Source organism: Lysinibacillus sp. S1 (genome assembly GCF_044986265.1).
GTDB classification, from domain to species: Bacteria; Bacillota; Bacilli; order Bacillales_A; family Planococcaceae; genus Lysinibacillus; species Lysinibacillus capsici.
In genome coordinates this window covers 2644375-2759717 of sequence record NZ_CP173154.1, presented here as the reverse complement: position 1 = coordinate 2759717, position 115343 = coordinate 2644375, and the positions used below count along the sequence as shown (strand labels likewise).

The following is a 115343-nucleotide window of genomic DNA, read 5'->3' as shown; positions in this document are numbered from 1 at the left end:
TTTCTACATCATGTGGATTTACTGAGCAGCTAATAATTTTTTCGGTTTTGATACCATCTTCTTCAATTAAACAATTCATCGTAAATGTTGATGCATAATTAGAACCACTACAATACTTCCATTGCCCTGTTACATAATAGCCTCCAATTGTTTTTACAGCTATCCCTGTTGGATATCCACTACCTGCTATAACTGCTTCTTTAGGAGAATAGATTTTTTCACAAATTTCCTTACTGAATGTTGGAATAAATGCGTTTCCACCTGTACCAATAGTAATGAGCCATCCAAAATTGCCATCAAGTGCAGACATCTGTTGAAATATCTTTACACCTTCTATTAAATTTAAATCCATACCACCTAATTCTCTTGGAGTGAACAATTTGAATAATCGTTGTTCATAAATATAATCTAAGACATCTTGTGGTAGCATCCCCAGTTGCTCAAACTCTAAACCACGTTCCTTAATTTGCACAGGATTCATTCATAAGTCGCCTCCATACATTAAAAATTCTGATAACTAAGCAATCGAAAAAGGGCAACCATTTTAGATTGCCCTTGTAAGTTTTTTATACATTAAAGCGGAATAACATAATATCGCCATCTTGTACTTCATATTCTTTACCTTCAAGACGTACTTTACCAGCTTCCTTAGCCGCTGCTTGCGAACCTGCCTCAAGAAGATCATCATATGCCACTGTTTCTGCACGAATAAAGCCGCGCTCAAAGTCAGTATGAATAATACCTGCACATTGAGGTGCCTTCATTCCTTTACGGAACGTCCAGGCACGTACCTCTTGTACACCTGCAGTGAAGTAAGTAGCTAGTCCTAATAAGTCATAAGAAGTACGAATTAGTTGATCTAAACCAGATTCTTTAATTCCTAATTCTTCTAAGAACATAGCTTTTTCTTCATCATCTAACTCAGAAATTTCTTCTTCGATTTTTGCACAAATAGTAATGACCTGTGCACCTTCAGCGGATGCATATTCACGTACTTTTTTCACATACTCGTTGTTGTCTGCATCTGCTACTTCATCTTCTGAAACGTTTGCTACATAAAGCATTGGTTTTATTGTTAGCAGATGAAGACCTTTAATTACCTTCAATTCATCATCTGATAGCTCAGCTGCTCTAGCTGGTTTACCGTTTTCTAGTTGCTCTTTAATTTTTAGAAGCACTGGCTCTTCTATCATAGCCTCTTTATCTTTTTGTTTCGCCATTTTGCTAACTCGTTGTAAACGTTTATCCACAGATTCTAAGTCAGCTAGTGCAAGCTCTAGATTAATAACTTCAATATCGTCAATTGGATCTACTGCGCCAGAAACGTGAGTAATGTTTTCGTCTACAAAACAACGTACTACCTGACAAATTGCGTCTACTTCACGAATATGAGCTAGGAACTTATTTCCTAATCCTTCACCCTTGGAAGCACCTTTAACAATTCCAGCGATATCTGTAAATTCAAATGCAGTTGGCACAGTTTTTTTCGGTACCACTAATTCTGTTAATTTATCTAAACGTGCATCAGGTACTTCAACTATACCAACGTTTGGATCGATCGTTGCGAATGGATAGTTTGCAGCCAATGCGCCCGCTTTTGTTATTGCGTTAAATAATGTTGATTTTCCAACGTTAGGTAAACCAACGATTCCAGCTGTTAATGCCATGGATGGACACAACCTTTCTATACTCAGTTCAAATTTTCTCTCATATAACCTTATCTATTATATTGATTCACTTAGAAAAAGTCTAATATGCCTGATGTTACAACTCTTCCGCAGAAAACAAAACCTTTTTCATTTTTTTCTCAAATTCACGACGTGGAATCATGACACTATGCTGACATCCTTCGCATTTGATACGTACATCCGCCCCCATACGAATAATTTTCCATTTATTAGTACCGCATGGATGTTGTTTTTTCATTTCAACAATATCGTTTAAACCAAATTTTTTTGCCTCCATCTTACACACTTCTCCCCTCATCTTTGCCATAGAACATCATTTTTGGATAGACCATTGGTATATTATTTTCTTCAAAGAGTTTCGTAATATCGCGGCGTATGGTACGTGCTACTCCATATTGTTGCTGCGGTAATGTTTCAGCAGCTATACGAATGGTTACTTCTGTCCCTTTCACATTTTGCACACCTAGAAATACCGGAGCTGCAATTAATTCTTTATGCATCTTAGGCAATGTCTCTAAATACTTATTAATAACCCCTTCTGCTTTCTCAAAATCAGCATCCGTGGCCATTTGTAAATCTATAAAAATTTTGGAGTTGTTAACAGAATAATTGACGACTTCGCCTATGGCACCATTGGGAATGATGAACTGTTCACCAGTAGCACCATTAATTTTTGTTGTACGTAAGCCAATTTCTACAACTGTACCTTCTGCAGCATTTATTTTTATATAATCGCCTACACCAAACTGGTCTTCAAAAATAATAAAGAATCCAGTAATAACATCCTTTACTAAGCTTTGAGCACCAAAACCTATTGCTAAACCAACAATTCCTGCACCCGCTAATAAACCTGCTACCTTTATATTTAAGGAAGAAAGTATACCAATGATTGCAGAGAAATAAACGACATAGGAAATCACGCTTTGTAATAATCTTGAAATTGTTCGTTGGCGTCGCTCTGAGTGGCTCAATGGTGAACGCATACGGATTAAAAACACCTTTTTAATAAATTTTTTACCTAATCTTACAGCGATCCACGATACTAATAGAATGAGCAAAATTTCTATAGATGCATCAATAACCTTTTCCCAAAGATCCTCAGATGTGAGCTTGTCCCAGTATTTTTCCATTAACTTTTTATTCTTTTCCATCATTACCACCTCTTGAATAACTTGCTAAAAATTTGCGTATACTGCATAAAAATTGAGCACTTCTAAAAATAAAAAGAAAGTGAGTTTTTTTATGAATACTATACCAAATTTGTTACTACCTTATTCCCTTCATCATGAGAGTAAAAATGCTGTTTGGCAATTAAGTACATTATTTTTAGAACATATACCGTTTCATCATGAAAGACTAATTTTTTGTTGTATTGGCAGTGACCGATGTACGGGTGATACACTTGGTCCATTAACTGGTAGCTTTTTAAAAAAATCTGTTAGCTTTCCTTATGAAATTGTCGGTTCCTTAGAAGACCCTTTACATGCTCTAAACCTAGATTCTACAATGCAACAGCTACACAATCATACTACAAAACCATTCATTATTGCGATTGATGCCTGTCTCGGCAGTGAGCAAAATGTTGGTCATATTTCAGTTCAAAGTGGACCCATTTTCCCTGGAAAAGCTGTAAAAAAAGAATTACCCCCAATTGGAGACATTTCCGTGAAAGGAATCGTCAATATTGGAGGCTTTATGGAAATGCTTGTTTTACAAAATACCAGACTTCATATTTCTTATGCAATGGCTGAAAAGCTATCAAGAGCATTATTACTGGCTGCTCATCGTTATTCACTAAAAAATGTAGAAGATAGCCACCATAATACCAACAATGACGATACCTGGAAGCAAGTTAGCAGCTTTGATCTTAGCTAAGCCTGCAATGTTTAACCCTATTGCCATAATCATAACCCCGCCAACAGCTGTCATTTCTGTAATGAACATTTGTAGTGCGGCATCAGGGATAAAGGAACTTATAACACCTGCAAAAAGAGCTATTAATCCTTGATAAACAAAGACAGGTACAGCGGATAGCATTACACCTATACCTAATGTCGAGGCTAGAATAATGGATGTAAATCCATCTATTAATCCTTTAGTAATGAGTACATTATGATCATTACGAAGACCACTATCAAGAGCACCTATAACAGCCATTGATCCTACAACAAAAATTAGTGAGGCAGTTACAAAGCCCTCTGCTATGCTAATTTGATTTTGGTCATCCCGTTTTGTACGAAATAAACTCTCTACCCATTTACCTAGACGATTCATTTGTTTATCTAAATCTAACCACTCACCTATTACTGTACCTACCACTAAACTTACTACCAATATAATAAAATTATCACTTTCAAAGCCCATTTTTATCCCTAATAATGTGACGGCTAAACCAATAATAGAAAGAACCGTAGATTTCATAGATTCAGGGAGATTTTTAAAAATGCGCCCTACTAATGCTCCTACTATAATTAACACAGCATTTATTAATGCCCCTAGTAATACCACACTTAAGCCTTCTTTCTCTCTAAAAAATAGAGAGCGCCTATTTGCTTGGCGCTCTGATTAAGTTATAGAAATATTATTTTATTCTTCCTGTATGTTTAATATTTCCAATATTCGTTCTAAATCATCTTCAGAATAAAATTCAATTTCTATTTTCCCTTTATTGCTTGTTTTCTTTATTTGAACATTTGTTCCAAAGTAGTCTCGTAATTGTGACTCCTTTGCAGTTACAAAGATATCTTTTTTCTTAGGAGGGATTGTTTCACGTGAAACTTCTTCATTTAAGTTTTGCACTAATAATTCAACTTGACGTACGTTCAATCCTAGATTTATTACCTTATTAGCCACTTCTGATATTCTTCTTTTATTTTTTAAGCCGAGTAATGCCCGTCCCTGCCCCATCGATAGAGTTCCATCATTCATCAATTTACGTACATCTTCTGGTAATGCCAGTAGTCGAACGTGATTGGCAATATGTGGTCTACTTTTTCCTAATCGCTTCGATAACTCTTCCTGAGTTAAATGTAAGTTTTCCATTAAACTCTGATAGGCTTCTGCTTCTTCAATAACAGTTAAATCCTCACGTTGGAGGTTTTCTAAAATAGCAAGCTCCATCATTTGTGCATCTGATAGCTCTTTTATAATGACAGGAATAACCTCGAGGCCAGCTAATAGACAAGCTCTGTAACGACGCTCTCCCGCAACAATTTCAAACTTGCGTGCTTTTTTACGCACAGCAATTGGCTGTAAAATTCCATGTTCTTTAATAGAATCAGCTAATTCTTGTAAACTTTCTTCATCGAAAATTTTACGTGGCTGAAATGGGTTCGCAACAATTAAATCTAATTGGATTTCTTCCACTTGACCACTGTGTTCTAAAGACTCTCCTGGAAATAATGCCCCAATACCCTTTCCTAAACCTTTAGCCATTTTTAATCACTTCCCTCGCCATCTCTAAATAAACTTCTGCACCTCTAGATTTTGCATCATAAGTGATGATTGGTTGACCATGACTTGGTGCCTCACTTAATCGCACATTACGGGGGATTATTGTTTTATATACTTTATCTTGGAAATATTTTTTCACTTCCTCAATAACTTGTAAGCCTAAGTTTGTGCGTGCATCTAGCATTGTTAATAAAACGCCATCGATGTAAAGTTGTTGATTCAAATGCTTTTGAACGAGGCGAACTGTTGATAGTAATTGACTTAACCCTTCCAATGCATAATATTCACATTGTACAGGAATAATAAGCGCATCTGAAGCTGTTAACGCATTGATTGTTAAAAGCCCTAAAGATGGTGGACAGTCAATAATTATATAATCGAAATCCTCTTTCACATTTTGTAAAGCATGTTTTAAACGTACTTCTCTGGAAATAGTCGAAACCAATTCAATTTCTGCACCTGCAAGTGAGATTGTTGCTGGCACGATAGATAAATTTTCAACATTTGTTTTTTGAATGACATTTTGAACATCTTCATCATCAATGAGCACATCATAAATACAACCCTGTATTTCTCCTTTATTAATACCAAGTCCACTTGTTGTATTCCCCTGCGGATCAGTATCAATTAAAAGCACTTTCTTACCTAAGTATGCTAGGCAAGCGCTCAAATTGACCGAAGTTGTTGTTTTACCTACGCCACCCTTTTGATTGGCGATTGCTATAATTCTACCCATTTAAAAGCACCTGCTTTCATCTATCAAAGTTTACTTTGACAAATCATTTGTAAAATCACTATTTAATCCGCTATCTAACTTTCATTCTATCAAAAAATTTGAAGAGAGTTGTATAAAATATTAAGAATAAATACAAAAAAGGAGATATCTCTATTAATCTTCTGAGATATCTCCCCTGTACAGTGATAAATTTGATCATAAATGATTTTTCTAAAATAATTTATTACACTTTTTAAGAGATAGGAATCTTCACTGTAATTTGATAGTATTCTTCTGTATCTTCTTCTTCAGTTTTCACCGTAATCCCACTTTTCGTTACCATCGTTAAAGACTGTTTGATGGTATTCAAAGCAATACGTACATCTTTACTTATAGCTTTACGTTTCGGTTTAGCTTTCTTTGGAATTGATTCTTCCTGCTCATCAGCTACAGGATGTAATATAGCCTGGATTTGCTCCTCTAACTGTCGCACATTCCAATCATTTTCAATTGCTAGCTGCAAAATTTCTAGTTGCAATGGTTGATCTTTAATAGCAATTAAAGCACGTGCATGTCGTTCAGATATTTTTCGCTTCAAAATAGCTTGCTGTACTTCATCTGGCAGCCTTAATAAACGTAATTTGTTGGCTACAGTGGATTGTCCTTTTCCAAGTCTTTGGGCAAGAGCTTCCTGTGTTAGCTCATGAAGCTCTAATAATTTTTGATAGGCTACCGCTTCTTCAATAGCAGTTAACTCCTCACGCTGCAAGTTCTCTATTAACGCAATAGATGCTGTTTCCTTATCAGTTAAATTACGTACAATAGCAGGGACTTCTGTCCATTGTAGCTTTTTCATCGCTCGATAACGACGCTCACCAGCGATAATTTCATATTGATTGTCTGATGTTTTACGTACAACAATTGGCTGAATCACACCATGTGTATGAATGGTTCTTGATAATTCTTCAATTTTTTCATCATCAAAAATAGTACGTGGCTGAAAACGGTTAGGTACAATTTGATCAATAGGCAACTTTATGACTTCTTCCGCTGCATGAACCGCCTCTGCTTGTTCTACTTCATTTTTCACAATAGGCTCTGTTTTACTTCCGCCTCCAAAAAAACGTGAAAAAGGACTTTTCATCCAAGTGGCACCACCTTTAAGTAACTATCTTGCTCTGTGTCATTCTATTATTATTTATTATATTTCTTTAAATGTATATAGTTCATAGATGTCTTTTGCGTGAACCATCCATAACTAGTATGTATGCTCAAAATAGAAAAAATATTTTCCACTTTGAGAAGTTTCACATGAAACACTAATTATTGAATCGGTGTTTTATTTGGTACACCTGGCTTACGCGGATATTTTTTCGGTGTTCCTTTTATTTTATCAAATATATATAAAATGCGTTCACTTTCTTCAACAGGTAGCTTGAAAGAAAATTCCTCTCTCAGTTTAACACCCAATGTTGTTAAAGCTTTTTTAGCATCCTTTAGTTCTTCTGCCCCAGCTGCGGCTTTTAAAGCAACAAAATATCCATCTTGTTTCGCTAAAGGTACACATAACTCTGCTAGAACGGATAAACGAGCTACAGCTCGTGCTGTTACCACATCAAATTGTTCGCGGTATTTTAAATTTTGGCCAAACTCTTCCGCTCGAGCATGTACAAAATGCATATTCTCTAATTGTAACTCATCACTTAAATGATTTAAAAAGGTAATTCTTTTATTTAAGGAGTCGACAATTGTAACTTGTAAATGCGGGAAACAGATTTTAATTGGGATACTTGGGAAACCAGCTCCTGCCCCAACATCACAAACAGTTATGACTTTTGAAAAATCAAAGTAAAATGAAGGACTAATCGAATCGAAGAAATGCTTTAAATACACGCCTTCTAAATCTGTAATGGCAGTTAAATTCATCTTTTCATTCCACTCAACAAGTAATTCAAAATACTTTTTAAATTGAGCAATCTGTATATCAGAAAGTTCGATACCTTTCTCTTTCAGAGCCTCAATAAATTGTTGTTCGTTCATGTAAAGTCTCCTTTGTTGATCTAGCTATACAACTCCAACTAATAGTATAGCTTTAAAAATAGGAAGCGGGCACAATGGTATGCCCGCCTCTTATTCACTTTACTGTTGTTGATGATCAGCTGCTTACTTTCGCAATTTTACCTTGTTCAATATAAACAAGCAGAATTGAAATATCAGCTGGATTAACACCAGAAATACGAGAGGCTTGCGCAATAGATAGAGGTGTAACTTGTTTTAATTTTTGACGCGCTTCTGTTGCTAAACCTGAAATAGCATCGTAATCAATATTCTCAGGAATTTTTTTGTTTTCCATTTTGTGTAGTTTCTCTACCTGTTGCAATGCTTTTTCGATATAGCCTTCATATTTAAGCTGGATTTCAATTTGTTCTTTCACTTCATCCGCCAATTCGATTTCTGCCGGAATTAAAGAAGAAATTAACTCATAATGCATTTCAGGGCGTTTTAATAAATCTGCACCACGTATACCGTCTTTTAATTCACTACCACCAACAGAACGAATAACAGATTGTGTCGCTTCATTTGGCTTAATAATGACTTCACGAAGACGTGCAATTTCATTTTCAATCAGCTCTTTTTTCTCATTGAAACTAGCATATCTTTCTTGTGGAATCATCCCCATATTGTAAGCTAACTCTATTAATCGTAGATCTGCATTATCATGACGTAATAGTAAACGATATTCTGCACGAGATGTTAATAAACGATATGGCTCATTTGTTCCTTTTGTCACTAGGTCATCGATCAAAACGCCAATATAAGCATCCGAACGGCTCAAAATTAATTCGTCTTTACCTAGTACATTAGCAGCAGCATTCATGCCCGCCATTAAGCCTTGCGCGGCAGCTTCTTCATAGCCAGATGTACCGTTGATTTGGCCCGCTGTATATAAGCCTTTAATACGTTTTGTTTCTAAAGTTGGCCATAGTTGTGTTGGCACAATTGAATCGTATTCAATAGCATAACCAGCGCGCATCATTTCCGCATTCTCTAAGCCAGGTATAGATTTTAGTAAACGTGTTTGAACATGCTCTGGTAGGCTTGTTGACAAACCTTGAACATAAACCTCACGTGTATTGCGGCCTTCTGGCTCTAAGAAGATTTGGTGTCTTGGCTTATCATTAAAACGTACAACTTTATCTTCAATAGATGGGCAATAACGTGGACCTGTCCCTTTAATCATCCCTGAATACATCGGTGAAAGATGTAAATTTGCTTCAATAATTTCATGAGTTTCAGGGCTTGTATATGTTAACCAGCAAGGTAGCTGATCCATGATGAATTCAGTCGTTTCAAAACTAAATGCACGTGGAACATCATCACCTGGTTGAATCTCTGTTTTGTCATAATCTATTGTTCGATTATTCACACGTGGTGGTGTACCTGTTTTAAATCGAACTAGATCAAAACCTAGCTCTTTTAAATTATCAGCTAAGCGAATTGACGGTTGTTGGTTATTAGGACCACTTGAATATTTAATATCACCAATAATGATTTCACCACGTAGGAAAGTACCTGTTGTCACGACAACTGTTTTAGCACGATAAACGGCACCAATTTGTGTAATGACCCCTTTTACTTCCCCATCCTCAATAATTAACTCTTCAACCATCCCTTGATGGATTGTTAAGTTTGGTGTTTCTTCTAATACTCGTTTCATTTCTTGCTGATACAAAACTTTGTCCGCTTGTGCGCGCAATGCACGTACAGCAGGGCCTTTCCCTGTATTCAACATTCGCATTTGAATATGCGTTTTATCTATCACTTTCCCCATGACGCCTCCTAAAGCGTCAATCTCACGTACGACAATTCCTTTGGCAGGACCACCAATAGATGGATTACATGGCATAAATGCAATCATATCTAAATTGATTGTTAGCATTAATGTGTTAGCACCCATTTTAGCCGCGGCATGTGCAGCTTCTGAACCTGCATGACCAGCACCAATCACAATCACATCAAACGTGCCTGCCTCGTATTTTGTTGGCATGCTCGTACCTTCCTTTCTTTCTGAAAATTATTTTCCTAAACAGAACTGAGAAAATAGTTGATTGATGAGGCTTTCTTGAACAGTATCACCAATGATTTCGCCAAGTATTTCCCATGTTCTTGTTACATCAATTTGTACCATATCAACTGGTACACCATCCTGTGCAGCTGCTATTGCATCTTCTACCGTTGCTTGCGCTTGGTGTAGAAGGGCAATATGTCTTGCGTTTGAAACATATGTTAAATCGCCCGCTTCGATTTGTCCCTCAAAGAACAATGCAGCAATGGCTTCTTCTAGCTCTGTAATACCCTCCTCTTGTAGCAGAGAAGTTGTTACAATGCGATGGTCACCAGCTAATTCCTTGACACGAGCCAAATCAATTTTTTGCGGTAAATCTGTTTTATTGACAATAACGATGTAATCCATCGCTTCAATTGTTTCGAATAGACGCTCATCCTCAGCAGTTAATTCATCTGCATAGTTTAATACAAACAGAATTAAATCAGCTCCACGAAGAGCTTCCCGTGAGCGTTCTACTCCAATTCGTTCAACAATATCTTCTGTTTCCCGAATACCCGCTGTATCCACTAAACGAAGTGGAACACCTCGGACATTGACGTACTCCTCTATAATATCACGAGTAGTCCCTGCAATATCTGTCACTATGGCCTTATTTTCTTGTACTAAGCTATTTAAAAGTGAAGATTTCCCTACATTCGGACGACCTAAAATAACTGTTGATAATCCCTCACGTAAAATTTTTCCTTGAGAAGATGTTTGCAAAAGTTTTATAATTTCATTTTTTACCCATGTACATTTCTCTACTAATACAGGTACAGTCATTTCTTCTACATCATCATACTCTGGATAATCTATATTAACCTCTACTTGGGCTAATGTCTCTAGTAAAGCTTGGCGCAAATCACCAATAAGTCTCGATAATTTTCCATCCATTTGACCCAGAGCCACATTCATCGCACGATCTGTTTTAGCTCTTATCAAATCCATTACTGCTTCAGCCTGTGATAAATCAATACGTCCGTTTAAAAAGGCACGTTTTGTGAATTCACCTGGCTCAGCTAACCTTGCTCCATTTGTTAAAGCAAGTTGCAACACGCGTTTGACTGAAACTAATCCACCATGACAGTTTATTTCAACTACATCCTCACGTGTGAATGTTTTTGGCCCACGCATCAGCGATAGCATTACTTCCTCTACTACCTCATTAGTTTTAGGATCGACTAAATGTCCATAATGAATAGTGTGCGAATCTTTGGTTGTTAAACTTTTTCCCCCGGGTGATTTGAATATTTTGTCTGCAATCGTCACAGCCTCGTCTCCACTTAAACGAACGATGGCTATGGCACCTTCACCCATCGGTGTGGATATCGCAGCAATTGTATCGAACTCCATTTAATGACCTCCTCAACGTTATCCACATGTGGATAATCAAAACCGACCAATACTTACTAACACCTTAGACTAACATATTTTCAGCAAAATCTAAAGTAAGGATCATTTCCAAATGTGGATAAAATCAATTTTTCGCTAATCATATTTTCGACAAAATTTGCTACGTTTCATTAAAAAAGGTCATTTTATCTAAAAGATAAAATGACCTTTCAAAATATATTGTCTGTATGATTATGTGAAACAGTCTAATTATTTTTTTACGGGTTCTATTACTAAATAACGATTAGGCTCCGTACCTTCTGAATACGTTTCAAGATCTAGACGGTTTGCTAATTGATTATGAATTATCTTTCGTTCGTAAGACGGCATTGGTTCAAATGCCACACGTTGATTTAAGCGTAATGCCTTATCCGCCATTCGATCCGCAAGTAATTCTAAAGCTACTTGTCGACGCTCGCGATAGTTTTCTACATCTAGTTTCACCATTAAGAACTGCTTTGCGCTTTTATTTAATACGAGTTGTGTTAATTGCTGTAAGGAATTTAATGTTTGACCTCGTTTCCCTATAAGCAGGGCAGCTTTCTCACTTTTTAGTTGAAATAATACATATTTCCCTTCGCGTGTCGTAGCAATCTCAAGATCATGAATAGCCAATTGTTCAGCGATACTACTTAAATAAGCCTTTGCCTCTTCAATTGGATTTGCTGAGTCTCCATCCTCATCTTGTTCTTTAACGACTTGTTGAACTTCTTCCATTTCACTTGGTTGTTCAGAAACTTGTGAACTTAGTGTTTCAACATCATCTACTTCTATTGGTTCATATAATTGAGTTACTACCTGCAATTGCGCATTGTCGCTTTCAATTGTCGGAACCTGAACTTCTTTTACTGTTACACGTATCTCTGCAGAACGTGCACCAAAACCTAAAAATCCTTTTTTACCTTCTTGTAAAACTTCAACATCTACTTGTTCACGGGTTTTGCCAAGTTTCTGTAACGCCAATGAGATCGCTTCTTGTGTTGTTGCGCCTATTTGCGTAAGTTGTTTCACTTTTTAGCCCCTCCATTTTGAGCAGGTTGTGTTTTATCTTTATTCCAAGGTTTATAAATGTACAAGTTTTGGAAAATCGAAATAATGTTTCCGATTACCCAGTATAATGATAATGCAGCTGGTAAGGCCATACCAAAACCAATAATCATGAATGGCATAATATACATCATAATTTTCATTTGAGGATTATCCATTGCTGGTCCTGTACGTAACACGATAAATTGCATTAAGCCAGCTGTAATAGCTAATGCAGGTGCAGGATCTGCTAGCGGGAAGATAAAGAAATTCCCTAAATCAAATGTTGATGTTGCATTCATACGGCTAATTGCATGATAGAAACCAATTAAGATTGGCATTTGAATGATTACTGGTAAGCATCCTGCAAGTGGATTTACTCCAGATTCACTCATTAACTTCATCATTTCTTGCTGATATTGTTGTTGTGTCTGAGCATCCTTAGAAGCATACTTCTTTTGCAGTTCCTTCAATTTTGGTTGAATTTCTTGCATCTTTTTAGAACTCTTTGTTTGTTTGATCATCAATGGCAAAATTGCTAAACGAATAATAATCGTTACGGCAATGATCCCCCATGCATACGTACCTAGCAGATCAGCAAAGTATTTTATTGCTGATACCAACGGCCAAACAATGAATTCATTCCAGAAGCCTGTGCTATCTTTGGAAATTGGTTCATTGAATTCTGTACAACCAGAAAGTAGTAAGGCTACCGATACTAGTGACAAAATTACCCAATGTTGTTTTTTCAACCTTCTTCCCCCTACAATTACTATTCACTTTTTCTTATTCTTATGGTTCTTTTTGTACCGACAGTTTCCTATCACATAATCGGTTTAACGTCAGTAGCCTTATCTTTATTTCAGTCCACTTTTGAGAGTCCTCGATGAAGATAAAGTTATCAGTTATTTTATCATGCCTATAACATTCACTCTACTAAATATTCTAACTACACACACTTATTCCTAAGATAAGTTGTGAATTTTACATATTTTTAAGCGAAAACTCTCGCCACAAATACCCCCGTGTGTATAATTCTCTTACATATAATTTTATGCAAAATCACATATTATTTATTCTATTGCTAACAGTACAGGCGTAATTTCACCACTTGGTTGCATACATTACACTTTTTTCATTACCTTTGCGATTCGTAGTACATGCTGCAAACTTTGTTTCACTTCATGAAAATCCATAGTGGCCGCCGGATGTCTGGCGATAATAACATAATCCATATTCGGCTTTAGCTCATCTTTTAATTCATGAATACTTTGTCGAATATAGCGTTTTACTTGGTTGCGTGTTACCGCATTCCCAAGCTTCTTACTAACTGATAAACCAACACGAAATTCCGTTTGTCCCTCTTTTACTAAAAAATAAACAACAAACTGACGATTAGCGAAAGATTTACCTTTTTTAAACACCTTTTGAAAATCATCATTCTTCTTCACTCGTTGGCGTTTTTTCATTTCTTTCACCTGCTATTAGATAATATCTTTTGATCCTCATTTCTAGGTTTACCAAAAATAAAGAAAAAAAAGACCACTGATGTGGCTCAGTGGACTTATTTTATGCTGATAAAACTTTTCTTCCTTTACGACGACGAGCAGCAAGAACTTTGCGACCGTTTTTCGTGCTCATACGTGCGCGGAAACCGTGTACTTTGCTGTGCTTACGTTTTTTTGGTTGGTAAGTACGTTTCATTTATATAGACACCTCCTGATATGAGTTGAATTTTTCAACATACAGACTCGAATATTATATAAAGTATCTAGTTATTTTGTCAATGAATTTCACAAATTTCTTTTAATCCGTCGAACTATCTATTTATTCTATTCTCAACTTTCTAGTGTTTGGAACTCTACTAGAAATAATTTTTCTACATAAACATAAAAATATTTATCCACAGAGTACTTGTTTTTTTTACACAGAGTTGTGTATAGTATTTTTTGCATTATTTTTTATCCACAACAATTATCTACAGGTTTCTCACATAAGCAGTGCTTGTGGACAACTATAAAGTGCATAACTGTAAGCTATGTGGATAAGTTTCACAAACTATTGAAATAGCTTTGTTTTTTTGATACGATTACTGTGCTTCACTTTGTTGAAAACTAAAACGAACATTTTAATTATCCACAACTGTTAATATGCTGTGGATAATTTTCATCACAGCCTTTGGTTAACTTTTATCCACAACTTGTGATTATGTGGACGAGTTATAAAATGAACGTATTTACAATTCTATAAATGCGATTTTTTTTGTATTGAACACTGTAAAGGAGATTAGCAGCTTGGAACATTTAGAAGAACTATGGAACAATGTCCTGGCTCAAGTTGAACAAAAAATTTCTAAACCAAGCTTCGAAACGTGGCTAAAGTCTACGAAGTTACTATCTTACAATGGTAGTGGGTCCACTGTGACAATCGCTGCGCCAAATTCGTTTGCTCGAGACTGGCTTGAAAATCATTATATTCATTTGATTACAGGTATATTAACGGAGCTAACAGGCGAAGACTTGCTTATTAAATTTGTTGTTCAAAAAAACCAGGATTCGGACGATTTTGATTTGCCAGCGCCGATTATCCAAGCAAAAAATAATGAACATCATGATATTTCACCAGGTATGTTAAACCCGAAATATACTTTTGACACGTTTGTTATTGGCTCTGGTAACCGCTTTGCACATGCAGCTTCGCTAGCTGTAGCTGAAGCACCTGCTAAGGCATACAATCCATTCTTTATTTATGGGGGAGTAGGGCTAGGTAAAACGCACTTAATGCACGCTATTGGTCATTATGTATTAGAGCATAATCCAAATGCTAAAGTAGTGTACTTATCATCCGAGAAATTTACAAATGAATTTATTAACTCAATTCGTGATAACAAAGCACTTGATTTTCGCAATAAGTACCGCAACGTGGATGTACTGCTAATTGATGATATTCAATTCCTTGCTGGAAAAGAATCAACTCAAGAAGAATTTTTCCACACTTTTAATACTTTACATGAAGAATCCAAACAAATTGTTATATCAAGTGACCGACCTCCTAAGGAGATCCCAACTTTAGAAGATCGGCTCCGTTCACGTTTCGAGTGGGGGTTAATAACTGATATTGCGCCACCCGATTTGGAAACTCGTATCGCTATTTTGCGTAAAAAAGCAAAAGCAGACGGTCTAGAGGTACCAAATGAAGTAATGCTTTATATTGCGAACCAGATTGACTCCAATATTAGGGAGCTTGAAGGTGCGCTTATTCGCGTCGTTGCCTACTCATCTCTTGTAAACAAAGATATTACAGCGACATTAGCTGCCGAGGCATTGAAGGATATCATTCCAAATTCAAAACCGCGAACAGTGACAATATTAGACATTCAAAATGCAGTAGGGGAACATTTTAGTATACGTTTGGAAGATTTCGCTGCTAAAAAACGTACTAAATTAATTGCTTTTCCACGTCAAATCGCTATGTACTTATCGCGCGAGTTGACAGATTTTTCGCTGCCCAAAATTGGCGAAGAATTTGGTGGCCGCGATCATACGACTGTCATCCATGCGCACGAAAAAATATCTTCTATGTTGAAAAATGACGTTCAACTTCAACAAGATGTTAAACAAATTCGTAGTATGCTAGGCAAGTAATTGCTGTGGACAAACTAACTATTTAAACACAAACTTATACACAGTCTATCTACATGTGGATAGACTGATTTTATTCATAAAAATATACTTATCCACAAATCCACAGGGCCTATTACTATATCTTTTTATTTTATATAAATAAATAATATAAATATGTGAGGGAAAACGAATGAAATTTGATATTTTACGTGACCGTTTATTAGAAGGTTTAAATGATGTCATGAAAGCAGTAAGTTCAAAAACAACTATTCCGATTTTAACTGGTATTAAAATTGACGTAACAGAGGAAGGGATCCGCTTAACTGGTAGTGATGCTGATATAACTATTCAAACATTTATTCCAGTAGAAGAAGATGGACAACAAATTATTCACATTACAGAAACAGGTTCAATTGTTGTACAAGCACGTATGTTTAATGAAATCGTACGTAAATTACCAACAAACGATGTTGAAATTCAAGTAACACCAGGTTTCCAAACGCATATTCGTTCAGGGAAATCGGAATTCCATTTAATTGGCTCAGATGCAGCAGAGTATCCTTTATTACCAGAGCTTACAGAAGATCAAAAATTTACTATTCCTGCTGATCTCTTAAAAACAATTATCCGTGAAACAGTATTCGCTGTTGCCACTTCAGAAAGTAGACCCGTGTTGACAGGTGTAAACTGGCAGATCAAAAATGAAACATTAATCTGTGTTGCAACAGATAGTCATCGTTTGGCAAGACGTAAAGTGCAACTCGAAAATTTACCAGAAGTTGAACATAGTGTAGTAATTCCAGGGAAAAGTTTGAATGAATTAAATAAAGTACTTGAAGATTCTACAAATCTTGTCCAAATCGTTATTACAAGTCAGCAAGTATTATTTAAAACTGGTGATGTATTATTCTTCTCTCGCTTACTGGAAGGAAATTATCCTGACACAACTCGTTTAATTCCTGAAGAGTATCAAACAAATATAACAATTAATGGTAAATCTTTATTACAAGCTATTGACCGTGCATCACTTGTTGCACGAGGAGATCGTAATAATGTTGTCCGTTTTGAAATTTTAGATAACCAAGCAGTTGAGGTTTCTTCTAATTCTCCTGAAATCGGTAAAGTACAAGAAGAAATTCCTGTGGAAGCATTAGAAGGGGAAGGTTTGAAAATCTCATTCAGTGCAAAATATATGATGGAAGCATTAAAAGCAATAGATGGACAAGACGTAGTTATTCAATTTACTGGGGCAATGAGACCGTTTATTTTACGTTCCGTTCATGATGATGCTATTTTACAATTAATTTTACCTGTACGAACTTACTAAAGAATATAAGATCTGTTAAGATAGTCGCTCATTGTGACTATCTTTTTTTACTTATGGCGTAATTTTAGGTATGATAGAGAGATAGACAGTCTGTATTCGGAGGGGAACACACTATGCAGGACATTAAAATTGATGAGGAGTTCATCACGTTAGGGCAACTTTTAAAAATTACTGATGCCATTAGTTCAGGTGGTATGGCCAAGTGGTTTTTACAAGAACATGCTGTATATGTAAACGGAGAAGTAGACGATCGTCGAGGTCGTAAATTACGTAACGGAGATATTGTAAATATTCCTGGATGTGGTCGTTTTCAAATTATAGGACCAACTGGACAATAAATTATGTATATTGAGCAAATAAAACTTACAAATTACCGTAACTATGATGCCTTAGCTTTAAACTTCTCTCCAAAAATTAATGTTTTCATTGGTGAAAATGCACAAGGAAAAACAAATGTTATGGAGTCCATCTATGTTTTAGCAATGGCTAAGTCCCATCGAACAACGAACGATAAAGAATTGATACGTTGGGATTCAGACTATGGTAAAATAGAAGGGGCCGTTAAAAAAAGGCATGGTATTTTACCGATCGAACTTACGATTACAAAGAAAGGTAAAAAGGGCAAGATAAATCATATAGAGCAAAGTCGCCTTAGTCATTATATTGGTCAAATGAATGTCGTTATGTTTGCGCCAGAGGATTTGAACGTTGTTAAGGGAAGTCCGCAAATACGTCGGCGTTTTATTGATATGGAGATTGGGCAAATTTCGCCTGTCTATTTACATGATTTATTAACCTTTCAAAAAGTTTTAAAACAACGTAACCATTTTTTAAAAATGAACCAAGGCAAGTCCATGCCAAATGATGTGATGTATGAGGTCTACAATGAACAATATATTCACGCTGCTACCCAAATTATTCGTAAAAGATTTCAATTTATGGATTTATTGCAAGAGTGGGCGGAACCCATACACGCAGGTATATCGCAAGGTAAGGAAACACTGGTTATAAAATATCGTACGGTAGCTGGTATTGAAAAAGAACACTCTACTAGTGAAATTGAAAATACTTTACATCAAAAATTAATTGAAGCGAGAGAACGTGAATTTGATAGAGGCGTGACATTAGTTGGTCCACACCGAGATGATTTACAATTTTTAGTGAATGGCTATGATGTTCAAACTTATGGTTCACAAGGACAGCAGCGTACTACTGCATTGTCTTTAAAGCTTGCTGAAATTGAATTAATTAAACAAGAAACAAATGAAACACCCATACTACTTTTAGATGATGTTTTATCGGAACTCGATGATTATCGCCAATCGCATTTATTAAATACCATTCAGGGTGAAGTCCAAACCTTTGTTACAACCACAAGTGTGGAAGGAATTCATCATGAAACGATGGAACAGGCTCAACTGTTCCACGTGAAACAAGGTGCGATTGAAAGAAGTTAGCCAGGGTAGTTTTTTAGATTACAAAAAGAATGGTAATAGTCAGCTCGGTTGACTGTTCATTCATTTACACACAATGATGTTATGAAGGAGTAGATGAAAGCCGTGGCTATAGAGAACGAAGGTTTACAAAACCAAGCTTATGAGGCCGATCAGATACAGGTATTAGAAGGTTTAGAAGCAGTACGTAAAAGACCAGGGATGTATATCGGTTCAACTAGCTCTAAAGGGCTTCACCATTTAGTATGGGAAATTGTTGATAATAGTATCGATGAAGCACTTGCAGGATTTTGTACAGATATCAAAGTAACAATTGAAAAAGAAAACTGGATTCGTGTAGAAGATAACGGTCGTGGTATTCCAGTTAGTATTCAAGAAAAAATGGGTAAGCCTGCTGTTGAAGTTATTATGACTGTTTTACATGCTGGTGGTAAATTTGGCGGTGGAGGCTATAAAGTTTCTGGTGGTCTTCATGGAGTTGGAGCATCAGTAGTAAATGCACTTTCTGTGGAAACAATTGTTCAAGTACATCGTGAAGGTCATATCCATGAAATAAAATTTGAACGTGGAAAAACAGTTCAAGAGTTAATGGTTATCGGTGACACAGATCATAATGGTACAACAACGCGTTTTAAAGCTGACCCAGAAATATTTAAAGAAACTACTGTTTATGAATATGATATTTTAGCTCATCGTATTAGAGAATTGGCTTATTTAAATCGTGGTATTAAGATTACGATTGCTGATGAACGAGAAGAAGAGATTCGCTCAACAACATACCACTATGAAGGTGGTATTCGCTCTTATGTTGAGCATTTAAATCAATCCAAAGAGCCAATCCATGATCCAATTGATGTTCTTGGGGAGAAGGATGGCATCACAGTAGAAATTGCTATGCAATATAATGCTGGATTCTCTTCTAATATTTTTTCATTTGCTAATAACATTAATACGTATGAGGGCGGTACACATGAGTCAGGGTTTAAAACAGCCCTTACACGCGTTATTAATGACTATGCACGAAAAAGTGGATTACTAAAAGAATCTGACGCTAATCTTACAGGTGAGGATGTACGAGAAGGGTTAACAGCTATAGTTTCTGTGAAACACCCAGATCCGCAATTTGAAGGACAAACAAAAACAAAGTTAGGGAATTCAGAAGTAAGTCAAATTACCAATTCTTTGTTCTCAGATGGCTTTGAGCGTTTTATGTTAGAAAATCCAACGGTTGCACGAAAGATTGTGGAAAAAGGATTAATGGCAGCCCGTGCTCGTGTAGCTGCGAAAAAAGCACGTGAGTTTACTCGTCGTAAAAATGCCCTCGAAGTATCTAGCTTACCGGGTAAATTAGCTGACTGTTCTTCTACTAACCCAGCTGATTGTGAAATTTATATTGTTGAGGGTGATTCTGCCGGCGGTTCGGCTAAATCTGGACGTGATCGACACTTCCAAGCAATTTTACCTTTACGTGGTAAAATCCTTAACGTTGAGAAAGCTCGTTTAGATAAAATCTTATCTAATGCGGAAATCCGTGCGATGATAACAGCATTCGGCACAGGTATTGGTGAGGAGTTTAATTTAGAGAAAGCTCGTTATCATAAAATCATTATCATGACAGATGCCGATGTCGATGGGGCACATATTCGTACATTACTTTTAACATTCTTCTTCCGTTTCCTTCGACCACTTATAGAAGCAGGCTATATTTATATTGCACAGCCACCACTTTATCAAGTGAAACAAGGTAAACATATTGAGTATTGCTATGATGAAGAGACATTAAAAGAAATTTTAGAACGGCTACCAAAAATGCCAAAGCCAAATGTGCAGCGTTATAAAGGTCTTGGAGAAATGAACGCTGAGCAGCTTTGGGAAACAACAATGGATCCTGAGTACCGCACATTATTACAAGTAGAATTAGATGATGCAATTAAAGCAAACCAAGCATTTGAACGTTTAATGGGCGATGAAGTTGAACCTCGTCGTCAATTTATCGAGGAAAATGCCGTATACGCTAATTTAGATATCTAATTTTTCTTGAGAGGAGGTCTACACTTTGTCAGAACAAGAACGCTCCGGTGTTAAAGGAGTTAATATAACAGAAGAAATTGAAACATCCTTTCTTGATTATGCAATGAGTGTAATTGTATCACGTGCATTACCTGATGTACGTGATGGATTAAAACCAGTTCATCGTCGTATTTTATATGGGATGCAGGAATTAGGTAATACAGCAGATAAAGCCTACAAAAAGTCAGCACGTATCGTTGGGGATGTAATGGGTAAGTACCATCCACATGGTGACTCTTCCATCTATGATGCAATGGTACGTATGGCACAAGATTTTAGCTATCGCTACATGCTTGTTGATGGTCACGGAAACTTCGGTTCTGTTGATGGTGATGGCGCAGCAGCCATGCGTTATACAGAATCACGTATGTCTAAAATAGCAATGGAAATGCTCCGTGATATTAATAAAGATACAATTGACTATACAGATAACTATGATGGATCAGAAAAAGAACCAATAGTTTTACCAAGTCGCTATCCAAATCTTTTAGTAAACGGTGCTGCAGGGATTGCTGTAGGTATGGCAACAAATATTCCACCACATCAATTGGGCGAAACAATTGATGCTGTTATAGCACTTTCTGAAAATCCAGCCATTACGACTGAAGAGCTGATGGAAATCATTCCTGGCCCTGATTTTCCTACTGGTGGATTAATTTTAGGACGTAGTGGTATTCGTAGAGCCTATGAAACTGGTCGAGGTTCCATTATCATCCGTGCGAAAGTGGAAATTGAGCAAAAGGCAAATGGTAAGGAAACTATTCTTATTCATGAATTGCCTTACCAAGTGAATAAGGCTAAGCTTATTGAAAAAATTGCAGAGCTTGTACGTGATAAAAAAATAGATGGAATCACAAATTTACGTGATGAATCAGACCGTCGTGGTATGCGTGTAGTGATTGAAGTTCGTAAAGATGCAAATGCTAATGTTGTACTAAATAATTTATATAAACAAACAGCTATGCAATCTAGCTTCGGTATCAATATGCTATCTTTAGTAAACGGTCAGCCTAAAGTATTAGGCTTAAAAGAAATGCTATACCATTATTTAGAACACCAAAAAGTAATTATTCGTCGTCGTACAGAGTTTGATCTTCGAAAAGCTGAAGACCGCGCTCACATTTTAGAGGGCTTACGAATCGCACTCGATCATATTGATGAAATAATCGCTATTATACGTGGTTCACGTAGTGGTGAAGAAGCAAAACCTCAATTAATGGAACGCTTTAACTTATCGGAGCGTCAGGCTCAAGCTATTTTAGATATGCGCCTCGTTCGATTAAGTGGCTTAGAACGTGAAAAAATTGAAGCAGAATATCAAGAGCTTCAAGTTCTTATAGCTGAATTAAAGGCAATCTTAGCAGATGAAGAGAAAATTGTAGATATTATTCGTACTGAAATCTTAGAGTTGAAAGAACGTTTTAATGATACACGCCGTACTGAGATTACATCAGGTGGAATTGAAATGATTGAGGATGAGGATTTAATTCCTGTTGAAAACTCAGTTGTTACTTTAACACATAATGGCTATATCAAGCGTTTAGCTGCGAATACATATCGTAGTCAAAAGCGTGGTGGTCGTGGTGTACAAGGAATGGGTACAAATGAAGACGACTTTGTAGAGCATCTAATGAATACTTCTACCCACGATACAATTTTATTCTTCACGTCTAAAGGTAAAGTATTTAGAGCAAAAGGATATGAAATTCCTGAGTTCGGTCGTACTGCTAAAGGGTTACCAATCGTAAACTTGCTTAATATAGAAAAAGGCGAAAAAGTAACAGCTATGATTCGTGTTGCGTCGTTTGATGAAGATGCTTACTTTATCTTTACCACAAAAACAGGTATTACAAAACGTACCCCTGTATCACAATTTGCTAACATCCGAACAAATGGTTTAATCGCAATCAGCTTGAGAGAAGACGACGATCTTATTTCGGTACGTCTTACAGATGGAGAGAAACAAGTGATTATTGGTACTCGCGATGGTATGCTCGTTCGTTTCCAAGAAGACGACATTCGATCTATGGGCCGTACAGCTGGTGGTGTTCGAGGCATTAAGCTACGTGATGGTGATGAAGTAGTTGGCATGGAGATTGTTGAACCAGGGCAAGAAATATTAGTAGTAACTGAAAAAGGTTACGGTAAACGTACTTCTGAAGAGGACTATCGTTTACAAAGTCGTGGTGGAGTAGGACTGAAAACTATTCAGATTACAGATAAGAATGGTCCAATGGTGGCTGTAAAAACCGTCGATGGTTCTGAGGATTTAATGCTTATAACTATTAATGGTATGCTTATCCGTATGGATGTAAATGATATTTCATTAATTGGGCGCAGTACGCAAGGTGTACGTTTAATTCGACTAGGAGATGACGAATTGGTTGCAACTGTCGCTAAAGTGGAAAAAGCAGAAGAGTCTTTTGAAGACGAAGAGGAAGTCGAAGAATAATATAATCCGATGACGACATTATTGAATGTCGTCATCGGTTTTTTTACGTAAATAATGAAAAATAAGTAATTATTTTGAATTCCATGATAAAATGATAATACCTTATTTTGAAGCAAGAAATAGTGGAGAGGTGTTCATTCTGTGGAAACTATACATGTTCCAATTTCAGAGCTAGGTGTTGGCAAGGTAATTTCTGAAGATATATTTGCTAATACACAGTATCCGATTATTTTCAAAGATACAATGATTTCTTATGTACACTTGCAAGTTTTTCATGCATTTAATATTTTCACCGTCCCCGTTTATAAAAGTGAAAATGATATGCGTGTAGAAAAGAATGAAAGTGATGTCGAAGTTATAATAGAAGAACTTCCGACTTTTAGGAAAATCTATAATCATTCTGTTGAACAGTTTAAAAAAGAATTTAAAAACTGGGAAGCGGGCGCCAAGGTAGATATTGCAAAGGCCAGAACAATTATTTTACCTTTAGTAGAGATGGTACTAGAAGATCGTACTATTATTTTTGATTTAAATGAGTATTCAAATCCAAAAGACTACCTGTATCATCATTGTGTAGCAACTGGTCTGATTGCCTCAGTTATTGCTCAAAAACTTGGTTATGATAGAGGAACCACTATTCAAGTAGCCATCGGTGGTTTATTGGCTGATTGTGGTATGGCTAAAGTACATCCTCGTATCAGGGATAAGAAGACACCATTAACAGAGCAAGAATATGATGAGATATATAAACACCCGATTTATAGCCATAATATGGTGAAAGATTTGACCATTTTAAAAGAAACGATGAAAGAAGCGATCTTCCAACATCATGAACGTTTAAATGGTAGTGGATATCCGAGGAACGAAAAGATCGCCAATATTTCTATATTTGCACAAATCATTGCTGTTGCAGATGTTTTTCATGCTATGACATGTGAACGAGTATATAGAACGAAACAATCTTCATTTAAAGTAATTGAAATGATTAATGAATCTGAGTTTGGTAAATTTGATATTAAAGTAGTACGTGCATTAATTGATATTGTTGCAGATCTTCCGATAGGTACAATTGTAGAGCTTTCTAATTTAGAACGTGGGGAAGTAATGTTTGTAAATAAATTTGCCCCAACACGACCACTTATTAAATTAATTCATTCAGGGGAAATTTTTGATTTAGGGAAAAATCGCAGTTTTTATATTTCACGTATCATAACTAATTTATAGATAGACGGGCAAACTATATTATGTGGTTTGCCTTTTTTATTAGGTAAGAGATGTACTCTACGCAAGTGCTAATATAATTTTTTCTTAACAAACACTTCGCAATAATAGTAATCAATTAAATAGTGAGCATTTTAACCATAATTGTTTTTTGAAACATTTATATATTGTATTAAAATATTTTTGGAGAAACTGTTGACTTTGTTTTGGAATCTTGATATTATAAATGAGTCGCCAAGAGGTGACAACGAAATAAACAAAATGAACCTTGAAAACTGAACAAGCAAAACGTAATCAATAAAGTTTTAAGTAGCTAGCTTTTGCTAGTGAACGAAACAATAATTTTGGACATCAAACATGATGCCAGCAAAACAATTTGAGCTAATCAAATTTCTTTTATGGAGAGTTTGATCCTGGCTCAGGACGAACGCTGGCGGCGTGCCTAATACATGCAAGTCGAGCGAACAGAAAAGGAGCTTGCTCCTTTGACGTTAGCGGCGGACGGGTGAGTAACACGTGGGCAACCTACCYTATAGTTTGGGATAACTCCGGGAAACCGGGGCTAATACCGAATAATCTCTTTTACTGAATAGTGAGAGRCTGAGAGAGGGTGKCGGCTGTGGCTATAGGATGGGCCCGCGGCGCATTAGCTAGTTGGTGAGGTAACGGCTCACCAAGGCGACGATGCGTAGCCGACCTGAGAGGGTGATCGGCCACACTGGGACTGAGACACGGCCCAGACTCCTACGGGAGGCAGCAGTAGGGAATCTTCCACAATGGGCGAAAGCCTGATGGAGCAACGCCGCGTGAGTGAAGAAGGTTTTCGGATCGTAAAACTCTGTTGTAAGGGAAGAACAAGTACAGTAGTAACTGGCTGTACCTTGACGGTACCTTATTAGAAAGCCACGGCTAACTACGTGCCAGCAGCCGCGGTAATACGTAGGTGGCAAGCGTTGTCCGGAATTATTGGGCGTAAAGCGCGCGCAGGCGGTCCTTTAAGTCTGATGTGAAAGCCCACGGCTCAACCGTGGAGGGTCATTGGAAACTGGGGGACTTGAGTGCAGAAGAGGAAAGTGGAATTCCAAGTGTAGCGGTGAAATGCGTAGAGATTTGGAGGAACACCAGTGGCGAAGGCGACTTTCTGGTCTGTAACTGACGCTGAGGCGCGAAAGCGTGGGGAGCAAACAGGATTAGATACCCTGGTAGTCCACGCCGTAAACGATGAGTGCTAAGTGTTAGGGGGTTTCCGCCCCTTAGTGCTGCAGCTAACGCATTAAGCACTCCGCCTGGGGAGTACGGTCGCAAGACTGAAACTCAAAGGAATTGACGGGGGCCCGCACAAGCGGTGGAGCATGTGGTTTAATTCGAAGCAACGCGAAGAACCTTACCAGGTCTTGACATCCCGTTGACCACTGTAGAGATATAGTTTCCCCTTCGGGGGCAACGGTGACAGGTGGTGCATGGTTGTCGTCAGCTCGTGTCGTGAGATGTTGGGTTAAGTCCCGCAACGAGCGCAACCCTTGATCTTAGTTGCCATCATTTAGTTGGGCACTCTAAGGTGACTGCCGGTGACAAACCGGAGGAAGGTGGGGATGACGTCAAATCATCATGCCCCTTATGACCTGGGCTACACACGTGCTACAATGGACGATACAAACGGTTGCCAACTCGCGAGAGGGAGCTAATCCGATAAAGTCGTTCTCAGTTCGGATTGTAGGCTGCAACTCGCCTACATGAAGCCGGAATCGCTAGTAATCGCGGATCAGCATGCCGCGGTGAATACGTTCCCGGGCCTTGTACACACCGCCCGTCACACCACGAGAGTTTGTAACACCCGAAGTCGGTGAGGTAACCTTTTGGAGCCAGCCGCCGAAGGTGGGATAGATGATTGGGGTGAAGTCGTAACAAGGTAGCCGTATCGGAAGGTGCGGCTGGATCACCTCCTTTCTAAGGATTATTTCGGAATACAAACCTTAGGATTGTAAGATTACGTTTTGCGTTCAGTTTTGAAGGTTTATGAAATTTAATAAAACTTCCAAGAGGGCCTATAGCTCAGCTGGTTAGAGCGCACGCCTGATAAGCGTGAGGTCGATGGTTCGAGTCCATTTAGGCCCACCATATATACCTCTTGGGGCCTTAGCTCAGCTGGGAGAGCGCCTGCCTTGCACGCAGGAGGTCAGCGGTTCGATCCCGCTAGGCTCCACCATTTTTTTGTTCTTTGAAAACTGGATAAAACGACATTGAAATTGTAACAAACACATTTATTTTTTAAGTTTTTTATAGGCTTAATAACTTGGTTAAGTTATTAAGGGCGCACGGCGAATGCCTTGGCACTAGGAGCCGAAGAAGGACGGCACTAACACCGATATGCTTCGGGGAGCTGTAAGTGAGCTTTGATCCGGAGATTTCCGAATGGGGGAACCCACTACGTTTAATCGCGTAGTATCTTGACGTGAATACATAGCGTCTTGAAGGCAGACCCAGGGAACTGAAACATCTAAGTACCTGGAGGAAGAGAAAGAAAAATCGATTCCCTGAGTAGCGGCGAGCGAAACGGGAAGAGCCCAAACCAAGAGGCTTGCCTCTTGGGGTTGTAGGACACKCAMTACGCATTTACAAAAGAGCGASTTAGATGAAGCGACGTGGAAMGGTCCKGCAGAGAAGATAAAAGCCCAGTAATCGAAAATTCATGMCCTACTGAGTGGAWCCTGAGTACGGCGGAACACGTGAAATTCCGTCGGAATCCGGGAGGACCATCTCCCAAGGCTAAATACTACCTAGTGACCGATAGTGAACCAGTACCGTGAGGGAAAGGTGAAAAGCACCCCGGAAGGGGAGTGAAAGAGATCCTGAAACCGTGTGCCTACAAGTAGTTAGAGCCCGTTAATGGGTGATAGCGTGCCTTTTGTAGAATGAACCGGCGAGTTACGATTACGTGCAAGGTTAAGCTTTAGAAGGCGGAGCCGCAGCGAAAGCGAGTCTGAATAGGGCGAATTAGTACGTGGTCGTAGACCCGAAACCAGGTGATCTACCCATGTCCAGGGTGAAGGTGAGGTAACACTTACTGGAGGCCCGAACCCACGCACGTTGAAAAGTGCGGGGATGAGGTGTGGGTAGCGGAGAAATTCCAATCGAACTTGGAGATAGCTGGTTCTCTCCGAAATAGCTTTAGGGCTAGCCTCGTGATGAGAATACTGGAGGTAGAGCACTGTTTGGACTAGGGGGCCATCCCGGTTTACCGAATTCAGACAAACTCCGAATGCCAGATATTTATACACGGGAGTCAGACTGCGAGTGATAAGATCCGTAGTCAAAAGGGAAACAGCCCAGACCACCAGCTAAGGTCCCAAAGTAATCGTTAAGTGGAAAAGGATGTGGCGTTGCACAGACAACCAGGATGTTGGCTTAGAAGCAGCCATCATTTAAAGAGTGCGTAATAGCTCACTGGTCGAGTGACGCTGCGCCGAAAATGTATCGGGGCTAAACGATTCACCGAAGCTGTGGATTGACATCTACGATGTCAGTGGTAGGAGAGCGTTCTAAGTGCGTTGAAATCAGATCGGAAGGACTGGTGGAGCGCTTAGAAGTGAGAATGCCGGTATGAGTAGCGAAAGACGGGTGAGAATCCCGTCCACCGTATGACTAAGGTTTCCTGAGGAAGGCTCGTCCGCTCAGGGTTAGTCGGGACCTAAGCCGAGGCCGATAGGCGTAGGCGATGGACAACAGGTTGATATTCCTGTACCACCTCCTCACCGTTTGAGAAATGGGGGGACSCAGTAGGATAGGGTAACTNCYGAKTCGAAAGACKGAAAACGAGTAGTAAGGCGTGTGTGTAGGCAAATCCGCACACTGTAACGTTGAGCTGTGATGGCGAGTCCGTATGGACGAAGTTCCTGATTTCACACTGCCAAGAAAAGCCTCTATCGAGGTGAGAGGTGCCCGTACCGCAAACCGACACAGGTAGTCGAGGAGAGAATCCTAAGGTGTGCGAGAGAACTCTCGTTAAGGAACTCGGCAAAATGACCCCGTAACTTCGGGAGAAGGGGTGCTCTTGAGCGTGCAAGCGCATGAGAGCCGCAGTGAATAGGCCCAGGCGACTGTTTAGCAAAAACACAGGTCTCTGCAAAACCGTAAGGTGACGTATAGGGGCTGACGCCTGCCCGGTGCTGGAAGGTTAAGAGGAGTGGTTAGCGCAAGCGAAGCTGCGAATTGAAGCCCCAGTAAACGGCGGCCGTAACTATAACGGTCCTAAGGTAGCGAAATTCCTTGTCGGGTAAGTTCCGACCCGCACGAAAGGCGTAACGATCTGGGCACTGTCTCAACGAGAGACTCGGTGAAATTATAGTACCTGTGAAGATGCAGGTTACCCGCGACAGGACGGAAAGACCCCGTGGAGCTTTACTGTAGCCTGATATTGAATTTTGGTACAACTTGTACAGGATAGGTAGGAGCCAGAGATCTCGGAGCGCCAGCTTCGAAGGAGGCGTCGGTGGGATACTACCCTGGTTGTATTGAAATTCTAACCCATGCCCCTTAGCGGGGCAGGAGACAGTGTCAGGCGGACAGTTTGACTGGGGCGGTCGCCTCCTAAAAGGTAACGGAGGCGCCCAAAGGTTCCCTCAGAATGGTTGGAAATCATTCGTAGAGTGTAAAGGCACAAGGGAGCTTGACTGCGAGACCTACAAGTCGAGCAGGGTCGAAAGACGGGCTTAGTGATCCGGTGGTTCCGCATGGAAGGGCCATCGCTCAACGGATAAAAGCTACCCCGGGGATAACAGGCTTATCTCCCCCAAGAGTCCACATCGACGGGGAGGTTTGGCACCTCGATGTCGGCTCATCGCATCCTGGGGCTGTAGTCGGTCCCAAGGGTTGGGCTGTTCGCCCATTAAAGCGGTACGCGAGCTGGGTTCAGAACGTCGTGAGACAGTTCGGTCCCTATCCGTCGTGGGCGTAGGAAATTTGAGAGGAGCTGTCCTTAGTACGAGAGGACCGGGATGGACACACCGCTGGTGTACCAGTTGTCTTGCCAAAGGCATCGCTGGGTAGCTATGTGTGGACGGGATAAGTGCTGAAAGCATCTAAGCATGAAGCCCCCCTCAAGATGAGATTTCCCATTACGCAAGTAAGTAAGATCCCTCAAAGACGATGAGGTAGATAGGTTCGAGGTGGAAGTGTGGTGACACATGGAGCTGACGAATACTAATCGATCGAGGACTTAACCAAAAACGTTTGAAACATTCAATGCACCGTTTATCCAGTTTTGAAAGAATAAATCTTTCAATTAAATAAAAAGTCTAGTGATGATGGCAAAGAGGTCACACCCGTTCCCATACCGAACACGGAAGTTAAGCTCTTTAGCGCCGATGGTAGTTGGGGGCTTCCCCCTGTGAGAGTAGGACGTCGCTAGGCAAATAAAACAGTCAGCTGTGCGCTGACTGTTTTTTTATTGTATATTTTAAAAAAACCTTGCTATGCGAGGGGTTCCAAAGAGCTTCTAGCTATGGACAAGAAAAAAACAGCCGAGCAATCAGGTATGTTGGTGAGTATTCGAGCAAAAATAATTGTTTCATCTTTTGTGGTTTATTTGAAAGGGAAGAGTAGCTTAATATTCGATCGGCATGCCAACCTGAATACAAATATGGAAACAGGAAGTTTTGAGTGTGTCTTTTGACACGGACCAGTACTCCAGCGTTTCACGCGAGAGCAAACCACCAGTCTAACTTGGTTCTGATTCATTGTAATCTTAGCAAGATATAGAAGGGGTTAGTAAGCTATTAACTAAGTCGGCTAAAATTTTCAAGCCTTCAGTGAAAGAATAAAATTAGAAGTTATGAAAACCCCAGCATTTGTGGATAGCTAAACATTCTGTAACTTTTTTTAAAATTAAATAATATCAATCACCATCAGTACGTTCTTATAAGACATAGTTAATATAGATAAGGGCTGTGATTTAAATTAAATATTGTTGGGGGCTTAGGCCCTTTATTTTTGTTGTTAAAAATATGTTCTACACTAAAAATTTCCGGAACTAAAATTATTGTTGAAACTACATTAGCATTTAAGTAGCTTTTTACATTTCTTAGAATAACGATGTTTCGCCGCATATTCTTATATGATACTGTAATCGAATTTTAGCTAGACACTTGGTTAAAGTTTGCTGCTATGTACATAAGTATCGTCAATAAAGTAGAAAATTTAGTTCTATTCGTCATTCTTCATCCTTATACTATAAAGATTACATCAAAAAGGAGAGGAAATTTTGTGGATTGATGGCGTGTTTTCTGGTGGCGGTTTGAAGGGCTTTGCCTTAGTAGGGGCATATCAAGTATTAGAAGCTGAACATTTTCGATTTAAACGTGTAGCTGGTACAAGTGCAGGTGCCATTTTAGCTGCCTTTATTGCTGCGGGTTATAGTGGAAAAGAGATAGAGATGATGCTAGAAGAGTTAGATGTTCCTTCATTACTTGATCCAAGAAGAACAATTTTCCCTTTTCCTTTTATGAAATGGGTAAATGTTTATAATCATTTAGGTCTCTATAAAGGAAAGGCGTTAGAAAAATGGTTTTTCCAAAAGCTAGCTGCAAAAGGAGTATATACTTTTGGTGATCTGCCTAAAGATTCTCTTAAATTAGTAGCTTCAGATTTAACGAATGGTAGAATGATTGTTTTACCAGATGATTTGCATAAATATCAAATTGAAGCAAAGAATTTTTCAGTAGCTTGTGCGTTACGCATGAGTTGCGGTATACCTTTTTTCTTTGAACCAGTTACATTAAAGACTGGGAAGGGTGAATCGGTTATAGTGGATGGTGGTGTTTTAAGTAATTTTCCACTATGGATATTCGATGATAAAGAAGGTCGGAAAGTACGTCCGATTTTAGGTCTGAAACTGAGTAGAAGAAGAGAAGAACAATGTCCTCAAGAAATTAAGAATGGTCTAAATTTATTTGAGGCACTATTTTCAACTATGAAAGATGCACATGATGAAAGGTATATATCAAGACGACACGAAAGAGACATTATTTTTATTCCTGTAGAAGATTATAGTGCAACCCAATTTGATTTAAATGAAGAAACAAAAGAAACTCTATTAGAAATAGGAAGAAACCGTACAATTCAATTTTTACGAAATTGGCCAAGATTGAGGTTATAATTTTTAAAAAAAATAATTATAAAACTATTGACCAATGACAAATAGGGTGTTATTATATAAAAGTTGCTGTTGAGATATGCAGCTACTAAAATATAAAATAAAATAACTGTTTGACATTAAATATAAAACATGTTATTATATAAAAGTTAACTCTTTCAGAAGAGTAAACGAAATGAACCTTGAAAACTGAACAAGCAAAACGTAATCAATAAAGTTTTAAGTAGCTAGTTTTGCTAGTGAACGAAACACAATTTTGGACATCAAACATGATGCCAGCAAAACAATTTGAGCTAATCAAATTTCTTTTATGGAGAGTTTGATCCTGGCTCAGGACGAACGCTGGCGGCGTGCCTAATACATGCAAGTCGAGCGAACAGAAAAGGAGCTTGCTCCTTTGACGTTAGCGGCGGACGGGTGAGTAACACGTGGGCAACCTACCCTATAGTTTGGGATAACTCCGGGAAACCGGGGCTAATACCGAATAATCTCTTTTGCTTCATGGTGAAAGACGGAAAGACGGTTTCGGCTGTCGCTATAGGATGGGCCCGCGGCGCATTAGCTAGTTGGTGAGGTAACGGCTCACCAAGGCGACGATGCGTAGCCGACCTGAGAGGGTGATCGGCCACACTGGGACTGAGACACGGCCCAGACTCCTACGGGAGGCAGCAGTAGGGAATCTTCCACAATGGGCGAAAGCCTGATGGAGCAACGCCGCGTGAGTGAAGAAGGTTTTCGGATCGTAAAACTCTGTTGTAAGGGAAGAACAAGTACAGTAGTAACTGGCTGTACCTTGACGGTACCTTATTAGAAAGCCACGGCTAACTACGTGCCAGCAGCCGCGGTAATACGTAGGTGGCAAGCGTTGTCCGGAATTATTGGGCGTAAAGCGCGCGCAGGCGGTCCTTTAAGTCTGATGTGAAAGCCCACGGCTCAACCGTGGAGGGTCATTGGAAACTGGGGGACTTGAGTGCAGAAGAGGAAAGTGGAATTCCAAGTGTAGCGGTGAAATGCGTAGAGATTTGGAGGAACACCAGTGGCGAAGGCGACTTTCTGGTCTGTAACTGACGCTGAGGCGCGAAAGCGTGGGGAGCAAACAGGATTAGATACCCTGGTAGTCCACGCCGTAAACGATGAGTGCTAAGTGTTAGGGGGTTTCCGCCCCTTAGTGCTGCAGCTAACGCATTAAGCACTCCGCCTGGGGAGTACGGTCGCAAGACTGAAACTCAAAGGAATTGACGGGGGCCCGCACAAGCGGTGGAGCATGTGGTTTAATTCGAAGCAACGCGAAGAACCTTACCAGGTCTTGACATCCCGTTGACCACTGTAGAGATATAGTTTCCCCTTCGGGGGCAACGGTGACAGGTGGTGCATGGTTGTCGTCAGCTCGTGTCGTGAGATGTTGGGTTAAGTCCCGCAACGAGCGCAACCCTTGATCTTAGTTGCCATCATTTAGTTGGGCACTCTAAGGTGACTGCCGGTGACAAACCGGAGGAAGGTGGGGATGACGTCAAATCATCATGCCCCTTATGACCTGGGCTACACACGTGCTACAATGGACGATACAAACGGTTGCCAACTCGCGAGAGGGAGCTAATCCGATAAAGTCGTTCTCAGTTCGGATTGTAGGCTGCAACTCGCCTACATGAAGCCGGAATCGCTAGTAATCGCGGATCAGCATGCCGCGGTGAATACGTTCCCGGGCCTTGTACACACCGCCCGTCACACCACGAGAGTTTGTAACACCCGAAGTCGGTGAGGTAACCTTTTGGAGCCAGCCGCCGAAGGTGGGATAGATGATTGGGGTGAAGTCGTAACAAGGTAGCCGTATCGGAAGGTGCGGCTGGATCACCTCCTTTCTAAGGATTATTTCGGAATACAAACCTTGGGTTTGTAAGATTACGTTTTGCGTTCAGTTTTGAAGGTTCATTCTATCTGAATGAAACACTTCAAAACTTGTTCTTTGAAAACTGGATAAAACGACATTGAAATTGTAACAAACACATTTATTTTTTAAGTTTTTTATAGGCTTAATAACTTGGTTAAGTTATTAAGGGCGCACGGCGAATGCCTTGGCACTAGGAGCCGAAGAAGGACGGCACTAACACCGATATGCTTCGGGGAGCTGTAAGTGAGCTTTGATCCGGAGATTTCCGAATGGGGGAACCCACTACGTTTAATCGCGTAGTATCTTGACGTGAATACATAGCGTCTTGAAGGCAGACCCAGGGAACTGAAACATCTAAGTACCTGGAGGAAGAGAAAGAAAAATCGATTCCCTGAGTAGCGGCGAGCGAAACGGGAAGAGCCCAAACCAAGAGGCTTGCCTCTTGGGGTTGTAGGACACTCTATACGGAGTTACAAAAGAGCGAGTTAGATGAAGCGACTTGGAAAGGTCCGCCAGAGCAGGTAAAAGCCCTGTAGTCGAAAGTTCGTTCTCTCCTGAGTGGATCCTGAGTACGGCGGAACACGTGAAATTCCGTCGGAATCCGGGAGGACCATCTCCCAAGGCTAAATACTACCTAGTGACCGATAGTGAACCAGTACCGTGAGGGAAAGGTGAAAAGCACCCCGGAAGGGGAGTGAAAGAGATCCTGAAACCGTGTGCCTACAAGTAGTTAGAGCCCGTTAATGGGTGATAGCGTGCCTTTTGTAGAATGAACCGGCGAGTTACGATTACGTGCGAGGTTAAGCTTTAGAAGGCGGAGCCGCAGCGAAAGCGAGTCTGAATAGGGCGAAATAGTACGTGGTCGTAGACCCGAAACCAGGTGATCTACCCATGTCCAGGGTGAAGGTGAGGTAACACTTACTGGAGGCCCGAACCCACGCACGTTGAAAAGTGCGGGGATGAGGTGTGGGTAGCGGAGAAATTCCAATCGAACTTGGAGATAGCTGGTTCTCTCCGAAATAGCTTTAGGGCTAGCCTCGTGATGAGAATACTGGAGGTAGAGCACTGTTTGGACTAGGGGGCCATCCCGGTTTACCGAATTCAGACAAACTCCGAATGCCAGATATTTATACACGGGAGTCAGACTGCGAGTGATAAGATCCGTAGTCAAAAGGGAAACAGCCCAGACCACCAGCTAAGGTCCCAAAGTAATCGTTAAGTGGAAAAGGATGTGGCGTTGCACAGACAACCAGGATGTTGGCTTAGAAGCAGCCATCATTTAAAGAGTGCGTAATAGCTCACTGGTCGAGTGACGCTGCGCCGAAAATGTATCGGGGCTAAACGATTCACCGAAGCTGTGGATTGACATCTACGATGTCAGTGGTAGGAGAGCGTTCTAAGTGCGTTGAAGTCAGATCGGAAGGACTGGTGGAGCGCTTAGAAGTGAGAATGCCGGTATGAGTAGCGAAAGACGGGTGAGAATCCCGTCCACCGTATGACTAAGGTTTCCTGAGGAAGGCTCGTCCGCTCAGGGTTAGTCGGGACCTAAGCCGAGGCCGATAGGCGTAGGCGATGGACAACAGGTTGATATTCCTGTACCACCTCCTCACCGTTTGAGAAATGGGGGGACGCAGTAGGATAGCGTAAGCGCACCWTWAGTAGTACTCGTCCAAGYAGTAAGGCGTGTGTGTAGGCAAATCCGCACACTGTAACGTTGAGCTGTGATGGCGAGTCCGTATGGACGAAGTTCCTGATTTCACACTGCCAAGAAAAGCCTCTATCGAGGTGAGAGGTGCCCGTACCGCAAACCGACACAGGTAGTCGAGGAGAGAATCCTAAGGTGTGCGAGAGAACTCTCGTTAAGGAACTCGGCAAAATGACCCCGTAACTTCGGGAGAAGGGGTGCTCTTGAGCGTGCAAGCGCATGAGAGCCGCAGTGAATAGGCCCAGGCGACTGTTTAGCAAAAACACAGGTCTCTGCAAAACCGTAAGGTGACGTATAGGGGCTGACGCCTGCCCGGTGCTGGAAGGTTAAGAGGAGTGGTTAGCGCAAGCGAAGCTGCGAATTGAAGCCCCAGTAAACGGCGGCCGTAACTATAACGGTCCTAAGGTAGCGAAATTCCTTGTCGGGTAAGTTCCGACCCGCACGAAAGGCGTAACGATCTGGGCACTGTCTCAACGAGAGACTCGGTGAAATTATAGTACCTGTGAAGATGCAGGTTACCCGCGACAGGACGGAAAGACCCCGTGGAGCTTTACTGTAGCCTGATATTGAATTTTGGTACAACTTGTACAGGATAGGTAGGAGCCAGAGATCTCGGAGCGCCAGCTTCGAAGGAGGCGTCGGTGGGATACTACCCTGGTTGTATTGAAATTCTAACCCATGCCCCTTAGCGGGGCAGGAGACAGTGTCAGGCGGACAGTTTGACTGGGGCGGTCGCCTCCTAAAAGGTAACGGAGGCGCCCAAAGGTTCCCTCAGAATGGTTGGAAATCATTCGTAGAGTGTAAAGGCACAAGGGAGCTTGACTGCGAGACCTACAAGTCGAGCAGGGTCGAAAGACGGGCTTAGTGATCCGGTGGTTCCGCATGGAAGGGCCATCGCTCAACGGATAAAAGCTACCCCGGGGATAACAGGCTTATCTCCCCCAAGAGTCCACATCGACGGGGAGGTTTGGCACCTCGATGTCGGCTCATCGCATCCTGGGGCTGTAGTCGGTCCCAAGGGTTGGGCTGTTCGCCCATTAAAGCGGTACGCGAGCTGGGTTCAGAACGTCGTGAGACAGTTCGGTCCCTATCCGTCGTGGGCGTAGGAAATTTGAGAGGAGCTGTCCTTAGTACGAGAGGACCGGGATGGACACACCGCTGGTGTACCAGTTGTCTTGCCAAAGGCATCGCTGGGTAGCTATGTGTGGACGGGATAAGTGCTGAAAGCATCTAAGCATGAAGCCCCCCTCAAGATGAGATTTCCCATTACGCAAGTAAGTAAGATCCCTCAAAGACGATGAGGTAGATAGGTTCGAGGTGGAAGTGTGGTGACACATGGAGCTGACGAATACTAATCGATCGAGGACTTAACCAAAAACGTTTGAAACATTCAATGCACCGTTTATCCAGTTTTGAAAGAATAAATCTTTCAATTAAATAAAAAGTCTAGTGATGATGGCAAAGAGGTCACACCCGTTCCCATACCGAACACGGAAGTTAAGCTCTTTAGCGCCGATGGTAGTTGGGGGCTTCCCCCTGTGAGAGTAGGACGTCGCTAGGCAATAAAACAGTCAGCTGTATGCTGGCTGTTTTTTTACTTTCTCTTTTGATAACTTTTAACTCTACTAAAGAGATTGTTCAAAAGTGTTTTCTGAATTTAAAAAATGCAAATAAATGCCTCGAAAATGTAGTTAATTATTTGTATTGTTTATCTTAATTTTTATTTGTTAAAAATCTGAATTGTCTTTCTTTTATAAGTTCCTTGACAGTAGCAGTCCACGTTGTTAATCTTACAATTAATATTCTTTTAACTATAGGAGGAAGTTACGAAAATGTGGGAGACTAAATTTGCCAAAGAAGGTTTAACTTTTGATGATGTATTATTAGTACCAGCTCATTCCGAAGTACTACCGAAAGATGTTGATTTATCTGTTCAATTAACACCAAAGATTAAATTAAACATCCCAATGGTCAGCGCAGGTATGGATACAGTTACAGAGTCTAAAATGGCGATTGCTATGGCACGTCAAGGCGGTATCGGTATTATCCATAAAAACATGGGGATTGATGAGCAAGCTGAACAAGTAGAAAAAGTAAAACGTTCTGAAAATGGTGTTATTACAAACCCATTCTTCTTAACTCCGACACATCAAGTTTTCGATGCTGAGCATCTAATGGGTAAATACCGAATCTCTGGTGTTCCTATTGTTGATAGTATGGAAAATCAAAAGCTAGTAGGGATTATTACAAACCGTGATTTACGTTTTATCTCTGACTACTCTTTAAAAATTGAAGATGTAATGACGAAAGAAGACTTGATTACAGCACCAGTGGGAACGACTTTAGAGGATGCTGAAAAAATTCTTCAACAATATAAAATCGAAAAGCTTCCAATTGTAGATGAAGAAGGTAGATTAACTGGACTTATTACAATTAAGGATATCGAGAAAGTGATTGAATTCCCGAATGCTGCGAAAGATACACATGGCCGTTTACTAGTAGGCGCGGCAGTTGGTGTATCAAAAGATACGATGGTACGTATTGAGAAGCTTGTTGAAGCACAAGTTGACATTGTTGTAATCGATACGGCCCATGGTCATTCAGAAGGCGTATTACAAACAATTCGCTCAATCCGTGAGACTTACCCTGAGCTAGAAATCATCGCTGGTAATGTTGCTACAGGAGAAGGCGCACGTGCATTATTTGAAGCAGGAGCAGATGTTGTTAAAGTAGGTATCGGTCCTGGTTCTATTTGTACTACACGTGTTGTAGCAGGTGTAGGTGTACCACAAATTACAGCAGTATATGATTGTGCTACAGTAGCTCGTGAGCTAGGTAAAACAATAATTGCTGATGGTGGTATTAAATACTCTGGTGATATCGTAAAAGCTCTAGCAGCTGGAGGCAACGTTGTAATGCTTGGTTCTCTTCTAGCAGGTACATCTGAATCTCCTGGAGAAACAGAAATCTTCCAAGGCCGTCGCTTTAAAGTTTATCGTGGTATGGGTTCTATTGGCGCAATGGAAAAAGGTTCTAAAGATCGTTACTTCCAAGAGGATGCAAAAAAATTAGTACCTGAAGGTATTGAAGGCCGTCTTCCTTATAAAGGACCATTAGCTGATACAATCTACCAACTGATTGGTGGTATTCGCGCTGGTATGGGTTATTGTGGAGCTCCACATCTGGAGCATCTACGCGAGAATGCACAATTTGTTAGAATGACAGGTGCTGGTCTTCGTGAATCACATCCACATGATGTACAGATTACAAAAGAATCACCAAACTATTCCATGTAATATATTACTTGCAACTTTTATGCTTTCGCATCGTCTACAAAGATGGCGCGAGAGCATTTTTTTATGGTAGAGAGTCAACACGTTTGTTGTTATCTATGATAAAATGTCGAGGACAAGATTATTTTTTGGAGGGCTTTAAAGGTGAAAAAGAAAATGAACACCGTATTACGCTTACTCCTAATTCCTGTTTTATTATTTAGTATTTTTGCAGGTATTCCTGCAAAGGCAAATGCGGAAACAGATTTAGGATTAACAGTGGATGCTGCGATTTTAATTGATGCAGATTCAGGGAAAATTTTATTTGAACAAAATGCAGATACTTCACTAGGTATTGCAAGTATGACAAAGATGATGACTGAATACCTGTTATTGGACGCGATTGATGCAGGGAAAGTTAAATGGGATCAAGAATATCACGTAACAGATTATACGTATCGTATGTCTCAAAATCGTGCATTAAGTAATGTACCTTTACGTAGAGATGGCTCTTATACGATTCGTGAGTTATACGAGGCAATGGCAATCTATTCAGCAAATGCAGCAACCGTAGCTATTGCTGAAACGATCGCAGGTTCTGAAACTGAATTTTTAAAGTTAATGAATAAAAAAGCAGAAGAACTTGGTTTAGAGGGCTATAAATTTGTCAATTCTACTGGTCTTAATAATGCTGATTTATTTGGTATGCACCCATCAGGCACAGGCCCAGAAGATGAGAATGTGATGCCTGCAAAATCTGTAGCAAAATTAGCATATCATTTATTAAAAGATCACCCAAAGGTATTAGAAACATCTAAAATTGCAAAAAAGACATTCCGTGAAGGAACAGAAGATGCAATTAAAATGTCTAACTGGAACTTTATGTTACCGGGGTTAGTGTATGAATATCAAGGTGTAGATGGATTAAAGACAGGTACAACAAACTTTGCAGGTCACTGCTTCACAGGTACTGCAGAGCGCAATGGTACTCGTTTGATTGCAGTTGTAATGAAAGCTGTTGATGCAAATGGACAAGGGTCCTATGAAGCTCGCTTTGATGCCACAGCGAAATTATTTAACTACGGCTTTTCACAATTCTCAAAGCAAGAAATTTTACCAGGGAACTATACATTCAAAGATCAAAAAACAGTTAAAGTGACAAAAGGTAAAGAAGACAAAGTATCGATTGCAGTAAAAGAACCAATTTCATTTATGATTAAGTCTTCTGATAAAGACTTATATAAACCTACATTGGTTTTAGATAAAAAGAGTTTAGAGGCAGACGTTAAAAAAGGCACTGTTGTAGGAAAGGTCGTTATTGAACGCACAGAAGGCACAGATTACGGCTTTATCGATGGCAAGGATATTTCATCCGATGTTGTCACAACAGAGGCTGTAGAGCGTGCTAGCGGTATCTCATTGTTCTTCCAAGGTGTAGGTAACTTCTTCGGTAATTTATGGGGAGGCATTACAGACTTTGTTGGTGGATTGTTTTAATATTTAAATACGAGCACATGAATGCACTTAAGCATTCATGTGCTTTTTCACATTTTTACACGCTATAGCATACGCTAATAGGCGAAAGGATGTGGCTAAATGTGTGGCATTACAGGCTGGGCTAGTTTTCAAAAGGACTTAAGAACAAGTGACACAATATTAAAATCGATGACGCAAACATTAAATAAGAGAGGGCCAGATGATGAAAATATTTGGTGTAGTGAGCATATTGCATTTGGCCATCGACGGTTGGCTGTTATTGATTTAATCGGTGGCAAACAGCCAATGAAAAAAATCCATGATGGTTTGAACTATGTCATTACATATAATGGCGAACTTTATAATACAGAGGAGCTACGTAAGGAACTTCAAAAAAGAGGGCACAGCTTTACAACACAATCGGATACTGAAGTACTATTAACTGCCTATATTGAATGGAAAGAGCAGTGTGTAGAATTTCTAAATGGTATTTTTGCCTTCGGTATTTGGGATGAGCAAACACAGTCTTTATTTTTGTGTCGAGACCGACTAGGCGTAAAACCCTTGTATTATACAGAGCAACAAGAAGGTGTACTTTTTGCATCTGAGGTGAAGGCTCTGCTAGCACACCCCACGGTTCAAGCATGTGTAAACGTTGAAGGGTTGGCAAGTATGATGGCTGTAGGACCTTCTAGAGCGCCAGGTAAAACCCTTTTTCAAAATATTGAAGAATTACGACCTGGCTATGCTATGCGATTCTCTAGAGAAGAAGGTTTAAGAAAGTGGCCGTATTGGCAACTACAAAGCCGTAGACATGAAGAAACATTAGGAGAAACAATTGAACATGTTGGTTTTTTGTTAACGGATGCTATAGAACGTCAGCTAGTTTCGGATGTACCCATTTGTACGTTTCTTTCAGGAGGACTAGATTCCAGTATTATTACAGGCATTGCAGCAAATAGATTCCAACAGCAAAACCATCAATTGCATACGTATTCAATTGATTATGAAGACAATGAGCGCTTCTTTAACCCACATTCTTTCCAGACCTCCACGGATACGTACTGGATTCAAAAAATGTCAGAAACTTTCAAGACAGCTCACCACGCAGAGGAAATCACTCAGCAAAAGTTAATTGATTTATTAGTGGAATCGGTCATTGTTCGTGATTCCCCAGGTATGGCAGATGTAGATTCTTCTTTATTATGGTTTTGTCGTGAAATAAAAAGGGAATTTACTGTAGCGCTATCAGGAGAGTGTGCAGATGAAATTTTTGGTGGTTATCCATGGTTTAAAGATAGGACTACTGGTTTCCCTTGGATCCGTTCATTGTCTGAAAGAAGTGAATTACTCCAAGAGAAGTGGAACAAAAAATTAAAAATTGAAGCCTATGCACAACAGCTATATACACAAACAATAGCTGAAGTTCCTTTGCTAGATGGAGAAAGTCAAGCAGAGGCAAAGCATCGTGAAATGTCCTACTTAAATATGCTATGGTTTATGCAAACATTATTAGAGCGGAAGGATCGTATGAGTATGGGGGCAAGTTTAGAGGTACGTGTCCCTTTTGCAGATCATCGGCTTGTAGAATATGCCTGGAATATTCCGTGGGAAATGAAGAATTTAGATGGAATAGAAAAAGGATTACTTCGAAAATCAATGGCACATCTATTGCCGAATGAAGTGTTATATCGTAAAAAAAATCCTTATCCAAAAACATATCATCCTATCTATACAGCAGGAGTGCAAAAATGGTTGAAGGAAATTCTACATGATAAAAATTCAATTTTGCATGAACTATTTGAACGACAAAAGCTTGCGGAGTTAATTGAATCGGGAGGTAGCTCTTTTAAGGTTCCGTGGTATGGGCAATTAATGGCAGGTCCCCAGCTTTTAGCTTATCTAGGGCAAATTCATACTTGGTTTGAGCATTATCAAATTCAATTAATTGAGACTTAATTTAAAACGACCCATCTACGTAGATGGGTCATTTTTTTGTATACTCCAGCAATCCATCAACTGCTCAATGGATGATTCGATTGCTTGTACGGGAATCCCTCCAAAACCTAATAAAAATTGAGCTTGTGAAGATTCATAATGATCTAGTCTATAGGCTGATAATGGATAAATACCGATTTCTGCTTGAGAGGCGAGCTGTTGTAATTGTTTTTCTGAAAATGTGTGTTGAACCTCTAATAAAATATGCATACCCGCTTGTTCACCAGTAATGTTAATGGATGATGAATATTTTTCTAAAATAGAAGTTAGTTTATCATGTTTTTTACGATAAATTTTACGCATACGATTGAGATGCTTTGCAAAATGCCCATCACCCATAAAATTTGCTACAATATGCTGATCAAAACGAGGCACCGTTGATGAATAATAATTAAAGACATCGTTATAAGTAGCAAGTAGTTTAGGTGGAAGTACAAAATAAGCTACTCGCAAGGATGGCATTAAAGATTTAGTAAAAGTACTCATGTAAATAACTTTATCGTTTCGATCTAATGCATGTAGGGCAGGAATTGGTTTTCCAGCATAACGAAATTCCGAATCATAATCATCCTCAATAATATAACGAGAGGTGCTTTGTGCCGCCCAATTTAAAGCTTGTGCTCGTCTTGTAGCAGATAATACAGCCCCAGTTGGGAATTGATGTGAGGGTGTAATATACACAACATTAGCATTTGTTTTTTCGAGATCATGAATAATTATGCCCTCTTCATCAACTGCAATTGGATAAACTTTTCGTTTATGCTGCGAAAACATTCGATGGACGGCAGGGTATCCGGGGTTTTCTAATGCAAAGCTGGTGTCCTCACTAAAAAGACGGAGAATCATAGGGAGGAGCTGCTCTGTCCCTGAACCAATAACAATTTGTTCAGGGTGGCATACAACACCACGGGATTGATATAAATAATTAGCAATCTCTGTGCGTAAAGACAGTTCACCTTGTGGTTCCCCTGTTAATAATAGCTCCTTTGAGGTATCGTCAAAAAGCTCTTTTGCATACTTTCTCCATGTTTGAAATGGAAAAGCATCGATATCAATAGATCCTGGATTAAAATCGATTTTGTAAGACTTTTTCTTAGGATATTCATTAATGGACGCCATAGTATCTTGTTGAATGTAGGGCAGTTCATCTATTTCTTCTACAAAATAGCCAATACGTGATTTGGACATAATATAGCCTTCAGCTAATAGCTGAGCATAGGCAATTTCAATTGTTGTTTGGGAAATGTTTAAAAAATAAGCTAATTTTCTTTTTGAAGGCAGTTTTTCTCCTACAGTTATTTTTTTAGAAATAATAGCTTCTTTAATACCGTTATAAAGCTGATCATAAAGCGGTTTATCACTATCTCTTTCAAGCTGGAATAAAAGCATATCCATGATCTGGAACCTCCTGACCCTATAAATATTTTAAAAACTGGATATTTTGATATGGTCAATTTCTATTATACTAAACTTCATCATAAAGGTGGAGGTTAGAAAATGAAACAAACAGGTACAGAGCTAGTAAAGCGTGGAATGGCAGAAATGCAAAAAGGCGGCGTCATTATGGATGTCATTAATGCAGAGCAAGCAAAAATTGCAGAAGCTGCAGGTGCTGTAGCAGTTATGGCATTAGAAAGAGTACCGTCAGATATTCGGAAAGCAGGTGGCGTTGCACGCATGGCCGATCCTCGTATTGTTGAGGAAGTGATGGGGGCTGTAACTATTCCTGTGATGGCCAAAGCACGTATTGGTCATATTGTTGAAGCACGTGTCTTAGAAGCAATGGGTGTTGATTATATTGATGAAAGTGAAGTTTTAACACCAGCTGATGAAGAATACCATTTATTAAAAAGTGAATACACAGTACCGTTTGTGTGTGGCTGTCGTGATTTAGGAGAGGCAGCCCGTCGTATCGGGGAAGGTGCCTCGATGTTACGAACTAAAGGTGAACCAGGTACAGGGAATATTGTGGAGGCCGTTCGCCATATTCGTAAAGTAAATGCACAGGTTCGTAAAGTCGTAGGAATGACAGAGGATGAATTAATGACAGAGGCGAAATTACTAGGAGCTCCTTTCGAGTTATTAAGAGAAATTAAACGTCTTGGTCGTTTACCAGTAGTAAACTTCGCAGCAGGAGGAGTGGCAACGCCTGCTGATGCAGCCTTAATGATGGAACTTGGAGCTGATGGCGTTTTCGTTGGTTCAGGTATTTTTAAATCTGAGAACCCTGAAAAATTTGCACGTGCCATTGTAGAGGCGACTACTCATTATAAAGACTATCAGCTTATTGCGGAAATATCAAAAGAGCTTGGAGTGCCCATGAAGGGGATTGATATTGCACAGCTTGGACACAACGAGCGTATGCAAGAGCGAGGTTGGTAGCATGAAGCGAATTGGTGTATTAGCATTACAAGGAGCAGTTCGTGAGCATATACAAATGTTAGAAGCTCTTGGTTGTGAAGCAATTCAAGTAAAACAAAGAAAGGATTTAGGAAACCTAGATGGACTTGTGTTACCAGGTGGAGAAAGCACAACAATGAGAAAATTGCTGGATCGATTTGATCTGCTAGAGCTAATTCGTGGACTTGCTCAGCAAGGATTACCGATGCTTGGTACATGTGCGGGAGTAATTTTATTAGCCAAGGATCTAATTGAAGATGAACCACATTTGGCTGTGATGGACGTGACTGTAGCAAGAAACTCGTATGGACGTCAGGTGGATAGCTTCGAAGTACAACTAGATATTCCTAAAGTAGGTGTAGGGATTCCAGCAGTATTTATTCGTGCACCTCATATTGAAGCGGTAGGTAAAGGTGTTGAAATTCTTGCACAACATGAAGGGAAAATAATCTTGGCACAAGATGGCCATTTATTGGGTTGTTCGTTTCATCCCGAATTAACAGAGGATACACGAATTCTTGAATATTTTGTAACCTCTATGGTATGACTTGCAAAATTTGTTTTCATATAGTACAGTATGTTTAAATTTTAAATAACTGAACACGATGATGGGAAGTAGTAGCAAGCACGTTTTTTTTAGAGAGTCAGCGGTTGGTGGAAGCTGATAAAAGCACTTGTGAATCCGTCCTGGAGTTGCACAGTCGAAGTGAATGAAGTAGGCTGTAGCCGGCTGAAATGCCGTTATGAAATAAGTGGATTAGGCAGAAATATGTCTAGTCAATTAGGGTGGCAACGCGGGTAGCTCTCGTCCCTTTTTAGGGATGAGGGCTTTTTTGTGTTCATTTCGCTGCAACGATTTTCCATCATGAAGAAACTATTGGAGGTATGAAGATGTTAGATATTAAACGCGTCCGTGAGAATTTCACGGAAATTAAAGAGATGTTATTAACACGTAATGAGGACTTGGGAAACTTAGATGACTTTGAAGACTTAGATGCAAAACGTCGTGAATTGATTGCCAAAACAGAAGAATTAAAAGCAGAACGCAATAAAGTATCTGAACAAATCTCAGTTATGAAACGCAACAAAGAAAATGCTGATGAAGTCATTGCTCGTATGCGTCAGGTTGGCGATGAAATTAAAGAATTAGATGTACAATTAAATGATGTTGAAGAGCGCTTTAAAGATATGATGATGCGTTTACCAAACATCCCACATGAATCTGTACCAGTAGGCACAACAGAGGATGACAATGTTGAAGAATATACGTGGGGTGAAATTCCGACATTTGATTTTGATATTAAAGCACACTGGGACCTTGCTACGGATTTAAAAATCGTAGACTTTGAACGCGGCGCGAAAGTAACAGGTAGCCGTTTCTTATTCTATCGTGGTCTTGGTGCTCGTTTAGAACGAGCATTAATGACATTCATGATGGATTTACATGCAGAGGAGCATGGTTACGAGGAAATGCTACCACCTGTCATTGTTAATCGAGATAGCCTAACAGGTACAGGGCAACTTCCGAAATTTGAGGAAGATGTATTCAAATTAGAGGAAACAGATTATTTTATGATTCCAACTGCAGAAGTACCAGTAACGAACTTCTATCGAGATGAGATTTTACCGGCTGAAGCTTTACCACAAGGCTTTGCAGCGTATAGTGCTTGCTTCCGTTCAGAAGCGGGATCTGCAGGTCGTGATACACGTGGTTTAATTCGTCAACACCAGTTCAATAAAGTAGAATTAGTACGTTTTGTAAAACCAGAGGAGTCATACGAACAATTAGAGCTCTTAACAAGTCATGCAGAAAAAGTATTACAATTACTAGGCTTACCATATCGTAAGTTAAAAATGTGTACAGCTGATTTAGGTTTTACTGCAGCGAAAAAATATGATTTAGAAGTTTGGATTCCTGCACAAAACATGTACCGTGAAATTTCTTCTTGCTCTAACTTTGAGGATTTCCAGGCACGACGAGCAAATATCCGCTTCCGTCGTGAGCCAAATGCAAAACCAGAATATGTGCATACATTAAACGGCTCAGGTCTTGCCATTGGCCGTACAGTTGCTGCTCTTCTAGAAAACTACCAACAAGCTGATGGCAGCGTAGTAATTCCTGAAGTTTTAAGACCTTATATGGGTGGTAAAGAAGTAATCGCACCAAAATAAACGACAGATAAAGCTATTTTAGACAATTCCTTTATGGATGTTCTAAAATAGCTTTTTTGTGTTGCTAAAATTGAAATCTCTCATAATTTTTGAAAATTCGTTATAATGGGTAATATTCATGGGGACAAGGGGGAGAAATTCATGGAATTGCAACAATTTGCACAGGCTTTCAGTGAATTTGATAATGTTTTAATTACAGATGATAAAGGCTGTGCAATCTTTTATGATTTAGCAGATTTAAATATATTATTGGAAATCGGCTTAACACCAGATGAATTTTTTCACAGCACAGTGACTGATAATTATCAAAATTTATCACATGAGACAAGTACTGTTTTTCAAGTCATACAAACAGGGCAGCCAGTTTTATACTATGAACAACAACTGACAACATTGAACGGTTTTAGTTATTTATCACTGAGTTCGACCTATCCCATTATGGAGCATGGAAAAGCCATTGGTGCCATTGAATTTTCAAAACATTTTTATGAAACTAAGCAAATTAAATACTTAGATAATTTCCTGGGACATAAATTATATCGAGATAATCATACAACCTATCGTTTAGAGGATTACATTACAACAAACGCCGAAATGAAAACTCAACTTGAAAAGGCACGTCGTAGTGCTCAAAAAAGTGCACCAGTTTTACTAACTGGGGAAACTGGAACTGGGAAAGATATAATCGCACAAGGCATACACAATGAAAGTGAACGCTATACAAAGCCGTTTATTACTTTGAACTGCTCAACATTAACAGAGGATAATATATTTACTCAGCTATACGGCTCGGACAATGAAGCAAAAAGTGGAAAGTTACAGGAGGCTAATGGAGGAACGCTACTCATTGACCACCTTAATTTATTGGATATATCTTTGCAGGCGAAACTTTTACATGCGGTAGATATAAAAGTGTTAAATGGTGAGCCCTTGGATATACGGTATATTACTACTGTCAATGAAGATGTGGACAAACTATTAGCTGAAAAAAGGCTACGCGAGGACTTATTTTATCGCTTAAATGTTCTTCAAATTGATTTGCCACCGCTAAGATTAAGGAAGGAAGATATTCCACTTATCCTTGATTTTTATATACAATTTTACAATGAACATACACTACAGAAAAATGTAAGCTATTGTAATGAAGTAATTCAGTTATTTTATGCCTATCATTGGCCGGGGAATGTGCGTGAACTAAAAAATGCCCTTGAATCGGCATATAATAATTTGCTTGGGGATGAAATACTTGTTGAACATGTTCCAGAGAGGATTAAAAAAAATGTTCAACATTCAACTCAATCGATCATGCAAAACAACCAATCTGGACATTTACGAGATTTAACGGAAGCCTACGAGCGTCTAATTATAGCGGAAAAGTTGCGTGAAACTGATGGACGATTAGCGGAAACAGCTAGACGTTTAGGTATATCTCGTCAATTACTAAAATATAAGTGTTTAAAATATGAATTGTTGTAAAAAAAATTTTACAAAAAGGGGATAAAAATTTATCTCCTTTTTTTGTGTTATTAAATTTTTTATTATTTAGATAAATCTTCTGTAAACGATTATAAAGGGGTTGAGGATATGTCTAAAGTTGTGCAGCATACGATAATCGTGGGGCTAGCCTTATTTGCTATATTTTTTGGTGCTGGGAATTTAATATTTCCGCCTTCCATAGGAAATAGTGCAGGGGAATCATGGATCTCCGCTCTGATGGGCTTTAGCTTAACAGGTGTTATTTTACCTGTGCTTGCGGTGTATGCAATTTATAATACTGGGGGAACTGTGGAAGCGCTCACAAGACCAATCGGAAATTGGTTTTATAAAGCCTTTAATACGGTCATGATGGTTTGTATTGGGATGGTTGTCACAATACCGAGGATGTCAGCGACAACTCATGAATTAGGGGTATCACAAATTATTCCGAACGTACCTTTAATTGTGTCAGTATTAGCATTTTTCGCGATTTGCTTTTACTTTGCGATGGACCAATCAAATGTGATCGATAAGATTGGAAAATGGTTGACGCCTGTTCTTGTTCTTATACTTATTATCCTCATTGGTAAAGGGGTATTAGACCCAATAGGAGCGGCAATTAATACAGGAGCAGAAAGGGTTTTTGCCAACTCCATAATAGCAGCCTATCAAACAGGAGATGTGGGAACAGGTATTCTTTGTGCGCCAATCTTTTTAGCAGCAATAGTGGGCTATGGCTATAAAGGGAAACAATCTAAAAAGGTCGCGCTTGGTGGAATGGCTATTGCTGCAATAGGGTTAATTGCAGTATATGGTGGCCTGCTCTATTTAGGGGCTACAAGTAGTGGCATCATCACAAATCCTGGCAGTGATACAGAACTATTAGCGGGCATTGCCTTTAGTGTCATTGGTAATTTGGGTAAAGCGTTACTAGCTATATGTGTTGTTTTTGCCTGCTTAACATCAGCGATTGGTGTCATGGTCATATCCTCACAGTTTTTAAATGAACTAACAAAAGAGAAGCTTGGCTATAGAACGTGGGTCTTTATTATGTGTGTAGTAGGCGCAACTATTGGCTCCTTAGGTGTAGGTGCCATCGTCGAAATTACATTGCCGATTTTCTTGGTAATTTATCCAGTCATTATTGTACTTGTGCTACTGGGAGCCTTTGATCGTTTTGTACCAAATGCAGGAGCCTATAAAGGAACTGTGCTATTTGCATTTCTAGTAAGCGTCGTTGAAACATTTGCTAGCTATGAAATTACGATACCTGGTGTGACACAGTTGGTCATGCATTTACCATTGCAGTCTAGTGGATTTGCTTGGATTATGCCATCTATTGTTGGCTTTATTATCGGTACTATTTTGCATAAGGTGCTGAAAGCAGAAGATCCTGAAAAATCTACTTTTGGTATAGAAGAAATAGGAGTTGAAAAATGATGCAAATTATTTGTAACGCAAAGATATATACAGCAGATACTATTCAGCCATCTGCAACTGCTATGGTAATCGAAGGAAGAAAGATACTTTGGATTGGACAACAGGAAGATTTACCCCCCTATCAGGGAGAAATAATAGATGTACAAGGAAAGGTCATTATTCCTGGGATTATTGACGCTCATATGCATCCGATTATGTTAGCGGATGTTATGGAACAAGTGGCTTGTTTACCTCCATATATTTATTCTATTGAGGATATAATTAATGCATTAGCAAACTGTGATGCAAGTCAGCGGGGATGGCTATTAGGCTGGGGCTATGATGAAGGGAAACTAAAGGAAAAAAGAGCGCCTTTAAAAGAGGACTTAGACCGTGCCTCTACAGAGTTACCTGTCATTGTTATGCGTACATGTGGTCATATTATATCGGTTAATAGTAAAGCATTAGCAATCGCAGGTATTACGAAGGATACGCTTGATCCACAGGGTGGACAAATCGATCGGGATGAAAATGGAGAACCTACAGGCGTACTGCGTGAAAATGCACGTAATCTAGTACTACAGCATTTACCTACACCATCTGAAGAAGAGATTGTCAAAAGGCTCCTAAAGCTATCACAAACTTTGGCATCCTATGGTGTAACAAGTATTACAGAATTAATGGCCACGGTAGCACCAATTGATTATTTAGGCCTGTATCGTAAAGCCCRARAAAAAGGTTTTAAGAAACGCGTAGCAGTTTATTATATCTGGGAAGATATTCAACGATATGAGCTGTTGACAGCAAATACTATTGATCGTTCTGCAGGAGCCTATATCGGAGGCATTAAGCTATTTTCGGATGGCAGTGTTTCAGGCCGTACAGCACTTGTTTCTGAGCCATTTTTGGGAAGTGATGAAAAAGGCATAGCGATGACTTCGAAAGAGGAGCTGCTAGCGGCTGCTGCGGTAGCAAAAGAATATGGTATTCAATTAGTGGTTCATGCAATGGGGGACAGAGCCATTGATCTAATTGTCGACACATTTTATGAGGAAAAGGCTTGGTTAACAGATGCACCGTCTGTTCGTATTGAGCATGCAGCCATGCCATCTAAAAGTGCCTTGCAAAAAGCTGCTGAATGGGGGATAGGCTTTGTGCCACAACCCATCTTCTTATTTTGTGAAATTGAGAGTTATTTAGAGAATCTAGGGCTAGAAAAAACACAGACATTATATGGTGTACAAACATTTCTCAAGAGGGGGATTGCGACAGCGCTCTCTTCAGATGCGCCTGCTACATCATGGGCAGAAGCGGCTAATCCCTTTGTTACGATACAAGCAGCTGTTACACGAACAGCCTATGATGGAACAGATTTAGGTACCGCAGAAAAAATCTCTGTAGAGGAGGCATTACAGCTATACACAGTTGATGCCAAGACGATGATTCGTATGGAGAACGTTGGTCAGTTAAAAGAGGGCTATGAAGCTAATTTTGTTGTACTAACAGACGATTTGTTGACGCTTTCACATAACCAGCTTATGCATGTAAAACCATTCGCTACATATATCGAAGGAGAATGTGTTTTTACACAATCCACTATTCAAGCTCAATAAATTAGTTATGAAGATGGTCGCTGCTACGACATATTTCATATATATCGCCATTCCCTTAAATATTAAAGAAGGTGTCTCATTAGGAGGCACCTTCTTTAAAGACCATTTACATCGTTGGAAGCTAATCGTGCTTTTTTCTCAGCTTTTTTACGGTCTCGTAATGCCTTAAAAAAGTCTGTTAAAATTTGACCACATTCCTCGGCTAAAATCCCTTCTGTTACATCACATTCATGWYTMWRRYSYWCATCMTWYMMYWMMYSSYAAASMRRATSWMCAYAGCCAGCTTTTTGATCTCTTGCCCCATAAACAACTCGGGGTACACGTGATTGGAGAATGGCTCCTGMAYACATTGGACAAGGCTCCAATGTAACATAAAGAGTAGTATCCTCCAGTCGCCAACTCCCTATTTTTTTGCAGGCTTCTTGAATCACTAACAGCTCCGCATGTGTTGTTGCATTTTGCGTTGTTTCTCTTAAATTATGCGCACGTGCAATGATTTTTCCTTCATAAACAAGTACTGCACCAATTGGTACTTCCCCAAGTAATGCAGCCTGTTGAGCTTCCTCTAATGCTTGTTTCATAAATAAACGATCTGCGTCAAAAATATCCACTCATATCTCTCCTTAACAGTAGTGTAGCGTGCTGAATTGGTAATTGCTACTTTTAACTTCTTTTCGGATGTTATATTCATCTAAAATCATTGCAGCCATGCGTAAGCGATTGATATGTAATATGTCGAAGCATAAATACTTGTTGACATTCCTTATATATCCATATATATTTATATATGAACACATGCTCATATATAAATATTGAAGAATGGGGTAAACTTCTATGGATGAAAAATTAAACAGTTCAGAAATGCAAAAAAATATTGATCAGCATTTAGATGAAGAGACATTATTTGTAGTATCTCAGACTTTTAAAGCCTTGAGTGATCCAACACGAATTCGTATTTTAAACTTACTTTGTTCAGATGAACATTCTGTTAATGATATTGCAGAAATTTTAGATTTAGGCCAATCAACCGTTTCCCACCAATTACGCTTTCTTAAAAATTTAAGATTGGTGAAATTTAGGAGAGAAGGAACAACCATATATTATTCTAAGGACGATGATCACATTATGAATTTATTGAAGCAGGCTATTGAGCATGCGGCTCATAACTAAAATGAAATGGGGGAATAACAATGGGACATCAACACGACCATGGCCATGATCATACACATGGTGCAAATAAAAAGGTATTATTACTGTCGTTTATTATTATTACAGGGTATATGGTAGTGGAAGCCATTGGTGGCTTTTTAACAAATAGTTTGGCTCTTTTATCAGATGCAGGGCATATGTTAAGCGACTCTATCTCTTTAGGCATAGCAATGTTAGCTTTTATGTTTGGGGAAAAAGCTGCAAGCTATAGTAAGACATACGGCTATAAACGATTTGAGATTCTAGCTGCAGTATTGAATGGCATTACATTAATAGGAATCGCATTATTTATTTTCTATGAAGCAATTGAACGATTTACAAACCCACCAGAAGTAGCTACAACTGGAATGCTTATAATTAGTATAATTGGTTTGTTCGTAAACATTTTAGTTGCCTGGATTATGATGCGTGGAAGTGATACAAAGGATAATTTAAATATGCGCGGAGCATTTTTACATGTACTAAGTGATATGCTAGGGTCTGTAGGAGCTATTGTTGCGGCACTATTAATTATGTTTTTTGGCTGGGGCTGGGCAGATCCTCTTGCAAGCGTTATTGTTGCATTATTGGTCGTACGAAGTGGCTACCATGTCACAAAAGCCTCCATTCATGTCTTAATGGAGGGGACACCTTCAAATGTAGATGTTCAGGAGATTATTCAGTTAATAGAGCAGACTGATAGAATAGAAAGTATCCACGATTTACACATCTGGACAATTACTAGTGGAACGAATGCATTATCCTGTCATGCGGTTGTAAATGATCAATTGAAAATAGCTGAGAGTGAGCATATCTTGCGGAAAATTGAACATAATCTTCAACATAAGGGCATTAAGCATGTAACAATTCAATTAGAAACATCCTTACATCGACATGATAATTCTATTTTATGTAAATTAGAAAATGACCATGAACATCATCACGATGAAAAATAAAATTTTTTATGACTTGCATACCCTTCTTGGGTATAGTATGATAATTACAAATAGGAGGTGTAGTGAATGGAGGAGACAGTAAAAGAAGAAGCTTGTCATACAGAGGAAGCTACGTCTTGCCGAAAAAGTCATCACCCTGAGCGTGTGAAAAAGGATTTAACAACTCGCTTAAATCGAATTGAAGGTCAGATTCGTGGTATTAAGGGAATGATTGATAAAGACGTTTACTGTGATGATATTATTACGCAACTATCTGCTACACAATCTGCATTAAATAGTGTGGCAAAAATATTATTAGAAGGTCATTTAAAGGGCTGTGTTGTGGATCGTCTATCAGAGGGCGATGAAGCAGTATTAGATGAGTTAGTAATAACGATTCAAAAGTTAATGAAAAAATAGATTGAAAACATACAAAAGGAGAGATTTTATTATGCAAAACGTAACATTAAACGTACAAGGAATGTCATGTGGTCATTGTGTAAACGCGGTTGAAAAAAACGTTGGTGCTTTAGCTGGTGTTGAACAAGTAAAAGTAAATTTAGCAGAAGGTTTAGTTGATGTTGCATTTGACGATGCACAAGTATCACTTGATCAAATTAAAGAGACAATTGATGATCAAGGCTATGAAGTAAAATAAAATTTGTAGAGTGCTTCTGTGGCACTCTCTTATTTTCAAAAATATATACCCCTAGTCGGTATAAGGAGAGGTGAAAGGTAAATGAGTTCTGATCATAAGGAAGCTAATTTGCAAATTACAGGGATGACATGTGCGGCCTGTGCCACTCGAATAGAAAAAGGGTTAAATAAAATGGATGGTGTAGAACATGCAACAGTAAATTTAGCACTTGAAAAATCATCTATTAAATATGACCCAACTAAACTAAGTGAAGCAGATTTTGAAAAGAAAATAGAAGCACTTGGGTATGGTGTTGTTAAACAAAAAGCTGAACTTGATATTACAGGTATGACATGTGCAGCCTGTGCGACTCGCATTGAAAAAGGGTTAAATAAACTAAGTGGTATTTCCTCTGCTAATGTCAACTTAGCACTGGAAAAAGCGATGATCGAGTTTAATCCTTCGGAAGTATCCATCGCAGATATCATTACAAAAGTTGAGAAGCTAGGCTATGGGGCACATCAAAAGGCAGATGAGCGGGAAACAGTGGATCATCGTGAAAAAGCTATCAAACAGCAACAACATAAATTTATTTTATCGGCAATACTTTCTTTACCACTGCTTTGGACGATGGTTGGTCATTTTTCCTTTACGTCATTTTTATATGTTCCAGAATTTCTAATGAATCCATGGGTCCAAATGGTATTGGCTACGCCAGTGCAATTTATTATTGGTAAACAATTTTATGTAGGGGCATATAAAGCATTACGCAATGGTAGTGCAAATATGGATGTGCTTGTTGTGATGGGGACATCAGCGGCCTATTTCTATAGTGTCTATCAAGCGATTGTAACGATAGGATCACATCATGGTCCACATCTTTATTTTGAAACGAGTGCTGTATTAATTACACTTATTTTATTAGGTAAATTATTTGAGGCAAAGGCAAAAGGACGCTCATCTGAAGCCATAAAAAAACTAATGGGACTTCAGGCAAAGACAGCAATCGTTGTACGTGACGGTATAGAAAAGGAGGTCCCATTAGAAGAAGTTATTATTGGCGATGTTATTTTAGTGAAACCAGGTGAAAAAATTCCTGTAGATGGTGAGGTAATAGAGGGGACAACGGCTGTTGATGAATCGATGCTAACAGGAGAAAGTCTACCAGTTGATAAAAAGCAAGGTGATCTATTATTTGGCTCAACTATTAACAAAAATGGTTTTATTAAAATGACTGCAACAAAGGTTGGACGTGATACAGCATTAGCACAAATTATTAAAGTGGTCGAAGATGCTCAAGGATCAAAAGCACCTATTCAACGTTTAGCAGATCAGATTTCGGGGATTTTCGTACCTATTGTTGTTGGCATAGCCATTGTAACCTTTTTAATTTGGATTATTTGGGTCCGTCCAGGGGAATTTACACCTGCTTTAGAGGTATTAATCGCAGTTCTTGTCATTGCTTGTCCATGTGCACTTGGGTTAGCAACACCAACTTCAATAATGGCAGGCTCTGGACGTGCAGCTGAGTTTGGTATTTTATTTAAAGGTGGAGAACATTTAGAGCAAACACAAGGCATAGATACAGTTGTTGTAGATAAAACAGGAACAGTGACACATGGTAAACCTGAGCTTACAGATGTTCTGTTAGCGCCAGAGCAAGATGAAGCACGCTTTTTATCCTTAATCGGAGCAGCAGAGAAGCAGTCAGAGCATCCACTAGCTGAAGCCATTGTTCAAGGCATAGAAAAACGCGGCATAGCTTTAGGTGACGTTCAATTCTTTGAAGCAATACCGGGTTATGGTGTGCAGGCAACTGTCTCAGGTCAAGGTGTTATCATTGGCACACGTAAATTAATGCAACAATATAGTATTCATATTAATGATATTTTACCAACAATGGAGCAACTAGAACGAAATGGTAAGACAGCCATGTTAGCAGCCATTAATGGGCAATATGCAGGTTTAGTAGCTGTGGCTGATACCGTGAAAGATACATCAAAAGAAGCTATTCGTCGTTTACAGGATATGGGTATTACGGTCATCATGATGACTGGTGATAACGAGCGTACTGCTCAAGCAATTGGAACAGAGGTAGGCGTGAATCATGTTATTGCAGAAGTCTTACCAGAAGGTAAAGCTGATGAAGTGAAAAAACTTCAAGCCCAAGGGAAAAAAGTAGCGATGGTTGGTGATGGTATTAATGACGCACCTGCCTTAGCAACAGCGAATATTGGGATGGCAATTGGTACAGGGACAGATGTGGCAATGGAAGCTGCAGATATTACGCTTATTCGTGGAGATTTAAATAGTATCGCGGATGCCATTCTAATGAGTAGAAAAACAATGCGTAATATTAAACAAAATCTATTTTGGGCATTTGCTTATAATACATTAGGTATTCCAATTGCTGCACTCGGTCTGCTTGCTCCATGGGTAGCAGGCGCAGCGATGGCCTTTAGTTCAGTTTCGGTCGTATTAAATGCACTTCGTTTACAACGAGTGAAATTATAAATAAGTATAAAGGCATCGGGAAGTAGATTCTCGATGTCTTTTTTCTATGTCATCATGAGAAGAATATCCCAGGTAAATTTACTAGAACAATAGGTTGATTCTGTTTTTCATTTTCCTACTATGATAAAATGAAAGGTACTGATTCATTTTATGTAGGACACAATGATCGAATCCATAGAACAAAAGGAGGAGCTTCTGGTGACGGTTCCATTTGTTACGGTAGAAGGTCCGATTGGTGTTGGTAAAACCTCTTTATCGAAAGAGATAGCAGCGACATTTAATTACCATCTATTAAAAGAAATTGTAGACGAAAACCCTTTTTTAAATAAGTTTTATGAAAACATTGAGGAGTGGAGTTTCCAAACGGAAATGTTCTTCCTCTGTAATCGCTATAAGCAACTAACCGATATTAAAAAATTTCGCTTAGCACATGCCAAACCTGTTGTAGCAGACTATCATATTTTTAAAAATTTAATATTTGCGAAGCGTACATTGGCACCAACTGAATACGAGAAGTATGAAGAGATCTATAGAATTTTAACGAAAGACATGCCTGTTCCAAATGTAGTGGTTTATTTATATGCCAGCGTTGAGACATTAATGAAGCGTATCGCCATGAGAGGGCGAGAGTTTGAAAAGATGATTTCACGTGATTACATGGAGCAGCTTGTGGCCGACTATCATTCTTTTATCGAGCATTTTGAAAGCATGCATCCCGAAATTCCAGTTATTCGATTTAATGGAGATCAGCTTGATTTTGTAAAAAATCCAAATGATTTAAATCATGTTTTAAAAATAATTAAAGATACGTTACAACAAAGGAGTTTGCAATAATGAATTTAAGAGAGAAGTACGATATTCCACCACAAACGGTTATTACGATTGCAGGTACTGTTGGGGTAGGAAAATCGACGATGACAAAGGCTTTAGCAGAGGCACTGAACTTTCGTACCTCGTTCGAGAAAGTAGACACAAATCCATACCTTGATAAATTTTATGAGGACTTTGAAAAATGGAGCTTTCATTTACAGGTCTACTTTTTAGCAGAGCGTTTTAAAGAACAGAAGCGTATTTTTGAATATGGTGGAGGATTTGTACAAGATCGTTCTATTTATGAGGATACTGGCATTTTTGCTAAGATGCATTATGATAAAGGAACAATGAGTCCAACAGATTATGAGACTTATACAAATTTGTTTGATGCAATGGTGATGACACCTTATTTCCCACATCCAGATTTGCTTGTCTATCTTGAAGGACCTATTGATGCAGTTATTGGACGTATTCAAGAGCGTGGACGTACAATGGAGCAACAAACACCGAATGATTATTGGATAGAAATGCATGAACGCTATGAAAATTGGATAAATAATTTTAATTCTTGTCCAGTTCTACGTTTAGATATTAATGATTATGATTTATTAAAAAATCCTGATGCCATTGAAGCAATTGTAAGCCGTATCAGTCATATGCTAAAACAAACAAGCCATTTACGAAAATAAAAGTAAAATAAATGACCAAAAAACGTGAGACAATATATAGCCGATTGTTTCACGTTTTTTGAATAGGAGGGATTATTATAAGAATCGCAGTGTATTGCGGATCCGGTTTGGGTAAAAGTCCTATTTATGCAGAGAAAGCTGCAGAGCTTGGTACAGCACTGGCAAAAAACGGTCACGGGGTTGTCTATGGTGGTTCTAAAACAGGCCTAATGGGGAAGGTAGCCGATGCTGTTTTAGCAGCTGGAGGAGAAGTGATTGGTGTGATGCCAACACATTTACAAAAGCGTGAATTGGCCCATGCCTCATTAACAGAAATTCATATTGTAGACTCTATGCATATTCGTAAAGCTAAAATGGCCGAGTTAGCAGATGCTTTTATTGCTCTGCCAGGTGGCGCAGGGACTTTAGATGAATATTTTGAGGTATTTACTTGGGCTCAGATTGGACTTCATACAAAACCTGTCATTTTATATAATGTCCATGGATTCTATGATGCACTTCTACAGCATTTTAAAACAATGCTAGAGGAGGGCTTTATACTTGCAGAGCAAAAGAAGTTCTTACGTGTAGCGGCTACCTCTGAAGGGATTTTACGTTTATTAAAAAAACATGGATGAACATTCTCCATGTTTTTTATCTTGATGCAGCAGGTACACTAACATCTGCTGCAATTACACTGAGGCATAATTAATGTAATATAAAATTAAATTTTAAGTAAAAAATTAGTAACGGATGGGGTGTTCTTTATGCATAGTGTAGAGGCTCAAGTAACCGATGATTTAGTAGTACAGGCTATTGAACGCAATATAGCCATTATCCGCTTCGATATGGATAGAAGAGTGGCGTATGTCAATGAACTATTTGCTCAAACATTAGGCTATACAGTGCAGGAAATGCTAGGAAAACATCATAAAGACTTTTGTTTGCCTGATTTCGTTAATAGTATGGAGTACGATAAATTTTGGCGCCACCTAACGGCAGGAAACAGCTATCAGGACAAAATAGAAAGAATTGATGCTAGAGGTAATATAATTTGGCTAGAAGCGACATATATGCCTGTCTTCGCAAATAATACAAGAAAAGTAATAGGTGTATCCAAAATAGCTACCAATATCACTGAACGTCAACATGAGATAGTTAGTGTTGCCGACAAGTTGAAGGGCATGTCTAATAAGCTTTACCAGCGTTCAGAGGCGGGCATTCAAAATAGCCAAGATCTACTAGAAACCATTAAAGTGGTTTCAAAGGAATCAAATGAAAATGTAAGTAATCTTGTACAGCTTCAGAAACAAGCAGATTCTATTAAAGGGATTGTCAAAACTATACAAGAAATTGCCTCACAAACTAATTTATTGGCATTAAATGCAGCTATTGAAGCCGCTAGGGCTGGAGAATATGGTAGAGGTTTTGATGTAGTGGCGAAAGAGGTACGTAAGCTTTCTGTAAGAGTTGAACAATCTATTTCAGAAGTGAAGGATAATGTGGAGGGTATTGAGCGAGAAATTGGTCAGGTGACTGATAGTATTACAAAAATAGCAGAAAAAATAGATAAAACAAATGAACAAATTACTGTCACAGCAAATGACTTTAGTGAAATAGCATCTGCTGCTGAAGCCTTAGACGAGCAATCAAAGCAATTTATTGAAATTATTTAATTCTAATAATGACTACTATTTTCGAGATATATTGAAATAGGATATATTTTTTATTTACAATACTAGTGTAAGTCATTAATCATAATAGGGGTGTTATGTATGACAAAAGTGGAAGTAAGCTTTCAGCATTTACCAACAACAGCTATTTCAGATGCAACTGGCGGGCATACCAATGTGCGAAGTGATATTAAGCCGTTAGCAGACCATTTTAAAGTTGCTGGGCGAGCTGTAACTGTACGTTTACCAGATGGTGAAAATGGGGCAGTTTTGGAAGCGATTAGGGCTGCAAATGAAGGGGATATTTTAGTCATTGATGCAAAAGGAAATACAAACCGAGCTGTTGCTGGAGATTTTGTGATCTCCTTAGCAAAAGGGATAGGTGTACAAGGTTTTGTTGTGGATGGTGTAATCCGTGATATTGCAGCAATTCGCGAATTAAATTTCCCTGTATTTTCGTTGGGCACTACTGTAGCAGCAGGCAATAAAAATGGCGGTGGTCAAGTAAATGTACCGATCGCCATTGGAGGAGTTACGGTTCATCCTGGTGATTATATTATTGGGGATGTGGATGGTGTAATTGTTGTGCCACAGCAAGATGCTGAAAAAATTGCTGTAGCGGCAGAGGCTAAGCTTGAAAAAGATGAAAAACGCGCTCAAGAAGCACATGCCAATGGAAAAGAATCAATTATCGCTTATTTAGATAAAGTGTTAGCAAAATAAAAAAACCCTCACGATGCCATCCAACATCGTGAGGATTTTTTTAAATTACGCTAGATTTTCATTATCATTAAAGTAATTTTTCATCTTTTCTCGATCGAAACGGCCTTCCCATTTAGCCATTACTAATGACGCTAATGAGTTACCAATTACGTTAACAACTGTACGTCCCATATCAAGAATACGGTCAATACCAGCAATGAAGGCTAGTCCCTCAAGTGGAATACCTACAGTACCTAAAGTTGCTAGAAGTACTACGAATGATACGCCTGGTACACCTGCAATACCTTTTGATGTAACCATTAATACAAGCATTAACGTAATTTGTTCACCAATGCTTAGGTGAATACCGTACATTTGTGCAATAAATAATGCTGCAATGGCTTGATATAGTGTTGACCCATCTAAGTTAAAGGAGTAACCGGTAGGTATAACAAAAGATACAATATCCTTTGGCGCCCCTAATTTCTCCATTTTCATCATAATACGTGGTAACACAGCTTCAGAACTTGCTGTTGAGAAGGCTAAAATTAGCTCATCTTTTAATACTTTAATTAAATAGAAGATGCTGATTCCTGCGAATTTTGCCACAAGTCCAAGAACGACAAAGATAAAGAATAGCATTGTTGCATAAACAAGAATTGCTAATTTGGCAAGCGGAACCAGTGAAGCAAACCCATATTTGGAAACGGTTACACCAATTAAACCAAATACCCCTAGTGGCGCGAATTTCATTACGAGGTTTGTTACCCAGAACATAGCATCTGCTACCCCTTGGAAGAAGTCTAAGACTGGTTTCCCTCGATCTCCTACTGCAGCAACCCCTAAACCGAAAATAACTGAGAAGAAGATAATTGCTAGCATATTACCTTCAGCCATTGACTGAATAATATTTGTTGGGACAATGCCTACAATGATATCAAATGGTCCCTCATGCTGAACTTCCTCAGTTGTTGATACATACTTCGAAATATCCCCTTGAGATAATTCATTCATGTTAAGACCTGCACCAGGTTGGAAAATGTTTGCGGAAAGTAATCCAACTACGATTGCAACTGTAGTAATAATCTCAAAGTAAATTATAGATTTCCCGCCTAATCGTCCAAGTTGCTTCATATCTCCAGTACCAGCAACACCAACGATTAATGTCGAAATAATAATCGGTACAACAATCATCTTAATAAGATGTAAAAATATATCCCCTAATGGTTGTAGATATGTCTCAATTTTGGGATTTCCGTAAAAGATACCACCAACAATGATCCCTAAAATCAAACCGATTAAAATCTGAGCGGCTAAACTGACTTTAAATTTCTTTTTCAAATCCTTTGTACCTCCCCTAATATTAAATTTTTAGGACACGCCTTACTTTAATAATACGGAGGACTTATGGAATCCGACAAAATCCGAGAAAATTAATTTACTTTTGTTAAAATGTCTGAATATAACACTTGAATAAACTTCTTAATATTTACCTTTGCTTTACGATTATCGTGATCTTCAATCTGTGTCATGAGTTGACGAATTTCTTTAAAATCAAAGTAGCGAGGGGCATAGTACTCGAATTCTGAGTTTGTGTAATCAACAACCCCTAAATTAGCGAGATTAATCATGGCAGCTAATATTGTACGACGCACACGCTGCTCGATGGCTTTACTCTCTTTTAAAATTTCATCTGGCGTAGCCTTGGTCACAGCTGCAATTTCTTCATAAAGCTCTTTTAATGGAGGAAGGGGGGCAATCTTGTGCTGGTGAGCAAGTAATGTTTCTATAATGGCAATGATATCCTCACTACCAATTTCCCCGACAATCCCCATATCATTCAAAATAGATTGAATATGGTCTCGTGATGTAGCTTTATGAGTCTTTTGTTCACTTAACTCAATATTTGTAAGTGATTGACGTATCACTAATAGTGAATTTTTAAGTCGAAATTGTTCAGTTGTTTTTTTCAAAACATTTTCGACTTCAATACGATTGATTGGTTTATGAATGAAGAAATCAATTCCTTGCTCATATGCTTCGCCAACCATTTCCTTATTCACTACCTGTGAAATCATAATAAATTGTCCCTCAAAACGATTTTGCATAAGTTGTTCCACAGTTGCTATGCCATCAAGCTTAGGCATCAGTAAATCAATAAGCACAAACTCTGGCTGTGTCATTAAAATTTGTGGAATGGCATCCTCACCATTGCGAGCCTCACCAATAACTGTTCCTAACCCGCTATCTTCAATAATTTGCTTTAACATAACACGACTTGCACGATCATCATCTACAATAAAATACCTCATTTAAGTCTCTCCCGTTTGAATAGTTTGCGTAGGAATTATGATTTTAAACGTTGTGTATTGATTGTTTGATTCAACGGTTATTGAGCCTTTTAATTTTTCTACTAGTTCAGCAACATGTGAAAGCCCAATGCCAGTTGCTGCAACACCATCAACATTGAATTTAGTGGTGTATCCAGGTTCAAAAATAACAGAAATATCTGCTTGTGAAATCCCTTGTCCATTATCACATACGGTTATTACAGTATTATCCTCTTGGCGCTCAATAGCAATAGAAATGATCCCTTGCTTTTCAATAGCCTCAACAGCATTGGCTGATAAATTATTTAATAGAGCAAGGAGTGCAATATGATCTTTCGTTTGAAAATCGAAGTCTATACATGTATTAAATTGTATTTCCTTACCGAGTAATTCTGCATATTTCCTATTACCTTCTTCAATATAATGCAATAATTCTGATAATACAAAAGGGCCAAAGCTCTTTTCACCGACAATCTTTGAAATACCAGCATATATCCGTTGAGAATCCTTTTTCACTTCATGGATTTCCTGGGCAATATGAAGTGCTTGTAAACTTTCCGCTCGAAAACCTAGCGTCTTTAACTGACGATATAATTCATAACCACTACCTGTAATTGTTTCAATATGATTCATTGATTTTTTTAAATATAGTGTCTCCACATAGAGATCAGATCCAATATTCAGCATTTCTTGTACTCGTTTTTTTTGTTCAGCTATCAAAATAGAGCTGTAAATCCCTACTACAAAAAAGCTTCGTAATAATGCTACCGCTAATAGGATCAAGAGATCATGGAGAAATAAAAAAGTATATGTTTGGACAAAAAAGCGGAAAATTTGTTCAGCTAAATTACTGATAACCTCACTAAAAGCAACGAGTAAACCAAGTTTTAGTGGTTTTTCTCTGTATTGTTGAATATCTAAAATTTGCAGGCATACTGCAAACAATACATAAAATAAACCAGCTGGTAAATGGTTAAATATACTCTCGGCAATCGGAACATCATGTAATGTCGAATTAATAACCCGAAAAATAGTTGTCACAATACTGGTAGCTACACCGGCTAAAATAATTGGTGTAGGTTTAATTAATGTGCATAAAAAGAAGACAATGGTTCCTAAACCAAAACGGAAAGTTGTATTAGCAAAAGGCATAATTTTAATTTCACTACCTACTGCGGTCATAACAGCAATAATGAAAATCCAAGTAAGGGAAGCACGCGTCATAAGTAATTTCGATTGCAATTCAACAACCTCCCATCATTGATATAATAAAAAATACCACAACCGAGGCGGAAGTGGTATCTAACAAGTAATACATACAATTTGGGCAAAAAAAAACGGCTACATTCGTAGTCGGAAATTTAAAACTGGAGGAGGTAGAGGGATTCGAACCCCCGCGCGGTGTTACCCGCCTGTCGGTTTTCAAGACCGATCCCTTCAGCCAGACTTGGGTATACCTCCATGTTATATTGCTTTACTGTCTTATCGACAAAAATAAATTTATCATAACTAGAAACGAACGTCAAGATAATTTTTGAAAAAATACATAATGTTTAAATTGTCACTTAGAAATAAATAATTTGTGCATTAAGTTGCATTTTATACAAACAGTCAGTATACTAGTTATTGCCGTGCTAGGTGGGAAGGTAGCGGTGTCCTGTAACTCGCAATCCGCTCTAGCGAGACTGAATTCCTTTTTCGAGGCTGTCCGTATTGTTTGGTCTGCCTTTTGCACGTAGTGTTGACGATTGGGTCCTGCGCAATGGATACCCATGAACCATGTCAGGTCCGGAAGGAAGCAGCATTAAGTGGTCTTATTCATGTGCCGCGGGGTTGCCTAATCTGAGCTAACGACAAGAGTAACGCTTATGTGCGGCTGTCAAGGAAAGGTGCACGGCATTAAATTGCCAATTCAAAGCATCCGTCTATTATAGGCGGATGCTTTTTTATTTTAAATTTAGCATCTTCATTTTCTATATAATGCTGCAAATGCTATAATAAAACTATTCAATTAAATGGAGAAGGAGAGAGGAAATCAGTGACGTATCAAGCATTTTACCGTGTGTATCGACCGCAATCTTTTCGAGAAATGTCTGGTCAAACACATGTCAAAAGAACGCTACAAAATGCTCTCCTAGCAAATAAAACAACACACGCTTACTTGTTTTCTGGGCCCCGTGGTACAGGGAAAACAAGTACTGCTAAAATCTTTGCGAAGGCCTTGAATTGTGAACATGCACCATCGAAAGAGCCTTGTAATGAATGTGCTACATGCATAAGTATTACAGATGGTTCTCATCCAGATGTAATTGAATTTGATGCAGCCTCAAATTCACGTGTTGAAGAGATTAGGGATATCATAGAAAAGGTTCGTTTTGCTCCCGCAAGCAGTAGATATAAGGTGTACATCATAGACGAAGTGCATATGCTTTCTACAAGCGCTTTTAACGCTCTTTTAAAAACGTTGGAAGAACCACCTCCTCATGCTGTGTTTATTTTAGCAACTACAGAGCCTCATAAATTGCCTGCTACGATCATTTCTCGTTGTCAGCGTTTTGATTTTAAACGACTTTCTACTAATGATATTATTGAACGTATGAAGGTTGTTTTGGAAGATATTGACTTACCGTATGAAGAACAAGGTTTAAAGGTGATTGCACAATCAGCCGCAGGGGGAATGCGTGATGCTTTAAGCTTATTGGACCAAGTTGTGTCTTTTAGTGGCGAAAAATTAAAACTTGAGGATACGTTATTAGTTACAGGTTCTATTAGTCAGGATGTTTTTTATGATCTAGCGGAGGCACTTAAAGTAAAAGATGTTGCGCAAATGCTTGCCCTTTTAGAGCAACTTATAGCTGACGGTAAGGACCCTTTGCGGCTCTCAGAGGATTTAATTACATTTTTCCGCGATTTATTATTACTTCAAACAAGTGATGATTTAGCTGAACTTTTAGAGCTTGTATCTCCTGAGGAACGTGTATTCACTTTAGCACACGAATTTGCACCAAATATGCTTTATGGGTATATTGATATACTTGCAAAAACACAGCAAGAGATGCGTTTCTCTCACCATACAAAAATTTATTTAGAGACGGCTTTGCTTAAAATGGTACAGTTTTCAGGAGGGATAGCTCATCAAACGGTGACTACAAATGAAATGGGAGAAAACCCTGATCTCACTCAAAAAATTGTGGCTCTTGAACAGCTGGTTCAGCAACTATCCTTACAACTGCAAACGGGGACTCCTGTGCAAACGCCGACAGCACAAAAAGAGCAACGGCCCCGAGCTAAAAGTCCGAATGGTTATAAAGCACCTACAGGTCGTATTCAGGAAGTGCTGAAAGATGCAACAAAGCAAGATGTGCAACGCATTAAGTCCATTTGGGCGCAGGCCTTAAGTCAAATGCAAAAATCACAATCTGCTCTTTTAGCAGAAGCCGAACCTGTTGCGGCATCTTCAAGTGCTTTTGTGTTAAAATTCAAGTATGATATTCATTGTCAGATGGTTGCCGATAACCAGTCTTTAAAGGCTCACTTTACACAATTAATTGCAGGGCAAACTGGTACAATGTACGAGATGCTATGCATACCAGAAGAATCATGGTTAAAAATGCGTGAAGAGTTTATTCGTGATCATGGTCTGCAGCAAAAGAAATCACAGACTGAATCAGAGCATGGAGAAGAATTATTAGAGCCACCACCGGCAGAAATGCCAGAAGAACCATTTATCGATGATGCCCAACCTCTTGCTTCACAAGATCCACTTGTGACAGAGGCTGAAAAGCTCTTTGGTAAAGATTTTGTTGAAATTATTGAAGATTAAATTTTTAGGAGGAAACATTTATGCGTGGAATGGGAAATATGCAAGGTATGATGAAAAAAATGCAAAAAATGCAAAAGGAAATGATGGAGGCACAAGAAGCTTTAAATGCTGAGCAATTCGAAGGTGTTGCAGGCGGCGGTATGGTGAAAGTAACAGTTTCTGGTCAGCGTGAAGTAGTTTCAGTAAATCTGGATGAATCTGTAGTAGACCCAGAAGACATCGAAATGCTACAAGACCTAATTGTTATTGCAACAAATGAAGCGTTGAAAAAAGTAGAAGAAAAAACAAACTCAACTATGGGTAAATTCACGCAAGGCTTAAACCTTCCATTCTAGGAGGTATTCATATGTACTACCCAGAACCAATATCTAAATTGATCGATAGTTTTATGAAATTGCCAGGTATCGGGCCGAAAACTGCGGCTCGTCTGGCGTTTTTTGTGTTAACAATGAAGGAAGATGATGTATTATCTTTCTCTAAAGCACTGATTGATGCTAAACGAAACCTAAGCTACTGTTCTGTTTGTGGCAATATAACAGATGTAGATCCATGTCACATATGTACAGATAAGCAACGAGATCATTCTATTATTTGTGTTGTACAAGATACAAAAGATGTGATTGCAATGGAAAAAATGCGTGACTACAACGGTATGTACCATGTACTTCAAGGAGCAATTTCACCAATGGATGGTATTGGTCCAGAAGACATTAATGTTGCTTCTTTGCTAGTGCGCTTGCAAGATGAAAGTGTCCAAGAACTTATTTTAGCTACAAATTCAACAATCGAGGGTGAGGCAACCGCTATGTACATTTCTCGCCTTGTCAAACCGTCTGGCATTCGTACAACCCGTATTGCTCATGGATTGCCAGTAGGTGGAGATCTAGAATATGCAGATGAGGTTACGCTATCTAAGGCAATGGAAGGCCGACGCGAGTTATGAGTGAGGGATTAGTATGTTCTTCCGTAGTAAAGGGAAATTAAAAAAAGAATTCGATGATAAGCTTGTGAATCTGATTAAAGAAACAAAAGAGGATTTACAACAGGCAAAGATAATAGAAGAATTAATGGATGATTATGACCTAGGTGTAATTGCTCAACGCAAAACAGCAGAAAGTATTCATTTCTATTTGTTTAAGGAAGCTAGAATTCGTAAGGTATTAATAAAATAGTTCTCTGTAAAATATTCATAGAAGCAAAACAGGAAACATAAACTTTCATAATTATTTAATTGAGGGGGCAACTATATGTCTGGGTTAGTAATTATGAGTATTTGTATTCCTGTCGGGCTTCTTTTTCTTTATGTAATAATAAGACATGCTAAATTGGGTAAAATCTTAGAAGGATTATCGGTGTTCTGGTTTAGATTTGCATTTGCTTTTCTACTATTATTCGTAATCCATTTAGGTATTGGTTATATAGGATATAATGTGCCAATCAATCTGTTTTCGGTCTTAACAATCGCTGTTTTAGGTATTCCTGGTGTCTTAGGAATAACAGCTTTAATATTTATTTTATAAAAGGCTTGCAATATAAAAAGATTATGGTATACTTATAAAAGTCGCTAATACAACTGATTGAAACGAAAAATAATTTTAAAATTATTGTTGACGCAGTTTGTGGCGCGTGGTATTATATAAGAGTTGCTGCTGAAACAGTAGTGAACGATATGAACCTTGAAAACTGAACAAGCAAAACGTAATCAATAAAGTTTTAATTAGCTAGCTTCGGTTAGTTAACAAAACAAAAATTTTGGACATCAAACATGATGCCAGCAAAACAATTTGAGCTAATCAAATTTCTTTTATGGAGAGTTTGATCCTGGCTCAGGACGAACGCTGGCGGCGTGCCTAATACATGCAAGTCGAGCGAACAGAAAAGGAGCTTGCTCCTTTGACGTTAGCGGCGGACGGGTGAGTAACACGTGGGCAACCTACCCTATAGTTTGGGATAACTCCGGGAAACCGGGGCTAATACCGAATAATCTCTTTTGCTTCATGGTGAAAGACTGAAAGACGGTTTCGGCTGTCGCTATAGGATGGGCCCGCGGCGCATTAGCTAGTTGGTGAGGTAACGGCTCACCAAGGCGACGATGCGTAGCCGACCTGAGAGGGTGATCGGCCACACTGGGACTGAGACACGGCCCAGACTCCTACGGGAGGCAGCAGTAGGGAATCTTCCACAATGGGCGAAAGCCTGATGGAGCAACGCCGCGTGAGTGAAGAAGGTTTTCGGATCGTAAAACTCTGTTGTAAGGGAAGAACAAGTACAGTAGTAACTGGCTGTACCTTGACGGTACCTTATTAGAAAGCCACGGCTAACTACGTGCCAGCAGCCGCGGTAATACGTAGGTGGCAAGCGTTGTCCGGAATTATTGGGCGTAAAGCGCGCGCAGGCGGTCCTTTAAGTCTGATGTGAAAGCCCACGGCTCAACCGTGGAGGGTCATTGGAAACTGGGGGACTTGAGTGCAGAAGAGGAAAGTGGAATTCCAAGTGTAGCGGTGAAATGCGTAGAGATTTGGAGGAACACCAGTGGCGAAGGCGACTTTCTGGTCTGTAACTGACGCTGAGGCGCGAAAGCGTGGGGAGCAAACAGGATTAGATACCCTGGTAGTCCACGCCGTAAACGATGAGTGCTAAGTGTTAGGGGGTTTCCGCCCCTTAGTGCTGCAGCTAACGCATTAAGCACTCCGCCTGGGGAGTACGGTCGCAAGACTGAAACTCAAAGGAATTGACGGGGGCCCGCACAAGCGGTGGAGCATGTGGTTTAATTCGAAGCAACGCGAAGAACCTTACCAGGTCTTGACATCCCGTTGACCACTGTAGAGATATAGTTTCCCCTTCGGGGGCAACGGTGACAGGTGGTGCATGGTTGTCGTCAGCTCGTGTCGTGAGATGTTGGGTTAAGTCCCGCAACGAGCGCAACCCTTGATCTTAGTTGCCATCATTTAGTTGGGCACTCTAAGGTGACTGCCGGTGACAAACCGGAGGAAGGTGGGGATGACGTCAAATCATCATGCCCCTTATGACCTGGGCTACACACGTGCTACAATGGACGATACAAACGGTTGCCAACTCGCGAGAGGGAGCTAATCCGATAAAGTCGTTCTCAGTTCGGATTGTAGGCTGCAACTCGCCTACATGAAGCCGGAATCGCTAGTAATCGCGGATCAGCATGCCGCGGTGAATACGTTCCCGGGCCTTGTACACACCGCCCGTCACACCACGAGAGTTTGTAACACCCGAAGTCGGTGAGGTAACCTTTTGGAGCCAGCCGCCGAAGGTGGGATAGATGATTGGGGTGAAGTCGTAACAAGGTAGCCGTATCGGAAGGTGCGGCTGGATCACCTCCTTTCTAAGGATTATTTCGGAATACAAACCTTGGGTTTGTAAGATTACGTTTTGCGTTCAGTTTTGAAGGTTCATTCTATTTGAATGAAACACTTCAAAACTTGTTCTTTGAAAACTGGATAAAACGACATTGAAATTGTAACAAACACATTTATTTTTTTAAGTTTTTTATAGGCTTAATAACTTGGTTAAGTTATTAAGGGCGCACGGCGAATGCCTTGGCACTAGGAGCCGAAGAAGGACGGCACTAACACCGATATGCTTCGGGGAGCTGTAAGTGAGCTTTGATCCGGAGATTTCCGAATGGGGGAACCCACTACGTTTAATCGCGTAGTATCTTGACGTGAATACATAGCGTCTTGAAGGCAGACCCAGGGAACTGAAACATCTAAGTACCTGGAGGAAGAGAAAGAAAAATCGATTCCCTGAGTAGCGGCGAGCGAAACGGGAAGAGCCCAAACCAAGAGGCTTGCCTCTTGGGGTTGTAGGWSGGTTYRKACRGAGKTATAAGAGAGSGAGKTAGATGAAGYGACTTGGAAAGGTCCGCCAGAGCAGGTAAAAGCCCTGTAGTCGAAAGTTCGTTCTCTCCTGAGTGGATCCTGAGTACGGCGGAACACGTGAAATTCCGTCGGAATCCGGGAGGACCATCTCCCAAGGCTAAATACTACCTAGTGACCGATAGTGAACCAGTACCGTGAGGGAAAGGTGAAAAGCACCCCGGAAGGGGAGTGAAAGAGATCCTGAAACCGTGTGCCTACAAGTAGTTAGAGCCCGTTAATGGGTGATAGCGTGCCTTTTGTAGAATGAACCGGCGAGTTACGATTACGTGCAAGGTTAAGCTTTAGAAGGCGGAGCCGCAGCGAAAGCGAGTCTGAATAGGGCGAAATAGTACGTGGTCGTAGACCCGAAACCAGGTGATCTACCCATGTCCAGGGTGAAGGTGAGGTAACACTTACTGGAGGCCCGAACCCACGCACGTTGAAAAGTGCGGGGATGAGGTGTGGGTAGCGGAGAAATTCCAATCGAACTTGGAGATAGCTGGTTCTCTCCGAAATAGCTTTAGGGCTAGCCTCGTGATGAGAATACTGGAGGTAGAGCACTGTTTGGACTAGGGGGCCATCCCGGTTTACCGAATTCAGACAAACTCCGAATGCCAGATATTTATACACGGGAGTCAGACTGCGAGTGATAAGATCCGTAGTCAAAAGGGAAACAGCCCAGACCACCAGCTAAGGTCCCAAAGTAATCGTTAAGTGGAAAAGGATGTGGCGTTGCACAGACAACCAGGATGTTGGCTTAGAAGCAGCCATCATTTAAAGAGTGCGTAATAGCTCACTGGTCGAGTGACGCTGCGCCGAAAATGTATCGGGGCTAAACGATTCACCGAAGCTGTGGATTGACATCTACGATGTCAGTGGTAGGAGAGCGTTCTAAGTGCGTTGAAGTCAGATCGGAAGGACTGGTGGAGCGCTTAGAAGTGAGAATGCCGGTATGAGTAGCGAAAGACGGGTGAGAATCCCGTCCACCGTATGACTAAGGTTTCCTGAGGAAGGCTCGTCCGCTCAGGGTTAGTCGGGACCTAAGCCGAGGCCGATAGGCGTAGGCGATGGACAACAGGTTGATATTCCTGTACCACCTCCTCACCGTTTGAGAAATGGGGGGACGCAGTAGGATAGGGTAAGCGCGCCGTTGGTTGTGCGCGTCCAAGCAGTAAGGCGTGTGTGTAGGCAAATCCGCACACTGTAACGTTGAGCTGTGATGGCGAGTCCGTATGGACGAAGTTCCTGATTTCACACTGCCAAGAAAAGCCTCTATCGAGGTGAGAGGTGCCCGTACCGCAAACCGACACAGGTAGTCGAGGAGAGAATCCTAAGGTGTGCGAGAGAACTCTCGTTAAGGAACTCGGCAAAATGACCCCGTAACTTCGGGAGAAGGGGTGCTCTTGAGCGTGCAAGCGCATGAGAGCCGCAGTGAATAGGCCCAGGCGACTGTTTAGCAAAAACACAGGTCTCTGCAAAACCGTAAGGTGACGTATAGGGGCTGACGCCTGCCCGGTGCTGGAAGGTTAAGAGGAGTGGTTAGCGCAAGCGAAGCTGCGAATTGAAGCCCCAGTAAACGGCGGCCGTAACTATAACGGTCCTAAGGTAGCGAAATTCCTTGTCGGGTAAGTTCCGACCCGCACGAAAGGCGTAACGATCTGGGCACTGTCTCAACGAGAGACTCGGTGAAATTATAGTACCTGTGAAGATGCAGGTTACCCGCGACAGGACGGAAAGACCCCGTGGAGCTTTACTGTAGCCTGATATTGAATTTTGGTACAACTTGTACAGGATAGGTAGGAGCCAGAGATCTCGGAGCGCCAGCTTCGAAGGAGGCGTCGGTGGGATACTACCCTGGTTGTATTGAAATTCTAACCCATGCCCCTTAGCGGGGCAGGAGACAGTGTCAGGCGGACAGTTTGACTGGGGCGGTCGCCTCCTAAAAGGTAACGGAGGCGCCCAAAGGTTCCCTCAGAATGGTTGGAAATCATTCGTAGAGTGTAAAGGCACAAGGGAGCTTGACTGCGAGACCTACAAGTCGAGCAGGGTCGAAAGACGGGCTTAGTGATCCGGTGGTTCCGCATGGAAGGGCCATCGCTCAACGGATAAAAGCTACCCCGGGGATAACAGGCTTATCTCCCCCAAGAGTCCACATCGACGGGGAGGTTTGGCACCTCGATGTCGGCTCATCGCATCCTGGGGCTGTAGTCGGTCCCAAGGGTTGGGCTGTTCGCCCATTAAAGCGGTACGCGAGCTGGGTTCAGAACGTCGTGAGACAGTTCGGTCCCTATCCGTCGTGGGCGTAGGAAATTTGAGAGGAGCTGTCCTTAGTACGAGAGGACCGGGATGGACACACCGCTGGTGTACCAGTTGTCTTGCCAAAGGCATCGCTGGGTAGCTATGTGTGGACGGGATAAGTGCTGAAAGCATCTAAGCATGAAGCCCCCCTCAAGATGAGATTTCCCATTACGCAAGTAAGTAAGATCCCTCAAAGACGATGAGGTAGATAGGTTCGAGGTGGAAGTGTGGTGACACATGGAGCTGACGAATACTAATCGATCGAGGACTTAACCAAAAAAGTTTGAAACATTCAATGTGCCGTTTATCCAGTTTTGAAAGAATAAATCTTTCAATTAAATACAAAGTCTAGTGATGATGGCAAAGAGGTCACACCCGTTCCCATACCGAACACGGAAGTTAAGCTCTTTAGCGCCGATGGTAGTTGGGGGCTTCCCCCTGTGAGAGTAGGACGTCGCTAGGCAGAAAAGTAACCACTGAGAAATCAGTGGTTTTTTTGTATGTTTTGAAATCTAGAAAATGTTAAAGTTTAATAGAGTGATCAAAATATTCAAAGGGGTGCAATGGAATGGCAACAGGACAATATAGTAAGGTAATCAATGTACAGAAAAATAAATTAGAGGGTTTTATTCATAATAAAGAACAATGGGCTGTTTTAATACCAGGTTACTTACATCACGAATTACTAAATGAAGACGATATGATCTGGGTCTTCCAAGGAGACTTTGGTATAATTCAGAAAGCTGTTAAAGTAAAACTTAAAGTAAACAAATCAGATGCTCATCAAATACAGTTTGAATTAGAGGGTTTATCTGATCCTATAAATGGTAATGGTTCTTTTGAAATCATACAAAATCAAAATGAATCACCACAACTGACTGGTAATTTAACAATGAAAGCAAGTGGATTTTTAGCAGGAATGATGAATCCAGTATTAGATAATTTTGTACCTCGGCTGATTGAGCAATTAGTGGAAGCAATGGCCATTCAAGCATTACAAGACTAGTTATATGAAAATAAGTGGTGAGCCGATTATTACAGATAACAGCAATAATCGGTTTTATTTTAATAAGCAACTCTTATTGCTACAAAAATGATGGTTTAGGTATAGATGACTCTTTTTTTGAGTGAGGCGTCAATGATAATGACATCAAGCTGTGATTAACTTTGATGAAAAGGTTTGTTACTAAATAAAAAGTGGATTACTATGCGGAGGGATAGCTTTTTTCTCTCCTTATAATTTCGTATAATTAAAGGAGAATCTAACGAAAATGGGTGTTTGTTTTGCATAAGAAAAAACCAATTATAGAAGGGTTAGAACGTTTTCGACAGCAACAAAATATTTCTTTTCATGTCCCAGGTCATAAGCATGGTGAACTGTCCCACCTTCCACAAGCATTTAAGGATGTAATGCGTTATGATGTAACTGAGTTATCAGGATTAGATGATCTACATTACCCTGAGGAAATGATATTAGAAGCCGAGAATTTATTGGCAGATACATATGGAGCAACGAAGAGTTTCTTTTTGGTAGGAGGGTCTACTGTTGGAAATTTAGCAATGATTTATGCTACTTGTAACAAAGATGATACCATTATTGTTCAGCGTAATGCACATAAATCAATTTTCCATGCTATTGAACTTGTTGGGGCTAAGCCAATTTTTGTGTCGCCGCTATGGGATGAACGGACAATGTCGGCGACACATGTAACTTATAGAGATTTAAAAGAAGCCGTAGAAAATTATTCAGAGGCGAAAGCAGTAGTGTTAACATATCCTACTTATTATGGGATGACTTCGAATGAAATACAGCAACAAATTGCTTATTGTCATGAGAAGGGAATACCTGTATTGGTGGATGAAGCACATGGCGCTCATTTTAATGCATGTACGCTATTTCAGCCATCCGCATTGACACTTGGTGCAGACGTTGTTGTTCAATCAGCTCATAAAACTTTACCTGCTATGACGATGGCCTCTTTTATGCATGTTAAGTCGGAATTGATAGAGGCTGACAAAATACATCATTACTTACGCATGTTACAATCTAGTAGTCCATCTTACTTATTATTAGCATCATTAGATGATGCTCGCTATTATGTACAGACATATATGGAGAGTGATGGGGCATATATAATAGAAAAAAAGAATCAATGGGTAGATGCATTACGAGCAATTGGATCATTAGAAGTAATTGAAGTAGATGATCCACTTAAAGTATTGCTACGTGTTAATGGTTATAGTGGCTTTCAATTACAGGAGGCATTAGAGGCAAAGCATGTATATGGGGAACTTGCAGATGCCAATCAGGTTTTATTTGTGTTACCTTTGCTGAAGCAGGGACATACCTACCCATTTGCTGAAATCAGGGTTCGTATAAAAGAGGCCATAACAACGCTATTAAACACAGCTAAAACAGATAGCATAACGGCTTCTCAAACAGCCTATCATTTTGTACCGATTACTGAGCCTATATATACCTTTAATGAGGTTGCATCATTAAAGAAAGAATGGTTACCATATATGCGTACAATGGGGCGAATTTCAGCGAATATGATCATTCCTTATCCACCTGGTATACCATTATTAGTACCAGGAGAAAGAATAACAGTAGCTAAGTTAAGTCAATTGGAAGAGCTACTAGCAGCAGGTGCAACATTCCAGGGGAATCATCGTTTAGCAGAAAAAATGATTCAGGTTATTAAATAGTTGGAGGCAATAACAGCATGAATAGCAATTTATTTATTACATTTGAAGGACCAGAGGGAGCAGGAAAAACAACGGTCATTCAAATGATAGCAGAGCGATTAACAAAAAATAATATTGAAGTTCTAGCAACAAGAGAACCAGGTGGAATTGAGATTGCAGAAAAAATAAGAACGATTATTTTGAATCCTGCACATACTGCTATGGATGAACGAACAGAAGCATTGTTATATGCTGCAGCAAGAAGCCAGCATTATTTTGAGAAAGTACGTCCTGCCTTAGATGCAGGGAAGTTAGTGATATGTGACCGTTTTATCGATTCCTCTTTAGCTTATCAAGGATATGCAAGAGGTATAGGTGTCAATGAGGTGCTTTCTATTAATGAATTTGCTATTGGGAAGAAATTACCTGACGTGACCATACTATTTGATCTTGCTCCAGAGGTTGGCTTAGCGCGTATTCATGCAACTGGCAATCGGGAAGTAAACCGCTTAGATGTTGAAAGCTTGCCGTTTCATCAGAAGGTACGTGAAGGATATTTACAATTAGTAGAGCAGTACCCAGAGCGAATACGTGTAGTTAATGCAGATCAAGATATTGAAAATGTTGTGGAAGATGTATGGTTATTATTATTGGAAGCAATGCAGTAAATGCATGAAGTTGTCTACAACAATGTGATATAATGATACTATCCATTAATTTATCTTCACTAGGAGGGCAACATTTGTCGAAGTACCTATTAGGTCAGACACACCTTCGTGTAAGATACATTATGTGTTTAGGGAACCTTGTAGATGTCTCTTTTAAAACTTTCTTATAGAGTTTTTGTATCAACATGATGATGTTCCTCTAGTTCAACAGATGAACTAAGATTAAGTATAGAATTGAAATCTATCTAGGCGAATTTTATAAAAGGGGTGAGTGCGAATGAAGTTAGTCGTAGCTGTAGTGCAAGATCAGGATAGCAGCCGCTTATCAAATGCTTTAACGAAAAATCAGTTTCGCGCAACTAAATTAGCGAGCACAGGAGGATTTTTACGTTCAGGAAATACGACATTTCTTATAGGAACTGAAGACTCTCTCATACCCAAACTTTTAGATATTATTCGGGATAATTGTCGGGCAAGAGAGCAAATGGTTGCACCCGTTTCTCCGTTAGGAGGAAATGCTGATTCCTATATACCTTACCCTGTGGAGGTAGAGGTGGGAGGAGCTACCGTATTTGTTTTACCGATTGAACAATTCCATCATTTTTAAAAAGTAGCCTCCGAAGCTAAATCATTGATTATTTGTTACTATTAAACATTTTATTTAAAATCGATTATGCATAGGAGAAATAGATGAAAATTGTGGGGGCGAAACCAGCTTGAAGATTAATCAAGATATACGTGTCGGGTTAAATACAAATCGCAAAGAGCCACTACAAAATAATAATCAAAATAACCGATTTGGAGATATGGTCGTCAAGCAAGGTAATAAGCTGCAAACAGAACAACTCACGCGTTTGTTAGGAGATATATCTACTGCAGGGGACCGAGTAGCTAGATCACGTAATTTACGAGAACTTGCTAGGTTTAAAATGCTTGTTAAACGATTTCTACAAGAGACAGTAGAACATGGTATGGAGTTAAAACAATCACATACCTGGAATCGTTTTGGTGAAGGAAGACGTCTGAAAATCATTGAAACCATTGATACACGTCTTGTCGAGCTTGCACAGGATCTCTTAGACGAAGAAAAAGAAGCAATAGATCTTCTTGATAAAATCGGTGAAATTAAAGGCTTACTAATTAATTTATATATGTAAAACCCGTGTCTCGTTCTCATTTAGGCGCGGGCTTTTTTCAAATGTTGATGTGGCTACTCGCCATAAAGTAAACAACTGTAATCTTTACAAGAGTGCAAGAAAGTATCACCTTTTGTTGTAGAGACAGGAAGGAATTTAAATGTATGGCCAAGAATGTTGAAGAGCTACTCACACTGCAACCAGTCGTAATGAAGCAGCTTCAAACAATATTTGACAAGAATAGATTAGCACATGCATATATTTTTGATGGCGAAAAAGGGACAGGCAAGGCAGATATTATGCACTTTTTTGTCAAATTAATGTTATGTGAGCAACCAAGTGGAAATGTTCCATGTGAAACATGTCGAAATTGCAAACGTGTAGATTCGGGAAATCATCCAAATATTCATCAAATTTATCCAGATGGTCAATTCATAAAAATTGATCAGATGCGAGAACTCATCGGAGAAATGAAAATGGTGGGTGTAGAAGAAGGACGTAAGATTTATGTGCTTCATCATGCAGACCGTCTTAATACAGCCTCTGCAAATATGATACTTAAATTTTTAGAGGAGCCAGAAGGAGAAGTAACTGCCATATTACTAACTGAGCAAATGCAGTCAATTCTTCCAACTATCCGTTCTCGTTGTCAACATATCAAATTTCAAAAAATGCCACGTCATGTTTTGTTGAAGCATTTACAGGAAAATAATATTTCACATTCAATGGCCTCAACAGTAAGCATGATGACAAATGAGCTCGAAACAGCGATATTTTTAGCAAATGATGAGCAGTTTGCACTCGCTCGAAAAACAGTGTTAAAATTAGTAGAGGCCATTCGGCAAAATGTACATGAAGCATTGCTTATTGTGCATGAAGAGTGGTTGCCTCACTTTAAAGAAAAAAGCGAGATGGAGCAAGCATTGGATTTACTACTATTTGCTTACCGTGATATAGTGTCAATAAAAGCTAATCCCGAGGCAGCTTGTACTTATCCAGACATGTTACCACTATTTAAAGAAGTTGCGTTATATTCCACTTATGAAAGATTATCAAATCAGATGGAATCTATTTTACAAGCACGCGCCTCTTTACAGCGTAACATGAATAGGACGTTATTGATGGAGCAGTTAATGCTAAATCTGCAGGAGGGATATACATTTGTATAATGTAGTAGGAGTCCGCTTTAAAAAGGCGGGTAAAATATATTATTTTGATCCGGCATCATTTCTACTAGAGGATAGTCAATATGTTATTGTAGAGACAGCCCGCGGTGTAGAGTATGGAAAAGTAGTTGTCCCTCAAAAAGTTGTGGGTGATAATGATGTTGTATTACCACTAAAACAAGTACTTAGACCAGCAGATGATCGTGATCGTATACAAGTAGAGGAAAATGCAGCGGAATCAAAGCGTGCATTTGAGCTCGCTAGTACTAAAATTATAGAGCATAATTTAGAAATGAAACTTGTAGATGTTGAATATACATTTGATCGTAATAAAATTATTTTTTACTTTACAGCTGAAGGACGAGTTGATTTTAGGGATCTAGTAAAAGATTTAGCCTCGGTTTTTAGAACACGTATTGAACTTCGTCAAATTGGTGTGCGTGATGAAGCCAAGCTTTTAGGTGGTATCGGTCCATGTGGTAGAATGCTTTGTTGTTCCACATTTTTGGGTGATTTTGAGCCCGTTTCGATTAAAATGGCTAAAGATCAAAACCTATCATTAAATCCTTCAAAAATATCTGGCCTTTGTGGACGTTTAATGTGTTGCTTAAAGTATGAAAATGATGAATATGAAGAAGCAAAAGAGGGCATGCCAGATGTTGGTGAGATAACAATGACACCAGATGGCCGTGGGAAAGTAGTAGGGCTAAATGTGCTGGAAAGACTTATTCAAGTATATTTACATGAGCAGGAACGCACAGTTGAGTATACACTAGAAGAACTGCTAGCATGCGAAAAAAATCTTATTTAAGATAGAGAATTTAACGAGGTGGCTTGGGTGAAGGACCGTAATTTCTTAGATACCGTTATGGAGTTCGAACAACAGCTCGAAGCAATGCAGGAGCAATTTGGTGCATTGAAACAATTTGTAGCGTTAATGATGGAAGAGCATAAGGCGCTTGAAACAGAAAATCATCACCTACGTACACGTCTAGAAGAACTACTTTCTAATACAAACTCCGTACAAGCTGCTGAAGTAAAGAAAGAGAGTCCGCTAGATATTGGTGAGGGATATGATAACTTAGCTCGCCTCTACCAAGAGGGCTTCCATGTTTGCCATGTTCATTTTGGAAGTTCACGTAAGGGTGAGGATTGTCTGTTCTGTCTATCATTTTTAAATAAACAAAATGTGTAATAAAAGGCTGATTCCCGCTACGGTGGTGTCAGTCTTTTGTTTTGTAGCGTAGGAGGAGTAAGCATGGAAAAATGGCTAAAAGGTGACGAGCGGTTAGATTATTTGTTGGCTGAGAATTTACGTATTATTCAAAGTCCCTCTGTCTTTTCGTTCTCATTAGATGCAGTATTGCTTTCGAAATTTGTCAGTATTCCTTATCATAAGGGAAAAATCGTTGATTTATGCTCAGGAAATGGTGTGATTCCACTTTTTTTAAGTGCACGTACAAAGGGAAAGATAACAGGCGTAGAAATTCAGCCACGTTTATTTGAGATGGCAGAGAGAAGTATCCGTTACAATCAGCTAGAACAGCAAATTCAAATGATTCTTGGAGATGTTAAAGAAATACCAAAACAACTTGGCATTGAAAAGTATGATGTGGTTACCTGTAATCCACCCTATTTTTTAGCACATGAAGCGAGTGATAAAAATCTTAGTGAGCATCATGCCATTGCACGCCATGAATTGTATTTAACATTGGAAGAAGCGATTCAATCCGCAAGTAAATTATTAAAGCAAGGGGGCAAGGCCGCATTTGTTCACCGACCTGGGCGATTATTAGATATTGTGACAGCTATGCGAGCAAATCGCTTAGAGCCTAAACGGATGCAGCTCATTTATCCGAAGGAAGGGAAAGAGGCTAATACATTATTAATAGAAGGAATAAAAGATGGAAAGCCTGATTTAAAAATTCTGCCGCCGTTGTATGTTTATGATGCCAATAATGAATACACGACAGAAGTGAGAGAAATTCTTTATGGAAAAGAGCAATAATCACTACTTTTATGTGTTAGAGTGTGCTGATCAAACTCTTTATGCAGGGTATACAAATAATATAGAAAAACGTGTTGCTGTACATAACGCTGGTAAAGGAGCAAAATATACAAGAGCTAGAGGTCCAGTGAAATGTATTTACAAAGAAATATTCGAGACAAAGCAAGAAGCAATGCGTGCTGAATATGCCTTTAAGCAATTAACAAGAACACAGAAAATTAATTATATAAGGAGGGGTGAATCGTGAAATCACAAAAAAGTACAATACACGATCAGACAGGTTGTTTATATCTGGTAGGAACACCTATTGGTAATTTAGAGGATATGAGTGTGCGTGCACTTCGCATTTTAAAAGAAGCAGATATTATCGCTGCAGAAGATACTAGAAACACCAAAAAGCTGTGTAACTACTTTGAGATTGACACACCACTAATCAGCTACCATGAGCATAATATAGCCGTAGGTGGAGAAAAATTATTAACATTACTACAAGAAGGAAAAACAATTGCATTAGTAAGTGATGCAGGTTTACCTTGTATTTCTGATCCAGGTGCAGATATAGTGGAAAAAGCAATTGCCCAAAACTTTTCTGTTGTACCAGTGCCAGGGCCTAATGCAGCAATTTCAGCATTAATTGCATCTGGGTTATCGCCACAGCCATTTTTCTTTTATGGATTTTTGAATCGCGGAAAAAAGGAACGTCGCCAGCAATTAGAACAATTAAAAAAACGCCAAGAAACGATTTTACTATATGAGGCACCACATCGCTTAAAGGATACATTAAAAGATATGGAAGCTATACTCGGGGAACGTCGTATTGTTTTAGCTCGAGAGCTGACAAAGAAGTTTGAAGAGTTTTTACGAGGTACTTTGTCTGAAGCTGTAGAATGGTCACAAACTGAAGAAATACGAGGAGAGTTTTGTATTGTTCTTGAAGGTAATAGCTGTGTAGAAGAGGAAGATCATGAAGAAGCCTATTGGCAAAACATGTCCATTGTTGAACATGTTGATTTCATTATCAATCAATCGAATGTATCTTCAAAAGAAGCCATTAAAGAAGTAGCTAAGTTAAGGCAAGTGGCAAAGCGAGATGTTTATAATGAATATCATAGTGAATAATAGTAAAGAGTTACCTTATTAGGGTAGCTCTTTATTTTTATTTAGTTAATGACCCGAAACTTATAAGTTGAAAAGTAATAATTTTGAGACACAATTTTAAATTGATAATAATTGTAAATAATAGTAACCTTAAATAGAAAGGTCTGACATGGACATTATAAGGGGTTAAGAAATTGGTTATATTAATAAACAGAAACACCTAAATCACTGTTTTGATTTAGGTGAGTAACTAATTATTTTTTTAAGTTAGATTGAATTTCTTTAACTAACATTTCTGCGCCTTCTGGACTTAAAATTAATTTGCCTCCAACTAGACGGAAGTTATCATCTGAAACTTCACCAGTAACAGCACATGTCATATTAGGCATATATTTTTTTAAGATGATTTTATCATCATCCACATAGATTTCTAAAGCGTCCTTTTCAGCAATACCTAGCGTACGGCGTAACTCGATAGGAATTACTACACGACCTAACTCATCGACTTTACGAACAATCCCTGTTGATTTCATAATAGATTTCCTCCTAATTTATAAAAGTTATATTGGTATTTCGTCAAATTTCGACATTATTTCTTTGTCTGATAGTTATCATACCAAGTAATGCCATAAACGTCAATTAATTAATGCACTAATATTATGGTTTTTAAAAAAATTTTTTGAGAAGAATGCAGGTATTTTAATTTTTTTAAAAGGTTTTTAATAAATATTTTTGTTAATAGTAAAAAAGGTTCTTATTTAAGTCATTTAATGGATTAAATATATTATTCGACAATTTTCGCGTTTAATAAACTTTCATTGAAACGAATTTCGTACTTCGTTAGAATAGAAAGTATATTGTAAAACAATGGAGGCAGTTCTTGTGAGTGAACAACAAAAAACATTCTATATAACAACACCCATTTACTATCCAAGTGGGAAATTTCATATTGGTACGGCATATACAACAGTAGCATCTGATACTATTGCACGCTATAAACGTTTAAAAGGTTATGATGTACGCTTTTTAACAGGAATGGACGAACATGGCCAAAAAATTCAAGAAAAAGCAGCAGAAGCGGGTAAACATCCTCAAGATTATGTAAATGAAATTGCCGATGCTGCGAAAAAACTTTGGGGTTTAATGGATATTTCTTATGATGACTTTATTCAAACAACGCAGGATCGACATACGAAAGCTGTCGAAAAGATTTTCCAAAAGTTTTTAGATAATGGTGATATCTATAAAGGTGAATATGAAGGCTGGTACTGTACACCGTGTGAATCATTCTTTACTGAGACTCAACTAGTTGACGGGAACTGTCCCGATTGTGGTCGTCCGGTGCATAAGGTTAAAGAAGAATCGTACTTCTTTAATATGAAGAAATATGCAGATCGTTTATTAGCTTATTATGAAGAGAACCTTGAATTCATTGAGCCAGAATCACGAAAAAATGAAATGATTAACAACTTCATTAAACCAGGGCTAGAGGATTTATCGGTATCAAGAACATCCTTCGACTGGGGAATTAAAGTACCAGGAGATCCAAAGCATGTTATTTATGTATGGGTTGATGCATTAACGAATTATATTACAGCCTTAGGTTATCTATCAGAAGATGAATCATTATTCAATAAATATTGGCCAGCAGATGTACATGTAGTTGGCAAGGATATTGTTCGTTTCCACACGATTTATTGGCCAATCTTCTTAATGGCATTAGATTTGCCATTACCGAAAAAGGTATTTGCTCATGGTTTTATTATGATGAAAGACGGTAAAATGTCTAAATCAAAAGGCAATGTAATTTATCCTGAAATGTTAATCGAGCGTTATGGTCTAGATGCGACACGTTATTTCCTATTACGAGAATTACCATTTGGCTCTGATGGGGTATTTTCACCAGAATCATTTATTGAACGTACAAACTTTGATCTGGCTAATGATTTAGGGAACTTATTAAATCGTACAATTTCAATGATTAATAAATATTTTGATGGTATTATTCCGACAGAAAATCTTCAACCGACAGAATTTGATGCAGCTTTAAAAGAGCAAGCTGAGTCGGTACGTATTAAATATGAAGAAAGTATGGAAAAAATGCAATTTAGTGTCGTTCTTGCTGACTTATGGACGCTTGTTTCACGCACAAATAAGTATATAGATGAGACACAACCATGGGTGTTAGCAAAGGAAGAGTCAGACAAGCCAAAATTAGGTGCAGTTATGCGAAATTTGGCAGAAAGCTTACACCAAATCGCTGTCATGTTGCAACCATTTATGACAACAACTCCTAAACGTATGATCGATCAGTTAGGATTAGATGACAAATTCTTAGCATGGGATACAATTGCAACATTCGGCAATACTATTCCAGCAAACATTAAAGTGGTAGAAAAAGGGATACCGATTTTCCCACGCTTAGAAAATGAGGTTGAGATTACTTATATTCGTGAGGAAATGCGTGGGTCTGTGAAAACACCACAGGATGAAGAAATTAAAAAGGTAGAAAAAACTGAAGAAAATCCAGAAATTCCTGAAATTACTATTGATGATTTTATGAAAGTTGATTTGCGTGTAGCTACTGTGACTGCATGTGAAACTGTTCCGAAAGCAGATAAATTATTAAAGCTACAAGTTGATCTAGGATATGAGCAACGTCAAGTAGTTTCAGGTATAGCGAAATTCTATACACCAGATGATTTAATAGGTCAAAAAGTGATTGTCGTAGCAAATTTAAAACCAGTAAAATTACGTGGTGAAATATCACAAGGAATGATTTTAGCTGGTGAGAAAGATGGAATTTTAAAATTAGCATCAGTTGATCCTAAACTTGAAAATGGTGCAAAAGTAAAGTAATGAACTTAAGGAAGGCCTGCTGAATATGAATTATTCAGCAGGCTTTTCAAATCTGTTAGAGAAATCGGGATTAAATTATTTTGATATAATTTACGATGCGTGAAAAACTTGGTTTTGTGGGCCTAAAGAACTATTTGTGGTAATGTCGATTAAGTGGAATGTCACAATGTCGAATAGTTTGTAATGAAATTGTAATGATCACGAAAAATATGAAATAATAAATTTTAATAAAATCAATGTTAGGAGAATGAAGATGTTTATAGATACACACGTACATTTAAACGCAGATCAGTATGAGGAAGATCTTCAAGAAGTGATTGATAGAGCTCTTGAAGCTAAAGTAGAACGAATGGTAGTTATTGGTTTCGACCGTAAAACCATTGAGAGAACAATGCAATTAATAGAGCAATATGATTTTGTTTACGGTGTCATTGGCTGGCATCCAGTAGACGCTATTGATTGTACTCAACAAGATTTAGAGTGGATTGAGCAATTAGCTTTACATCCAAAAATAGTTGGCATTGGTGAAACGGGATTGGACTACTATTGGGATAAGTCTCCAAAAGACGTTCAACAGGAACTTTTTCGCAAGCAAATTCAATTAGCTCAAAAGATCAATTTACCAATCGTTATTCATAATAGGGATGCAACAGGTGATGTTGTACAAATTTTACGTGAAGAAAATGCTGCATCCGTAGGGGGTGTTATGCACTGCTTTAGTGGAAGTGTAGAAACAGCGCGTGAATGTATAGCAATGAATTTTATGATTAGTCTTGGGGGACCAGTGACATTTAAAAATGCACGTCTACCAAAGGAAGTAGCTACAGAAATAGCTCTTGAACACTTGATGATTGAAACAGACGCTCCTTATTTAGCTCCACATCCACATCGAGGTAAGCGCAATGAACCCGCTTTCGTGCCTTTAGTTGCTGAGGAAATCGCACGTTTGAAAGGGTTGACAATTGAGGAAATTGCACAAGCAACTACAACCAATGCGAAAAATTTTTTTGGGATTGACAATTAACTAGCTTAGATGCCTCCAATACAGGGTTTGTGGTTGGCAAAAAACAAGAAGTCAATTTTCAGAGAAATACTTTCGGGTTGACAGTGCCAAAACTAGTCCGTATAATCCAACCTTGTATTAAGGAGGCGTTTTTTCATGTCAAATAATTCCATGAAAAACTTGTTCTTAGGATCATTGAGGAGTAAGCAAACAGTGATAAGAATTATCTCACTTGTCCTGTTTGTGTCTGTAATCTCTTTCGTGCTTTATCAAGGTACGAAAAAATCCGTTAAGCTTGAAGCAAATGGAGAAACAATCGAAGTATCAACACATGCCAAAACTGTAGAACAATTATTACAAAATCAAAATATAGATATAGCAGAGCATGACAAAATTTCACCCTCTCTGAACACCAAAATTGTTAATGGATTAGCAATTACATGGGAACAGGCAAAAGAAGTAACTATTTCAGTTGATGGAAATCAGTCAAAAGTTTGGACAACTGAAACACTTGTGAAGGACATTTTGAAGGAAGCAAATATTAAAGTATCTGAACATGACTCTTTAGCGCAAGGTCTAGATACTGAACTAGGAGCAGAAAACAAAATCGATATTCAAAAAGCGTTTCAAGTAGCGCTTGTCGATGGCGTAAATAAAAGACAAGTATGGTCCACTTCGACTACGGTCGCTAACTTTTTAAAACAACAAGGAATTCAGCTAAATGAATTCGATCGTGTCGAAAATAACCTGGAGAACGTTATTACTCCGGAGAGTAAAATCACAGTAGTTCGCGTAGAAAAGGTTATCGATGTAGTGGAAGACTCTTTAGATTTCGCAGTTGAAAAGAAGCAGGATGCTTCATTGCAAAAGGGGAAACAAAAAGTAGTAGCAACGGGCGAGAAGGGTTCGATTTCTCGTACGTATGAGGTTGTCAAAGAAAACGGTAAGGTTGTGGCAAAAAACCTACAATCTGAGAAAGTATTAAAAGAGCCGAAGAAACAAGTGGTTGCTGTAGGCACAAAAACAATTGTTGCAAGTGCAGCAACTGTGTCACGTGGTTCAGCAGAGCCTACTAACGGAAAAGAATTTTATGTAACGGCAACAGCATATACACCATATTGCAACGGTTGTACTGGTACATCAGCAACTGGTATAAACCTACGTTCAAATTCTGGCTTGAAGGTGATCGCAGTTGACCCTTCTGTTATTAAGTTAGGATCAAAGGTTTGGGTAGAAGGCTATGGAACTGCTATAGCTGGGGATACTGGTGGGTCAATTAAGGGTAATAAGATTGACATACTTGTACAAACAGATGCCCAAGCACGTAACTGGGGACGTAAGAAAGTGCGCGTTAAAGTATTAAATTAAAAAAATTGTAAAATTAATCAAAATGTTTTTCACAAATGGAGCTTTCCTGTTTTGACTGGCGGGAAGGCTTCTTTATTATTTTTTTAGCAAATGATGTTGTAGGTATGTAGAGAGTAAGTTGAATAAGATAAGCTCATCTGAACCTTGTATTCCTGTACAAATCGTATAGAGCAGTTGTAAAATGGTCAGAAGATAAGGTAGATAGAAAAGAGGAGCCTTTTTGCAAATTAAAGAAATTATTGTTGTTGAAGGAAAAGATGATACGACAGCTATTAAACGTGCTGTACAAGCAGATACTATAGAAACGAATGGATCTGCAATTTCTGAAGAAACGTTAAAGCGAATTCAGCACGCCCAAGAAAAACGTGGAGTTATTGTATTTACTGATCCAGACTATCCAGGACGTCGAATACGCGCCATTATCGAGGAGCGTGTAAAAGGGGTGAAGCATGCCTTTTTACCAAAAGCGAAAACGATTGCTAAAAACGGTAAAGGGTTAGGGATTGAGCATGCTGCTGATGAGGATATACGTGAGGCATTACAACATGTTTATACCCCTATACATGAGGTGCTAAACGAAGAGGTAATTACACTGGAAGATTTAATGACTGCTCGTTTAATTGGACATCCACAATCAAAGCAACGTCGTGATAGACTAGGGGAAATTTTAAATATAGGTGCTACAAATGGTAAACAACTTCATAAAAGATTGAAAATGTTTCAGATTACAGAGGAGCAATTTGGTGCGGCTATCGCACAGTTAGATCAGGAGGAAAATGATGCATAAGGATATTGCTACACCAATTCGAACACAAGAAATATTAAAAAAGTATGGTTTTTCATTTAAAAAAAGTTTAGGTCAAAACTTCTTAATTGACCCGAACATTTTAAGAAATATAGTGAGTCACGCCAATTTAACTGAGAATAGTGGCGCAATTGAAGTTGGTCCTGGGATTGGGGCATTAACTGAGCATTTGGCGAGAAGCGCTAAAAAGGTAGTTTCCTTTGAAATTGACCAACGTTTATTACCTGTACTAGAAGATACGCTTAGCCCATATAATAATGTGTCTATTATTCACTCTGACATACTTAAGGCAGATGTGGAGAAAGTAATTGCAGATGAGATGCCAGGTATTGATGATATTATGGTTGTAGCAAATTTACCGTATTATGTAACGACCCCAATTTTACTGAAATTACTCAATGACCGATTACCGATCCGTGGTTTTGTTGTGATGATGCAGAAAGAGGTAGCAGACCGTATAACAGCTAAGCCAGGGACGAAAGAATATGGTTCTTTATCAATTGCAATACAATATTACGTGAAAGCAGATATTGCGATGACAGTGCCAAAAACCGTTTTCATGCCGCAACCTAACGTCGACTCTGCAGTAATTCGCCTTATTAAGCATGAGGAACCACCAGTAAAAGTAATAGATGAAGATTTTTTATTTGTTGTAACGCGTGCTTCATTCGTACAGCGAAGAAAAACAATCTATAATAACCTGCAATCTGGTTTACCTAATGGAAAGGCACAAAAGGATCAAATTTTACAGGCATTAGAGTTAGCAAATATTGAGCCAACTCGTCGTGGAGAAACACTTTCAATTCAAGAGTTTGGGAAATTAGCTGATGCACTACATCCTGTATTTGCAAAGTAAAAATTTTTGTTAACAATTTTTCGGATATGTAAAAAAATATATATTTTTTTATAAAAAATAAGTTGACAAGATTTATAAGAGGCTGATAAAATATTATATTTTGTTGACATTTTTGGGCCATTAGCTTATACTTGTTATTAGTGAGGTGTAAGCGAAAATGCCAAAAACTTTAGCGGACATTAAAAAGTCGTTGGATTGTCATTTGGGTAAACGTTTGCAATTAAAAGCAAACGGTGGTCGCAAGAAAACGGTTGAGTGTGCAGGGATACTACGTGAGACATATCGCGCCATCTTTGTAGTAGAGCTCGATCAAGAAGACAATACGTGCAAGCGCGTATCGTATAGCTACACAGATATTTTAACTGAAGCAGTAGAGATTACATTTTTAGACGAAGCAAAGGCTGCTGTCGCAAAATAGTTTCTAGTACTTATTTCTATATTTTAGAAACACTCATGTATATGTAAAAATACATGAGTGTTTTGCGTTTTCACGGGCATACTAAATTCGTCAGTTGTTAAAGGAGGAGTTTATATGCCTAGAAAAGGTATCATGTCACCTCGTTTAAAAGAAGAGATCGCAAAAGAACTTGGATTTTATGATGTTGTGCAAAAGGAAGGCTGGGGCGGCATAAAAGCTCGTGATGCTGGTAATATGGTCAAACGCGCCATAGAAATGGCAGAACGGGCAAGTAGTGAGCAAGAGCGTAAGTAGACTGTTTTTGCTAAAATAGTCATCTTATAAAGTTTCATTCAGCAGGGATGAAAATCCTTACTGACACAACAAATACAACTGACGAGAGAGAGCCGTTACTCCGAATAGGGTAAACGGTTCTTTTTTTCCATTTTCGTATTCTCAATATGGTAAAATAAAATGAATAATCTTGCGCGAAAAAAAGAACTGTTTATACGTGTAGCTATAAGGAGGAAGAAATATGCTTTATGTAAAGGCGCCTGCAAAAATCAATTTAACATTAGATGTACTTTATAAAAGACCGGATAATTTTCACGAAGTGGAGATGGTTATGACAACAGTCGATTTAGCTGATCGTATCAGTCTTGAATCTCGAAAAGATGGTGTTATTCAAATAATTTCAACAGATAATTTTGTACCAAATGACCATCGTAATTTTGCTTATCAGGCAGCGCGTCTCATTAAAGATACATATGGCATTAGACAAGGTGTATCCATTACGATTGAAAAGGAAATCCCTATAGCAGCAGGACTCGCAGGAGGTAGTAGTGATGCAGCTGCAACATTAAAAGGGCTAAATGAACTGTGGGATTTAGGTTTATCAATAGATGAATTAGCGGAACTTGGTGCTAAAATTGGTTCGGATGTTTCGTTTTGTGTTTACGGAGGCACGGCACTCGCTACAGGACGAGGCGAAAAAATAAAGGAATTACCAGCTCCACCTAATTGTTGGGTTGTACTAGCTAAGCCTAAAATTGGTGTGTCGACAGCAGAAGTTTATGGGGGTCTTAAGGTTGAAGGACTGCAACACCCCAATACACAGCAGATGATACAAGCTATAGAGACAAAAGATTATGAGCTATTATGTTCTTCATTAGGAAATGTTTTGGAAACTGTAACATTTAAGCTACACCCAGAAGTTGTGATGTTAAAGGAACAAATGAAGCGCTTTGGGGCAGATGCCACGCTAATGAGTGGAAGCGGTCCAACTGTATTTGGGCTAGTGGATAGTGAAGCTCGTGTAAGTCGCATTTATAATGGTTTACGTGGTTTTTGTGAGGAAGTTTATGCAGTACGAATTTTGGGTGAGCGAAATACGCTTGCTTAGAAACGCAAATTTGTGTTAATTTTACCTATAAATATTCGTGTTTAGGAGAGGGTCGCATGAAATGGAAGCGTAGTGAACGACTAGTTGATATGACGTACTACTTACTAGAACATCCACATCAGCTGATCCCGCTAACTTATTTTTCAGAACTATATCAATCTGCTAAGTCATCCATTAGTGAAGATTTAACGATTGTAAAAGAAACATTCGAAGAAAAAGGAATCGGGTTATTGATGACAGTGCCGGGTGCTGCAGGAGGAGTAAAGTATATTCCGAAAATGTCCGAGGCTGAAGTACGTTTAGTGATTCAAGATTTAAAAGCAGAGCTAGAACATTCAGATCGATTGTTACCAGGTGGTTACTTATTTATGACGGACTTGCTTGGAAACCCAGATTTAATTAATCGTGTAGGAAAGGTCTTTGCTTCGGCCTTTGCAGATCAACAAATCGATGTCATAATGACAGTAGCAACTAAAGGGATATCCATCGCTCATGCCATTGCAAGACATTTAAATGTACCAGTGGTTGTTGTGAGAAGAGATAGTAAAGTAACAGAAGGTTCTACAGTAAGCATTAACTATGTATCTGGTTCTTCCAGAAGAATTCAGACAATGGTATTATCAAAAAGAAGCATGAAGAGTGGACAACGTGTATTAATTACTGACGACTTTATGAAGGTCGGCGGTACTATGAATGGCATGAAAAATCTCTTAGAAGAGTTTGACTGTCAGCTAGCAGGCATTGCAGTGCTTGTGGAGGCTGAGCATGCGGACGAAACATTAGTAGATGATTATTATTCACTTGTAAAGCTTCATGAAGTTAATGAAAAAGATCGAACAATTGCATTAAGTGAAGGTAACTATTTTTCTAAAAGGGGACATGACAAATGAAAGTAGTAGCAACAACAAATGCACCAGCAGCAATCGGACCATATTCACAAGGTATTATTGTTAACGGTATGTTTTATAGCTCTGGTCAAATTCCATTAACAGCTACAGGTGATTTAGTGGAAGGCGATATAACTGTACAAACAAATCAAGTATTTGCTAATTTAAAAGCTGTTTTAGCGGAAGCTGGAACTTCTTTAGATAATGTTGTGAAAACAACGGTCTTTATGAAAGATATGAATGACTTTGTAGCGATGAATGAAGTTTATGCAAATCATTTCGGTGATCATAAACCAGCTCGTTCAGCTGTAGAGGTAGCCCGTCTTCCGAAAGATGTAAAAGTAGAAATCGAAGTAATCGCAATCGTAAAATAAATAAAACTTATTAAGCTCACTAAAGAGAATCTTTATTCTTTTTAGTGGGTTTTTTTACGCCGACAAACAATTGTCAAAAATTACGTATATAAGAAAAAATATTATTCTAATAAGTATTCAAATTTTTTAGAAAATTTGATAGACTATGAAAAGGAAAATATTCGGTAATTGAGAATATAATATTTTCATTTAGGCATCCAAGAAGAGAGGTGGTGAGAAAATGGAAGTTACTGATGTGAGATTACGTCGGGTACAGACGGATGGTCGCATGCGTGCGATTGCTTCCATTACACTTGATAATGAGTTTGTTGTTCACGATATTCGTGTCATTGATGGAAATACTGGTTTATTTGTAGCTATGCCTAGTAAACGAACACCAGATGGGGAATTTAGAGATATTGCTCATCCAATTAATTCTGATACTCGAAATAAAATTCAGGAGATCATTTTAAACGAGTATCATAACTCTAGTGAAATAGAGGAAGCTGGTAAAGAAGAAGAATTAGAGGGAATCGGTGTGTAATAAATAGTAAATAACTTACTTTTTAAGGATATGTTACAAACTTACGGTAAAAAAGATAGGAAGAACTCTTCTAGTTGGAAGGGTTCTTTTTATTTTGATAAAAAGATAATATGAGCAATTTCAGGATATACTTCATGACATTCGAGCATAAGGTGCATTGGATTTAGGAATTCATGTTTTTGTCAACTCTACATGCCTTGAAAATAGATGAATTTTGCTATATAGTCATAAGAGAAAATGAGCGTATTGGAGGACTTACAGATGAGCAATATTTTTGCTGTCATTTTGGCTGCAGGTCAAGGTACACGTATGAAGTCCAAATTATATAAAGTGCTCCATCCAGTATGTGGGAAACCAATGGTACAACATGTGGTGGATCATATTCAGACGTTAGATGTGAATCGCATTGTAACGGTTGTCGGACATGGTGCTGAAAAAGTGCAACAACAGCTTGGTGATAAAAGTGAGTATGTGCTGCAGGCTGAACAACTAGGTACAGCGCACGCTGTGCAACAAGCAGAGGCCATTTTAGGTAATGAAGAAGGTACAACATTAGTTGTATGTGGAGATACACCACTAATTCGTCCTGAAACGATGCAAGCTCTATTCGAACATCATCAAGCAAAGAATGCTAAAGCAACTATTTTAACTGCAATTGCTGAAAATCCAACTGGCTATGGCCGTATATTACGTGGCAGTAACGGACAGGTGGAGCAAATTGTTGAACAAAAGGATGCTTCAGCAGAGCAGCAATTAGTAAAAGAAATAAACACAGGCACATATTGCTTTGATAACAAATTATTATTTGAAACATTGAAGCTTGTGAAAAATGATAATGCTCAAGGTGAATACTATTTACCAGATGTCATTGAAATTTTACAAAAGCAAGGTGACATTGTTGAAGCATATGTCACTGATGATTTTGAAGAAACACTAGGTGTTAACGATCGCGTGGCTTTATCACAAGCCGAGACATTAATGCGTACAAGAATCAACGAGAAGCATATGCGGAATGGTGTAACAATTATCCATCCTGAAACAACGCATATTAGTGCAGATGCAGTTATTGGGCGTGATACGGTGATTCAACCTGGCTCAATGATTGAAGGTGCTACTGTGATCGGTGAAGATTGCATTATCGGGCCAAACACTCAAATCATAGATAGCCGCGTTGGTGATCGTACAACTATACATTCTTCAGTTGTCCGTGAAAGCGCTATTGCAGAGGATACTGCTATTGGGCCATTTGCTCATATTCGACCACTTTCAGACATCGGTAGTCATGTCAAAATTGGTAACTTTGTAGAAGTGAAGAAAAGCAAGCTAGATAACGGCTCGAAAGTTTCACATTTAAGTTATATTGGCGATGCTGAGATCGGTAGTAACGTCAATATTGGTTGTGGTTCCATTACAGTAAACTATGATGGAAAAAACAAGTTCAAAACAATTATTGAAGATGATGTATTTGTAGGATGTAATACTAACTTAGTAGCGCCAGTGAAAGTTGGAAAAGGTTCATTTATTGCAGCAGGTTCTACAATTACAAAAGAAGTTCCTGAAGATGCACTTGCCATAGCTCGTGCAAGACAAGAAAACAAACCGAATTATGTAAGCAAATTAAATTCAAAATAATTATCAACTAAACAGGAGGCCATCATGCCGTATCATTATGCAAACTCACAATTAAAAATATTTTCACTTAACTCTAATAATCCATTAGCTCAAGAAATTGCGCAGGAAATGGGCGTAGAATTAGGTAAATCTTCTGTTAAGCACTTCAGTGATGGAGAGATTCAAATTAGCATTGAAGAAAGTATTCGAGGTTGTGATGTGTTTATCGTGCAGTCTACTTCTGCACCTGTAAACGAACATTTAATGGAGCTTTTAATTATGGTAGATGCAGTTAAACGTGCATCTGCTCGTACAGTAAACGTTGTAATGCCTTATTATGGTTATGCACGCCAAGATCGTAAAGCAAAAGCGCGCGAGCCAATTACAGCTAAATTAGTGGCAAACCTACTTGAAACTGCTGGTGCAACACGTGTTATCGTATTAGATTTACACGCACCTCAAATCCAAGGGTTCTTCGATATCCTAATCGACCACTTAATGGCAGTACCATTACTATCTGATTACTTCAAATCTAAAGGTATTCCAGGAGATGAGATCGTTATTGTTTCACCAGATCATGGTGGGGTAACACGTGCTCGTAAAATGGCTGAACGATTAAAAGCACCGATTGCAATTATTGACAAACGTCGTCCGAAACCAAACGTTGCGGAAGTGATGAACATTGTTGGTAATGTTGATGGTAAAGTGGCAATCTTGATTGATGATATTATTGATACAGCAGGTACAATTACAATTGGGGCAGATGCGTTACGTGCTGCTGGTGCAAAAGAAGTTTACGCTTGCTGTTCACACCCTGTATTATCTGGTCCAGCAATTGAACGTATTGAAAAATCTGCTATTAAAGAATTAGTGGTGACAAATACAATTCAGCTTTCAGACGAGAAAAAATCTCCAAAAATTACAGAGCTTTCTGTAGCTAAATTAATGGCGGATGCTATCTCTCGCGTTTATGAAAATAAATCTGTAAGTACTCTATTTGATTAATAAATATTGTAAGTCTAAGACCAATCTACTCTTTGAGTAGATTGGTCTTTTCTATATAAATTGGACACTATTTCATCAAGACGAAGAAATAGATGAGTGTTTTATGTGTGAGCCTTCTCACAAAGGGGTATAATAATAATGTGTCTTAATAATATTTACTCTACCTTAAACAAATAGAGCTAAGTATTATCATAGCCTACAACGAATTATTGTTGAGGCGTAAATAATTTTCTTGGAAGGGGAATAAAGAAGTATGAGTACAGTATTAAGTGTTACAAAGCGCGAAACTGGGCATCGTTCAACATTAACCCAACTTAGAAAAGGGGGAGCCATTCCTGCAGTTATTTACGGCTACAAAGTAGATTCAACCCCAATTTCTATTGCTGCAAAAGATTTTAAAAAGTCCATTCAAAAAAATGGGCAAAATAGTGTGTTTTCGCTAGAGTTAGAGGGGAAAAAGGTGAATGCTGTTGTGTCAGAGATACAGCAATGTTCATTGAAAGATGAAGTAAATCATATTGACTTTTTAGCCATTAATATGGCGGAAGAGCTAGAAGCTGATGTCCCGATTAAATTACTTGGACAGTCAGTTGGTGTGAGTGAGGGCGGTATTTTAATGCAGCCTAACTTAGAATTAAAAGTTAAAGTAAAGCCAACAGAGTTACCCGAATCAATTGATGTGGACATTTCATCGTTGAAAATTGGGGAATCCCTAACAGTAGCAGATATTCGCGATGCTACATCTGTTGAAATTATTAGTGAAGATGATTATATGTTAGTAACCATTGTGGCGCCTGTTTCTGTAGAGGAAGAGACTACAGAAAATGAAGAAGGGCAAGATTCAGTATAAAAATAAATACGCTTAAGGCTAATAAGAAGGCTATAGCTTTCTTGTTAGCCTTATTTTTTATGCCTTTTAACAATTGTACAAAATGCTTTCTAGGCATGCTATATGGTAAAATAATGACTATTAGATTTGAAAGAAGAGAGGTACTTATGAAAATTATCGTTGGTTTAGGAAACCCAGGTAAACCTTATGAGCATACAAGACATAATATTGGCTTTGATGTTATTGATGCGTTAGCAGAAAAATGGGGAACACCTTTAACAAATTCAAAATTTAACGGGATGTACACAACTGTACATCGACCAGAAGGAAAGGTTCTACTTGTTAAACCATTAACATATATGAATTTATCAGGGGAATGTGTTGGTCCTCTAATGGACTATTTTGACATAGAGGTAGAAGATTTAATTGTCATTTATGATGACTTGGATTTAGAGACAGGTAAATTACGTCTGCGACAAAAAGGGAGTGCAGGTGGTCATAACGGCATTAAATCATTAATTCAACATTTAGGCACTCAGGAATTTAATCGTATTCGAGTGGGCATTAATCGCCCGCCAGCGGGCATGAAGGTAGCAGACTATGTCTTAGCTAAATTTTCGAAGGAAGACCAAGTTCTTATGCAAGACGCCATTGTAAATTCTGTAAACGCTGTTGAAGCATCTCTTTCAAAGCCGTTTCTTGATGTGATGAATCACTTTAACGCAAGCAAATAGATGGAAGTAATAAAATTTCTGTTAAAGTTTTTGGATAATTGGCATGGTGTAAGGTGAGTAATGAGCTGCCTTACACTATTATTACAGCTAATACTTGTAGTGAATAGTCTTAGCTACAGGTAAAAATTAATTCTCTAATTTTTAAGTTATTGCAATGAGGATGACAGTGAAAAGTGCATAATCCTTTTTATAAATGTCTATACTTTAAGTAGAAAGATGCTTAAAGGAGGATGATTTGGAGATGTCAGTTCGCTATCGATGTCGGCATTGTGAAGTAGAAATAGGGACACTACCATTTGATGCAGATGATACAATTCGAAAGTTGCATATTTTCGAATTGGGAGAAGCGGATGATTATGTTGAGAAAGATCAACATGGTCAAACGACTGTGCACTGCATTTGTGAGCAATGTGAGGATTCGCTGAGACAATATCCAGATTATCACGCACTCAATAAATGGATTCAATAATTGGAAGGATGCTTTGACACACTTATGTGTGTTCAAGGCTTTTTCCATTTCATAAAACAGCCATTAATAGAGATATGTAAAATAACACTAGAATAATAGAAATAAAAATATAGAATTTATGCTGAAAGGAGCTTTTGACTGTGGAGGTTTTACGACAGCTTGTGTCGCAAGATAAACATATTACATCATTTTTAAAGGAAATTCAGAGCGGTCAAACTGCATCACAGCTTATTACAGGTTTAACAGGAAGCGCACGCCCCGTAATGGTCGATGTGTTATTTGAATATGTAAAGAAGCCAATCTATATTATCTCTCCTAATCTATTGCAGGCACAAAAAATGGTTGATGAGCTTGCTGGATTGTTAGGTGAAGAACATGTTCATTATTACCCAGCAGATGAATTTATTGCAGCCGATCTTTCTGTAGCTTCACCAGAACTTCGCGCGGAGCGGATTGCGACGCTTGATTGCTTAGCTAGAGGTGAGAAAGCCATATATGTAATACCTGTGGCTGGTTTACGTAAAATAATGCAGCCTAAGGAACACTGGCTACATTATTTTTTACAAACAGCCGTAGGCGAAGATATTGAAATTGAGATGTGGTTACAAACATTAGTAGAGATGGGTTATGTACGGAATTCAATGGTGACATCACCTGGAGAGTTTGCGTTGCGTGGGGGGATTTTAGATATTTATCCACCTTATTTGGAATCACCTATTCGTATTGAATTATTTGACACAGAGGTTGATTCCATACGAACATTTTCAGCAGATGACCAACGTTCTATTGATAAATTACAAAAAATTCGTATTCTTCCTGCTTCAGAGGTCATTCTTACTAAATCAGAAAGACAGGCATTAGCAGGCCGTTTAGAAGTGGCATTAGCAGCCAGTCTAAAGAAGGTAAAAAAGCAGGAGACAAAGGAACTTCTGTATCAGCATATTCAATATGATATTGAATTGCTACAGCAAGGAAATTTACCTGATTATGTAAACAAATATGGCTCATTATTATACGATAAAACAGCCTTTTTGGGAGATTACTTTGAACATGATGGTATTGTACTTTTTGACGAGCTTGGACGTATTCAAGAGGTAATGGATGCATGGGAACGTGAAGAAGATGAATGGTTTTTATCTTTAATCGAAGAGGGAAAAATGGTTCATGATGTCAAACCCGCCTTCTCATTAAAAGAAATATTGGCGATGTTGTCACAACAAAAGCTTTCATTTTCATTATTTTCGCGAACATTTGCAGGGATTACGTTTAATAAAACAACTAACTTTTCTTGCAAACCAATGCAGCAATTTCATGGACAAATGTCCTTGCTTCAAAGTGAGGTTGAACGCTGGTTACTTGGCAAATTTACAGTTCTAATCATAGCAAGGGATAAAGAACGAGTAAAAAGGGTTCAGCAAATGCTTGAAGAGTACGATATTCATACGGCGATAGGTGAGCCGACAGAACCTGGTATTTATATTGTAGATGGTGGTTTGTCGAGTGGCTTTGAATTGCCTCTACAGCGTTTAGCAATTGTAACAGAAGACGAGCTCTTTAAACAGCAGGCAAAGAAAAAAGCACGTACACAAAAAATGACTAATGCTGAACGTATTAAAAGTTATACGGAAATTAAGCCAGGTGATTATGTTGTGCATGTTCATCATGGGATTGGTAAATACATCGGTGTAGAGACATTAGAGGTTAATGGTACACATAAGGATTACCTGCACATACGATATCGTGCAGACGATAAATTATATGTCCCTGTAGAGCAAATAGACTTAATCCAAAAATATGTGGCGTCAGAGGATCGTGAACCAAAGCTACATAAATTAGGTGGAGCAGAGTGGAAAAAGGCTAAAGCGAAGGTATCCTCTGCTGTACAGGATATTGCAGATGATTTAATAAAGCTGTATGCAAAGCGTGAAGCAGAGAAAGGTCATGCTTTTACACCTGATAACGACGACCAACGTAATTTTGAAGCGATGTTCCCTTATGAGGAAACAGAGGATCAGCTACGTTCAATTGTTGAAGTAAAACGAGATATGGAACGTGAACGCCCTATGGATCGTTTAGTCTGTGGCGATGTAGGCTATGGTAAAACAGAGGTAGCCATTCGTGCCGCATTTAAGGCTATTCAAGATGGAAAGCAAGTGGCATTCCTTGTCCCTACTACTATCTTGGCTCAGCAACACTATGAGACAATTCGTGAGCGCTTTCAGGATTTCGCCATTAATGTTGGATTGTTATCTCGCTTCCGTTCGAAAAAAGAGCAAACAGCCACATTAAAGGGCTTAAAAGAAGGCCGAGTCGATATAGTTATTGGAACACACCGTATTTTATCTAAAGATTTAATTTTCCAAGACCTTGGTCTGCTAATTGTGGATGAAGAGCAACGCTTTGGTGTGACGCATAAGGAAAAAATTAAGCAGTTAAAGACAAATGTCGATGTCTTAACTTTAACAGCTACACCTATCCCAAGGACACTTCATATGTCCATGGTAGGGGTCCGAGATTTATCTGTTATTGAAACGCCTCCTGCTAATCGCTTCCCAGTTCAAACATATGTGATGGAGCACAGCGGGGCATTAGTACGAGAAGCTATTGAGAGGGAAATGGCACGTGGCGGACAAGTATTTTATTTATATAATCGGGTTGAGGATATGGCTCGAAGGGTTGAGGAGATTCAAGTACTCGTCCCTGAAGCACGTATAGGCTTTGCTCATGGAAAAATGACTGAGTCAGAGCTAGAATCAGTGATTTTAGCCTTTTTAGAGGGTGATTATGATGTGCTTGTCACGACAACAATTATCGAGACAGGTGTCGATATACCGAATGTAAATACGTTAATTGTCCATGATGCTGATCGTATGGGCTTAGCCCAGCTCTACCAATTACGCGGTCGCGTTGGACGTTCTAACAGAGTAGCCTATGCGTATTTTATGTACCAACGCGACAAAGTTCTGACAGATGTAGCAGAGCAACGTTTACAAGCAATTAAAGAATTTACAGAGCTTGGCTCAGGCTTTAAAATTGCGATGCGAGATTTATCTATTCGAGGTGCAGGAAACTTACTTGGAGCGCAGCAACATGGCTTTATTGATTCAGTTGGCTTTGATTTATATTCACAAATGCTTCAGGATGCCATCGCGGAACGTCAAACAGGCGTGAAAAAAGAAGAAAAGCCAGATATAGAAATTTTGCTGAGTATTGATGCTTATATTCCAGACGCTTACATTCCAGATGGTTATCAAAAGATCCAAATGTATAAAAGAATTAAAGCCATGGATCAGGTGGAGGAGTATGACGAAATCATGGAGGAATTAGAGGATCGATTTGGCGATCTTCCAATTGAAACAGAGCGTTTACTTCGAATAGCACGAATGAAAGTTTGGGGCTTAGGTGCGGGAGTAGTATCTGTAAAGGAGAAGCAAAAACTTATTACAATACTATTGTCAGAACAAGGGACGGCAAGTGTCGATGGCAGTAAGATTATTGAAGAATCGATGAAATTCGAGCGTGCTGTTGGTTTTGGTATGGATGGCATGCAGTTAAAATTAACAATAGATGAACGCAAGAGTGGGAAATATCAACCCTTTGATATGTTGGAAGAGCTAATGCAAATTATTGATAAAGCAAAAAAGCAGCAATAGTAGTTAAAAGGCTAATCTTATCTTTTACCATAAAAGATAAGATTAGCCTTTTTCATGTTGCTTCAGTAATCATCATCTCTAACATATTTGCTCACAGGAATAATTGATTTTTTCCAATATTTTTTATGAATTAATTATAGAAACTTATACCTTGGGTAATCTAATAAAGAGTTGATTGATGTAATACCGTTTTTTGAAAAAAATTGATTGATGGTTGTGAAATCCTTTTTCTTCAGTTTTTGCATAGATTGCTCAAATAAAAACCATACTATCATTGAATTAAAATTTCATTGTAGCGAAAGCGAGGCATTAGAATGAAGGCAACAGGAATTGTTCGTCGTATTGATGATTTAGGGCGTGTAGTTATTCCAAAAGAAATTCGTAGGACGCTACGTATTCGTGAAGGCGACCCGCTTGAAATTTATACGGACCGTGAAGGCGAAGTCATTTTAAAGAAATATTCTCCCATCAATGATTTGGGGGAATTTGCAAGAGAATATGTTGAAACACTTTATGAAACGATGGGCACACCAGCATTTGTCACTGACCGTGATGAAGTAATCGCTGTTGCAGGGATAGGGAAAAAGGAATATATAAATCGTCGCATTACGTCCTTTGCGGAAAGCTTTATGGACGAACGCTCCACAAAAATAGAAAAAATGGAGACAACGATTGAAATTGTCCCTGGACAATATGAGCAAGTAAAATCATATTGTGCGACACCTATTATGGTGAATGGTGACCCAATAGGCTGTATTATCGTCTTGTCTAAAGTACACTTTGTTGGTGAGGTAGAAGTCAAAGTAGTGGAAACAGCTGCAAACTTCTTAGCAAAACAAATGAATAGTTAATGCATGGAAAAGTTATTGCGATGACCTTTAAGGCTGAACAATAACTTTTTTGCGTACATAAGGATGAATCATTATAGGAACAGTAGTGCCACCTTGCACGTCAAACTTTTGAGATATGCTATACTATTGGCATTGTTAAGAAGGAAAGAGGGCAATTTATGTCGCAACGTTTTGGTATGAAAAGCTACATGAAGGGTGCCGCCTTATTGACGATAGCAGCCCTTATTGTAAAAGTTCTTAGTGCCATTTACCGTGTGCCTTTTCAAAATCTAGTAGGTGATGAAGGCTTTTATATCTATCAGCAGGTATATCCAGTTATTTCAATCTTCGTTGTTTGGACATCTAGTGGCTTTGCTATAGCCATTTCTAAAATGCTTGCAGACAATGATTGTATTGTTGATACAATAGAACGTGATGAAAGACGTCGCACTATAACACAGGTAGTTTTCAGGTATTTAACGGTATTATCACTACTGTTTTTTGCCATTTTATTTGGAGGTGCTGAAAAGATTGCCCATTTAATGGGAGATATTCAATTAGCACCACTTATTCGTACAGGCTCCTTAGTAGTATTGGTTATGCCGGCGCTGGCTATTTTAAAAGGTAGCTTTCAATCTAGAGCAATTATGGAGCCTATTGCTTATGCCCAAGTACTTGAACAAGCAGTGAGAGTAACTGTCATATTAGCAGGTACCTTTCTTATTATGACAACGACTAAATCTCTTTATGGTGCAGGAAAAATAGCTGTTATCGGTACAGTAATTGGAGAAATTACAGCCTTGCTATTACTTGCTTATATCTCATATAAACGATTTGGTCTACAGCAAGTTAAACAACATCTACAACGTAATCCAAGTTTACCTATCATTAAAGAGGTCACTTGGCTCAGCTTGAGTGTCAGTATGAGTGGTCTACTACTACTTGGCTATCAATTGGTCGATTCATTTACAATCTATTCTTCATTAATTGATAATGGCATGACTCCTACAATTGCAAAGGAAACGAAGGGTATTTATGATCGAGGACAACCGTTAGTTCAACTAGGTGTTGTCATTGCATCCTCATTGTCGTTGGCCATTGTGCCACTTGTCGCCCATTTGTCGAAAAAACAAGCGGGACGTAGTGCAGTACCATTCATACAATTAACATACAAAGCATCCGTCCTGTTCGGCTGGTCTGCTGCACTAGGCTTAATGCTAGTTATGCCTTATTTAAATGAAATGCTTTTTAAAACCAATTCCTTATCGGAAGTATTGATTGTCTATGTATTTCAAATTGTCCCTTTGTCGATTATCCTTACATTTACAGCGATCTTACAAGGCTATGGAAAATTAAAAAAACCAGCTTTATTTCTCATAATCGGTTTTCTAATAAAAATTATATTAAATGTACGTTTAATTGGTGGATTAGGTGTACTAGGAGCTGCCATCGCAAATGATATAGGATTATTATTAACAGCAACCTTGCTAATTATTTATTTAAAAACATTGACTGGCATTCAATTAGCTTCAGGCGCATTTTATAAAAAAGTAGGTATAGCCTCCTTCAGTATGACAATCGTCGTTCTTATATGGTTACAGCTAGTATCGTCCTTGTTAAACCATTTGATGTCTTCACGTATGATAGCCATGGTGGCGGGTTTGACAGCAGTATCTATTGGGGCGTTTGTTATGCTAACAATTATTGCAAAGAAAAGAGTACTAATAGAAAAAGAATGGTATTTACTGCCGTTTGGACGTAGAATGGCTGTTTACCAACTTTGGCTAAATTCAAGGAAGTAGGTGTAATATTGAATACATTAACAATTATTGGTTTAGGTGCAGGTGACTTTAATCAGCTGCAAATGGGTGTTTATAAAAAATTAAAGGCTGCTAAAAAATTATATGTACGAACAGTGGATCATCCGGTTTTAGAGGAATTAGCAGCAGAGGGTGTGGGATTTGAAAGTTTTGACGACGTTTATGAAAAACACGATACATTTCAACCTGTGTATGCAGAAATAGCTGATTCTCTTATAGAAGCTACCGCTGTTGAGGATGTTATGTATGCTGTGCCAGGGCATCCACTAGTTGCAGAGCAAACAGTGCAATTACTTATTGCAGCCGCAAATGAAGGGAAAATTGAGCTAGTCATTGAGGGTGGTCAGAGTTTCTTAGATCCCATTTTTGGTGCGTTAAAAATAGATCCAATTGAAGGCTTTCAATTACTTGATGGTACTAGCTTTTCAATGCATGACATTAACATGCGTCAGCATATCTTGATCGCTCAAGTATACGATACATTCAGTGCATCAGAAGTGAAGCTAACGTTGATGGAGAAATATGATGATGAGTATCCTGTGACAGTTGTGACAGCGGCTGGATCTTCACAGGAACAGATTGTCACAGTGCCACTCTATGAACTCGATCAAAGTGTAGAAGTAAATAATTTAACAACAGTCTATGTACCACCTGTAAAATCACAGGAGGAGTCATTAAGAGATTGGACAACATTCCGTCAAATCATTGCAACGCTGAGAGGTCCAAATGGCTGTCCTTGGGATCAAAAGCAAACACATGAGTCGTTGAAAAAATATTTACTTGAGGAAGCACATGAATACTTGGCTGCGGTCGATGCTGAGGATGATTTTGCTATGATTGAGGAACTTGGTGATGTGTTGTTACAAGTATTTTTGCATGCACAAATTGGAGAAGATCAAGGTTATTTTACACTTGAAGATGTGTTAGCTTCGATTAGTAAAAAAATGATTCGCCGCCATCCGCACGTTTTTGGGGATGTTGCAGTAGAAGATGCAGATGATGTCGTGGCTAATTGGGAGGCTATTAAAGCTGAGGAAAAAGAAACTAGCGACAAACCTTTATTAGACGAAGAATATAGAGCATCTTCGGCATTACAGACAGCCTACAATTATCAAAAAAGAGCTGCAAAAGTGGGCTTTGATTGGCCAGATGTGGAGGGAGCATGGGATAAATTTACCGAGGAATGGCAGGAATTTCGCCATGAGGTGACGAAAGGCTCTAATGCGTCCCGTCTTGATGAATTTGGCGATGTATTGTTCACATTAGTAAACTTAGCACGTTTCTATAAATTATCACCAGAAGAAGCCATGCTACATGCAAATGAGAAATTTGCAAGACGTTTCGGCTATGTTGAGCAACAGGTAAAAGCAAGTGGAAAACCATTTTCCGATTTTACATTAGAACAATTAGATGCATTTTGGAATGAAGCAAAGCAACTAGAAAAGGAGTAAGATTATGAGATTAGATAAGTTTTTAAAAGTATCCCGTTTAATAAAACGCCGTACTTTAGCCAAAGAAGTGGCCGATCAAGGACGTATTACAATCAATGAAAAGATTGCAAAAGCAAGTAGTACAGTGAAAGCTGGTGATGAGCTTGCTATCCGTTTTGGTCAAAAAATAGTAACGGCACGTGTAGAAGAAATACGTGATACTGTGAAAAAAGAAGATGCAGCAAAAATGTTTACCATTTTGAAAGAAGAACGACTTGAAAAGATTGAGCCTGAATTTATTGATGATGAGGATTAAAGCTAAATTTATTTTCTAGCCCTCCTATTGTTGTTCCGCCTTTCTTTTTGTAGGTGAAAGTATGATACAACTTAAATAAAGTTGTCATGCTTTGAAGGTTGTCCGCATAAAGTGAACAGAAGCTAGGACGACTAAAGGAGGAAAAAAATGACGCTACATCAAGAAAGTAATCGTTACACAATTCCATCTGGAGAGCATATTTTAACGATTCGTAATCGTAAAAGAATGGACATGACTTCTGTAAAATCAATTGAACGCTTTGATCAGGAAGAGTTTTTCATTAAGACGTCCCAAGGGCACTTGTTAATCCGTGGAGAGGAACTGCATATCGTTCATTTAGATGTTGACAAAGGATTATTGACACTTGAAGGAACTGTAAAAACCTTACAGTACGACGAGGAGGAAAGTGGCTTCTCGAAAGGTTTCCTTCATAAGTTATTTGGATGATTGTCAGTGAACAATTTTATCAATTAATTGTCATGGTTTTGAGCGGTATAGCAGTTGGTTTCATAATTGATAGTATAAGGCTTATTGTTTTTTCAACTCCAAAAAGGTCAAGCCTTCGAAAGTGGATGATGGTTGTTGAGTTAATAACTTGGATTCTACTTGGAGGGTTGACATACTATTTATTATTTTGGCTAAAAGATGGCGCTTGGCGGGCTTACGACCCGCTAGCGCAAATAGCCGGAATTTTTTTGTATCAATCATTTTTTCAAACCTTTTTACGTTTCGTTGCTAGAATTTTGGTGAATATAACATGGAGACCCTTTTGGTTCATTGTGCGTTTCATAATTACGGTTATTCGACAAATTTTGCAATTATTAATAAATATTGTTATGTTTGTTATAAGACCTTTTGTCAAAATTTATTCGTATTTGTCCTACACTTTTTTTAAAAAATTACGATATTTGAAGTATAATAAAAAGCAACAATAATTATCGGAGGTGCGGACATGACTAGACGTCATTCATCAAATGATGAATCCCAAAACTTCACTAAGCTTGATAATGACTATGTCCGTAACACGGATAGAGCTATAAATCGCAAACAACAGGCTCGAAAACGTAAGATGCGTCGTATTGTCTTTTTTGCGATTGTACCAGTCATTATTATTGCTCTTCTCTTAAATGTGCTGTCACATCAGAATGAAACATTAGCAGCAAAAGAGAAATCCAAAGAAGAAGCGAATCGGCATCTCACTGAATTGAAAGAAGAACAAGATACATTAAATCTTAAAATCAAACAATTGCAGGATGATGAATATATCGCAAAGCTATTAAGAAAAGAGTACTACTTATCGGAAAAAGGTGAGATTATTTTCATCATTCCAGATAAGGAAGATAAAAAAGACGACTGAAAAGCTATGTATTGTTGACACTCTTTTATTGTTATATATAATGAAAAGAGAAGCTTATTGCAGTAAAAAGTTTGATTAAATTGATTACATGGCTCAAAAGAGTCGCTTAATTTTTAAGGAGGAGCATTTTTTTTATGTCAATTGAAGTAGGCAGCAAGGTACAAGGTAAAGTAACAGGAATCACAAATTTTGGAGCATTCGTTGAGCTGCCAGATGGCAAAACAGGCTTAGTTCACATTAGTGAAGTTGCTGACAATTATGTAAAAGATATCAATGAGCATCTAAAAGTTGGAGATGAAGTTGAAGTAAAAGTGATGAATGTTGAAGCGGACGGAAAGATTGGTCTTTCAATCCGTAAAGCAAAGCCTCAAGCTGAAAGACCAGAGCGACCAGAGCGTCCAGCACGTCCACGTCGTGATAATCGTTCCAATGATCGCAACGAACGCCACCAGCCAAAAGAAAATTTTGAGCAAAAAATGGCACGCTTCTTAAAAGATAGTGATGAACGTCTAGCAACACTTAAACGTGCTACAGAATCAAAACGCGGAGGTCGCGGAGCTAGAAGAGGGTAGTTTGCTGACTGTTTTAATCGTAGAAAAAGTGTATGAAATAGAGTTGGGAGTGGCTTTTTAAAAGCTACTCCCTTTTTTAATATACCTATAAAGTAGAAGATGGTCTCTTTTTCTTTTTTGTGGGTGTTATCGTTTTTTCATCGGTAAGACCAATGGATTCTTTCTTCACAGGATGGATAACCATTTTGACAAGTAAAGCAACACCATAAACACTCACAGCTAGTCCACCAAGCAATAAGATTATTTGAACAAAAAACGGTAAGTTTATTAGAATTGAAATAAGAATAATCATTGAGCCACTTCCACAAATTAAAGCAGCTTTTGTTAATGCACTCAAGGGAATTAAACCTCCTAAAAACGTTGTTTTTACTAGTATGCCATACTTTTATATTCTGTCACATAGCTTTACTTAAGCGGACGGATAGAATTTGCAAAGAAGTAGATAGATGGATAAATTAAAAATAGGTATCTCAGAATCTAGTTCTGAGATACCTATTTGAGATGACCCGTACGGGATTCGAACCCGTGTTACCGCCGTGAAAGGGCGGTGTCTTAACCACTTGACCAACGGGCCTATATGGTGGCGGCCGAGGGGATCGAACCCCCGACCTTACGGGTATGAACCGTACGCTCTAGCCAGCTGAGCTAGGCCGCCAAATTTAGAAATGGAGCGGAAGACGAGGTTCGAACTCGCGACCCCCACCTTGGCAAGGTGGTGTTCTACCACTGAACTACTTCCGCATGTCGTTTAAGCAACAAGTTAAATAATACAAGCCAATCGTGCTAGTGTCAAGTAGGTTTGAAAAAATATTTAAAGATATTTCAGGACATTTAACTATAGAAGAATATTTTAGCGGATTTTTTGTTCTTACGTAGAAATATATCCTAGAGAATAGTTGTATCAAACCATTAATAGTACGTGAAATCCCTTCAAATTAGGCTTTAAGATGAATAGTAAATAATTATTATATTGATTCAATAATTGAATTTTCCAATATTTCTATTGATCAAAAGCCTTTTACTATAGAAATTGTTGCCAATTCTCGTATTTATGAATAGCTATTAGTCGAAATATTTATATTTTTTTCTGTCAACGTCAGACAATCTTTCCACACATAATTTTTTATAATAACCAAAAGTGCGGAAAGGGGATAGTTAAATGACAAGTATTGAATGGTATAATACAACGAATGTAGATAACCAAAAAATTGGTTTGAAAAAGAAGCAGATCCTAATAGGCTCTCTCTTTTTTTTAACCGCCTTTTTCTTAGCTCAATCTGTTGTATTTGAAGCGGCTGTACCGTTCTCAGTTCCTTTTTGGGCCATTATTCGAACAAAATATAGGGAGTATGCCAAATTCGTATTATTTGGGAGTTTAGCGGGTTGCTTTTTCCTGGGCTTTGGACAAGTCCTAATTCTCGCTTTACAAATTATCCTGTATGAATGTATTATGCGTTTTCGTTACTGGCAACTGCCCCAAAGTATTGCTGTGTCTTTAGCTGTATTACTGGTACAAATAATGTGGCAAGGGGTGATGTATCAAGGCTTACCACCAGTGCTTGTACAATTTTATGTGGGCTGTGAAGCAGCTTTAGCTCTTATTATGACATTGTTTATGCAAGTATTATTTGTTAATTCGTATGAATGGTTTACGACGCATTGGACATATGAAAAGCTAGGTTCAGGATTAGTCGTCTTTGCAGCCATGCTTACTGGAATGCAAACGGTTGTAATAAGCTATTTTTCACTCCCTATTTTTTTACTGCAGCTCTTTATCTGTTTTGGCGCATTGGTTGGAAGTGTTCCTTTAGCAACTGTCATTGGAGCAGTGCTAGGGACGCTTATTGGTGTGGCCAAGCTTTCGTTTACCGGTATGCTTTCGGTGGCTACCTTAACTGGATTATGTGCGGGTATGGGAGCGAAAGGTGGTAGATTTGGCGTTGCTATTGGTAGTATTTTACCTAGTGTATTTTTTTTATTTTATGACGCCACATTGCCCTTGGATAGTGTTTATTTCACCTCAATTGCCATTGGTAGTATTTTATTTCTAACCATTCCAAAGAAATATTCGGATAGGGTAAGGGACAAGCTCTTTCCACAACGAGAAGAGGTTTTACTAGCCCGACAGAATTGGTTAACAGAACATGTAACGTATAAATTAGAGCACTTTCAGCATTTTGTGCAATTCATGAAGGAACTTGTGTTTGATCGCTTTATGACAGCACCAGTTGAAGCGGCAAAGGAAGTAGCACCAATGAATACTTGTTTAAGTTGTTTCCGTTATGATCATTGCTGGGGTGCGCAAAATAATGGTATGGACAAGCTGATGACAGATTGGTTTCATATGAAAGGAGTAGGCAAGGAATCAGCTATTCATCGTGTTGAAGAACAAATACGCTATAAATGTGTGAAATCCACGAAAATCTTTGAGGAATTAGATACAGAACTTTATAGAGAACGAATTAACGGGCAATATTTCCATGGTAAAAAAATGATTGCCCTTCAACTGCGAGATATGAGCAATCATTTAAATCAGTTAATTGCTGAGATGAAGGAAGATACAATTTCTTTTGTAAGTGTTGAGAAGGACATTGTTGAGCGCTTAAAGGAAGCCAATATTGAATGTTTTCAACTTGATGTCTTAAGTAATAAGCCTGGGGCAAGAAAGATTGTTTGTGCCTTAGCACCAGCACGTGTCAACTGGGAGAAAGATACGACATTAGCTGAACGTATGATTTTGCCGATTCTTTATGAAATTTTTGATGAACCTTTTGAAATTGAAAAAGTAGTAGCCTGCGAAATACCATTTCGTCATGTTCAAATTTGCTTTAGATCAGCTATTAGCTTTGAAGTAGAGTATGATATATATAGCATGTCTAAAGATGCAACACTATATTCCGGTGATTCTCATGCCCTTTTCCAATTGCATCCAGGATTATTTGCGATATTGCTGTCTGATGGTATGGGGCAAAGTAAAGAAGCACAACATGAAAGTAGAAAATTGATTCATTTAATGAGAGAGTGTCTAAATTACAATATGAATCCCGAAACTGCGATGCATACGCTCCATTATGTCATGGCATTAAAACAGCAAGATGATATGTATGCAACCCTTGATTTTGCACTTGTCGATTTACAGCACGGAGATTTGTGGTCGTGGAAAGCGGGTGGAATGTCAACCTACATTTTGCGTGGAAAAGAGGTACTGAAAGTAGAAAGTAATGCAGCACCTGTAGGATTCTTATCTATTTCAGCGGTCGAAGCTGAAAAAAGAAAACTGAAGGCAGGTGATGTTATTTTAATGCATTCAGATGGACTGTTCTCAAGTGTAGCTGATTGGGATGAACAGGAGGAAACATTTTTAGCTTTCGCACAGCAGGTAGCAAGTACAAATAAAACGATTCAAGAAAAGCTAACAACCATTATGCAATCATTCCAAGGATATTTTGAAATAGAGGATGATTGTACAGTATTAATGTTAGAGGTGACACATGTTGTACCGACATGGGCTGTCTTTAGACCAGCTCAGTATTCAATGAGTAAATCATCTTAAACTAACAACGAAAAGGGGAGGAGAAGCGTTTGTCATTTGAATTAAAGGTCAAAACATTTATAGAAGAAGAGCAATTATTACAGCAAGGCGACCATCTTCTCATCGCCGTTTCGGGTGGGATAGATTCTATGGCTTTACTTCATTACTTTATTCAAACACAGGAGCATTGGAACATTCAGGTGGAAGCCGTACATGTTGATCATATGTTGAGAGGAGAAGCTTCTGCTGAGGATAGGGCTTTTGTTCAAAAATATTGTGACGCTAATGATGTTTACTTACATGCCAAGGAAATTCCAATACCTACAATATTGGCACAGGAAAATGGTAATACACAGTTAATATGTCGTAGGGAAAGGTATCAATTTTTCAAAGAAGTTCTGCAAAAAACAAATGCTAATAAGCTTGTAACTGCACATCATGCGGATGACCAACTGGAGTCAGTATTAATGGCCCTTACAAAAAATGCAACAATGAATAGCATGCAGGGCATACGTCCTCAAAGAATTTTTGGAGGAAAATCATTAATTCGTCCGTTTTTAACGGTTACAAAGTCTGAAATAGGGGAATATTTACTTAGAAAAGGTTTAGATTATCGAGAAGATGCTAGCAATTCTAAAGATACCTATGTACGTAATCGTTTTAGACATCATGTGGTGCCTTTATTGGAGGCAGAGAATCCGCGAGTGACTGAACAAGTGACCCATTTCACAAAGCAATTGCAAGAAGACGATACCTTTTTAATGACATTGGCCCAAGATGTATTTTCCCAAATCATCATAAGAAATAATGAAAATACATATCGCATGGAAATTGAGGCATTTCAATTGGTACCACTTGCTTTACAAAGGAGGCTCATTTTAATACTATTAAACTATCTTTACAAAGATTCAAATACGATACAAAGTTATGCCTTATTGACTTCAATTTTAAAGCTTTGTGATACAACAGCAGGGTATGCTGAAATTCACTTACCTGAAGATTTTCTAGCAGTTCGCCGTTATGGAAATTTAACGATTCAGAAAAAGGAGCCGTTAGAAGGCCTAGCTTCTCCTGAGAAACAGGTTATTTCGACTGCTAATGGCTGGACAACACTGACAAATGGTGAGCGCTTACGCGTAGTCAATTTGCATGATTTATCGTCTGAATTGCTGACGGATACTGCACAACTTTTTTATTTTAACGCTAGCAAACTCCACCTACCGTTTTATGTTCGGGCACGCAGGGATGGAGATAGAATGCTGTTAAAAGGAATGGATCAGCCAAAACGCTTATCTCGCCTTTTTATAGATGAAAAGATTCCTTTAAATGAGCGAAATAGCTGGCCGTTACTGATTTCTCAATCTGATGAGGTGGTAGCGGTAATTGGTGTGCGTATGGGAATATTTTTTTCAACCACTCCGCAACCAAACGATGATACAGTGCTCATCGTAGACTAAGGTCTTTGTAAAATATTTCACCGAAATAGGGTGAAGATTTTTTGATACATCACGAGGAGGAATCGATATGTTACAAAACGACATCGAAAAAATTATGATTACAGAAGAACAATTGCAAGAAAGAATTGCAGACTTAGGCGCGCAATTAACAGAGGAATACAAAGATGCATTTCCATTAGCTGTTGGCGTACTTAAAGGGGCAATGCCATTTATGACAGACCTAATGAAACGTTTCGATTCTTTCATCGAACTTGATTTTATGGATGTGTCTAGCTATGGTAATGCTACTGTGTCATCTGGTGAAGTGAAGATTTTAAAGGATTTGAATACAAGCGTTGAGGGACGTGACGTATTAATTATCGAGGACATTATTGATAGTGGTTTAACTTTAAGCTATCTAGTAGATTTATTTAAATATCGCAAAGCAAAGTCCATTAAAATTGTTACATTACTTGATAAACCATCAGGTCGAAAAGTAAATTTATCTGCTGACTATGTTGGTTTCGAAGTGCCAGATGGCTTTGTTGTAGGATATGGCTTAGATTACGCTGAAAAATATCGTAATTTACCTTATATTGGTATTTTAAAGCCTGAGGTATATTCTTTCTAAGAACAAAAGACCAGCTATAAAAAGTAAAGGTCTCCAGCGCAAGTCACGTATTTTTAGTTATGTTTAACATAATTCAAAATCTTGACACAATGTTTAGCTATATCGAGCCCGAGGAACAGGTACAATTACGCTGGGACATATAAAGATGGCCTAAAAACTGTTGTGATAACGGCAATAAGTGAACGAAACATTTTTTAAGTAGGGCTTTTCGTTGTATGATGAAATCATGATATGTTAAGATTTTACTTATAATTTTTCTGTTTGTAATGAGGAGGCTGGAGATGAATCGAATATTTCGATATACCATATTCTATCTACTGATTTTCCTAGTGATTATCGGTATTTTTGGTACTTTCAATGGTGGAAATTCACCAACGAAAGAATTAACTTATCATGAGTTTCAAGAAGCTCTAGATAAGAAAGAAATAACAAGTGCTACAATTCAACCTGATAAATCAGTTTACGTCGTTGAAGGAACACTGAAGGGGTATGAAAAAGGGGAAAGTTTTACTACAAACATCCCTCGTGAAAACCAATCTTTAATGGACCGCATCGATGAGGCTGCTAAGGATAAAAATAGTAATATTAGTTTTTTAGCAGCACCAGAAACAAGTGGATGGATTCAATTCTTTACAGGAATTATTCCTTTCATTATCATCATTTTCTTATTCTTCTTCCTAATGAGTCAATCTCAGGGTGGCGGTAATAAAGTGATGAGCTTTGGTAAAAGTAAAGCTAAACTGTATGATGATCAAAAGAAAAAAGTGCGTTTTACAGATGTAGCAGGTGCTGATGAAGAGAAAGCAGAACTTGTTGAAGTGGTAGAATTCTTAAAAGACCACCGCAAATTCACTGAAATTGGTGCCCGTATTCCAAAGGGTATCTTACTTGTAGGTCCTCCAGGTACAGGTAAAACATTACTTGCACGAGCAGTAGCAGGTGAAGCGGGTGTTCCATTCTTCTCTATCTCAGGTTCTGACTTCGTTGAAATGTTTGTCGGTGTTGGTGCTTCTCGTGTCCGAGATCTATTTGAAAATGCTAAGAAAAATGCTCCATGTATCATCTTTATCGATGAGATTGATGCAGTAGGTCGTCAACGTGGTGCTGGTCTCGGTGGAGGCCATGATGAGCGTGAACAAACATTAAACCAGTTATTAGTTGAAATGGATGGTTTTGGTGCCAATGAAGGGATTATTATCATTGCCGCAACAAACCGCCCGGATATTTTAGATAAAGCATTATTACGTCCAGGTCGTTTTGACCGTCAAATTACAGTAGGTCATCCTGATGTAAAAGGACGTGAGGCAATTCTTAAAGTACATGCACGTAATAAGCCTTTAGCAGATACAGTTGATTTAGCAGCTGTTGCTCAACGTACGCCAGGTTTCTCAGGTGCGGATTTAGAAAATCTACTAAACGAAGCAGCGCTTGTAGCGGCTCGAAAAAGTAAGCGCACTATAAATATGGCAGATATTGATGAAGCATCAGACCGAGTAATCGCTGGTCCTGCAAAAGCCAGTCGCGTATATTCTGCGAAAGAGAAGAAACTAGTATCCTTCCATGAAGCCGGCCACGTAGTCGTTGGTCTTGAGCTAGATGAGGCTGATACAGTACACAAAGTAACAATTGTTCCTCGTGGGCAAGCGGGTGGATATGCGATTATGTTACCGAAGGAAGAGCGCTTCTTTACGACAAAGCAAGAGCTTTTAGATCGTATTGCAGGTCTTCTGGGTGGTCGTGTAGCTGAAGAAATTGTTCTTGGTGAAGTTTCTACTGGAGCACATAACGATTTCCAAAAGGTTACAAGCATTGCCCGTGCTATGGTTACTGAATACGGAATGAGTGAGAATCTTGGAGCTATGCAATTTGGTTCAAGTCAAGGTGGTAATGTATTCCTTGGCCGCGACTTTAATTCTGACCAGAACTATTCTGATTCAATAGCCTATGAAATTGATAAAGAAATGCAAAAAATAATTGATACACAATATGAGCGTACTAAGCGTATCCTTACGGAAAAACGTCACCTGCTTGATTTAATTGCCAATACACTAATGGAAAAAGAAACATTAAATGCACAAGAAATTGAGCATTTACGTGATCACGGTGTGTTACCGGAACCAGAGGCTGCAGAAAAAATTGAGGAGAACACTCCAAAGATTGAAGCAAAGCCTACATTAGATACTATTGGCGAACCAGTTGTTGAAAAAGAGCTACTAAGTAAAGAGTCAAATCCAACAACTTTGGATTTAGCAAAAGAACGTAAAGAACCGAATGATGCACCTAAGGGTATCGATGAAAAACGTGATTAAAAATAGGGAAGACTGTTTACTAGTTCAGTAAGCAGTCTTTTTCTTTGCCTTTTCTTACTAATAAGCATTAGGATAGAGTAGTAAAAAAGACAAGCTGCATGCAACTCTGCCATTTAGAGAGATGTTAGCCAAAAAAGATAGGAGTGTATATGCGTGGGAAATGTTGTATTGAATAATGGTCTTAAAATGCCTTTGGTTGGATATGGTGTCTTTCGAGTACCCGAAGGAGATGACCTAGCTGAAGCAGTCAAAACAGCTATAGCAAAAGGCTATCGTAGTATTGATACAGCACAAGTATATCGAAACGAAGAAAGTGTTGGACGAGGAATACGAGCAGCCATTGAAGAAGGCTTGGTAACTCGTGAAGAATTATTTATCACATCAAAAGTTTGGAACGATGGACTTTCCTATGAAGAAACACTTGCGGCATATGACAGCAGTCTAGAAAAAATAGGATTAGACTATTTAGATTTATATTTAGTACATTGGCCTGGAATAGACCAAAATTATATTGAAGTTTATAAAGCACTAGAAAAGATTTATCAAGATGGTCGAGTACGTTCAATTGGTGTTAGTAATTTCCATGTACACCATTTGGAAAGCCTTTTGAAGGAAACGACTGTCGTCCCTGTTATAAATCAAATTGAATTCCATCCGCATTTAATACAGGAGGAAGTACGTGCCTACTGTAAGGATAAGGGCATACAGGTAGAGGCATGGTCTCCGTTGATGAATGGTTCTCTACTGGAAGAGGCATTGATTCAAGAGCTAGCATCTAAATATGGCAAAACGCCTGCACAGATTGTATTACGCTATGATGTGCAACATGATGTTGTCACGATTCCAAAAACGATGACACCTGCACGTATGACTGAAAACCTAGCTGTTTTTGATTTTACGTTAACTGAGCAAGAAATGACACAGTTAGATGCAATGAACGATGGACTACGTTGTGGTCCAGATCCAGAAAAATTTAATTTCAAATGATTGTAAGAGAGGCTA

95 protein-coding genes, 6 tRNA genes, 9 rRNA genes, 1 other RNA gene, 2 pseudogenes and 1 other annotated feature (1 of these 114 running past the window's edge) are annotated in these 115343 nt (G+C 38.8%); of the genes and pseudogenes, 87 read left to right on the top strand and 26 right to left on the bottom strand.

Annotation, left to right across the window (positions count from 1 at the left end; all coding sequences use genetic code 11):
- The 4 genes from ACHZEU_RS13675 to ACHZEU_RS13660 all read right to left on the bottom strand — a co-directional run.
- Positions 1–481, bottom strand: partial view of an acyl-CoA dehydrogenase gene (locus ACHZEU_RS13675; RefSeq protein WP_048395228.1) — the start only. The gene continues 560 nt to the left of window position 1, outside the view; the window shows 481 of its 1041 coding nt (coding positions 1–481); it begins with the start codon at positions 479–481; its stop codon lies beyond the left edge, outside the window.
- Positions 482–566: 85 nt separating this feature from the next.
- Positions 567–1667 carry a redox-regulated ATPase YchF gene (ychF, locus tag ACHZEU_RS13670; RefSeq protein ID WP_016994923.1) on the bottom strand — a complete coding sequence of 367 codons (1101 nt, stop codon included), beginning with the start codon at positions 1665–1667 and terminating at the stop codon, positions 567–569.
- Positions 1668–1764: 97 nt separating this feature from the next.
- Positions 1765–1965: a DUF951 domain-containing protein gene (locus tag ACHZEU_RS13665; RefSeq protein WP_103119043.1), complete on the bottom strand. Its 201-nt coding sequence runs from the start codon at positions 1963–1965 to the stop codon at positions 1765–1767.
- 1 nt (position 1966) lies between these two features.
- On the bottom strand, positions 1967–2839 hold the full coding sequence (locus ACHZEU_RS13660) for a mechanosensitive ion channel family protein (RefSeq protein ID WP_048395224.1): 873 nt from the start codon (positions 2837–2839) through the stop codon (positions 1967–1969).
- 91 nt (positions 2840–2930) lie between these two features.
- On the opposite strand from ACHZEU_RS13660, the gene yyaC reads away from it, so the two are divergent.
- Positions 2931–3563, top strand: a complete 633-nt coding sequence (yyaC, locus tag ACHZEU_RS13655; protein ID WP_048395222.1) for a spore protease YyaC — start codon at positions 2931–2933, stop codon at positions 3561–3563.
- Here the strand turns inward: yyaC and ACHZEU_RS13650 are convergent.
- The 11 genes from ACHZEU_RS13650 to rpmH form a co-directional block, all read right to left on the bottom strand.
- The gene (locus ACHZEU_RS13650; RefSeq protein ID WP_048395220.1) at positions 3483–4196 is read right to left on the bottom strand and encodes a DUF554 domain-containing protein; all 714 of its coding nucleotides are present in this window, start codon (positions 4194–4196) and stop codon (positions 3483–3485) included. The genes yyaC and ACHZEU_RS13650 overlap by 81 nt on opposite strands.
- Before the next feature lie 78 nt (positions 4197–4274).
- Positions 4275–5123: a ParB/RepB/Spo0J family partition protein gene (locus tag ACHZEU_RS13645; protein ID WP_048395218.1), complete on the bottom strand. Its 849-nt coding sequence runs from the start codon at positions 5121–5123 to the stop codon at positions 4275–4277.
- On the bottom strand, positions 5116–5877 hold the full coding sequence (locus ACHZEU_RS13640) for a ParA family protein (RefSeq protein ID WP_048395216.1): 762 nt from the start codon (positions 5875–5877) through the stop codon (positions 5116–5118). Before ACHZEU_RS13640 ends, ACHZEU_RS13645 begins: the two co-directional genes overlap by 8 nt.
- Positions 5878–6109: 232 nt before the next feature.
- Positions 6110–7000 (bottom strand): nucleoid occlusion protein, encoded by an 891-nt coding sequence (gene noc / locus ACHZEU_RS13635; RefSeq protein WP_404803498.1) that lies wholly within the window; start codon positions 6998–7000, stop codon positions 6110–6112.
- Positions 7001–7179: 179 nt separating this feature from the next.
- On the bottom strand, positions 7180–7896 hold the full coding sequence (gene rsmG / locus ACHZEU_RS13630; protein ID WP_066038358.1) for a 16S rRNA (guanine(527)-N(7))-methyltransferase RsmG: 717 nt from the start codon (positions 7894–7896) through the stop codon (positions 7180–7182).
- Between the two features lie 115 nt (positions 7897–8011).
- A complete protein-coding gene (gene mnmG / locus ACHZEU_RS13625; RefSeq protein ID WP_349725876.1) occupies positions 8012–9904 on the bottom strand; it encodes a tRNA uridine-5-carboxymethylaminomethyl(34) synthesis enzyme MnmG in 1893 nt (630 codons plus the stop codon).
- Positions 9905–9931: 27 nt separating this feature from the next.
- On the bottom strand, positions 9932–11317 hold the full coding sequence (gene mnmE / locus ACHZEU_RS13620) for a tRNA uridine-5-carboxymethylaminomethyl(34) synthesis GTPase MnmE (RefSeq protein WP_054548811.1): 1386 nt from the start codon (positions 11315–11317) through the stop codon (positions 9932–9934).
- 249 nt (positions 11318–11566) lie between these two features.
- Positions 11567–12367: an RNA-binding cell elongation regulator Jag/EloR gene (gene jag / locus ACHZEU_RS13615; protein WP_066038360.1), complete on the bottom strand. Its 801-nt coding sequence runs from the start codon at positions 12365–12367 to the stop codon at positions 11567–11569.
- Positions 12364–13134, bottom strand: a complete 771-nt coding sequence (gene yidC, locus ACHZEU_RS13610; protein ID WP_025115704.1) for a membrane protein insertase YidC — start codon at positions 13132–13134, stop codon at positions 12364–12366. Before yidC ends, jag begins: the two co-directional genes overlap by 4 nt.
- A 372-nt stretch (positions 13135–13506) precedes the next feature.
- Positions 13507–13851 (bottom strand): ribonuclease P protein component, encoded by a 345-nt coding sequence (gene rnpA, locus ACHZEU_RS13605; RefSeq protein WP_048395204.1) that lies wholly within the window; start codon positions 13849–13851, stop codon positions 13507–13509.
- Between the two features lie 100 nt (positions 13852–13951).
- The gene (rpmH, locus tag ACHZEU_RS13600; RefSeq protein WP_004233310.1) at positions 13952–14086 is read right to left on the bottom strand and encodes a 50S ribosomal protein L34; all 135 of its coding nucleotides are present in this window, start codon (positions 14084–14086) and stop codon (positions 13952–13954) included.
- 590 nt (positions 14087–14676) lie between these two features.
- Between rpmH and dnaA the strand changes: the two genes are divergently transcribed.
- The 20 genes and pseudogenes from dnaA to asnB all read left to right on the top strand — a co-directional run bounded on the left by dnaA (position 14677) and on the right by asnB (position 41979).
- Positions 14677–16026, top strand: coding sequence for a chromosomal replication initiator protein DnaA (gene dnaA, locus ACHZEU_RS13595; RefSeq protein WP_004233307.1), 1350 nt, complete (start codon positions 14677–14679; stop codon positions 16024–16026).
- A gap of 169 nt (positions 16027–16195) precedes the next feature.
- Positions 16196–17332 (top strand): DNA polymerase III subunit beta, encoded by a 1137-nt coding sequence (gene dnaN, locus ACHZEU_RS13590; protein WP_048395202.1) that lies wholly within the window; start codon positions 16196–16198, stop codon positions 17330–17332.
- A 113-nt stretch (positions 17333–17445) separates the two neighbouring features.
- Complete coding sequence (gene yaaA / locus ACHZEU_RS13585; protein WP_004233303.1) at positions 17446–17670, top strand: S4 domain-containing protein YaaA; 225 nt, start codon at positions 17446–17448, stop codon at positions 17668–17670.
- 3 nt (positions 17671–17673) lie between these two features.
- Complete coding sequence (gene recF / locus ACHZEU_RS13580; RefSeq protein WP_048395200.1) at positions 17674–18789, top strand: DNA replication/repair protein RecF; 1116 nt, start codon at positions 17674–17676, stop codon at positions 18787–18789.
- 93 nt (positions 18790–18882) lie between these two features.
- The gene (gyrB, locus tag ACHZEU_RS13575; protein WP_048395198.1) at positions 18883–20817 is read left to right on the top strand and encodes a DNA topoisomerase (ATP-hydrolyzing) subunit B; all 1935 of its coding nucleotides are present in this window, start codon (positions 18883–18885) and stop codon (positions 20815–20817) included.
- Positions 20818–20842: 25 nt separating this feature from the next.
- Entirely contained in the window at positions 20843–23308 is a 2466-nt protein-coding gene (gene gyrA / locus ACHZEU_RS13570; RefSeq protein WP_048395196.1) for a DNA gyrase subunit A, read from the top strand.
- A 141-nt stretch (positions 23309–23449) separates the two neighbouring features.
- Entirely contained in the window at positions 23450–24532 is a 1083-nt protein-coding gene (locus ACHZEU_RS13565) for an HD-GYP domain-containing protein (protein ID WP_103117219.1), read from the top strand.
- A gap of 392 nt (positions 24533–24924) precedes the next feature.
- Positions 24925–26476, top strand: a 16S ribosomal RNA gene (locus ACHZEU_RS13560).
- A gap of 94 nt (positions 26477–26570) precedes the next feature.
- Positions 26571–26647: transfer RNA gene (locus ACHZEU_RS13555), tRNA-Ile, on the top strand.
- Positions 26648–26659: 12 nt separating this feature from the next.
- A tRNA-Ala gene (locus ACHZEU_RS13550) sits at positions 26660–26735 on the top strand.
- Between the two features lie 89 nt (positions 26736–26824).
- Positions 26825–29752: ribosomal RNA gene (locus tag ACHZEU_RS13545) — 23S ribosomal RNA — on the top strand.
- Between the two features lie 70 nt (positions 29753–29822).
- A 5S ribosomal RNA gene (gene rrf / locus ACHZEU_RS13540) occupies positions 29823–29938 on the top strand.
- The 16S, 23S and 5S rRNA genes sit together here with 2 tRNA genes alongside, the layout of an rRNA operon.
- A 121-nt stretch (positions 29939–30059) precedes the next feature.
- A pseudogene (locus ACHZEU_RS13535) lies at positions 30060–30184 on the top strand (IS200/IS605 family transposase); the annotation flags it as partial.
- Between the two features lie 604 nt (positions 30185–30788).
- Positions 30789–31682 carry a patatin-like phospholipase family protein gene (locus ACHZEU_RS13530; protein ID WP_048395942.1) on the top strand — a complete coding sequence of 298 codons (894 nt, stop codon included), beginning with the start codon at positions 30789–30791 and terminating at the stop codon, positions 31680–31682.
- Positions 31683–31986: 304 nt separating this feature from the next.
- Positions 31987–33538, top strand: a 16S ribosomal RNA gene (locus ACHZEU_RS13525).
- A 181-nt stretch (positions 33539–33719) separates the two neighbouring features.
- Positions 33720–36647, top strand: a 23S ribosomal RNA gene (locus tag ACHZEU_RS13520).
- Positions 36648–36717: 70 nt separating this feature from the next.
- Positions 36718–36833: ribosomal RNA gene (gene rrf, locus ACHZEU_RS13515) — 5S ribosomal RNA — on the top strand.
- A gap of 271 nt (positions 36834–37104) precedes the next feature.
- Positions 37105–38568 (top strand): IMP dehydrogenase, encoded by a 1464-nt coding sequence (guaB, locus tag ACHZEU_RS13510; protein ID WP_004233999.1) that lies wholly within the window; start codon positions 37105–37107, stop codon positions 38566–38568.
- Between the two features lie 141 nt (positions 38569–38709).
- Positions 38710–40041, top strand: a complete 1332-nt coding sequence (locus tag ACHZEU_RS13505) for a D-alanyl-D-alanine carboxypeptidase family protein (protein ID WP_081010913.1) — start codon at positions 38710–38712, stop codon at positions 40039–40041.
- Positions 40042–40140: 99 nt separating this feature from the next.
- Positions 40141–41979, top strand: a complete 1839-nt coding sequence (asnB, locus tag ACHZEU_RS13500; RefSeq protein ID WP_404803496.1) for an asparagine synthase (glutamine-hydrolyzing) — start codon at positions 40141–40143, stop codon at positions 41977–41979.
- Between the two features lie 15 nt (positions 41980–41994).
- Here the strand turns inward: asnB and ACHZEU_RS13495 are convergent, their stop codons facing one another.
- Entirely contained in the window at positions 41995–43413 is a 1419-nt protein-coding gene (locus ACHZEU_RS13495) for a PLP-dependent aminotransferase family protein (protein ID WP_404803495.1), read from the bottom strand.
- A gap of 102 nt (positions 43414–43515) precedes the next feature.
- Between ACHZEU_RS13495 and pdxS the strand changes: the two genes are divergently transcribed.
- The 6 genes from pdxS (at position 43516) to ACHZEU_RS13465 (ending at position 51098) form a co-directional block, all read left to right on the top strand.
- Positions 43516–44400: a pyridoxal 5'-phosphate synthase lyase subunit PdxS gene (gene pdxS / locus ACHZEU_RS13490; RefSeq protein WP_404803494.1), complete on the top strand. Its 885-nt coding sequence runs from the start codon at positions 43516–43518 to the stop codon at positions 44398–44400.
- 1 nt (position 44401) lies between these two features.
- Positions 44402–44965, top strand: a complete 564-nt coding sequence (pdxT, locus tag ACHZEU_RS13485; protein ID WP_404803493.1) for a pyridoxal 5'-phosphate synthase glutaminase subunit PdxT — start codon at positions 44402–44404, stop codon at positions 44963–44965.
- Between the two features lie 49 nt (positions 44966–45014).
- Positions 45015–45234 (top strand) — a binding site (T-box leader).
- A gap of 75 nt (positions 45235–45309) precedes the next feature.
- Positions 45310–46590: a serine--tRNA ligase gene (gene serS / locus ACHZEU_RS13480; protein WP_048390985.1), complete on the top strand. Its 1281-nt coding sequence runs from the start codon at positions 45310–45312 to the stop codon at positions 46588–46590.
- Positions 46591–46731: 141 nt separating this feature from the next.
- On the top strand, positions 46732–48066 hold the full coding sequence (locus ACHZEU_RS13475) for a sigma 54-interacting transcriptional regulator (RefSeq protein WP_404803492.1): 1335 nt from the start codon (positions 46732–46734) through the stop codon (positions 48064–48066).
- A 108-nt stretch (positions 48067–48174) separates the two neighbouring features.
- Entirely contained in the window at positions 48175–49506 is a 1332-nt protein-coding gene (gene brnQ, locus ACHZEU_RS13470) for a branched-chain amino acid transport system II carrier protein (RefSeq protein WP_054548497.1), read from the top strand.
- Entirely contained in the window at positions 49503–51098 is a 1596-nt protein-coding gene (locus tag ACHZEU_RS13465) for an amidohydrolase (protein WP_404803491.1), read from the top strand. The genes brnQ and ACHZEU_RS13465 overlap by 4 nt, the downstream gene beginning before the upstream one ends.
- A gap of 95 nt (positions 51099–51193) precedes the next feature.
- Here ACHZEU_RS13465 and ACHZEU_RS13460 read toward each other — a convergent pair.
- Positions 51194–51709 (bottom strand): annotated as a pseudogene (locus tag ACHZEU_RS13460) (nucleoside deaminase).
- Between the two features lie 223 nt (positions 51710–51932).
- Between ACHZEU_RS13460 and ACHZEU_RS13455 the strand changes: the two are divergent.
- From ACHZEU_RS13455 to ACHZEU_RS13410, 10 genes are all read left to right on the top strand, one after another.
- Positions 51933–52268, top strand: coding sequence for a metalloregulator ArsR/SmtB family transcription factor (locus tag ACHZEU_RS13455; protein WP_004233978.1), 336 nt, complete (start codon positions 51933–51935; stop codon positions 52266–52268).
- 20 nt (positions 52269–52288) lie between these two features.
- Positions 52289–53242 carry a cation diffusion facilitator family transporter gene (locus tag ACHZEU_RS13450; RefSeq protein ID WP_279493557.1) on the top strand — a complete coding sequence of 318 codons (954 nt, stop codon included), beginning with the start codon at positions 52289–52291 and terminating at the stop codon, positions 53240–53242.
- 66 nt (positions 53243–53308) lie between these two features.
- On the top strand, positions 53309–53641 hold the full coding sequence (locus ACHZEU_RS13445; protein ID WP_048390994.1) for a metal-sensing transcriptional repressor: 333 nt from the start codon (positions 53309–53311) through the stop codon (positions 53639–53641).
- Positions 53642–53672: 31 nt separating this feature from the next.
- Positions 53673–53879 carry a copper chaperone CopZ gene (copZ, locus tag ACHZEU_RS13440; protein WP_036121975.1) on the top strand — a complete coding sequence of 69 codons (207 nt, stop codon included), beginning with the start codon at positions 53673–53675 and terminating at the stop codon, positions 53877–53879.
- Between the two features lie 81 nt (positions 53880–53960).
- Entirely contained in the window at positions 53961–56372 is a 2412-nt protein-coding gene (locus tag ACHZEU_RS13435) for a heavy metal translocating P-type ATPase (RefSeq protein ID WP_279493558.1), read from the top strand.
- A gap of 198 nt (positions 56373–56570) precedes the next feature.
- Positions 56571–57206, top strand: a complete 636-nt coding sequence (locus ACHZEU_RS13430; protein WP_048391001.1) for a deoxynucleoside kinase — start codon at positions 56571–56573, stop codon at positions 57204–57206.
- Positions 57206–57874, top strand: a complete 669-nt coding sequence (locus ACHZEU_RS13425) for a deoxynucleoside kinase (RefSeq protein ID WP_048391003.1) — start codon at positions 57206–57208, stop codon at positions 57872–57874. Before ACHZEU_RS13430 ends, ACHZEU_RS13425 begins: the two co-directional genes overlap by 1 nt.
- Before the next feature lie 107 nt (positions 57875–57981).
- Positions 57982–58491 (top strand): TIGR00730 family Rossman fold protein, encoded by a 510-nt coding sequence (locus ACHZEU_RS13420; RefSeq protein ID WP_233732272.1) that lies wholly within the window; start codon positions 57982–57984, stop codon positions 58489–58491.
- A gap of 129 nt (positions 58492–58620) precedes the next feature.
- Complete coding sequence (locus ACHZEU_RS13415) at positions 58621–59529, top strand: PAS domain-containing methyl-accepting chemotaxis protein (protein WP_016995248.1); 909 nt, start codon at positions 58621–58623, stop codon at positions 59527–59529.
- 99 nt (positions 59530–59628) lie between these two features.
- Positions 59629–60249 (top strand): RraA family protein, encoded by a 621-nt coding sequence (locus tag ACHZEU_RS13410; protein WP_048391009.1) that lies wholly within the window; start codon positions 59629–59631, stop codon positions 60247–60249.
- Positions 60250–60294: 45 nt separating this feature from the next.
- Here ACHZEU_RS13410 and ACHZEU_RS13405 read toward each other — a convergent pair whose 3' ends face one another.
- The 4 genes from ACHZEU_RS13405 to ACHZEU_RS13390 all read right to left on the bottom strand — a co-directional run bounded on the left by ACHZEU_RS13405 (position 60295) and on the right by ACHZEU_RS13390 (position 64019).
- Entirely contained in the window at positions 60295–61569 is a 1275-nt protein-coding gene (locus tag ACHZEU_RS13405; protein ID WP_016995246.1) for a cation:dicarboxylate symporter family transporter, read from the bottom strand.
- A gap of 92 nt (positions 61570–61661) precedes the next feature.
- Positions 61662–62540 (bottom strand): response regulator, encoded by an 879-nt coding sequence (locus ACHZEU_RS13400; protein ID WP_048391012.1) that lies wholly within the window; start codon positions 62538–62540, stop codon positions 61662–61664.
- Positions 62541–63800, bottom strand: a complete 1260-nt coding sequence (locus ACHZEU_RS13395; RefSeq protein ID WP_328012820.1) for an ATP-binding protein — start codon at positions 63798–63800, stop codon at positions 62541–62543.
- 126 nt (positions 63801–63926) lie between these two features.
- A tRNA-Ser gene (locus ACHZEU_RS13390) sits at positions 63927–64019 on the bottom strand.
- Between the two features lie 168 nt (positions 64020–64187).
- Between ACHZEU_RS13390 and ffs the strand changes: the two genes are divergently transcribed.
- From ffs to rsmI, 20 genes are all read left to right on the top strand, one after another.
- Positions 64188–64455, top strand: an RNA gene (ffs, locus tag ACHZEU_RS13385) — signal recognition particle sRNA large type.
- Positions 64456–64596: 141 nt separating this feature from the next.
- Positions 64597–66381: a DNA polymerase III subunit gamma/tau gene (gene dnaX / locus ACHZEU_RS13380; protein ID WP_257962314.1), complete on the top strand. Its 1785-nt coding sequence runs from the start codon at positions 64597–64599 to the stop codon at positions 66379–66381.
- A gap of 20 nt (positions 66382–66401) precedes the next feature.
- Positions 66402–66716: a YbaB/EbfC family nucleoid-associated protein gene (locus ACHZEU_RS13375; protein WP_004233957.1), complete on the top strand. Its 315-nt coding sequence runs from the start codon at positions 66402–66404 to the stop codon at positions 66714–66716.
- An 11-nt stretch (positions 66717–66727) separates the two neighbouring features.
- A complete protein-coding gene (gene recR / locus ACHZEU_RS13370; RefSeq protein WP_048391017.1) occupies positions 66728–67324 on the top strand; it encodes a recombination mediator RecR in 597 nt (198 codons plus the stop codon).
- Between the two features lie 13 nt (positions 67325–67337).
- On the top strand, positions 67338–67553 hold the full coding sequence (locus ACHZEU_RS13365; protein WP_004233954.1) for a YaaL family protein: 216 nt from the start codon (positions 67338–67340) through the stop codon (positions 67551–67553).
- A gap of 75 nt (positions 67554–67628) precedes the next feature.
- On the top strand, positions 67629–67901 hold the full coding sequence (locus tag ACHZEU_RS13360) for a pro-sigmaK processing inhibitor BofA family protein (RefSeq protein ID WP_048391019.1): 273 nt from the start codon (positions 67629–67631) through the stop codon (positions 67899–67901).
- Positions 67902–68184: 283 nt separating this feature from the next.
- A 16S ribosomal RNA gene (locus tag ACHZEU_RS13355) occupies positions 68185–69736 on the top strand.
- A gap of 182 nt (positions 69737–69918) precedes the next feature.
- Positions 69919–72846: ribosomal RNA gene (locus ACHZEU_RS13350) — 23S ribosomal RNA — on the top strand.
- Positions 72847–72916: 70 nt separating this feature from the next.
- Positions 72917–73032 (top strand): 5S ribosomal RNA (rrf, locus tag ACHZEU_RS13345).
- A gap of 105 nt (positions 73033–73137) precedes the next feature.
- The gene (locus ACHZEU_RS13340) at positions 73138–73575 is read left to right on the top strand and encodes an SRPBCC family protein (protein ID WP_054548601.1); all 438 of its coding nucleotides are present in this window, start codon (positions 73138–73140) and stop codon (positions 73573–73575) included.
- Positions 73576–73844: 269 nt separating this feature from the next.
- On the top strand, positions 73845–75278 hold the full coding sequence (locus ACHZEU_RS13335) for an aminotransferase class I/II-fold pyridoxal phosphate-dependent enzyme (protein WP_048395426.1): 1434 nt from the start codon (positions 73845–73847) through the stop codon (positions 75276–75278).
- 17 nt (positions 75279–75295) lie between these two features.
- Positions 75296–75925, top strand: a complete 630-nt coding sequence (gene tmk, locus ACHZEU_RS13330; RefSeq protein ID WP_048395427.1) for a dTMP kinase — start codon at positions 75296–75298, stop codon at positions 75923–75925.
- A 277-nt stretch (positions 75926–76202) separates the two neighbouring features.
- Entirely contained in the window at positions 76203–76532 is a 330-nt protein-coding gene (locus ACHZEU_RS13325) for a cyclic-di-AMP receptor (protein WP_004229230.1), read from the top strand.
- 109 nt (positions 76533–76641) lie between these two features.
- Entirely contained in the window at positions 76642–77082 is a 441-nt protein-coding gene (locus tag ACHZEU_RS13320) for a YaaR family protein (protein WP_004229228.1), read from the top strand.
- 143 nt (positions 77083–77225) lie between these two features.
- A complete protein-coding gene (gene holB, locus ACHZEU_RS13315) occupies positions 77226–78230 on the top strand; it encodes a DNA polymerase III subunit delta' (protein WP_048395429.1) in 1005 nt (334 codons plus the stop codon).
- A complete protein-coding gene (locus ACHZEU_RS13310; protein WP_048395431.1) occupies positions 78223–79038 on the top strand; it encodes a stage 0 sporulation family protein in 816 nt (271 codons plus the stop codon). The genes holB and ACHZEU_RS13310 overlap by 8 nt, the downstream gene beginning before the upstream one ends.
- Before the next feature lie 27 nt (positions 79039–79065).
- Positions 79066–79422, top strand: a complete 357-nt coding sequence (gene yabA, locus ACHZEU_RS13305; protein ID WP_004229222.1) for a DNA replication initiation control protein YabA — start codon at positions 79066–79068, stop codon at positions 79420–79422.
- Between the two features lie 63 nt (positions 79423–79485).
- Complete coding sequence (locus tag ACHZEU_RS13300) at positions 79486–80235, top strand: tRNA1(Val) (adenine(37)-N6)-methyltransferase (protein WP_048395434.1); 750 nt, start codon at positions 79486–79488, stop codon at positions 80233–80235.
- Positions 80219–80482, top strand: coding sequence for a GIY-YIG nuclease family protein (locus ACHZEU_RS13295; RefSeq protein ID WP_004229219.1), 264 nt, complete (start codon positions 80219–80221; stop codon positions 80480–80482). Before ACHZEU_RS13300 ends, ACHZEU_RS13295 begins: the two co-directional genes overlap by 17 nt.
- Positions 80479–81354, top strand: a complete 876-nt coding sequence (gene rsmI / locus ACHZEU_RS13290; RefSeq protein WP_048395435.1) for a 16S rRNA (cytidine(1402)-2'-O)-methyltransferase — start codon at positions 80479–80481, stop codon at positions 81352–81354. Before ACHZEU_RS13295 ends, rsmI begins: the two co-directional genes overlap by 4 nt.
- A 233-nt stretch (positions 81355–81587) precedes the next feature.
- Here the strand turns inward: rsmI and ACHZEU_RS13285 are convergent, their stop codons facing one another.
- Positions 81588–81866, bottom strand: a complete 279-nt coding sequence (locus ACHZEU_RS13285; RefSeq protein ID WP_004229214.1) for an AbrB/MazE/SpoVT family DNA-binding domain-containing protein — start codon at positions 81864–81866, stop codon at positions 81588–81590.
- Positions 81867–82200: 334 nt separating this feature from the next.
- Here ACHZEU_RS13285 and metG point away from each other — a divergent pair, with 334 nt between their 5' ends.
- From metG to ACHZEU_RS13160, 25 genes are all read left to right on the top strand, one after another.
- Positions 82201–84192, top strand: coding sequence for a methionine--tRNA ligase (gene metG / locus ACHZEU_RS13280; RefSeq protein ID WP_369823948.1), 1992 nt, complete (start codon positions 82201–82203; stop codon positions 84190–84192).
- Between the two features lie 253 nt (positions 84193–84445).
- Positions 84446–85216, top strand: coding sequence for a TatD family hydrolase (locus tag ACHZEU_RS13275; protein WP_404803490.1), 771 nt, complete (start codon positions 84446–84448; stop codon positions 85214–85216).
- A gap of 135 nt (positions 85217–85351) precedes the next feature.
- The gene (locus ACHZEU_RS13270; RefSeq protein WP_048395441.1) at positions 85352–86563 is read left to right on the top strand and encodes a G5 and 3D domain-containing protein; all 1212 of its coding nucleotides are present in this window, start codon (positions 85352–85354) and stop codon (positions 86561–86563) included.
- A 220-nt stretch (positions 86564–86783) separates the two neighbouring features.
- On the top strand, positions 86784–87350 hold the full coding sequence (gene rnmV, locus ACHZEU_RS13265; RefSeq protein WP_404803489.1) for a ribonuclease M5: 567 nt from the start codon (positions 86784–86786) through the stop codon (positions 87348–87350).
- Positions 87343–88224 (top strand): 16S rRNA (adenine(1518)-N(6)/adenine(1519)-N(6))-dimethyltransferase RsmA, encoded by an 882-nt coding sequence (rsmA, locus tag ACHZEU_RS13260; RefSeq protein WP_048395444.1) that lies wholly within the window; start codon positions 87343–87345, stop codon positions 88222–88224. The genes rnmV and rsmA overlap by 8 nt, the downstream gene beginning before the upstream one ends.
- 157 nt (positions 88225–88381) lie before the next feature.
- Positions 88382–88642 (top strand): biofilm formation stimulator Veg, encoded by a 261-nt coding sequence (gene veg / locus ACHZEU_RS13255; protein ID WP_004229199.1) that lies wholly within the window; start codon positions 88382–88384, stop codon positions 88640–88642.
- A gap of 114 nt (positions 88643–88756) precedes the next feature.
- Positions 88757–88936, top strand: a complete 180-nt coding sequence (locus tag ACHZEU_RS13250) for a small, acid-soluble spore protein, alpha/beta type (RefSeq protein WP_004229193.1) — start codon at positions 88757–88759, stop codon at positions 88934–88936.
- A gap of 220 nt (positions 88937–89156) precedes the next feature.
- Positions 89157–90023 (top strand): 4-(cytidine 5'-diphospho)-2-C-methyl-D-erythritol kinase, encoded by an 867-nt coding sequence (gene ispE, locus ACHZEU_RS13245; RefSeq protein ID WP_404803488.1) that lies wholly within the window; start codon positions 89157–89159, stop codon positions 90021–90023.
- Between the two features lie 56 nt (positions 90024–90079).
- Positions 90080–90913: a pur operon repressor gene (purR, locus tag ACHZEU_RS13240; RefSeq protein WP_004229190.1), complete on the top strand. Its 834-nt coding sequence runs from the start codon at positions 90080–90082 to the stop codon at positions 90911–90913.
- Positions 90910–91284, top strand: a complete 375-nt coding sequence (locus ACHZEU_RS13235; protein WP_004229189.1) for a RidA family protein — start codon at positions 90910–90912, stop codon at positions 91282–91284. The genes purR and ACHZEU_RS13235 overlap by 4 nt, the downstream gene beginning before the upstream one ends.
- A 220-nt stretch (positions 91285–91504) precedes the next feature.
- Entirely contained in the window at positions 91505–91807 is a 303-nt protein-coding gene (gene spoVG, locus ACHZEU_RS13230; RefSeq protein ID WP_048395448.1) for a septation regulator SpoVG, read from the top strand.
- 261 nt (positions 91808–92068) lie between these two features.
- Positions 92069–93439, top strand: a complete 1371-nt coding sequence (gene glmU, locus ACHZEU_RS13225; protein WP_103117249.1) for a bifunctional UDP-N-acetylglucosamine diphosphorylase/glucosamine-1-phosphate N-acetyltransferase GlmU — start codon at positions 92069–92071, stop codon at positions 93437–93439.
- A 24-nt stretch (positions 93440–93463) separates the two neighbouring features.
- Positions 93464–94423: a ribose-phosphate diphosphokinase gene (locus ACHZEU_RS13220; RefSeq protein WP_404803485.1), complete on the top strand. Its 960-nt coding sequence runs from the start codon at positions 93464–93466 to the stop codon at positions 94421–94423.
- Positions 94424–94676: 253 nt separating this feature from the next.
- Entirely contained in the window at positions 94677–95273 is a 597-nt protein-coding gene (locus ACHZEU_RS13215) for a 50S ribosomal protein L25/general stress protein Ctc (protein WP_404803484.1), read from the top strand.
- 146 nt (positions 95274–95419) lie between these two features.
- Positions 95420–95986 carry an aminoacyl-tRNA hydrolase gene (pth, locus tag ACHZEU_RS13210; RefSeq protein WP_016993791.1) on the top strand — a complete coding sequence of 189 codons (567 nt, stop codon included), beginning with the start codon at positions 95420–95422 and terminating at the stop codon, positions 95984–95986.
- A gap of 241 nt (positions 95987–96227) precedes the next feature.
- Positions 96228–96455, top strand: a complete 228-nt coding sequence (locus tag ACHZEU_RS13205; RefSeq protein WP_016993788.1) for an anti-sigma-F factor Fin — start codon at positions 96228–96230, stop codon at positions 96453–96455.
- A gap of 140 nt (positions 96456–96595) precedes the next feature.
- Complete coding sequence (gene mfd, locus ACHZEU_RS13200) at positions 96596–100108, top strand: transcription-repair coupling factor (protein WP_404803483.1); 3513 nt, start codon at positions 96596–96598, stop codon at positions 100106–100108.
- A 314-nt stretch (positions 100109–100422) separates the two neighbouring features.
- Entirely contained in the window at positions 100423–100959 is a 537-nt protein-coding gene (gene spoVT, locus ACHZEU_RS13195; protein WP_004229174.1) for a stage V sporulation protein T, read from the top strand.
- Positions 100960–101117: 158 nt separating this feature from the next.
- Positions 101118–102740, top strand: a complete 1623-nt coding sequence (locus ACHZEU_RS13190) for an oligosaccharide flippase family protein (protein ID WP_404803481.1) — start codon at positions 101118–101120, stop codon at positions 102738–102740.
- Positions 102741–102748: 8 nt separating this feature from the next.
- Complete coding sequence (mazG, locus tag ACHZEU_RS13185; RefSeq protein ID WP_054548592.1) at positions 102749–104209, top strand: nucleoside triphosphate pyrophosphohydrolase; 1461 nt, start codon at positions 102749–102751, stop codon at positions 104207–104209.
- A gap of 4 nt (positions 104210–104213) precedes the next feature.
- Positions 104214–104504 (top strand): RNA-binding S4 domain-containing protein, encoded by a 291-nt coding sequence (locus tag ACHZEU_RS13180; protein ID WP_048395337.1) that lies wholly within the window; start codon positions 104214–104216, stop codon positions 104502–104504.
- A 147-nt stretch (positions 104505–104651) separates the two neighbouring features.
- The gene (gene yabP, locus ACHZEU_RS13175) at positions 104652–104951 is read left to right on the top strand and encodes a sporulation protein YabP (RefSeq protein ID WP_004229167.1); all 300 of its coding nucleotides are present in this window, start codon (positions 104652–104654) and stop codon (positions 104949–104951) included.
- Positions 104948–105439 (top strand): spore cortex biosynthesis protein YabQ, encoded by a 492-nt coding sequence (gene yabQ, locus ACHZEU_RS13170; protein ID WP_048395335.1) that lies wholly within the window; start codon positions 104948–104950, stop codon positions 105437–105439. Before yabP ends, yabQ begins: the two co-directional genes overlap by 4 nt.
- Positions 105440–105456: 17 nt before the next feature.
- Positions 105457–105861, top strand: coding sequence for a septum formation initiator family protein (locus ACHZEU_RS13165; RefSeq protein WP_048395333.1), 405 nt, complete (start codon positions 105457–105459; stop codon positions 105859–105861).
- Between the two features lie 134 nt (positions 105862–105995).
- Positions 105996–106433, top strand: coding sequence for a S1 domain-containing RNA-binding protein (locus ACHZEU_RS13160; protein WP_048395331.1), 438 nt, complete (start codon positions 105996–105998; stop codon positions 106431–106433).
- Between the two features lie 85 nt (positions 106434–106518).
- On the opposite strand, the gene ACHZEU_RS13155 is transcribed toward ACHZEU_RS13160, so the two are convergent.
- From ACHZEU_RS13155 to ACHZEU_RS13140, 4 genes are all read right to left on the bottom strand, one after another.
- Entirely contained in the window at positions 106519–106770 is a 252-nt protein-coding gene (locus ACHZEU_RS13155) for a hypothetical protein (RefSeq protein WP_048395329.1), read from the bottom strand.
- Positions 106771–106935: 165 nt separating this feature from the next.
- Positions 106936–107007, bottom strand: a tRNA-Glu gene (locus ACHZEU_RS13150).
- Positions 107008–107011: 4 nt separating this feature from the next.
- Positions 107012–107088: transfer RNA gene (locus tag ACHZEU_RS13145), tRNA-Met, on the bottom strand.
- A gap of 11 nt (positions 107089–107099) precedes the next feature.
- Positions 107100–107174 (bottom strand) — tRNA-Gly (locus ACHZEU_RS13140).
- A 418-nt stretch (positions 107175–107592) separates the two neighbouring features.
- Here ACHZEU_RS13140 and ACHZEU_RS13135 point away from each other — a divergent pair.
- From ACHZEU_RS13135 to ACHZEU_RS13115, 5 genes are all read left to right on the top strand, one after another.
- A complete protein-coding gene (locus ACHZEU_RS13135) occupies positions 107593–109986 on the top strand; it encodes a SpoIIE family protein phosphatase (protein ID WP_404803478.1) in 2394 nt (797 codons plus the stop codon).
- 29 nt (positions 109987–110015) lie between these two features.
- Positions 110016–111422: a tRNA lysidine(34) synthetase TilS gene (gene tilS, locus ACHZEU_RS13130; RefSeq protein ID WP_066038166.1), complete on the top strand. Its 1407-nt coding sequence runs from the start codon at positions 110016–110018 to the stop codon at positions 111420–111422.
- Between the two features lie 67 nt (positions 111423–111489).
- Complete coding sequence (gene hpt / locus ACHZEU_RS13125; protein ID WP_004229145.1) at positions 111490–112032, top strand: hypoxanthine phosphoribosyltransferase; 543 nt, start codon at positions 111490–111492, stop codon at positions 112030–112032.
- Between the two features lie 281 nt (positions 112033–112313).
- Positions 112314–114341 (top strand): ATP-dependent zinc metalloprotease FtsH, encoded by a 2028-nt coding sequence (gene ftsH, locus ACHZEU_RS13120; RefSeq protein ID WP_048395325.1) that lies wholly within the window; start codon positions 112314–112316, stop codon positions 114339–114341.
- Between the two features lie 153 nt (positions 114342–114494).
- Positions 114495–115328, top strand: coding sequence for an aldo/keto reductase (locus ACHZEU_RS13115; RefSeq protein ID WP_081010921.1), 834 nt, complete (start codon positions 114495–114497; stop codon positions 115326–115328).
- Positions 115329–115343 lie beyond the last annotated feature (15 nt).

Excerpts from the sequence above, each read along its gene's own strand:
- ychF (WP_016994923.1), bottom strand. The coding sequence starts at position 1,667 with ATGGCATTAACAGCTGGAATCGTTGGTTTACCTAACGTTGGAAAATCA.
- ACHZEU_RS13665 (WP_103119043.1), bottom strand. The coding sequence starts at position 1,965 with ATGGAGGCAAAAAAATTTGGTTTAAACGATATTGTTGAAATGAAAAAA.
- ACHZEU_RS13660 (WP_048395224.1), bottom strand. The coding sequence starts at position 2,839 with ATGGAAAAGAATAAAAAGTTAATGGAAAAATACTGGGACAAGCTCACA.
- yyaC (WP_048395222.1), top strand. The coding sequence starts at position 2,931 with ATGAATACTATACCAAATTTGTTACTACCTTATTCCCTTCATCATGAG.
- ACHZEU_RS13645 (WP_048395218.1), bottom strand. The coding sequence starts at position 5,123 with ATGGCTAAAGGTTTAGGAAAGGGTATTGGGGCATTATTTCCAGGAGAG.
- ACHZEU_RS13640 (WP_048395216.1), bottom strand. The coding sequence starts at position 5,877 with ATGGGTAGAATTATAGCAATCGCCAATCAAAAGGGTGGCGTAGGTAAA.
- noc (WP_404803498.1), bottom strand. The coding sequence starts at position 7,000 with ATGAAAAGTCCTTTTTCACGTTTTTTTGGAGGCGGAAGTAAAACAGAG.
- rsmG (WP_066038358.1), bottom strand. The coding sequence starts at position 7,896 with ATGAACGAACAACAATTTATTGAGGCTCTGAAAGAGAAAGGTATCGAA.
- mnmG (WP_349725876.1), bottom strand. The coding sequence starts at position 9,904 with ATGCCAACAAAATACGAGGCAGGCACGTTTGATGTGATTGTGATTGGT.
- mnmE (WP_054548811.1), bottom strand. The coding sequence starts at position 11,317 with ATGGAGTTCGATACAATTGCTGCGATATCCACACCGATGGGTGAAGGT.
- rnpA (WP_048395204.1), bottom strand. The coding sequence starts at position 13,851 with ATGAAAAAACGCCAACGAGTGAAGAAGAATGATGATTTTCAAAAGGTG.
- rpmH (WP_004233310.1), bottom strand. The coding sequence starts at position 14,086 with ATGAAACGTACTTACCAACCAAAAAAACGTAAGCACAGCAAAGTACAC.
- dnaN (WP_048395202.1), top strand. The coding sequence starts at position 16,196 with ATGAAATTTGATATTTTACGTGACCGTTTATTAGAAGGTTTAAATGAT.
- yaaA (WP_004233303.1), top strand. The coding sequence starts at position 17,446 with ATGCAGGACATTAAAATTGATGAGGAGTTCATCACGTTAGGGCAACTT.
- recF (WP_048395200.1), top strand. The coding sequence starts at position 17,674 with ATGTATATTGAGCAAATAAAACTTACAAATTACCGTAACTATGATGCC.
- gyrB (WP_048395198.1), top strand. The coding sequence starts at position 18,883 with ATGAAAGCCGTGGCTATAGAGAACGAAGGTTTACAAAACCAAGCTTAT.
- guaB (WP_004233999.1), top strand. The coding sequence starts at position 37,105 with ATGTGGGAGACTAAATTTGCCAAAGAAGGTTTAACTTTTGATGATGTA.
- asnB (WP_404803496.1), top strand. The coding sequence starts at position 40,141 with ATGTGTGGCATTACAGGCTGGGCTAGTTTTCAAAAGGACTTAAGAACA.
- ACHZEU_RS13495 (WP_404803495.1), bottom strand. The coding sequence starts at position 43,413 with ATGGATATGCTTTTATTCCAGCTTGAAAGAGATAGTGATAAACCGCTT.
- pdxS (WP_404803494.1), top strand. The coding sequence starts at position 43,516 with ATGAAACAAACAGGTACAGAGCTAGTAAAGCGTGGAATGGCAGAAATG.
- pdxT (WP_404803493.1), top strand. The coding sequence starts at position 44,402 with ATGAAGCGAATTGGTGTATTAGCATTACAAGGAGCAGTTCGTGAGCAT.
- serS (WP_048390985.1), top strand. The coding sequence starts at position 45,310 with ATGTTAGATATTAAACGCGTCCGTGAGAATTTCACGGAAATTAAAGAG.
- ACHZEU_RS13475 (WP_404803492.1), top strand. The coding sequence starts at position 46,732 with ATGGAATTGCAACAATTTGCACAGGCTTTCAGTGAATTTGATAATGTT.
- brnQ (WP_054548497.1), top strand. The coding sequence starts at position 48,175 with ATGTCTAAAGTTGTGCAGCATACGATAATCGTGGGGCTAGCCTTATTT.
- ACHZEU_RS13455 (WP_004233978.1), top strand. The coding sequence starts at position 51,933 with ATGGATGAAAAATTAAACAGTTCAGAAATGCAAAAAAATATTGATCAG.
- ACHZEU_RS13450 (WP_279493557.1), top strand. The coding sequence starts at position 52,289 with ATGGGACATCAACACGACCATGGCCATGATCATACACATGGTGCAAAT.
- ACHZEU_RS13445 (WP_048390994.1), top strand. The coding sequence starts at position 53,309 with ATGGAGGAGACAGTAAAAGAAGAAGCTTGTCATACAGAGGAAGCTACG.
- copZ (WP_036121975.1), top strand. The coding sequence starts at position 53,673 with ATGCAAAACGTAACATTAAACGTACAAGGAATGTCATGTGGTCATTGT.
- ACHZEU_RS13435 (WP_279493558.1), top strand. The coding sequence starts at position 53,961 with ATGAGTTCTGATCATAAGGAAGCTAATTTGCAAATTACAGGGATGACA.
- ACHZEU_RS13425 (WP_048391003.1), top strand. The coding sequence starts at position 57,206 with ATGAATTTAAGAGAGAAGTACGATATTCCACCACAAACGGTTATTACG.
- ACHZEU_RS13415 (WP_016995248.1), top strand. The coding sequence starts at position 58,621 with ATGCATAGTGTAGAGGCTCAAGTAACCGATGATTTAGTAGTACAGGCT.
- ACHZEU_RS13410 (WP_048391009.1), top strand. The coding sequence starts at position 59,629 with ATGACAAAAGTGGAAGTAAGCTTTCAGCATTTACCAACAACAGCTATT.
- ACHZEU_RS13400 (WP_048391012.1), bottom strand. The coding sequence starts at position 62,540 with ATGAGGTATTTTATTGTAGATGATGATCGTGCAAGTCGTGTTATGTTA.
- ACHZEU_RS13375 (WP_004233957.1), top strand. The coding sequence starts at position 66,402 with ATGCGTGGAATGGGAAATATGCAAGGTATGATGAAAAAAATGCAAAAA.
- recR (WP_048391017.1), top strand. The coding sequence starts at position 66,728 with ATGTACTACCCAGAACCAATATCTAAATTGATCGATAGTTTTATGAAA.
- ACHZEU_RS13365 (WP_004233954.1), top strand. The coding sequence starts at position 67,338 with ATGTTCTTCCGTAGTAAAGGGAAATTAAAAAAAGAATTCGATGATAAG.
- ACHZEU_RS13360 (WP_048391019.1), top strand. The coding sequence starts at position 67,629 with ATGTCTGGGTTAGTAATTATGAGTATTTGTATTCCTGTCGGGCTTCTT.
- ACHZEU_RS13340 (WP_054548601.1), top strand. The coding sequence starts at position 73,138 with ATGGCAACAGGACAATATAGTAAGGTAATCAATGTACAGAAAAATAAA.
- tmk (WP_048395427.1), top strand. The coding sequence starts at position 75,296 with ATGAATAGCAATTTATTTATTACATTTGAAGGACCAGAGGGAGCAGGA.
- ACHZEU_RS13325 (WP_004229230.1), top strand. The coding sequence starts at position 76,203 with ATGAAGTTAGTCGTAGCTGTAGTGCAAGATCAGGATAGCAGCCGCTTA.
- holB (WP_048395429.1), top strand. The coding sequence starts at position 77,226 with ATGGCCAAGAATGTTGAAGAGCTACTCACACTGCAACCAGTCGTAATG.
- ACHZEU_RS13300 (WP_048395434.1), top strand. The coding sequence starts at position 79,486 with ATGGAAAAATGGCTAAAAGGTGACGAGCGGTTAGATTATTTGTTGGCT.
- ACHZEU_RS13295 (WP_004229219.1), top strand. The coding sequence starts at position 80,219 with ATGGAAAAGAGCAATAATCACTACTTTTATGTGTTAGAGTGTGCTGAT.
- ACHZEU_RS13285 (WP_004229214.1), bottom strand. The coding sequence starts at position 81,866 with ATGAAATCAACAGGGATTGTTCGTAAAGTCGATGAGTTAGGTCGTGTA.
- metG (WP_369823948.1), top strand. The coding sequence starts at position 82,201 with ATGGAGGCAGTTCTTGTGAGTGAACAACAAAAAACATTCTATATAACA.
- ACHZEU_RS13275 (WP_404803490.1), top strand. The coding sequence starts at position 84,446 with ATGTTTATAGATACACACGTACATTTAAACGCAGATCAGTATGAGGAA.
- ACHZEU_RS13270 (WP_048395441.1), top strand. The coding sequence starts at position 85,352 with ATGTCAAATAATTCCATGAAAAACTTGTTCTTAGGATCATTGAGGAGT.
- rsmA (WP_048395444.1), top strand. The coding sequence starts at position 87,343 with ATGCATAAGGATATTGCTACACCAATTCGAACACAAGAAATATTAAAA.
- veg (WP_004229199.1), top strand. The coding sequence starts at position 88,382 with ATGCCAAAAACTTTAGCGGACATTAAAAAGTCGTTGGATTGTCATTTG.
- ACHZEU_RS13250 (WP_004229193.1), top strand. The coding sequence starts at position 88,757 with ATGCCTAGAAAAGGTATCATGTCACCTCGTTTAAAAGAAGAGATCGCA.
- ispE (WP_404803488.1), top strand. The coding sequence starts at position 89,157 with ATGCTTTATGTAAAGGCGCCTGCAAAAATCAATTTAACATTAGATGTA.
- purR (WP_004229190.1), top strand. The coding sequence starts at position 90,080 with ATGAAATGGAAGCGTAGTGAACGACTAGTTGATATGACGTACTACTTA.
- ACHZEU_RS13235 (WP_004229189.1), top strand. The coding sequence starts at position 90,910 with ATGAAAGTAGTAGCAACAACAAATGCACCAGCAGCAATCGGACCATAT.
- spoVG (WP_048395448.1), top strand. The coding sequence starts at position 91,505 with ATGGAAGTTACTGATGTGAGATTACGTCGGGTACAGACGGATGGTCGC.
- glmU (WP_103117249.1), top strand. The coding sequence starts at position 92,069 with ATGAGCAATATTTTTGCTGTCATTTTGGCTGCAGGTCAAGGTACACGT.
- ACHZEU_RS13220 (WP_404803485.1), top strand. The coding sequence starts at position 93,464 with ATGCCGTATCATTATGCAAACTCACAATTAAAAATATTTTCACTTAAC.
- ACHZEU_RS13215 (WP_404803484.1), top strand. The coding sequence starts at position 94,677 with ATGAGTACAGTATTAAGTGTTACAAAGCGCGAAACTGGGCATCGTTCA.
- pth (WP_016993791.1), top strand. The coding sequence starts at position 95,420 with ATGAAAATTATCGTTGGTTTAGGAAACCCAGGTAAACCTTATGAGCAT.
- ACHZEU_RS13205 (WP_016993788.1), top strand. The coding sequence starts at position 96,228 with ATGTCAGTTCGCTATCGATGTCGGCATTGTGAAGTAGAAATAGGGACA.
- spoVT (WP_004229174.1), top strand. The coding sequence starts at position 100,423 with ATGAAGGCAACAGGAATTGTTCGTCGTATTGATGATTTAGGGCGTGTA.
- ACHZEU_RS13190 (WP_404803481.1), top strand. The coding sequence starts at position 101,118 with ATGTCGCAACGTTTTGGTATGAAAAGCTACATGAAGGGTGCCGCCTTA.
- ACHZEU_RS13180 (WP_048395337.1), top strand. The coding sequence starts at position 104,214 with ATGAGATTAGATAAGTTTTTAAAAGTATCCCGTTTAATAAAACGCCGT.
- yabP (WP_004229167.1), top strand. The coding sequence starts at position 104,652 with ATGACGCTACATCAAGAAAGTAATCGTTACACAATTCCATCTGGAGAG.
- yabQ (WP_048395335.1), top strand. The coding sequence starts at position 104,948 with ATGATTGTCAGTGAACAATTTTATCAATTAATTGTCATGGTTTTGAGC.
- ACHZEU_RS13165 (WP_048395333.1), top strand. The coding sequence starts at position 105,457 with ATGACTAGACGTCATTCATCAAATGATGAATCCCAAAACTTCACTAAG.
- ACHZEU_RS13160 (WP_048395331.1), top strand. The coding sequence starts at position 105,996 with ATGTCAATTGAAGTAGGCAGCAAGGTACAAGGTAAAGTAACAGGAATC.
- ACHZEU_RS13135 (WP_404803478.1), top strand. The coding sequence starts at position 107,593 with ATGACAAGTATTGAATGGTATAATACAACGAATGTAGATAACCAAAAA.
- hpt (WP_004229145.1), top strand. The coding sequence starts at position 111,490 with ATGTTACAAAACGACATCGAAAAAATTATGATTACAGAAGAACAATTG.
- ftsH (WP_048395325.1), top strand. The coding sequence starts at position 112,314 with ATGAATCGAATATTTCGATATACCATATTCTATCTACTGATTTTCCTA.